The organism is Pseudomonas sp. A-RE-22 (genome assembly GCF_019956035.1).
Lineage (GTDB): Bacteria > Pseudomonadota > Gammaproteobacteria > Pseudomonadales > Pseudomonadaceae > Aquipseudomonas > Aquipseudomonas brassicacearum.
This window is the reverse complement of sequence record NZ_JAHBCZ010000088.1, coordinates 57,672-173,014: the sequence shown is the minus strand read 5'-3', so window position 1 is coordinate 173,014 and position 115,343 is coordinate 57,672. Positions and strand designations below refer to the sequence as shown.

General features: G+C 59.3%; 98 protein-coding genes, 1 tRNA gene, 4 pseudogenes and 2 riboswitches (2 of these 105 cut by a window edge). Of the genes and pseudogenes, 55 read left to right on the top strand and 48 right to left on the bottom strand.

Annotated elements, in window-relative coordinates:
• Both KGA89_RS29380 and KGA89_RS29375 read left to right on the top strand, forming a co-directional pair.
• Window positions 1–299, top strand: the 3' portion of a protein-coding gene (locus tag KGA89_RS29380; protein ID WP_223473177.1) for a Zn-ribbon domain-containing OB-fold protein. Its footprint begins 115 nt before the window's first position; only the last 299 of its 414 coding nucleotides appear in the window; the start codon falls outside the window, past its left edge; the stop codon is at window positions 297–299.
• The gene (locus KGA89_RS29375) at window positions 300–1,472 is read left to right on the top strand and encodes a lactonase family protein (protein ID WP_223473176.1); all 1,173 of its coding nucleotides are present in this window, start codon (window positions 300–302) and stop codon (window positions 1,470–1,472) included.
• Window positions 1,473–1,524: 52 nt separating this feature from the next.
• Here KGA89_RS29375 and KGA89_RS29370 read toward each other — a convergent pair whose 3' ends face one another.
• Complete coding sequence (locus tag KGA89_RS29370) at window positions 1,525–2,364, bottom strand: SDR family NAD(P)-dependent oxidoreductase (protein WP_013692821.1); 840 nt, start codon at window positions 2,362–2,364, stop codon at window positions 1,525–1,527.
• Window positions 2,365–2,725: 361 nt separating this feature from the next.
• Here KGA89_RS29370 and KGA89_RS29365 point away from each other — a divergent pair, with 361 nt between their 5' ends.
• From KGA89_RS29365 to KGA89_RS30930, 6 genes and pseudogenes are all read left to right on the top strand, one after another.
• On the top strand, window positions 2,726–3,841 hold the full coding sequence (locus tag KGA89_RS29365) for a CapA family protein (protein ID WP_079302881.1): 1,116 nt from the start codon (window positions 2,726–2,728) through the stop codon (window positions 3,839–3,841).
• 3 nt (window positions 3,842–3,844) lie between these two features.
• Window positions 3,845–4,621: an SDR family oxidoreductase gene (locus KGA89_RS29360; RefSeq protein ID WP_013692819.1), complete on the top strand. Its 777-nt coding sequence runs from the start codon at window positions 3,845–3,847 to the stop codon at window positions 4,619–4,621.
• 110 nt (window positions 4,622–4,731) lie between these two features.
• Window positions 4,732–6,066 (top strand): NAD(P)-dependent oxidoreductase, encoded by a 1,335-nt coding sequence (locus KGA89_RS29355; RefSeq protein ID WP_095973873.1) that lies wholly within the window; start codon window positions 4,732–4,734, stop codon window positions 6,064–6,066.
• A gap of 423 nt (window positions 6,067–6,489) precedes the next feature.
• A complete protein-coding gene (locus KGA89_RS29350) occupies window positions 6,490–7,860 on the top strand; it encodes an MFS transporter (protein ID WP_013692817.1) in 1,371 nt (456 codons plus the stop codon).
• A 161-nt stretch (window positions 7,861–8,021) separates the two neighbouring features.
• A pseudogene (locus KGA89_RS30935) lies at window positions 8,022–9,131 on the top strand (sensor histidine kinase); the annotation flags it as partial.
• 87 nt (window positions 9,132–9,218) lie between these two features.
• Window positions 9,219–9,986, top strand: a complete 768-nt coding sequence (locus tag KGA89_RS30930; protein WP_371856347.1) for a methyl-accepting chemotaxis protein — start codon at window positions 9,219–9,221, stop codon at window positions 9,984–9,986.
• Window positions 9,987–10,107: 121 nt separating this feature from the next.
• Here the strand turns inward: KGA89_RS30930 and KGA89_RS29340 are convergent, their stop codons facing one another.
• From KGA89_RS29340 to KGA89_RS29315, 6 genes are all read right to left on the bottom strand, one after another.
• Window positions 10,108–10,860 carry an IclR family transcriptional regulator gene (locus KGA89_RS29340; RefSeq protein ID WP_013692815.1) on the bottom strand — a complete coding sequence of 251 codons (753 nt, stop codon included), beginning with the start codon at window positions 10,858–10,860 and terminating at the stop codon, window positions 10,108–10,110.
• A gap of 193 nt (window positions 10,861–11,053) precedes the next feature.
• Entirely contained in the window at window positions 11,054–11,986 is a 933-nt protein-coding gene (locus KGA89_RS29335) for a LysR family transcriptional regulator (RefSeq protein ID WP_013692814.1), read from the bottom strand.
• Between the two features lie 55 nt (window positions 11,987–12,041).
• On the bottom strand, window positions 12,042–12,836 hold the full coding sequence (locus KGA89_RS29330; RefSeq protein ID WP_013692813.1) for an enoyl-CoA hydratase/isomerase family protein: 795 nt from the start codon (window positions 12,834–12,836) through the stop codon (window positions 12,042–12,044).
• Window positions 12,837–12,899: 63 nt separating this feature from the next.
• Window positions 12,900–13,637, bottom strand: a complete 738-nt coding sequence (locus KGA89_RS29325) for an enoyl-CoA hydratase/isomerase family protein (protein ID WP_223473175.1) — start codon at window positions 13,635–13,637, stop codon at window positions 12,900–12,902.
• 49 nt (window positions 13,638–13,686) lie between these two features.
• Entirely contained in the window at window positions 13,687–14,727 is a 1,041-nt protein-coding gene (locus KGA89_RS29320; RefSeq protein WP_223473174.1) for a CDP-6-deoxy-delta-3,4-glucoseen reductase, read from the bottom strand.
• Between the two features lie 68 nt (window positions 14,728–14,795).
• Window positions 14,796–16,910, bottom strand: coding sequence for an acetate--CoA ligase family protein (locus KGA89_RS29315; RefSeq protein WP_223473173.1), 2,115 nt, complete (start codon window positions 16,908–16,910; stop codon window positions 14,796–14,798).
• A 555-nt stretch (window positions 16,911–17,465) separates the two neighbouring features.
• Between KGA89_RS29315 and KGA89_RS29310 the strand changes: the two genes are divergently transcribed.
• From KGA89_RS29310 to KGA89_RS29255, 12 genes are all read left to right on the top strand, one after another.
• Complete coding sequence (locus KGA89_RS29310; protein WP_013692809.1) at window positions 17,466–18,023, top strand: hypothetical protein; 558 nt, start codon at window positions 17,466–17,468, stop codon at window positions 18,021–18,023.
• Window positions 18,024–18,166: 143 nt separating this feature from the next.
• On the top strand, window positions 18,167–19,408 hold the full coding sequence (locus tag KGA89_RS29305; RefSeq protein WP_013692808.1) for an SMP-30/gluconolactonase/LRE family protein: 1,242 nt from the start codon (window positions 18,167–18,169) through the stop codon (window positions 19,406–19,408).
• A 58-nt stretch (window positions 19,409–19,466) separates the two neighbouring features.
• The gene (locus KGA89_RS29300; protein WP_013692807.1) at window positions 19,467–21,902 is read left to right on the top strand and encodes a pyrroloquinoline quinone-dependent dehydrogenase; all 2,436 of its coding nucleotides are present in this window, start codon (window positions 19,467–19,469) and stop codon (window positions 21,900–21,902) included.
• A gap of 321 nt (window positions 21,903–22,223) precedes the next feature.
• A complete protein-coding gene (tcuA, locus tag KGA89_RS29295) occupies window positions 22,224–23,678 on the top strand; it encodes an FAD-dependent tricarballylate dehydrogenase TcuA (RefSeq protein ID WP_223473172.1) in 1,455 nt (484 codons plus the stop codon).
• Entirely contained in the window at window positions 23,665–24,822 is a 1,158-nt protein-coding gene (tcuB, locus tag KGA89_RS29290; RefSeq protein ID WP_013692805.1) for a tricarballylate utilization 4Fe-4S protein TcuB, read from the top strand. Before tcuA ends, tcuB begins: the two co-directional genes overlap by 14 nt.
• Window positions 24,823–25,148: 326 nt before the next feature.
• Window positions 25,149–26,477, top strand: coding sequence for a carbohydrate porin (locus tag KGA89_RS29285; protein ID WP_223473171.1), 1,329 nt, complete (start codon window positions 25,149–25,151; stop codon window positions 26,475–26,477).
• A gap of 323 nt (window positions 26,478–26,800) precedes the next feature.
• Complete coding sequence (gene pqqA / locus KGA89_RS29280) at window positions 26,801–26,875, top strand: pyrroloquinoline quinone precursor peptide PqqA (RefSeq protein ID WP_020295432.1); 75 nt, start codon at window positions 26,801–26,803, stop codon at window positions 26,873–26,875.
• Between the two features lie 72 nt (window positions 26,876–26,947).
• Window positions 26,948–27,862, top strand: coding sequence for a pyrroloquinoline quinone biosynthesis protein PqqB (gene pqqB / locus KGA89_RS29275; protein WP_013692803.1), 915 nt, complete (start codon window positions 26,948–26,950; stop codon window positions 27,860–27,862).
• Between the two features lie 11 nt (window positions 27,863–27,873).
• Window positions 27,874–28,626, top strand: a complete 753-nt coding sequence (gene pqqC / locus KGA89_RS29270; RefSeq protein ID WP_223473170.1) for a pyrroloquinoline-quinone synthase PqqC — start codon at window positions 27,874–27,876, stop codon at window positions 28,624–28,626.
• Window positions 28,623–28,898: a pyrroloquinoline quinone biosynthesis peptide chaperone PqqD gene (pqqD, locus tag KGA89_RS29265; RefSeq protein WP_223473169.1), complete on the top strand. Its 276-nt coding sequence runs from the start codon at window positions 28,623–28,625 to the stop codon at window positions 28,896–28,898. Before pqqC ends, pqqD begins: the two co-directional genes overlap by 4 nt.
• Window positions 28,870–30,039: a pyrroloquinoline quinone biosynthesis protein PqqE gene (pqqE, locus tag KGA89_RS29260; protein WP_223473168.1), complete on the top strand. Its 1,170-nt coding sequence runs from the start codon at window positions 28,870–28,872 to the stop codon at window positions 30,037–30,039. Before pqqD ends, pqqE begins: the two co-directional genes overlap by 29 nt.
• Before the next feature lie 394 nt (window positions 30,040–30,433).
• On the top strand, window positions 30,434–30,829 hold the full coding sequence (locus tag KGA89_RS29255; RefSeq protein WP_079302511.1) for a hypothetical protein: 396 nt from the start codon (window positions 30,434–30,436) through the stop codon (window positions 30,827–30,829).
• Window positions 30,830–30,951: 122 nt separating this feature from the next.
• Here KGA89_RS29255 and adeC read toward each other — a convergent pair whose 3' ends face one another.
• The 3 genes from adeC to KGA89_RS29240 are packed head-to-tail and all read right to left on the bottom strand — an operon-like array spanning window position 30,952 to window position 36,680.
• Window positions 30,952–32,376, bottom strand: a complete 1,425-nt coding sequence (gene adeC, locus KGA89_RS29250; protein WP_223473167.1) for an AdeC/AdeK/OprM family multidrug efflux complex outer membrane factor — start codon at window positions 32,374–32,376, stop codon at window positions 30,952–30,954.
• The gene (locus KGA89_RS29245) at window positions 32,373–35,528 is read right to left on the bottom strand and encodes an efflux RND transporter permease subunit (protein WP_223473166.1); all 3,156 of its coding nucleotides are present in this window, start codon (window positions 35,526–35,528) and stop codon (window positions 32,373–32,375) included. Before KGA89_RS29245 ends, adeC begins: the two co-directional genes overlap by 4 nt.
• A gap of 3 nt (window positions 35,529–35,531) precedes the next feature.
• Window positions 35,532–36,680 carry an efflux RND transporter periplasmic adaptor subunit gene (locus tag KGA89_RS29240; protein ID WP_223473165.1) on the bottom strand — a complete coding sequence of 383 codons (1,149 nt, stop codon included), beginning with the start codon at window positions 36,678–36,680 and terminating at the stop codon, window positions 35,532–35,534.
• Here KGA89_RS29240 and KGA89_RS29235 point away from each other — a divergent pair.
• Complete coding sequence (locus tag KGA89_RS29235) at window positions 36,670–36,825, top strand: hypothetical protein (protein ID WP_158249662.1); 156 nt, start codon at window positions 36,670–36,672, stop codon at window positions 36,823–36,825. The genes KGA89_RS29240 and KGA89_RS29235 overlap by 11 nt on opposite strands.
• A gap of 288 nt (window positions 36,826–37,113) precedes the next feature.
• On the opposite strand, the gene KGA89_RS29230 is transcribed toward KGA89_RS29235, so the two are convergent.
• The 4 genes from KGA89_RS29230 to KGA89_RS29215 all read right to left on the bottom strand — a co-directional run bounded on the left by KGA89_RS29230 (window position 37,114) and on the right by KGA89_RS29215 (window position 40,753).
• Window positions 37,114–38,292, bottom strand: coding sequence for an XdhC family protein (locus tag KGA89_RS29230; RefSeq protein WP_223473164.1), 1,179 nt, complete (start codon window positions 38,290–38,292; stop codon window positions 37,114–37,116).
• Window positions 38,293–38,343: 51 nt separating this feature from the next.
• Window positions 38,344–39,249: a LysR family transcriptional regulator gene (locus KGA89_RS29225; RefSeq protein WP_223473163.1), complete on the bottom strand. Its 906-nt coding sequence runs from the start codon at window positions 39,247–39,249 to the stop codon at window positions 38,344–38,346.
• A gap of 102 nt (window positions 39,250–39,351) precedes the next feature.
• Window positions 39,352–39,705, bottom strand: coding sequence for a cyclophilin-like fold protein (locus KGA89_RS29220; RefSeq protein WP_223473162.1), 354 nt, complete (start codon window positions 39,703–39,705; stop codon window positions 39,352–39,354).
• Between the two features lie 160 nt (window positions 39,706–39,865).
• The gene (locus KGA89_RS29215; RefSeq protein WP_223473161.1) at window positions 39,866–40,753 is read right to left on the bottom strand and encodes a LysR family transcriptional regulator; all 888 of its coding nucleotides are present in this window, start codon (window positions 40,751–40,753) and stop codon (window positions 39,866–39,868) included.
• 188 nt (window positions 40,754–40,941) lie between these two features.
• Between KGA89_RS29215 and KGA89_RS29210 the strand changes: the two genes are divergently transcribed.
• From KGA89_RS29210 to KGA89_RS29195, 4 genes are all read left to right on the top strand, one after another.
• Complete coding sequence (locus tag KGA89_RS29210; protein ID WP_223473160.1) at window positions 40,942–41,832, top strand: SDR family NAD(P)-dependent oxidoreductase; 891 nt, start codon at window positions 40,942–40,944, stop codon at window positions 41,830–41,832.
• Window positions 41,833–41,854: 22 nt separating this feature from the next.
• Window positions 41,855–43,018, top strand: coding sequence for an MBL fold metallo-hydrolase (locus KGA89_RS29205; RefSeq protein ID WP_223473159.1), 1,164 nt, complete (start codon window positions 41,855–41,857; stop codon window positions 43,016–43,018).
• Between the two features lie 78 nt (window positions 43,019–43,096).
• The gene (locus KGA89_RS29200) at window positions 43,097–44,338 is read left to right on the top strand and encodes an NTP/NDP exchange transporter (RefSeq protein WP_223473158.1); all 1,242 of its coding nucleotides are present in this window, start codon (window positions 43,097–43,099) and stop codon (window positions 44,336–44,338) included.
• Window positions 44,335–45,051 carry an NADPH-dependent F420 reductase gene (locus tag KGA89_RS29195; protein WP_176167048.1) on the top strand — a complete coding sequence of 239 codons (717 nt, stop codon included), beginning with the start codon at window positions 44,335–44,337 and terminating at the stop codon, window positions 45,049–45,051. The genes KGA89_RS29200 and KGA89_RS29195 overlap by 4 nt, the downstream gene beginning before the upstream one ends.
• Window positions 45,052–45,241: 190 nt before the next feature.
• Here KGA89_RS29195 and KGA89_RS29190 read toward each other — a convergent pair whose 3' ends face one another.
• The 5 genes from KGA89_RS29190 to KGA89_RS29170 are packed head-to-tail and all read right to left on the bottom strand — an operon-like array spanning window position 45,242 to window position 50,368.
• Window positions 45,242–46,015 (bottom strand): L-iditol 2-dehydrogenase, encoded by a 774-nt coding sequence (locus tag KGA89_RS29190; protein ID WP_013692788.1) that lies wholly within the window; start codon window positions 46,013–46,015, stop codon window positions 45,242–45,244.
• 57 nt (window positions 46,016–46,072) lie between these two features.
• Window positions 46,073–47,170, bottom strand: coding sequence for an ABC transporter ATP-binding protein (locus tag KGA89_RS29185; protein ID WP_013692787.1), 1,098 nt, complete (start codon window positions 47,168–47,170; stop codon window positions 46,073–46,075).
• 57 nt (window positions 47,171–47,227) lie between these two features.
• Complete coding sequence (locus KGA89_RS29180) at window positions 47,228–48,061, bottom strand: carbohydrate ABC transporter permease (RefSeq protein ID WP_013692786.1); 834 nt, start codon at window positions 48,059–48,061, stop codon at window positions 47,228–47,230.
• Window positions 48,062–48,071: 10 nt separating this feature from the next.
• Window positions 48,072–48,998 carry a carbohydrate ABC transporter permease gene (locus KGA89_RS29175; RefSeq protein ID WP_013692785.1) on the bottom strand — a complete coding sequence of 309 codons (927 nt, stop codon included), beginning with the start codon at window positions 48,996–48,998 and terminating at the stop codon, window positions 48,072–48,074.
• A 59-nt stretch (window positions 48,999–49,057) separates the two neighbouring features.
• The gene (locus KGA89_RS29170; RefSeq protein ID WP_079302507.1) at window positions 49,058–50,368 is read right to left on the bottom strand and encodes an ABC transporter substrate-binding protein; all 1,311 of its coding nucleotides are present in this window, start codon (window positions 50,366–50,368) and stop codon (window positions 49,058–49,060) included.
• A 292-nt stretch (window positions 50,369–50,660) separates the two neighbouring features.
• Between KGA89_RS29170 and KGA89_RS29165 the strand changes: the two genes are divergently transcribed.
• Window positions 50,661–51,611, top strand: a complete 951-nt coding sequence (locus tag KGA89_RS29165) for an AraC family transcriptional regulator (protein WP_013692783.1) — start codon at window positions 50,661–50,663, stop codon at window positions 51,609–51,611.
• Between the two features lie 61 nt (window positions 51,612–51,672).
• A complete protein-coding gene (locus KGA89_RS29160; protein ID WP_041931136.1) occupies window positions 51,673–52,587 on the top strand; it encodes a carbohydrate kinase family protein in 915 nt (304 codons plus the stop codon).
• 208 nt (window positions 52,588–52,795) lie between these two features.
• Here the strand turns inward: KGA89_RS29160 and KGA89_RS29155 are convergent, their stop codons facing one another.
• Window positions 52,796–53,476, bottom strand: coding sequence for a LysR substrate-binding domain-containing protein (locus KGA89_RS29155; protein WP_223473194.1), 681 nt, complete (start codon window positions 53,474–53,476; stop codon window positions 52,796–52,798).
• Window positions 53,477–53,563: 87 nt separating this feature from the next.
• Window positions 53,564–53,713, bottom strand: a pseudogene (locus tag KGA89_RS30925) (LysR family transcriptional regulator); the annotation flags it as partial.
• A gap of 168 nt (window positions 53,714–53,881) precedes the next feature.
• On the opposite strand from KGA89_RS30925, the pseudogene KGA89_RS29145 reads away from it, so the two are divergent.
• From KGA89_RS29145 to istB, 8 genes and pseudogenes are all read left to right on the top strand, one after another.
• Window positions 53,882–54,745 (top strand): annotated as a pseudogene (locus KGA89_RS29145) (glycine betaine ABC transporter substrate-binding protein).
• Window positions 54,746–54,893: 148 nt separating this feature from the next.
• A complete protein-coding gene (locus KGA89_RS29140) occupies window positions 54,894–55,637 on the top strand; it encodes an HAD-IA family hydrolase (protein WP_079302505.1) in 744 nt (247 codons plus the stop codon).
• An 11-nt stretch (window positions 55,638–55,648) separates the two neighbouring features.
• Window positions 55,649–56,950 (top strand): NAD(P)/FAD-dependent oxidoreductase, encoded by a 1,302-nt coding sequence (locus tag KGA89_RS29135; RefSeq protein WP_223473157.1) that lies wholly within the window; start codon window positions 55,649–55,651, stop codon window positions 56,948–56,950.
• Between the two features lie 68 nt (window positions 56,951–57,018).
• On the top strand, window positions 57,019–57,309 hold the full coding sequence (locus tag KGA89_RS29130) for a hypothetical protein (protein WP_013692777.1): 291 nt from the start codon (window positions 57,019–57,021) through the stop codon (window positions 57,307–57,309).
• A 714-nt stretch (window positions 57,310–58,023) separates the two neighbouring features.
• Window positions 58,024–58,704, top strand: coding sequence for a class I SAM-dependent methyltransferase (locus KGA89_RS29125; RefSeq protein WP_079302504.1), 681 nt, complete (start codon window positions 58,024–58,026; stop codon window positions 58,702–58,704).
• Between the two features lie 920 nt (window positions 58,705–59,624).
• The gene (locus KGA89_RS29120; protein ID WP_223473156.1) at window positions 59,625–60,140 is read left to right on the top strand and encodes a hypothetical protein; all 516 of its coding nucleotides are present in this window, start codon (window positions 59,625–59,627) and stop codon (window positions 60,138–60,140) included.
• Window positions 60,141–60,223: 83 nt separating this feature from the next.
• On the top strand, window positions 60,224–61,723 hold the full coding sequence (istA, locus tag KGA89_RS29115) for an IS21 family transposase (RefSeq protein ID WP_223473193.1): 1,500 nt from the start codon (window positions 60,224–60,226) through the stop codon (window positions 61,721–61,723).
• Complete coding sequence (gene istB, locus KGA89_RS29110; RefSeq protein WP_223473155.1) at window positions 61,716–62,519, top strand: IS21-like element helper ATPase IstB; 804 nt, start codon at window positions 61,716–61,718, stop codon at window positions 62,517–62,519. Before istA ends, istB begins: the two co-directional genes overlap by 8 nt.
• A 169-nt stretch (window positions 62,520–62,688) precedes the next feature.
• On the opposite strand, the pseudogene KGA89_RS29105 reads toward istB, so the two are convergent.
• From KGA89_RS29105 to KGA89_RS29075, 7 genes and pseudogenes are all read right to left on the bottom strand, one after another.
• A pseudogene (locus KGA89_RS29105) lies at window positions 62,689–62,961 on the bottom strand (Arm DNA-binding domain-containing protein); the annotation flags it as partial.
• Between the two features lie 222 nt (window positions 62,962–63,183).
• Window positions 63,184–63,259: transfer RNA gene (locus KGA89_RS29100), tRNA-Gly, on the bottom strand.
• A gap of 63 nt (window positions 63,260–63,322) precedes the next feature.
• Window positions 63,323–63,883, bottom strand: coding sequence for a CDP-diacylglycerol--glycerol-3-phosphate 3-phosphatidyltransferase (gene pgsA, locus KGA89_RS29095; RefSeq protein WP_003200282.1), 561 nt, complete (start codon window positions 63,881–63,883; stop codon window positions 63,323–63,325).
• A gap of 32 nt (window positions 63,884–63,915) precedes the next feature.
• Window positions 63,916–65,739 (bottom strand): excinuclease ABC subunit UvrC, encoded by a 1,824-nt coding sequence (gene uvrC / locus KGA89_RS29090; RefSeq protein WP_223473154.1) that lies wholly within the window; start codon window positions 65,737–65,739, stop codon window positions 63,916–63,918.
• Between the two features lie 2 nt (window positions 65,740–65,741).
• A complete protein-coding gene (uvrY, locus tag KGA89_RS29085) occupies window positions 65,742–66,383 on the bottom strand; it encodes a UvrY/SirA/GacA family response regulator transcription factor (RefSeq protein WP_003200277.1) in 642 nt (213 codons plus the stop codon).
• Between the two features lie 126 nt (window positions 66,384–66,509).
• Window positions 66,510–66,944: a GNAT family N-acetyltransferase gene (locus tag KGA89_RS29080; RefSeq protein ID WP_003200274.1), complete on the bottom strand. Its 435-nt coding sequence runs from the start codon at window positions 66,942–66,944 to the stop codon at window positions 66,510–66,512.
• A gap of 7 nt (window positions 66,945–66,951) precedes the next feature.
• On the bottom strand, window positions 66,952–67,713 hold the full coding sequence (locus KGA89_RS29075) for a carbon-nitrogen hydrolase family protein (RefSeq protein WP_223473153.1): 762 nt from the start codon (window positions 67,711–67,713) through the stop codon (window positions 66,952–66,954).
• Window positions 67,714–68,128: 415 nt separating this feature from the next.
• Between KGA89_RS29075 and KGA89_RS29070 the strand changes: the two genes are divergently transcribed.
• Together KGA89_RS29070 and KGA89_RS29065 are read left to right on the top strand one after the other, a co-directional pair.
• The gene (locus KGA89_RS29070) at window positions 68,129–68,281 is read left to right on the top strand and encodes a hypothetical protein (RefSeq protein ID WP_003200270.1); all 153 of its coding nucleotides are present in this window, start codon (window positions 68,129–68,131) and stop codon (window positions 68,279–68,281) included.
• Window positions 68,282–68,328: 47 nt separating this feature from the next.
• The gene (locus KGA89_RS29065) at window positions 68,329–69,399 is read left to right on the top strand and encodes a 3-deoxy-7-phosphoheptulonate synthase (RefSeq protein ID WP_223473152.1); all 1,071 of its coding nucleotides are present in this window, start codon (window positions 68,329–68,331) and stop codon (window positions 69,397–69,399) included.
• A gap of 159 nt (window positions 69,400–69,558) precedes the next feature.
• On the opposite strand, the gene KGA89_RS29060 is transcribed toward KGA89_RS29065, so the two are convergent.
• Window positions 69,559–70,620: a hypothetical protein gene (locus KGA89_RS29060; protein ID WP_223473151.1), complete on the bottom strand. Its 1,062-nt coding sequence runs from the start codon at window positions 70,618–70,620 to the stop codon at window positions 69,559–69,561.
• A gap of 323 nt (window positions 70,621–70,943) precedes the next feature.
• On the opposite strand from KGA89_RS29060, the gene KGA89_RS29055 reads away from it, so the two are divergent.
• From KGA89_RS29055 to KGA89_RS29010, 10 genes are all read left to right on the top strand, one after another.
• Window positions 70,944–71,813, top strand: coding sequence for an esterase/lipase family protein (locus tag KGA89_RS29055; protein WP_028236632.1), 870 nt, complete (start codon window positions 70,944–70,946; stop codon window positions 71,811–71,813).
• 96 nt (window positions 71,814–71,909) lie between these two features.
• A complete protein-coding gene (locus KGA89_RS29050; RefSeq protein ID WP_003200262.1) occupies window positions 71,910–72,191 on the top strand; it encodes a peptidylprolyl isomerase in 282 nt (93 codons plus the stop codon).
• A gap of 135 nt (window positions 72,192–72,326) precedes the next feature.
• Window positions 72,327–74,195, top strand: coding sequence for an extracellular solute-binding protein (locus KGA89_RS29045; protein ID WP_223473150.1), 1,869 nt, complete (start codon window positions 72,327–72,329; stop codon window positions 74,193–74,195).
• Window positions 74,195–75,253, top strand: coding sequence for a microcin C ABC transporter permease YejB (locus tag KGA89_RS29040; RefSeq protein ID WP_003200258.1), 1,059 nt, complete (start codon window positions 74,195–74,197; stop codon window positions 75,251–75,253). Before KGA89_RS29045 ends, KGA89_RS29040 begins: the two co-directional genes overlap by 1 nt.
• On the top strand, window positions 75,253–76,275 hold the full coding sequence (locus KGA89_RS29035) for an ABC transporter permease (protein ID WP_003200255.1): 1,023 nt from the start codon (window positions 75,253–75,255) through the stop codon (window positions 76,273–76,275). Before KGA89_RS29040 ends, KGA89_RS29035 begins: the two co-directional genes overlap by 1 nt.
• A gap of 25 nt (window positions 76,276–76,300) precedes the next feature.
• On the top strand, window positions 76,301–77,881 hold the full coding sequence (locus tag KGA89_RS29030) for an ABC transporter ATP-binding protein (RefSeq protein ID WP_223473192.1): 1,581 nt from the start codon (window positions 76,301–76,303) through the stop codon (window positions 77,879–77,881).
• A gap of 144 nt (window positions 77,882–78,025) precedes the next feature.
• A complete protein-coding gene (locus KGA89_RS29025; protein WP_003200252.1) occupies window positions 78,026–79,441 on the top strand; it encodes a sigma-54 interaction domain-containing protein in 1,416 nt (471 codons plus the stop codon).
• Window positions 79,442–79,743: 302 nt separating this feature from the next.
• Entirely contained in the window at window positions 79,744–81,135 is a 1,392-nt protein-coding gene (locus KGA89_RS29020) for a GntP family permease (protein WP_003200250.1), read from the top strand.
• A gap of 7 nt (window positions 81,136–81,142) precedes the next feature.
• Entirely contained in the window at window positions 81,143–81,919 is a 777-nt protein-coding gene (locus KGA89_RS29015) for a 3-hydroxybutyrate dehydrogenase (protein WP_039011205.1), read from the top strand.
• Window positions 81,920–82,077: 158 nt separating this feature from the next.
• A complete protein-coding gene (locus KGA89_RS29010; RefSeq protein WP_223473149.1) occupies window positions 82,078–84,042 on the top strand; it encodes an acetoacetate--CoA ligase in 1,965 nt (654 codons plus the stop codon).
• Between the two features lie 21 nt (window positions 84,043–84,063).
• Here the strand turns inward: KGA89_RS29010 and KGA89_RS29005 are convergent, their stop codons facing one another.
• The gene (locus KGA89_RS29005) at window positions 84,064–85,182 is read right to left on the bottom strand and encodes a PilT/PilU family type 4a pilus ATPase (protein WP_057448215.1); all 1,119 of its coding nucleotides are present in this window, start codon (window positions 85,180–85,182) and stop codon (window positions 84,064–84,066) included.
• 132 nt (window positions 85,183–85,314) lie between these two features.
• Here KGA89_RS29005 and KGA89_RS29000 point away from each other — a divergent pair, with 132 nt between their 5' ends.
• The gene (locus KGA89_RS29000) at window positions 85,315–87,852 is read left to right on the top strand and encodes a PAS domain-containing sensor histidine kinase (protein WP_223473148.1); all 2,538 of its coding nucleotides are present in this window, start codon (window positions 85,315–85,317) and stop codon (window positions 87,850–87,852) included.
• A gap of 48 nt (window positions 87,853–87,900) precedes the next feature.
• Complete coding sequence (locus KGA89_RS28995; RefSeq protein ID WP_003182808.1) at window positions 87,901–88,176, top strand: peptidylprolyl isomerase; 276 nt, start codon at window positions 87,901–87,903, stop codon at window positions 88,174–88,176.
• A 130-nt stretch (window positions 88,177–88,306) separates the two neighbouring features.
• On the opposite strand, the gene KGA89_RS28985 is transcribed toward KGA89_RS28995, so the two are convergent.
• The 15 genes from KGA89_RS28985 to cobW form a co-directional block, all read right to left on the bottom strand.
• Window positions 88,307–89,221: a sugar kinase gene (locus KGA89_RS28985; protein WP_003200238.1), complete on the bottom strand. Its 915-nt coding sequence runs from the start codon at window positions 89,219–89,221 to the stop codon at window positions 88,307–88,309.
• 151 nt (window positions 89,222–89,372) lie between these two features.
• Window positions 89,373–90,590: an amino acid deaminase gene (locus KGA89_RS28980; RefSeq protein WP_223473147.1), complete on the bottom strand. Its 1,218-nt coding sequence runs from the start codon at window positions 90,588–90,590 to the stop codon at window positions 89,373–89,375.
• A 40-nt stretch (window positions 90,591–90,630) separates the two neighbouring features.
• Window positions 90,631–91,395 carry an IclR family transcriptional regulator gene (locus KGA89_RS28975; RefSeq protein WP_003200234.1) on the bottom strand — a complete coding sequence of 255 codons (765 nt, stop codon included), beginning with the start codon at window positions 91,393–91,395 and terminating at the stop codon, window positions 90,631–90,633.
• Between the two features lie 145 nt (window positions 91,396–91,540).
• Window positions 91,541–91,930, bottom strand: coding sequence for a RidA family protein (locus tag KGA89_RS28970; RefSeq protein WP_013692714.1), 390 nt, complete (start codon window positions 91,928–91,930; stop codon window positions 91,541–91,543).
• Between the two features lie 26 nt (window positions 91,931–91,956).
• Window positions 91,957–92,778 carry an amino acid ABC transporter ATP-binding protein gene (locus KGA89_RS28965; RefSeq protein WP_003200230.1) on the bottom strand — a complete coding sequence of 274 codons (822 nt, stop codon included), beginning with the start codon at window positions 92,776–92,778 and terminating at the stop codon, window positions 91,957–91,959.
• Window positions 92,775–93,437, bottom strand: a complete 663-nt coding sequence (locus KGA89_RS28960) for an amino acid ABC transporter permease (protein ID WP_028236639.1) — start codon at window positions 93,435–93,437, stop codon at window positions 92,775–92,777. Before KGA89_RS28960 ends, KGA89_RS28965 begins: the two co-directional genes overlap by 4 nt.
• Before the next feature lie 9 nt (window positions 93,438–93,446).
• Window positions 93,447–94,109, bottom strand: coding sequence for an amino acid ABC transporter permease (locus KGA89_RS28955; protein WP_223473146.1), 663 nt, complete (start codon window positions 94,107–94,109; stop codon window positions 93,447–93,449).
• A 54-nt stretch (window positions 94,110–94,163) separates the two neighbouring features.
• Window positions 94,164–95,012: a transporter substrate-binding domain-containing protein gene (locus KGA89_RS28950; RefSeq protein ID WP_223473145.1), complete on the bottom strand. Its 849-nt coding sequence runs from the start codon at window positions 95,010–95,012 to the stop codon at window positions 94,164–94,166.
• Window positions 95,013–95,407: 395 nt separating this feature from the next.
• Window positions 95,408–95,749: a hypothetical protein gene (locus KGA89_RS28945; RefSeq protein WP_003200220.1), complete on the bottom strand. Its 342-nt coding sequence runs from the start codon at window positions 95,747–95,749 to the stop codon at window positions 95,408–95,410.
• 110 nt (window positions 95,750–95,859) lie between these two features.
• Window positions 95,860–96,108 (bottom strand): type II toxin-antitoxin system Phd/YefM family antitoxin, encoded by a 249-nt coding sequence (locus KGA89_RS28940; protein WP_013692712.1) that lies wholly within the window; start codon window positions 96,106–96,108, stop codon window positions 95,860–95,862.
• Between the two features lie 64 nt (window positions 96,109–96,172).
• Entirely contained in the window at window positions 96,173–97,819 is a 1,647-nt protein-coding gene (locus tag KGA89_RS28935; RefSeq protein WP_223473144.1) for a phospholipase D-like domain-containing protein, read from the bottom strand.
• A 199-nt stretch (window positions 97,820–98,018) separates the two neighbouring features.
• Window positions 98,019–98,576 (bottom strand): vWA domain-containing protein, encoded by a 558-nt coding sequence (locus KGA89_RS28930; RefSeq protein ID WP_028237280.1) that lies wholly within the window; start codon window positions 98,574–98,576, stop codon window positions 98,019–98,021.
• Window positions 98,577–98,677: 101 nt separating this feature from the next.
• Window positions 98,678–99,676: an ATP-binding protein gene (locus KGA89_RS28925; RefSeq protein ID WP_223473143.1), complete on the bottom strand. Its 999-nt coding sequence runs from the start codon at window positions 99,674–99,676 to the stop codon at window positions 98,678–98,680.
• Window positions 99,677–99,885: 209 nt separating this feature from the next.
• The gene (gene cobN / locus KGA89_RS28920; protein ID WP_223473142.1) at window positions 99,886–103,659 is read right to left on the bottom strand and encodes a cobaltochelatase subunit CobN; all 3,774 of its coding nucleotides are present in this window, start codon (window positions 103,657–103,659) and stop codon (window positions 99,886–99,888) included.
• A 3-nt stretch (window positions 103,660–103,662) separates the two neighbouring features.
• Window positions 103,663–104,727: a cobalamin biosynthesis protein CobW gene (cobW, locus tag KGA89_RS28915; RefSeq protein WP_038858232.1), complete on the bottom strand. Its 1,065-nt coding sequence runs from the start codon at window positions 104,725–104,727 to the stop codon at window positions 103,663–103,665.
• A 97-nt stretch (window positions 104,728–104,824) separates the two neighbouring features.
• Window positions 104,825–105,038, bottom strand: a riboswitch (cobalamin riboswitch).
• Window positions 105,039–105,251: 213 nt separating this feature from the next.
• Window positions 105,252–105,475, top strand: a riboswitch (cobalamin riboswitch).
• Window positions 105,476–105,574: 99 nt separating this feature from the next.
• Between cobW and KGA89_RS28910 the strand changes: the two genes are divergently transcribed.
• From KGA89_RS28910 to cobM, 4 genes are all read left to right on the top strand, one after another.
• Window positions 105,575–105,763, top strand: coding sequence for a CbtB domain-containing protein (locus KGA89_RS28910; RefSeq protein ID WP_014338677.1), 189 nt, complete (start codon window positions 105,575–105,577; stop codon window positions 105,761–105,763).
• Between the two features lie 11 nt (window positions 105,764–105,774).
• Window positions 105,775–106,470, top strand: a complete 696-nt coding sequence (locus KGA89_RS28905) for a CbtA family protein (protein WP_003200205.1) — start codon at window positions 105,775–105,777, stop codon at window positions 106,468–106,470.
• Window positions 106,467–106,871 carry a cobalamin biosynthesis protein gene (locus KGA89_RS28900; RefSeq protein ID WP_003200202.1) on the top strand — a complete coding sequence of 135 codons (405 nt, stop codon included), beginning with the start codon at window positions 106,467–106,469 and terminating at the stop codon, window positions 106,869–106,871. The genes KGA89_RS28905 and KGA89_RS28900 overlap by 4 nt, the downstream gene beginning before the upstream one ends.
• 77 nt (window positions 106,872–106,948) lie before the next feature.
• Window positions 106,949–107,695 carry a precorrin-4 C(11)-methyltransferase gene (cobM, locus tag KGA89_RS28895; RefSeq protein WP_003200200.1) on the top strand — a complete coding sequence of 249 codons (747 nt, stop codon included), beginning with the start codon at window positions 106,949–106,951 and terminating at the stop codon, window positions 107,693–107,695.
• A gap of 180 nt (window positions 107,696–107,875) precedes the next feature.
• Here the strand turns inward: cobM and nfuA are convergent, their stop codons facing one another.
• Complete coding sequence (gene nfuA / locus KGA89_RS28890) at window positions 107,876–108,460, bottom strand: Fe-S biogenesis protein NfuA (RefSeq protein WP_003182850.1); 585 nt, start codon at window positions 108,458–108,460, stop codon at window positions 107,876–107,878.
• Window positions 108,461–108,575: 115 nt separating this feature from the next.
• On the bottom strand, window positions 108,576–110,867 hold the full coding sequence (locus KGA89_RS28885) for a fatty acid cis/trans isomerase (RefSeq protein WP_223473140.1): 2,292 nt from the start codon (window positions 110,865–110,867) through the stop codon (window positions 108,576–108,578).
• A gap of 156 nt (window positions 110,868–111,023) precedes the next feature.
• Here KGA89_RS28885 and metH point away from each other — a divergent pair, with 156 nt between their 5' ends.
• Window positions 111,024–114,734, top strand: coding sequence for a methionine synthase (gene metH, locus KGA89_RS28880; protein ID WP_027912557.1), 3,711 nt, complete (start codon window positions 111,024–111,026; stop codon window positions 114,732–114,734).
• Between the two features lie 54 nt (window positions 114,735–114,788).
• The gene (locus KGA89_RS28875) at window positions 114,789–115,007 is read left to right on the top strand and encodes a DUF2970 domain-containing protein (RefSeq protein ID WP_003200193.1); all 219 of its coding nucleotides are present in this window, start codon (window positions 114,789–114,791) and stop codon (window positions 115,005–115,007) included.
• A gap of 74 nt (window positions 115,008–115,081) precedes the next feature.
• Here the strand turns inward: KGA89_RS28875 and KGA89_RS28870 are convergent, their stop codons facing one another.
• Window positions 115,082–115,343, bottom strand: the 3' portion of a protein-coding gene (locus KGA89_RS28870; protein WP_003200192.1) for an ABC transporter substrate-binding protein. It continues 878 nt past the right edge of the window; only the last 262 of its 1,140 coding nucleotides appear in the window; its start codon lies beyond the right edge, outside the window; the stop codon is at window positions 115,082–115,084.

Genomic DNA, 115,343 nt, shown 5'->3' with positions numbered 1-115,343 from the left:
GCCATCAACCGCATCATTATCCTCGTGCGTTGTGCCCGTTTTGCTGGAGCACCGATGTCGAATGGATCACCGCAAGCGGGACTGGGGCGATCTACACCTTCAGCATCACACGACGTGGCGCATCAGCACCGTACTGCATTGCCTATGTGCGCCTCGACGAGGGACTGATGATGCTTACGAACATTGTCGATGTTGATCTGGACAGTGTTCGCATCGGGCAGCGGGTCAGGGTCGCGTTTAAAGAATCAGAAAGCGGCATGTCCGTTCCCATGTTCACCATTGACCGTTCGGAGGCTTGAATGAGCAGCCGCGCCGTACTCTACAGCGCCGTAGGTGATGTCATCACGCGCTATATGATTGACGTAGACAGCGCAACGCTCCACAGGATGGAAAGCATCACTGTGGCCTCAAAGGTGCAATACGCATGGCCTCATCCATCCGGCGGCTTCCTGTATGTCTCAACAAGCGACGGCGGCCCGAGGGTGGAGTCCCATCACAATCACGTCAGCGCTTACTCGTTGGGACCTGACGGGCAACTCAACACTCACGGCTTACCTGCGCGACTTCCCTACCGAGCGGTACATTTGTGTATCGACCCCCTGGGACGATTTATCGTAAATGCCCACAATTTCAAGCGCGGCTCATTGACTGTGCACCGCATCAACGCAGACTGCACAATTGGCAGCTGCCTGCCTCAGGATCCGAACACCGACTTTGGGGTCTATCCGCACCAGGTCATGTTTTATCCATCCGCCAAACAAGTCCTGATAGTTGACCGCGGCAATAACGCAACGACAGACAAGCTGGAAGATCCCGGGGCACTCCGTTCATTTCGGCTAACTGAAGAGCATCTCCAAATGAGCGATGTGGTTGCGCCGAATCATGGCCATGACTTCGGCCCGCGGCATGTCGACTTTCATCCGACGCATCCGTGGCTTTACGCAGCCGACGAGCGAACCAACCGTCTCTACATGTTCCGACATGACGGTGACCGGATCGAGGCAGAGCCAGCCTTCACGCGGGGAACGCTGCGAACCCCTGAGCAGGTGAGCCCGCGACAACTCGCCGGTGCAATCCATGTTCATCCAAACGGGAAGTTTGTTTACCTGGTAAATCGCGCAGATGCGACGCACTCCCACCAGGGGCACCCAGTGTTCTCCGGAGGTGAAAACAACATAGCCGTCTACGCTATCAACCCTGAAACAGGCGAGCCCACACTTGTTCAGCATGTGGACACTCGTTCCTTTCACGTCCGAACATTTGCCTGTGATCCCAGTGGCCGCTTGCTCGTCACGGCGAGTATCAAGGCCTTGGCCGCATACGATGATGAAAAAGGGCTGACTGTAACGCCCGCGACACTGTCGATATTCCGGATAGGTGATGACGGGCATCTCAAGTACGCTCGAAGCGTTGATGTCGAGACGTCAGGAAATCAACTTCAGTACTGGATGGGTATTGTCGGGCTACGTTGATTGAGCGGTAATGCGCCGATGGTCCCCCACTGCCAGCAGTGGGGGACTACGATTAAATACGATTGAGCAACCGGCCGCCGTCCACCGCCAACGAGATACCCGTGATGAAATTGGCTTCATCGGACGCAAGAAACAGGGCCGCGTTCGCAACATCCCAAGCGGTTCCCTGGCGGCCGAGCGGCACCTTGGCGTTGCGCTCCGCGCTGACCTGCTCACGCGTCTGGTTCCACGCTTGAATACGCGCCTCGACCGCCATCGGCGTCGAGATCAAGCCTGGCAGGATGCAGTTCGCCCTGATCCCATAAGGGGCATTTTGAAGCGCCAACTGCTCGGTGAAAGCAATGACACCCGCTTTTGTAGCCTTGTACGTTACGTAGGGATACTTACCCAATGCCGCCGCGGATGACACATTGACGATAACCCCGCCCCCTTGTTCACGCATGATTGCTACTGCGTGCTTACAAGCAAAGACGGTACCGCGAAGATTGATACGGCAAATGTTATCGAACTGATCTTCGGTGATGTCCATCAAGTCGCCGTCACCACCGGCGAGGCTGACCCCCACATTGTTGTGCAGGACATCCAGGGACCCCCAACGTTTTTTTGCCATCTGCATGGCAAGGGCCAACTCGTGTTCCCGGGTCACATCCGCAGAAAATGCTGCAGCGGAACCGCCCTCCTGAATGATCATCGCCGCAGTTTCCTCAGCGGACTCGATTTGCCGATCAACGGCCAGGACGTGCGCCCCTTCACGCGCAAATCGAATGGCCGCCGCTCGACCGTTACCCATGCCTTCGCCCGGGCTTTGTCCAGCACCAATAACAACAGCAACTTTCCCGGCAAGCCGCCCTGCCGGTGTGTGCCCCTGCGTTTGATCCAGTGAGCTTGCCATTTCCGCCCTCTCTTATTTTCATGTAAGCGATTGAACTAACTGATAATTTCAAATAGTAGACTGGCACCAACGTCGTTTTCCTGAACAGGTGTCGACCCTCGACCTGCCATAGAGACGGTCAGGTAGGTAACGCCTGCGCCCGGACGGATGTCAAAATCGATACTATCACATGTTCTTATTATCGATACCTGTTCCAATCATCAGAACCACGAAAATCCAGACTGACTCTTTATCCAACGACATGATGCCTGTACAAATCGTGGTCATGCCGTTTTCGCGGTGCTATTATTAGTTCTATCTAGCAGCATCTGTTTCATTGATCGAAACCATAAATTTCCCACAAGAATAATAGGAGGGAAAAATGACATCGAACGCCACCATACTGATCGGCGGGGACTGCGGCCCCACGCATGGAGCGAAAGACGGCTTCCCGGTGGAGGGGTACACAGAACTCGTCCTGCCGACTCTTGCCTCGGCCGATATGCGTTTCATCAACTGCATGCGCACCTACTCGGATCGCACCGTGCGCGCAGACCATGCCCCTCAAGTCGGTCAGCCCGTTGAAATGGCTGCTATTTTCACCAATGGCAGGTTCGACGCGGTGACTCTGGCAAACAATCACAGCTACGACAGCGGCCCGGATGCCCTCGTGGATACCCGGGACTTTTTTGTCTCGCGCGGCATCCAGGTGACAGGCGCAGGTCGGGATCTGGAAGAAGCACGACGTCCAGCCATCATTGAACACGACGGCATCAAGGTCGGTTACTTGGGCTATACCTCGCTCGGTCCTGCCGGCAGCGAGGCAGGACTGCAAAAACCTGGCGTGACCAGTATCAAGGTCGATACCTCCTATGAAACACGAGGTCCCCACCAGCCCGTTCGCATTCGCACGGAACCTGACTCCAGCGACCTGGCGAACCTGGTCGAGGACATCAAGAAGCTGAAAGGTGAGGTAGACGTCGTTATCCTGGCTTTTCATTCCGGCGTCATCCGGCTGCCGCGCGTGATCTCCGATTACCAGGTGACCGTAGCCCATGCTGCCATTGATGCAGGTGCAGATATGGTGGTGTGCCACGCACCGCATATTCCCAAAGCGATCGAGATGTATAAGGGCAAAGCCGTCTTCTACAGTCTCGGCGTGTTCGCAATGACCAAGTCGTTTCCCGCGCCTTCATGGAGCGAGCCCGCCTGGTCTCACGGTGCGGTTCGCAATCACGCGGACCTCGATCCCGAATATCCTTTCATGCCCTACGGCAAGGCCTGTACGTTGAGCTTGCTCGCCAAAGCAGTGGCGACCAAAAACGGTATACAAAAGGTTTCGTTCCTTCCGATGGCCATGGACGCACGGTATCGGCCTGAAGTGCTGAATCACGACGATCCTCGATTCCAGGAAGTACTTTCCTACTTGGAATGGGCCTCCGAAGACATGCCCCATCGATTTAGCGTCGAAGGCAATGAAATCATCGTGTCGGAGTAAATCATGGACCTGAAGATCAACGGAAAAGTGGCTGTCATCACCGCCGCCAGCGCAGGTTTAGGCAAGAACATTGCCCACGCACTGGCAGCCGAGGGCGTTCATGTGGTGCTGTTTGCACGTTCAGCGGACAAACTGGCCGCCCTCGCCCAGGAAATAACGGCAAAGCATGGCGTGCGTGCAGTCGCCATTGCCGGCGACATGCGCGTCGCCGCTGATGTAAAGCGCCTCGCCGACACGGTGAACGCTACATTCAACGGCACCGACATCCTCGTCCTGAACACGGGACGAGCACCCAATCCGCTGCGGGCGACGCTCGACGAAACTGAAGAGGAACGGTGGCAAGAGGCCTATCAAAATCAACTCTGGGGGACCATCCAGGTCGCCAAGGAAATGGTTCCTCAGATGCTCAAGAAGCAATGGGGTCGCGTCATCGCCATTACCTCGGCATCGGTGAAGCAACCCATGCCGCACCATAGCCTTTCAACCGTTTTTCGCGCAGGCGTCACCGCGTACATGAAACATCTCGCCAACGAGGTGGGCTCTTGCGGCATCACTGTCAATTGTGTAGCGCCAGCATTGATCGACACATCGCACCGCACCGGCACCGCCGCGTACACCCCGGAGCAGGCAGAAGCACGCCGCAAGCTTACGCCGCTCGGCCGCATGGGGGAACAAGACGAGGTTTGTGGCGTGGTCGCGTTTCTCGCATCCACACAGGCGGGTTTCATCACTGGATCGAGCATCAGCGTTGATGGCGGCATGATCGGTTCATTGCTTTAGCAATCAGGCAATACGCTCTCATCACACCCCAAGAACAATAAAAGTATCTGCACCATTCCCCCTATACGTCGCATGCGTCGGTTGAATGGTCACAAGAGAGGCGACAGGCAATGAAAATCGGATACATCGGGCTCGGTGCCCTCGGCAGTCAACTCGCTCGTCGATTCCTGTCTCACTCGTTATGCGTGTGGGATATCAACACGGCCGCCGTCGACACGTTCAAGAAACTGGGCGCTGACGTCGCGCCCACGGCGGCCGACCTGGCTCGCCGGTGTGACGTCATCTTCCTGTGCCTGCCACGCAGCTCGGACGTCAGGTCTGCGCTGTTCGGTCCAAACGGCCTCGCGGCCGGATTGGTGCCGGGGACGCTGATCATTGATCAAACAAGTGGCATCCCGGGCGAGACCAGACGTATGGCCGAAGAACTGACCGAACGCGGTATCGACATGATGGATGCTGCGGTGTCTGCAAGTCCTCTGGTCGTTGCCGAAGGCAAAGCCACGCTGATGGTTGCGGGCTCGGATACGGTTTACGAGCGTGCCCTCCCCGTTTTACAAGTTATTACCCAAACGATTTATCGTTGTGGCGACAGGGTCGGCGACGGCCAAGCCATGAAAATGGTCAACAACGCCATGAATGCTGGCTGTCGACTCGGGACCCTTGAGGTCGTGGCCATGGGCAAAAAAGCCGGCCTGTCACTGCCCCTGATGGCGGACGTGTTGAACCGCAACAAAGCGCGAAATCAAACCACAGACAGAATGCTACCCGCGCTTGCCCAGGGAAAACCCTCCACCAATTTCGCCCTCGCATTGATGCTCAAAGACGTCGATCAAGCCGTCGCGCTGGGAATGTCCAGGGATGTCCCGATGCCGCTAACCGCTCTGGTCAGGGCATTGTTGCAAATCGGAACCAACACCCTGGGGCCAACTGCGCAGCTCGAAGACATGGTCGGGCTCATCGAAAGCATGGCGGCGACAAAACTGTACGACGGCGACGCCGTGAAGCTGACCACGGATGGCGCCCCTCAAGCATGCCCTGAAGGTGACGCCATCGAGTTGGTCACAGGTGCGATCGCATCGCTATGCAGCGCGATTACTTATGAATGCACGGCGGCAGGCCTGCGATATGGGCTGGCATTGGAAGACATGGCACAGGTCCTGGAAAAGACATCGGGATGGAGTGAATCCTCTCGCTCTATTTATACCCAATTGTTATCCAGTCACCCCCTGGACAACACGGCACTCTCGAGCGAAAAAACCATCCTCAAAGCGGCCTGTTTGCGCGGCAATGATCTTGGAGCTCCCATGTTGATCGCCAATGCTGCACGAAGCCTCTTCGAGCAAGCGGATCATCAGATCAGCGATCCAGTCCCGATAAAAGACTTGAGCACGTTCTACAGCTCTATTTCCGCGGTTCAGTTCAAGCCCTCCTCCAACTGCAATTGATTGGCGGCTCACGAATAGTGAGCGTGGAATCGATCGAGGTCTATATGAAAACCAAAATCTGTCCCGATGCGGCGGTAAGCCAGCGGCACCTTCTGCAGGAAACAAGCCCACGCTCGGCTACCTGCCTGGTCCGGCAAACCTCGCCAACCTATTAACAAATAGTGAACGCGTATTGCTTTTAAACCCCAGCAACACGCGTCTTTCTAACATAACCTTCGTTAGCGGATTGCGTCATCGCAGAAACGCTTTTCACAAACATTACGCTCGCTGACCACCAAGATTCATCTGGCGAAAATGCAACATTGATCCACGCCTCGAACATCTCTAAGGCCTGATGGCGAAGCAACACTGTTTCATCCTGCAGTCTTGATGCATCAGCTTTGCATCAACTAATAAAAACCATCCTGTCACAGGAGAAGACGCATGACGAAGACGAAAACGACCAGCTCTCGGCGATCGCTAGCCGCTGGCGCTATCGGGAACTTCGGTGAGATCTACGATTTCGCTGTATTCGGGTTCTCAATTCCCATTTTATCCGTTCATTTTTTTCCCGGCTCAGATCGAACTGCCGCGCTTCTGAGCACGTTCGCAGTCTATGCAGTGGCCTTCGTAGCCCGCCCCCTGGGTGGCTTGATGTTTGGCTATCTGGCGGACCGCCTTGGCCGTATCAGGGTCATGGCGATGACCGTTTGGCTCATGGCACTAGGCACCGCGATCATCGGGCTGCTTCCGACCTATGCAACCATCGGGATCGCCGCACCGTTACTGCTGTTGCTCTGTCGAATCGCACAAGGCTTGGCACTGGGTGGCGAAACGACCGGCTCGACCAGCTACATCGTCGAGTCGGCACCGGAAAACCGCAGAGGATACTGGCTTGGCTTCACGCTGATTTTCTCTCACCTGCCCAACGCCGTCGTGGCTGGTTTGGTCGTCGCACTCCAGCTTGGAGCGGGGGATCAAGCGTATTCAGACTGGGCGTGGCGCATCCCTTTCCTTCTTGGAGGCATTATCGGAGTTGTCGGGTTCTGGTTGCGCCGCAACATCGATGAGCCTGAAGAGTACAAGCAAGCCCGCCAGGCCAGTAAAGCCAGCAAAATCAAAAAAAATCCGCTGATAGCGGCCATTCGCTGCGGTGGATTGAGGGGTATGTTGCACGTGTTCATGGTCCAACCGGTTTTTTCGGTAGGGGCTTACCTATTGCTCGGCTTTATGTACACCTTTCTAATTGAGGTCGGGAAGCTGGATTCCACCTCGGCTTTGATCTCAAACGCCATCGCCGTCATCGTACTTTCAGCCCTACTTCCGTTAGGAGGTTTATTGAGCGATCGGTTTGGCCGCAAGCGAGTACTGACATTTGGTGCGGCATGGATAGCACTCTCGGCATATCCGGCCATGTACTTGGCTGCCTCGGGTTCCTTCGCTAGCGCTGTGGCCGGGCAAACACTCCTCGCTGCCGGATTGGGGATTTATGGGGCAGCCAGCTTTGTGGCCGCAGCGGAATTTTTCCCGACATCGTTCCGTGCAACCGGACACGCCATTTCCTATCAGACAAGTGTCGCGATGTTCGGCGGAACGTGCCCATTGATCGCTGCGTACCTGTCCCAGGCGTTTGGCTCCCCGCTGGCGCCGGCCTTTTACGTCACGTTGATTGCCGTGCTCTGTCTGATCACAACTCAGTTTGTTCCTGAGACTCGTGGAATAAACCTGCGCACCTCGGTGGGCAACAAGACAAGCAACAAGGCGAGTGAATTGCCGCAGCCCCAGAAAGCAATGCGGCAAGAGCTTTCTACATAACCCTTTTTTGCAGTCAACTGATCGCTGAGCGGCTCAAGATGTGCGCGGACTGAAAACAGTCCGCCTCATCGGCTGAGCCGCCGAACATATCGCACCCGAACAGGATCGGGTGTAAAGGCGACTACCGCTCCAAATTGGCCGTTTGCCCGTCCTCCCTGTTTATGGGCTTAACAATGAAAATAAAAAACAAGCTTGTGCTGACGTTCGTATTGGTCGCGTTTATACCCGTGAGCTTGGTCGCAGTGATTTCGGTGACTAACACACGAACGCTGGCAGTTGATCAGTTTATGGATGGCAGTACGCGGGAAATACGTCAGATCGATGGCAACATTCGCCAGTTTTTCGACGCCAGCCAGCAAAATGTGGATCAAATGGCAACCGATCCAGTTTATGTATCGGTTGGCGCGCTGAAGAACTACCAGACCGGCGATGCCGCCAGCCGGCCATTGCCTCCTGCGGCCCAGCAACTGATCGAAAGGTTTGCGCATTACGGTGCGGCCCACCCGTCCGCGGCGATTCTCTCCATCGGCCTGGAGGACGGCTCCTATGCCAAATGGCCAGATGATCCTCAGCTGGCCAACTACGATCCGCGTTCACGCCCTTGGTATAAAGCGGCGATGGCGAGCCCTGGAAAAACCGTACGAACACCCGCTTTTTATCCAGCCTATGATTACGGTAAGGAAGATGCAGCACTGGTGGGGACAGCCAGGGCAATGATCACGAGCGATGGCATCGTCAAAGGTGTGTTAGCCGTGAACGTGTCTTTGAAAAACCTCACCGAGCTGGTCAAAAGCATCAAGCTTGGCGAAAGCGGCTACGTGATGTTGATCGAGGACGGAATCGTCCTGGTAGACCCCCGCAACACGACGCATAGCTTCAAGCCGCTCAAGGACCTGGGCGAGGCCTATGCAAAGTTGGCCGCCATCCCGCAGGGATCAACCGAGGTTGAACTCAATGGGATCCCTTACATGGCCAACGTCTGGACGTCGCCTGATCTTGGCTGGCGCTATATCGGCTTGATCGAGCGCAGTGAAGTCATGAGCGCGGCCACTCGCATGACCTACCTCACCGCCCTCATCGTGGGAGGATTGACAGTCATTTTTGCCCTGGTCGCCGTGGCATTTTCCAAGTCCATCGTCAAACCCATCAGCCAGGTCAGCACCGGACTGCAATCGATCGCACAGGGCGAGGGAGATCTGCGTCGCGAACTAGAGTTTCAGGGTAACGACGAAACCGCTGAGCTGGCAGGCTGGTTCAATAAGTTTCTCACCGCCATACGTCAGTTGATCCAACACATCGGCGCCGCATCGAGCAATCTGCAAAATGCCTCGAGGGTTAACAGCGAGGTTGCCAACAACATGAACGAGGCCGCCGGAAGACAGCGCGAAGCGGTGGAATTAGTGTCGACCGCGTTCAACGAGATGGTCGCAACCGCCAATGAGGTGGCCCGCTCATGCAGCGGCGCAGCAGAGTCCGCCGAGAACGGACATCGCCGTGTGGCGGAGGGCAAGCAGCAGATCGAGATCACCACGGACAACGTGAATCGCCTGGGACGCCGTCTGACCGAGTCGTCGCAGTCCATGACAGAGCTCGAAGCCGGCAGCCGCAGCATCAACCAGATCCTTGGCACCATTCGCGCCATTGCCGAGCAAACCAATCTGCTGGCCCTGAATGCAGCCATCGAAGCCGCCAGGGCGGGTGATCAAGGTCGAGGATTTGCAGTGGTGGCAGATGAAGTCAGAGCACTGGCCAAACGCACATCCGATTCGACCGGCGAAATCGAGCAACTGCTCGGCGCCCTAGGCAGCAAGACCCAGGAGGTGATGGGCAAAATGGGAAGTTGCCTTGAGCTTTCGCGAGCCAGTGTGTCGTCCATCGAAAGCACCCGGGACAGCTTTGAAGGCATCCAATTGTCGGTCAATGAAATAAGGGATCAAAACCTGCAGATATCCGCCGCCGCTGAAGAGCAGCATAGCGTGGCCGAAGAGATCAATCGGCATATCCAGCAGATTTATGACGAGGCTCGGCTGGTGGAGAGCTTGGCCAACTCTGCACAGGATGACTCCGGCAAGTTGTCGAGTCTGTCAGATGAACTGAACGGTCTGGTGGGACGCTTCAAATCGTGAACCGTCGTCGTTCGCCTGGAAGTCCCAACTGGTCCATTCGCATGGAAGTGACCAGCGGAGCGTTTCGTTCTCGCGATGAGCCAATGTCAAGACATCCAGGCTTGAGGTCAGGCGCACATCATCAGTCGGATGTAGGGGCGGGCAAGGCCACCTCTCCACCGAATTGTCGCGATATGACTTCGGCACCTTTGACTGCCAACTCGATAAACTCCTTTTCATTCATGTTCATTCGGACAGTCGGTGCCCCCACCGACAAGCAATAGTGCACTTCTTGATTGACGTCCTTGATGGGTACCGAGATCGCCGAGATGCCTAACAGCCGTTCGCCATGGGAAACGGCATAACCCTGCTCCCGGATCATGGCGAACTCTTCAAGCACCGCGCCATTGGTGCGCTTCGTCGCTTTGGCAACATTTTTGACTAACGGGGTGAGCTGGGCTTTGGGCATATAGGCCATCAAGACCTTTGAAGCAGACCCTACCAACAAGGGAATCTGTTCACCCGCCTGGACCACCGCGCGCAACGGTGCCGAGCTGGTCGTGACCGAGTCGAGACAGACTCGATTGCGATCACTCACCGCATGGATGGAGACTGTTTCTTCAGTCTGCTCAGCGAGCTCTTGCAATACAGGTCGAGCGATCTCACGAATACCCAGGGTACTTTTTACCAGGCCAGCCAAGCGCGTGAACCGGAAGGACAAGCAATATTGCTGCTCAAGACGTACCAGGTAGCCAGCCTTTTCAAGACTCTGGACAATACGAAACGTCGTCGACTTCGGTAGCTCGATACGGTCTGCAATGTCTTGAAGCGTAAGGCTGCTGCGGTCTGAACTAAAGCTTTCGAAAACTGCCAAGATACGTTGCACAGAGCGCATCATTCTTGAAAAACCCCATCAAAATCGTTGATCGTAACGATCCTCCTCGACACGAAATGCTTCATTCGCCAACAAACGAGAATCAGTCTCAAAATAACATACTAGCATGACGCTATTTCACTCGCCAACTTCAGTTCCACCCACCGAACTCGAGAACGGAGGCACATCGAGACGGCTGGCGACCGCGCCTTGTTCAGTCGGGCACCGTTACCAGTTGCGTGCCCAGCCAACGTTTATCCGAAACCAACGTGCGAACGACGTCAGCCAAAACAACACGTGCTGCCAAACCCGCCGGCGACAACTCATCGTCCGACAAACTGGCGACTTGATTCAAGCGGGTAAAATTGAACTCGGAAATGGGTACCGTATCGAAACGGTCTTTATCATGCCTTGCAAGTGCCGCGCTAGGTTGCACCGTCATCCCCAAGCCCGCCCCCACCGCGTCCATGAGTATCGCAAGCCCGTCGATTTCCGCGATGACGTTCATAGTGCAGCCTTCTCTTTCAAAAGCATTGTTTATCAGCGCCCTGAGGCCGTGCGTACTGCCGGGCAATATAAGGGGGACGTTGGAAAGCTCACTGATTGAAAGCGATTCACTCTTGCGGACCAGGGAAAAGTCAGCTGCGGAAATAGCGAAAAGACGTTCATTTACCAGCGGTTGAGTGCTGAATCTGCGCCCATGATCAGCGCCAAACAATATCGCAAGATCGATCTGTCTAGCACTCAGCATCCGCTCCAGGTTGCCCGATAACGCCTCGACAATACGAAGGGAAATATCCGGGTATCGCTCTCGCATCGCCTCCATGAACGGCAGTGCAACGACGCCTGAGGTGGATGGAGCCAATCCCACCGTGACATGCCCGGCGAACCGTCCAGTCCTGGCCGCGTGGGCCGCATCCTCTGCGTTGCGCAACACCAGTTGTGCTCGATGCCAGAATGCCAATCCGGCGCTGGTGGGCTGCACGCCGCTCTTCTTTCTTAGCAGCAACCGAACGGACAGTTCATTCTCCAGTCGACTGATTTGTTGACTGAGGGCCGAGGTGACAACATCGAGTTCAAGCGCTGCTCGCCCCATGCTTCCACACTCAACTACCCGGACAAAGTAGCGCAGTTGACGCAGTTCCATCGGACACCTCCACTATCACAACGATGCCTGGACCGGTCGGTCCAGGCACGACACGCTATTTGCCGATAAAACGCGGTTTCCTTTTTTCCTTGTAAGCTTTGATGGCCTCCTTGTAATCATCCGTGGATTGCACCACGGCCATCTGCGCAGCCACCGACTCCAAGCTCGTCCGTAAATCGGTCCGCAGCGATTGGTATAGCAGCTTCTTTATGCTGCGTTGCTGGATGGGAGGGCCATCCGCCAGGCGTGTAGCAAAATCCAGCGTTTGCTGCATGAGCTCGTCATCACTGAATACTCGGTTGACGATGCCCAATGCCAACGCCTCCTCAGCACTGACGAAATCGCCCGTCCATAATAATTCCAGGGCTTTCGCGGTACCGACTATGCGCGGCAGCAAATAGCAACCGCCATTTCCAGGGATCAGGCCAACACGAATATAAGCCTCAGCAAATCGAGCCGACTCTGATGCGAAACGCATATCGCACTGCAACGAAAGATCCATGCCCGCCCCCACCGCCGCGCCGTTTACCGCCGCAATGAGTGGCTTTTCAAAGCTCTCGATCGCTAATGCCACCTGGTGGGTGACTTTTTGCAATCTGATTTTACGCTCGAGCGGCGTTGGATCCCCCTCTGCGCTTTCGGCGGCCCGACGGCCCAGGTCGCCTCCGGAGCAGAATGCATCACCGGCACCGGTGATGACGAAACAACCGATGTCATCATTTTCATCGGCAGCCAGCAATGCAGTGCGAAGTGAATCCAGCATGCTCTCGCTCAAGGCGTTCTTTTTTTCGGGCCGGTTTAGCTTGGCTACCATGACCCGGCCAACGGTACTGACTTCTAGATCAGACATCATATTCCCTCAGTTCGATATGGACACGCCGCCCGTGCAAAACCACACTCGTTGCCCGCTGCGCTATTGCTCGGCCTGAGCCAGTGCACGGTGTCGTGCATGCTCGTCCCGAGCCTGCAACAATGCAGCTCTCAGCGAACGATTGAGCCACCGCTTGTTTTCGGCAAACGTGCGCGGGTTCTTTGCCCCCAACGCCTGCCCCAGCGCCGAAGCTTTCAAATGGAGTTCGTCTCGCAGGGCTACCTCGCGGACCAGCCCTCTCGCCAATGCTTCGGTAGCCTTCATCGCCCTGCCGCTCTGAATCAGATCAAGCGCCAAAGCGCGTCCGCCGATGACCTCTAAAATGTTCGCACCCGAGAAGGTGGCGATACCCAAATCAATTTCGGGCAGCGACAGTTTCGCGGTATCGACCGCGACACAGGCATCCGCCAAGAGCGCAAGCATCGCGCCACCTCCCGTCGCGGTACCATTGAGCACTGTGACAACTGGCTTGGGACAGTCCATCACGGCGTCCTGCAGCGCCGCCAACGCTAACGACCTTCGTTCACGCTGGCGTGCCGTATCACCGTCCGCCGGTTGTTCACGAATATCGACCCCTGCGCAGAACACGCGCTCACCAGACCCGGTCAACATCACCGCGTTTATCCGCGGGTCATCAGTGGCCGCCTGCAGTGCAGCCGTCACACGCTCCATCATATCTACCGTCATCGCATTCGCCTTGGCGACACGATTAAGAGTGATCCACAGGAGCGACTCATGTCGCTCAACCGTCAACTCGCTGGCTAGTTCATCCACGGACATCTTCCTCTACGTGCTTGTTGTTATTTCATCGAGACACACGACACGAGTTCTACTGGGGAGTCTTTTGTCCCGACACAAACATGTCCGCGAAAAACTCTTCCTCGGGGAGGTTGCGTAATGTCACAAAATCCTGCCTTGCCGATTGCACGACGACGGGCGCTCCACAGGCATAGACCTGATGTTGGGAAAGATCCTCGTAATCTTCCATGACTGCACGGTGAACAAAGCCGACCCGACCTTCCCATAGGTCGTCGGGGTGCGCTTCTGACAGGACAGGTATGAACGTGACGTTGTGACTTTTCGTCCAAGCCTCGGCAACGGAACTCAAATACAGATCCGAAGCCCTTCGCCCGCCCCAATAGAGAGTTATTTCACGACTCGATGCTTTTTCAAGTTCACGCTCAATCATGGCTTTGATCGGTGCGAACCCTGTGCCGCTGGCAACGAAGACCATTGGTTTGCTACTGTCTTCACGCACAAAAAAAGTACCTAGTGGGCCTTCAAGGCGCACCAGGTCGTTTTCTTTCATGACATTGAAAACGTGTTGGCTAAACGGGCCACCGTAATTCCTGAGATGCAATTCCAACACGTTGTCGTCGGGCACATTTGCCAGCGACAAACTGCGACGAATACCGCCTGGCATCACGACGTTGATATATTGCCCAGGCAAAAACCTGAAAGACTCCTTGGCAGGGAGGCGCAGGCGAATTCTCATCACATCCTCGGCCAGGCGCTCGAGACGATCGACACGGGAAACAAGCCGTCGAATAGGGATGTCTTGTGTTGCTTCCACCACCTCGCAGGCGATCGTCAATGCGGTTAAAGCCTTTGCCTGGCACAGGAGCGCGTAGCCCTGCTGCCGGTCCTCGTTGGAAAGTATCGCCATGCTGGACCCCGCATGATCGACCACCCCGTCGAGTACTTTGGCCCGACAGGTTCCGCAGATGCCATTTTGACAACTGTAGGGCAGTTGACACCCGCTTTTGAGGGCGGCAGCAAGTATCGTATCGTCTTGCTGCACCTCGAACGTGCGGTCGATAGGCTTCACATTGACCCGATGCGTCAATGTGGCGGACAGGCTGTCATTCATAGCGATTCACCCCTTTACAGAATGTTTTGTACATTGCTCTTTCTCGCGACAAGCTTGGGGGCGGTTCATTAACCGCGCACAATCAAGGCGTCCGCGGCAATCACACCGTGGGGCAATACAAACATTGGATTGATGTCGATTTCGGCTATATCGCCGCGCTGCTCCCAGGCAAACTGCGATAACGCCACCAACGCGCGGGCAACAGCATCGACGTCAAGGGGAAGCGCGCCCCGAACCCCGCGCATGATCACGCTGCATTGCAGTTCATCGAGCATTTCCATAGCGGTTGGCAGGCCGAAAGGAGCGATTCGACACGCGGAATCCTTCAGTACTTCCGCATAAATCCCACCTGCGCCGACTACCACCACTGGGCCAAATGAAGGATCCTTGACCACCCCGGCAATCAGTTCGAAGCCACCTGTCACCATCTCGGAAACGAGGACACCTTCAATGTGGGCGGCAGGCACATGCCGCTGCGCATTGGCCAACACCTGCTCGATCGCTGACTCAAGCTCCTGGGCGGTCCGAATGCCGACCTTTACGCCGCCTATTTCGGTTTTGTGCGCAATGTCCGCAGAGACAATCTTGACGACTAGTGGCGCTTTGACTTTGTCGAACAGCGCAGCGTCAAAACCCTTCACGATCAGGTCGGTTGTGACGGGGATACCGATGGAACGCAGCATTTCCTTGGACTCGACCTCGGACAACGATGCCCGACTGCCAACGGCGGTGCTAAGCGGTACAGAAGCTCGCTCTACTTTGAGCCCCTCATCCTCTTGCATCTGCAAAATGCGCGATTGAGTCCGCTTGAATCGCATCAGCATTGCGATAGCTTTGGCGGCTCGCGACGGCGAAGGCAACACCGGAATTCCCGCATCAGCGAATACACGCAGCGCCTCTGCAACCTGAACGCTGGGGGCTGAGGAAAAAACCAGGATCGGCTTCGATGCCGACGCGGCAATTCGGGCCAATACCTGGGCTGCCGCCAGGCTGCCAGAGGCGCCTGTGGTTGCCAGGTTAATGCAAAGCGATCCTACGGCAGGGTCTTCAAGCGTCGCGCTTACAGCGGCTTCCAACTTCTGCGCATTGGCCGCTGAAAAATACCCTGCGGTAAGGTCGATTGGATTATGGACGGCCCCGATGTTAGGTACGACCGCCAGCAGCTTTTGCTGGGTATCGTTACCAAGTTCACACAAGGTCAGACCTTCAGGCTCACCCGCATCTGCGAATACGATCGCAGACCCGCCCGATACCCCCATCACCGCGACACCCCCATTGTCCGGGTATTTTTTGCTTTCCAATGCCTTGAGGAAATCCACTGCTTCATGGATCTCTCTGATCTCGACGATCCCCGTTTGCTTGAACAGGGCACGATAGAAATCATAGACACCCGTCATGCTGGCGGTATGCGATGCGGCCGCTAGTGCGCCCTGCTCGGTGACGCCCCCCTTCCACAGCAGGATCGGCTTGCCGCGCGCCGTAGCCTTGCGGCCGATTTCCAACAGCGCACGACCGTCATTGGTTCCCTCGATATAGGCGACGATGGTGTGTGTCTCGTCATCATCAAGCAGCGCCTCAATGAGCTGTACCGTGTTGACATCGCTTTCGTTGCCCGTCGCGATGACATGCCGGAAACCAATACCGGCTTCGGCACATGCAAGGGCGATGCTGTAGCCGAATCCCCCGCTCTGCGTCACCAGCGATACCGACCCTTTCTCGAGTTTCGGTTCACGCGTAATGCTGCCGAATGCGGCGTAGACACGAGAATGGATGTTGGCAAAACCGAGGCAGTTGGGCCCGATAATACGCATGCCCGCCGCCCGGGCAATCGCGAGCATTTTCTCCTCACGGAGAATCCCTTCCGGACCGCTCTCTCGAAAGCCACCGCTCAGAACCACCGCAAAAGGAACCTTCTTCTGCGCACTCGATTCCAGCACGGCTAAAACGCCCTGCGCAGGAACGCCAACCACCACGAGGTCGACGTCGCCTTCGATATCGGCAACGGACCCATAGCACTTCAAACCTTCAAAGGTTTCGTATTTGGGATTCACCGGATAGATCGCGCCGGTGTATCCATTGCTCATCAGAGCTCTTACGGCCTGAGAGCCGGGACGTCCCGCATCCTCCGACACGCCTACAACCGCAATCGAACGTGGTTCAAGCAAGTTTTTGTAATTATTCATATCGGTACTGAAGCCCTTGATCGCTATCGAAAATCGGGAGACGAGGTAAAGAGATGCAGTCGTTTCTCTGCTCTCCCCAAAAGCAGAGCTGCCACGGTGCACTGTCGTCCGCAGCCGGACGAAAGTCAATTATTTTTGGAATAGGTTTCAATGAATGAAACCACAAACACCATCTTACACAAGCTTGCACCGGCGCTAACTCAGCACGAATCTGCCGCTCACAAGTTCCACCTATTGAAACTTGTGCTAATTATCAAAACACATGCTAGTATGATTTTGCGTCGACCGAGGGCACGCTACGGCCTCGTATGGACGGTTGATTTGTCCTGCATACATGCAGATTCAATAGGAGCATTGGTGATGATTTACACGCGCAGTGGGGCAGACGCCCTTGCAAATCGGAGCGTTATCGTTTCGCCCGGTACCGGAAACCAGCATTGGGGAACGACCTTCTTTGGCCCGCGGAGCTCTCAAGGGCGGGCCCCAGGCCCTCAGGCGACAATGTCTGAACTCAGAGCACACGAAGCAGTAGTGCCCCATTTCCACGGGGTGTCGATGTTTCAGTTGTTCATCGCTGGCAGTGGCACACTGGGTAATCGCGGTCAGGTGCTGGAACCGCTCACCGTCCAGTTCAAAGACCATCACACGGCTTACGGTCCGATCGTGGCGGGCCCGCAAGGGCTGTCCTTCGTCGCCATGCGGATGTACACCGGAAACTCCCAACCGGTCTATTTGAGTGAACCTGGCTACCGGGAACAACTGCGTCCCAGCAAACGCCGGCACCTGACGTCCGAGCCCATCAAGTTCTCCATTGCCCCTGTGATGCAGGCCCGCGAAGAAGCGAGTTGGGAACTGCTTTTTGAAGATGAGGCAGATGGCCTGCGCGCTCAGGTATTACGATTGGGCGCTGGTATGAAGGTGGACGGTCCGCCCCCTGGTATTGCATCGGGTTATTACGTTTTCGTCGGAAACGGCAGCGTACTGCATGGCGAAGAGGAGCTTCCTCTCTGGTCCATGATCGTCGTGGAATCAACTGAGGAAAAGTTCGAGATCCAAGCAGGCGACCAAGGTGCCGAGGTCCTCGTGCTCCAGTACCCCCGGGAAGAGATTTGAAGTAGGGGCCCCTCCGGCGGACTGACATTCGCTGGTCGTGTGCCCAACGTTAACGCGTAAGAAATACAGCTTCACCCTATCAAACAATAAACAAGTCTACGCCCCTGAGGGGGAGTAAAAGGCTTTGCACAATGGAGTTCGTTATGAGCATTGGCGTAACGTTCAATTTCAAAGGGCTGGTCGTGCCGATATCCGGCGCGCCCCCCAGCCGGCTATTCGCTACGACCGCTTTACCCACGCTGACACAACTCGACATGCCTGCACCGCACACAGCGATAAACACGACAAGCATCCATGTCTGTAGGAAACATTCGGATAGAAAAAGCACCAGTGTTCATGGAGCGCTCAAAAAACTCCAGCTCCGCAGCCTGCTGGCCTGTCTGGCCATTGGCGCCGCCAGCGTCGCTACAGGCGCATACGCCGGGCCACTCCCCCCCTCTTCAGCATTGGCCTACGACAAGCAGACCCAAGGCCCAGTACCCATCCCGGTATCGGAACGAGGCCTTCCAACGGTTACTGCTCAAACCTGGTTCAAAGCATCCAACGAAGGACGGATACTGGAAGGCGCCATATTTGACCGCGAGGGCAACCTGCTTTTCTGTGATGTTTCGGGTAAACGCGTACTTCGCCTCTCGCCGACCAAACAGCTTTCAATCGTAGCCACGATAGAGAACCTCTCCCCTGGCGGACTGGCATTTCATCCCGACGGACGTCTGTTCATCGCGGCTCTCGATCTGAACCGCAACCTCGGCGCGATTTTCGCGGTCAAACCCGATGGCACGGGAATGCAAACCATCATCGCGCAAGACGCCGGATTCATGCCCAATGACTTGGCGTTCAACAAACAGGGCGGTTTCTACTTCAGTGATTTCAAAGGTATCTCGACCGAGCCAAAGGGCGGGATCTATTACGTTTCTCCCGATCTTTCGCCTCCCGTTGTCGTCTTGCCGCATCTCTCGATGGCCAACGGCGTTACGCTAAGTCCAGACGGAAAAACGCTGTGGGCAACCGAATTTGGCCGCAACCTTCTGCATCGCATCGACCTGGCCAACGCTACTACCATCGCCACCATCAGTTCGTCCATCCCCTACCGTTTCACGGGGCCCTCCCCCGATTCGATGCGGGTCGACGCCGATGGCAATGTCTATGTGGCGATCTATGGGCAAGGTCGTGTAATGGTCTTTAACCAGATCGGTATCCCGATTGGTCAGGTGCTGCTGCCGGGGCGCGAACAAGGGCACAACCTGCTATCGACTAGCCTCGCCATTGATCCCAATACGAACACCTTGTACTCCGTCACCAGTGATGGAGATAAGGGGCAAGGAGCGACAATATTCAGTGCCAAGGTGTTCACCCATGGCTTGCCTCCGGCGTCATTCAAATGAGCCGCCTCAATGCTTGTTCCCAACACGTGTGTCCTATTGATCACATGGAGAAACCCTTATGACCCCTATTGGCGCAGAGCCTGACTCTTTGAATGCCAAGCGCGATACGACAAAAGCTTCGCGATGGGTATGTCGTATCTTTGCCATTGTATTACTGATACTCGGCCTGGCCCTTTCCATTGGCGGTGTCATCTTGGTTGCGGACGCAGGTTCTGCGTACTACCTGATCACCGGGCTGGCCTTCATCACAAGCGGTGTATTTCTCTGGCGCGGTGATGCGCGAGGGGTTTGGGTCTATGCCGCAATGCTGGTCTGGACCACGGCCTGGAGTTTGTGGGAGGTGGGTTTTAACGGTTGGCAACTGGCGCCCCGGCTCATTGGTCCGTTCGTTCTCGGCGCAGTTCTTCTGCTACCGCATTTCACCCGACTCACGCCTGCGCCGAACACCCGGAAGCTTCCGCGCGGCTGGCCATCGTTTGCCGGCGGCCTGGTCGCTGCAATCGCCTTGGGGAGCGTCAGTCACGCTTTCGGACCTGACGCACCGGACTTTCCGATGTTGAGACGCGGCTTGCAATCGCAGGCGCCAGCGAAACTGCCTGAACCAATGGCCAACAACGAACGTACCGACTGGCAAGCCTACGGCAACGACCAAGGTGGAACCCGCTTCAGTCCGCTAGCAGACATTGACACAACCAACGTCTCGAAGCTGGTCAAAGTCTGGGAAGCCGACATGGCACCGGTGAACGGCGATCTCAACGCCATCGAAGGCACCCCCATCATGATGGGTAGTTCCCTGTACGCGTGTGATGGCAATAACGGTATCCATGCATTCGATGCGGAAACCGGCAAAGAATTGTGGCGCCGCGACATTTCCAACGGCGTACCGCAGTCGGGCAAACCTTGTCGGGGTGTGGCGTACTACAAAGTGCCCGACGCCAATGGTTTTTGCTCAGAGCGCATCTACGCCCCCAGCCACAACCCCACGCTGGTGGCACTGGATGCGAAAACCGGTGAATATTGCCCAGGGTTTGGTAACAACGGCGCGGTCGATCTGACAAAGGGCGTCGCACCTTACCCACATGGCTTGTTCTACGTCAGCTCGGCACCGCAAGTTATCCGCGGCAAGATTGTCGTCGGTGGTGGCATTCCCGACGGGCAATATTGGGGTGGTCCGTCCGGCGTCATCAGGGCGTTTGATGCGGTGACAGGCGAACTCGCCTGGGCCTTTGATGCCGGCGCGCCGAATCGTCTCGGCCTGCCACCTGAAGGGCAGTATTACACGCCTTCCACGCCCAACAGCTGGGCCCCCATCAGCGCGGATGAGAAGCTCGGTCTCGTCTATTTGCCAGTGGGCAACGCGACACCTGATGCTTACGGTGGGCAGCGCCGTCCCTATGACGAGGATATCTCCAGTGCGGTGATCGCTCTCGACGCGGAGACGGGTCGACTGCGCTGGAAATTCCAGGCCACGCACCACGACATCTGGGATTATGACGTCGCTTCTCAGCCCACTCTGTTGAATTGGCCTACCGCAAAGGGCATGCGGCCAGCGCTGATCCAACCGACCAAGCGCGGCGAAATTTTCGTGCTCGACCGCGAGACTGGCGAACCGATCAAGGCGGTGGAAGAACAGCCTGTGCCTCAGCGTGACATTGCCAAAGGCGAATGGCTGTCCCCTACCCAACCTGCCTCTGTCGAGCTCCCTGCTTTCAGGGGGCCTCAACTGCGCGAAAAAGACATGTGGGGTGCGACGCCGATCGACCAAATGGTTTGCCGGATCATGTTCAAACAATCGCGCTACGAGGGCCAATTCACGCCCATCACGCTCGACAAGAATGTCTTGATCGATCCCGGTTCAATGGGTGGTGTGAACTGGAATGGCATCTCGCTGGACGTTGATCGCGGGCTGATGATCGTCAACTGGACTCAGGTCCCTGACCGAATCGAATTGGTAACACGCGAAGAAGCAACGCAACGCAATTTCAAGATTGCACCTGGTCTGGACGCAGGGGGACAAGCAGAGCAGCCTATGCTTGACACGCCATACGGCGCTTATCGGGTCAACTTCCTTTCGCAGCTTGGCATTCCTTGCAATGCGCCACCTTGGGGCCTGATTGGCGCTGTTGATCTTGTCAGTGGCAAGCTCATCTGGTCCAAGCCATTCGGCTCACCGCGTGACATTGGTCCGTTCGGTCTGCCGACCCTGGTTTCCATCCCGATCGGTACACCGACCGCCGGTGGCGCCGTGACGACCCGTGGCGGCCTGGTATTTATCGGCGGTGCAGCAGAGCATACGTTCCGTGCCCTGGATGCAGCCACCGGCCGGGAGCTGTGGAGCAGTCGCCTGGCCACCAGCGCCAATGCCACGCCCATGACCTACCGCAGTCCGGTCAGCGGAAGGCAATTTGTGGTGGTCGCCGAGGGTGGGCGTCCGCATTATCGTACGAAGCCTGGTTCGAAGCTGGTTGCCTTTGCAATTCCAGACAGCAAGTGATCGCTGCTGACAATAGCTGATCGACTAAGGAGTCAGTCCATCGTGACCTGTCTCCAAAGTCTTGGATTGGGCAAATCTGCCTGTCTCTGAAATGGGCTATATCCATTTCAATATCAAAGCGCCCGATGCACTTGCATCGGGCGCTTTGTATTTCTGGGAGCGTGGTAATTCCTGCCACATACCCCTCTGCACAGAAACATCACCCTTCACTAAAACTGAAGCCCTCACCTCTAAATCCGCCTTTCGCCGCGATGAGCCCATCCCTATGGTTAATCCACTGGCGGCAGTCACTTCGCCCTGCCAGTGAATCGAGGAGATACGATGGTCGACGTTCTGGTGATAGGTGGCGGCAACGCTGCGTTATGTGCCGCATTGATGGCACGAGAGGCAGGCGCCAGCGTAACGCTGCTGGAAGGCTCGCCGAAAGTATGGCGCGGCGGAAATTCGCAGCACACGCGCAACCTGCGCTGCATGCACGATGCGCCTCAGGATGTGCTGGTCGATGCCTATCCCGAAGAAGAATATTGGCAGGATCTGCTTAAAGTCACCGGTGGCCTTACCAACGAGAAACTGGCGCGCATCGCCATTCGTGCCTCGTCATCTTGCCGTGATTGGATGCGTTCACATGGCGTGCACTTTCAGCCGCCCTTGTCGGGTGCTCTTCATGTGGCTCGCACCAACGCGTTTTTCATGGGCGGCGGAAAGGCACTGGTCAATGCCTACTTTCGCAGCGCCGAACGCCTGGGCGTGAAGATCCGTTATGACGCTCAGGTCACTGACATAGAACTGGAAAACGGTGCTTTCGTCGCAGCTCATCTGGCCGAACGCGAGGTAGATGGACAACGATTGCCAGCGGAGCGTATCGAAGCACGCGCCTGCGTCCTGGCGGCTGGCGGGTTTGAATCCAATCGCGAATGGTTACGGGAGGCTTGGGGGCAAAACGAGCGCGGTGAATGGCCATCGGACAATTTCCTTATTCGCGGCACCCGCTTCAATACCGGTGTGTTGTTGCGACGGATGCTCGATCTTGGCGCCGATGCAGTCGGCGACCCGACCCAGGCACATATGGTTGCCATCGACGCCCGGGCTCCGCTTTACGACGGCGGTATCTGTACCCGCATCGACTGCGTGTCCCTGGGCGTGGTTGTCAACCGCGATGGCGAACGGTTTTACGATGAGGGTGAGGATTTCTGGCCCAAGCGTTATGCGATTTGGGGCCGTCTGGTTGCGGGACAACCCAACCAGCAGGCCTACTCGATTATCGACCAACAGGCGCTTGGCCGCTTCATGCCGCCGGTGTTCCCTGGAACCACAGCCCGGACGTTGCCAGAACTTGCTCGCCTGTTGAACTTGCCGCAAACGCAGTTCGTTAAAACCATCGAAGACTACAACAACGCTTGCCATGTCGGCACGTTCGACCACACCACGCTCGATGACTGCCATACCGAAGGACTTACTCCCGCCAAGACGCACTGGGCAAGGCCGCTCACCAAACCACCCTACTACGCCTACCCCCTCAAGCCAGGTGTCACCTTTACCTATCTCGGCTTGGCGACCGACGAAACGGCAGCCGTGCACTTTGATGGCAAGGCCAGCCCGAACCTGTTTGTCGCCGGAGAAATGATGGCTGGCAACGTACTGGGCAAGGGTTATACCGCGGGTATTGGCATGGCCATCGGTACCGCCTTCGGACGAATCGCCGGCGTACAGGCCGCGCTTTGTGCGGGGTTTGGTCTTTCTCCTGTGAACTCGGAGCTTCAACATGCAGCTGTTTGATCCCCAGGTATCCAGCCAACTGATCCCGGTCCTCAACCTGCAGGAAACCGAAGTCGAACGGCAGATGACCATTTGCAATGCCTGCCGCTATTGCGAAGGTTTCTGTGCCGTATTCCCCGCAATGACCCGGCATCTGGAATTCGGCCAGGCCGACATTCATTACTTGGCGAACCTTTGCCACAACTGCGGCGCGTGCCTGTCGGCCTGCCAATACGCTGCCCCGCACGAATTTGCAGTCAACGTACCCAAAGCCATGGCCAAGGTACGGCTGGAAACCTACACCAATTACGCCTGGCCGCAGCCACTGGGTAAATTGTACCAACGCAACGGCCTTACCTTGGGGCTGGCTTCAGGCGCTGGGTTGGCGCTGTTCCTGTCGCTTACCTTGATGATCATGGGCAACCTGTTCGTTGCCATGCCAGGCGGTAACTTCTACGGGATTTTCCCACACAACACGTTGGCACTGATGTTCAGCGCGGTGTTCGGTTTTGCCGTGTTGGCCCTGGGCATCGGCGTGCGTCGATTCTGGCGCGAAATCTCACCCGCCGAGGCACCTCTGCCGTTGAAAGCCAGTGCAGCACTGGAGGCCGGCGCCAACGTCGCACAACTCAAGTACCTGGACGGCGGACATGGAGAAGGCTGCAACAACGCCGACGACGCATTCACCCTATGGCGCCGCCGCTTTCACCACCTCACCTTCTATGGGTTCATGCTGTGCTTCGCAGCCACAGGCGTTGCCACTCTTTATCATTTTTTGCTGGATTGGTCGGCGCCCTACCCGGTTTTAAGCCTGCCAGTGCTGCTCGGCATCTTCGGTGGCGTAGGTCTGCTGATCGGCCCTGCAGGTTTGCTCTGGATGAATCTGCGGCGTAACCCGCAGCAAGGGGACGAGAATCAGAAACCGATGGATCGTGGCTTCATCGCGCTTCTGTTCCTGGTCAGCGCCAGTGGCCTGGCATTGCTTGCCGGGCGCGAAACCAGTGCGTTGGGCTTGTTGCTGGCCATCCACCTGGGTCTGGTCATGGCGTTCTTCCTGACCATGCCCTATAGCAAATTCGCCCACGGCATATTCCGCAGCGCTGCGTTGCTGAAATACACCATTGAAAAACGCCAACCCAACCCGATCAGTGCGGCCGGCGAATGACCGGTATTTTCAAGAGCGTGCCGACGGCATCATCGGCGCCGCTAAGTTGAAAGCAACCTTCATAGCAATCACAAGGAGAGCATTACCGATGCTCAAATAAATTACCGAGCTGATTCGCAAGAACAGACGAGGCATGAGTTAGGTCCCGTCTTCTCATCAACTTACCGTGTGTCACGTCAAGCTCGACGTCTTTACAAACCCAGACTCCAGTCGCTCTTCGCTGGGATCAACCCGTTGCAGACATTCTTTAATGCTCTTCCGGGCGGAAGATCAACCTGAAGATGTGTTCGATTATCTGACTAATAAAAACAAAAGCAGAGATTATCATGACCACTCATTTGAACTGCAACACGCTTAATACTTCCGTCGCATTGCTGCTGCTTTGCGGAGCGGCCAACAGTCATGCACAAGAAGCCTTCAGTCCTGAGTCCCCTTGGATGTTGGGAGACTGGGGCGGCCTACGCACAGAATTGCTGGAAAAAGGTTATACCTTTAATGTGCTCTACACGGGCGACGCCGCGACGAATCTGGCCGGTGGCTACGACTCGCACACCACGGCGCGGTATACCGACCAACTTGCACTGATGAGCAATTTTGACCTTGAGAAAATACTCGGTTGGGAAGGCGCTGATTTTCAATTCACGATATCGGATCGTAACGGGCGCAATCTCACCAATGATGTCATCACCGATCCTCGGGTGGGCGGCATCAGTCAGGTTCAAGAGGTATACGGGCGCGGCCAGACCTGGCGGCTTACGCAACTCTGGTATCGTCAGAAGTTCTTTGACGGCGGGCTGGATATCAAACTGGGCCGCATGAATTTTGGCGAGGACTTCGGCAGCTTTCCCTGCAAATTCCAGAACTTGGCGTTCTGCGGCGCGCAGCCGGGTAACTGGGCCGGCGATATCATTTATAACTGGCCAATCACCCAATGGGCGGGCCGCGTAAAGGTCGCGTTGAGCGATAACACTTATGCGCAGATTGGTGCGTACGAGCAGAACCCGTCCTACCTGGAAATAGGTAACGGCTTCAAACTCAGCGGCAGCGGCAATGAGGGTACCTTGGTACCTGTCGAGCTGGTCCATACCACATCGCTGGGAGCCGGACGGCTGCCAGGGGAATATCGCCTAGGCGCGTATTACAGCAGCCGTGACGCAAATGACGTCAACACAGAAGAAAACGGCATAGCCAAATCCCGCGACAGTAAATACGGCGCATGGATTGCCGGGCAACAACAAGTCTGGAAAGATCCGGACTTCGCCGCTCGCGGGCTGACGGTGTTTGCCTATGCCACCGTGCATGACAAAGCCACCAATATGATCGATCGTTATGCGCAAGTAGGCGCTTACTACACGGCCCCCTTCAAATCTCGCCCGAATGACGAAATCGGCATCGCCATCGCCAGTCTCCATGTGAATAACCGCTTCACAGATCATCAGCAGCAACTGAATGACCGGGCGGGTGTCAGCGATTATGACGACCCCCGCTACACACCGACACAAAGCTCAGAAACCAACATGGAAATTTACTATGGCTTTGGCGTGACCAAGTGGCTGACCGTGCGCCCCAACCTGCAATTTGTAGGCAATCCTGGCGGAGTCAGCGAGGTCAGGGATGCGTGGGTGGCCGGTTTGAAATTCGAGACCAGCCTGTAAGGGGGTTCTCCCAATGCACTTTATTTTCGTACAAACATGGGAGAGCACGACAATGACATTTTGTGCCCTGCAGAATCGAGTTCAATCGTTCGCGAAGTGCTTCGCTGCCCTGGTTGCTAAATTGTCGAGTCACTCGTTCTCGTACTTGGAGCAGTTTCCTGAAGCCGTCCTATTATCCGACCGTACGGCAGCAAAAGACGAGGTATGACAACCGAAACACGGCGTCGTGGGTTGGGCGCGCCTTGGAACGCTGCAAAATGATCCCAACCAAACTCAGAAATATGTACCTGACAAACGTCTCATCACTTGATAGGAGTACTTTCATGTCTTGGTCCAAACCTGCTTACACCGACCTGCGTATCGGTTTTGAAGTCACCATGTACTTCGCAAACCGTTAAGTTTGTACCTGATGGACAGCGCCTCGGTCTGCCGAGGCGTTTTATTTTCGGTTCCAGAATGATGGAGCAACCATGTTCGTCCAGATTCTAGGTTCTGCCGCCGGTGGCGGTTTCCCCCAGTGGAACTGCAACTGCGCCAACTGCGCAGGTTTTCGCGACGGCAGCCTGCGGGCCCAGGCGCGCACCCAATCGTCCATCGCCCTGTCCGATGACGGTGTGAACTGGGTGCTGTGCAACGCCTCTCCGGACATTCGCGCCCAGCTCCAGGCGTTTGCCTCGATGCAGCCGGGCCGGGCCCTGCGCGACACCGGCATTGGCGCGATCATCCTGATGGACAGCCAGATCGACCACACCACCGGCCTGCTCAGCCTGCGCGAAGGCTGCCCGCATCAGGTCTGGTGCACCGACATGGTCCATGAAGACCTGAGCACCGGTTTCCCGCTGTTCAACATGCTGACCCACTGGAACGGCGGGCTGAGCTGGAACCGTATCGAACTCGACCAGTTTTTCACCATCCCGGCCTGCCCGAACCTGCGCTTCACCCCGTTACCATTACGCAGCGCCGCACCGCCCTATTCACCGCATCGCTTCGACCCGCACCCGGGCGACAACATCGGGTTGATCGTCGAAGACCTGAGCACGGGTGGCAAGCTGTTCTATGCCCCGGGCCTGGGCAAGATCGACGAGTCGTTGCTGGAGATCATGGCCGGCAGCGATTGTCTGCTGGTGGACGGCACGGTGTGGGACGACGATGAAATGCAACGCCGTGGCGTCGGCACCCGCACTGGCCGGGAAATGGGTCACCTGGCCCAGAATGGTCCGGGCGGCATGCTCGAAGTGCTGGAGCATTTGCCGAAGCAGCAGCGCAAGGTGCTGATCCACATCAACAACACCAACCCAATCCTCGATGAAGACTCCCCCGAGCGGGCCGAGTTGGTGCGACGCAATGTCGAAGTCGCTTACGACGGCATGAGTATCGAACTGTAGGAGCGCCCGAAATGACTGACACACCATTGACCACCGCAGAGTTTGAAGCAGCCTTGCGCGCCAAGGGCGCGTATTACCACATCCATCACCCGTATCACGTGGCGATGTATGAAGGCCGCGCGACTCGCGAGCAGATCCAGGGCTGGGTCGCGAACCGTTTTTACTACCAGGTGAATATCCCGCTCAAGGATGCCGCGATCCTGGCCAACTGCCAGGACCGGGAGATCCGCCGCGAGTGGATTCAGCGCCTGCTCGACCATGACGGCGCTCCCGGCGAAGACGGCGGCATCGAAGCCTGGTTGCGGCTGGGCCAGGCGGTGGGCCTGGACCCCGATCAACTGCGCTCCCAGGAGCTGGTGCTGCCCGGGGTGCGTTTCGCCGTGGATGCCTATGTCAACTTCGCCCGCCGGGCCTGCTGGCAGGAAGCCGCCAGCAGCTCGCTGACCGAACTGTTCGCCCCGCAGATCCACCAGTCGCGCCTGGACAGTTGGCCCCAGCACTACCCATGGATCGACCCGACCGGCTATGAGTACTTCCGCACCCGCCTGGGCCAGGCCCGACGTGACGTGGAACATGGCCTGGCGATCACCTTGCAGCACTACACCACCCGCGCAGGGCAGGAACGCATGCTGGAGATTCTCCAGTTTAAACTGGACATCCTCTGGAGCATGCTCGACGCCATGAGCATGGCCTATGAATTGAACCGCCCGCCCTACCACAGCGTGACCGGGAAACGGGTGTGGCACAAAGGGATCACCTTATGAGTTTCGACCGCAGCAAAACCCCGCGCTGGCGCCCCGGCTATCGCTTCCAGTACGAACCGGCCCAGAAAGGCCACGTGCTGCTCTATCCTGAAGGCATGATCAAGCTGAACGACAGCGCTTCTTTGATCGGCGGCCTGATCGACGGTGAACGGGATGTCGCGGCCATCATCGGTGAGTTGGCGAAGCAGTTTCCCGGCGTGCCGGAACTCGGCGACGACATCGAGCAATTCATGGAGGTCGCCCGTGCACAGCACTGGATCGAACTTGCCTGAGAACACGGGTCTGCCGCCCAAGCCTGAAGTCGGCTTGCCGCTGTGGTTGCTGGCGGAGCTGACCTATCGTTGCCCGCTGCAATGCCCGTACTGCTCCAACCCGCTGGACTTTGCCGAGCAAGGCAAGGAGCTGAGCACCGAGCAATGGTTCAAGGTCTTTCGCGAAGCCCGCGAGATGGGCGCCGCGCAGCTGGGCTTTTCCGGCGGCGAGCCGTTGGTGCGCCAGGACCTGGCCGAGTTGATCGACGAGGCACGCCGGCTGGGTTTCTATACCAACCTGATCACCTCCGGCATCGGCTTGACCGAGCAGAAAATCAGCGACTTCAAGAAGGCCGGCCTCGACCATATCCAGATCAGTTTCCAGGCCAGCGACGAGCAGGTGAACAACCTCCTGGCCGGTTCGAAGAAAGCCTTCGCGCAAAAACTGGAAATGGCCCGGGCGGTAAAGGCCCACGGTTATCCGATGGTGCTGAACTTCGTGACCCATCGGCACAACATCGACAAGATCGATCGCATCATCGAGCTGTGCATCGCCCTGGAAGCCGACTTCGTCGAGCTCGCCACGTGCCAGTTCTATGGCTGGGCGCAGCTCAACCGCGTCGGCCTGCTGCCCACCCGGGAGCAACTGGTACGCGCCGAGCGTGTCACCAACGAATACCGCGCCAAGCTGGAAGCGCAAGGCAATCCGTGCAAGCTGATCTTCGTCACGCCGGACTACTACGAAGAACGCCCCAAGGGCTGCATGAACGGCTGGGGCAGCATTTTCCTCACCGTCACGCCGGACGGCACGGCATTGCCCTGTCACGGTGCCCGCCAGCTGCCGGTGCAATTTCCCAACGTGCGCGACCACAGCATGCAGCACATCTGGTACGACTCGTTCGGCTTCAACCGCTTCCGCGGTTATGACTGGATGCGCGAACCGTGCCGCTCCTGCGATGAAAAAGAAAAGGACTTCGGAGGCTGCCGCTGCCAGGCGTTCATGCTCACGGGCGACGCCAGCAACGCCGACCCGGTGTGCAGCAAGTCCGAACATCACGGGGTGATTCTCAAGGCGCGTGAAGACGCCGAGCACGCCACGCAAACCATCGAACAATTGGCCTTTCGCAATGAACGAAACTCGCGCCTCATCGTTAAGGGCTGATCGTCTCAGCGACAGAAATGACTGACTGATCGACGATCGATTCGAACGGTAACGTCCGACACGCAGCAAATACCACGTGCGACACCTGAGGGATTCAAGTTCTCGGCGTCGCAGATGGCGCATCATTGGTGAGTAAAGCTCAGCACTGCATCAATAGCTCACAGGCTAATCAATTAAAAAATAGCCTGTAGAATATCCCCATACCGACAACAAAATCATTCCAGATATCGAGTAGGCATCTTAGTCCTTGCCGTCCTCGATCATCTTGCGTCATCTGCACGCTCCCAAGCCAATGCGTTATTAGGCTGAAACAGCTTATTTAAAACCTTACCTATTTAACGGTTCAGAACAAGCTTATAGCTATTCTCGGACCCCCAAAGAATTCAGGACATTTATGAACCTTGCAAAACTAACAGCTTCCATCATTTTAATCACCGGCCTGGCTGGCTGTGCGACTGAACTTCCGACGCTTAAGGATGGCGAATCCATTGTCAACCTTCACGAGCAGATCGGTGATGAAATGCTGGCCAGACGCCTGGATACACAACGCGCAGAGAACCTGACTTATTTCAAAGTATCGCCAGGGGCGCACACGATGGAAGTTGGGGTAGTTACCAAGGGCTACCAGGAAAGCCAACACCGCTGTGTTGCCACCCTGTCCTATGACAATTTTTTACCGAATGAACGTTACACCCTGATGGAAAGTAGTGCGGGGAAAGAGGTAAAAATTGAACTTATGGACAGTAAAGGTAATACCTTGGCTCAAACTGACAAGATGCCCTGCTTGTAATTAACCGCCGTGTAAATGACAGCGCGGCGTCACCACTCAGCACGTAATATCATGATAGTGTCATTCACTGCTAATACAAAACGCCCGGCCTATCGCCGGGCGTTTTTGTTTAGTCGTCGTCCTCAGAGTTTGTGCACGCCCCGCTCGTCCCATCCGCCACCCAGTGCACGATACAAGTTCACTTCAGCCTGCAACTGCGCAAGGCGATCGTTGATCAGCCTTTGTTGGTTGCTAAACAGCGAGCGCTGCGCGTCCAAAAAGGTCAGGTTGCTGTCCACGCCGATTCGATAACGACGCTCGGCAAGCCGATAGTAATCCTGGCTGGCGTTGACGAGGTCATTCTGTGCCTGCAACTGATCGACGTAGGTTTTACGTGCGGTCAATCCGTCGGAGACTTCCTGGAAGGCGGTCTGGATAGCTTTCTCGTAGTTGGCCACGCCAATATCTTTCTGAATCTCCGAGTAATTCAGGCTGGCGCGTAACGCGCCTGCGTTGAAAATCGGCAAGCTGATGGTAGGGGTAAACGCCCAACTGCCTGAGCCGCTCTTGAATAACCCATCCAGATTCGCGCTCGAGGTGCCGGCATTTGCCGTAAGGCTGATGCTAGGGAAAAACGCCGCCCGCGCCGCGCCGATGTTAGCGTTAGCGGCCAATAGCGAATGCTCGGCGGCAAGGATATCGGGGCGACGGGTGAGTAAATGACTGGGCAGACCGGCCGGTACGTTGGCGAGCAGATCGCCATCCAAGGACTGCGGCTCCGGCAAATCGGCGGGCAGTCCTGTGCCAAGAAGAAGCACCAACGCATTCTCATCTTCGGCCACTCGGCGCCGGTAGTTTGCCAGGCTCGCCCGCGCACCTTGCACCGAAGTACGCGCCTGTGCGAGATCAAGCGCCGAAGCCACACCCACCTGATTACTGCGGGTGGTCAGACGTAAGCTCTCCTCGTAGGCGTCCAGCGTGTTCTCGGTGAGCTTGAGCAATTCACGGTCGGCTTGCCAGGTGAGATACGCATTGGCCACGCTCGAAACGATGCTGATCTGGGTCGAGCGTCGGGCCTGGGCGGTAGACAGATAAGTTTCCAGAGCCTGCTGGCTTAGACCGGCGATGCGACCAAACAGATCCAACTCGTACGAACTGATTCCCAGGTTGACGTCATATTGGCTGGAAATACTGGCCTGACCGGACTGCGCCTGAGCGCTCGGCAGTCGCTGTCGTGTTCCGCTGGCGTTGGCGCCAATCGCCGGAAACAGGTCAGCTCTCTGGATTCGGTACTGCGCCCGGTACGCCTCAACGTTCAGTGCCGCGACCTTCAGGTCACGATTATTGACCAAGGCGATCTGGATCAATCGCTGCAATGCCGGATCGTGGAAAAACTCGCGCCACCCCTGCTCCACAGCGGCCTGGTCGGCAGCGTTGGTTGCCTGATAGGCAGGACCCTGCGGATACTGCGCAGCAACTGGAGCCTGCGGTCGCTGATACTCCGGGATCAGTGAGCAACCACTCAGAATAGCGGCGCTGATCGCGAGACCGATTAAAGAGCGAGTCATTGGCCTGCCTCCTCACACATAGCAGTTTCGTCCTGCTTCTTGCGGCTGCCTTTAAACAAGGTTGAAACGGAAACGAAGAACAGGGGAACCCAAAAAATCGCCAGAACGGTGGCCGTTATCATGCCGCCGATCACCCCCGTGCCGATGGCGTGTTGACTGCCAGAGCCGGCTCCGCTGGAAATGGTCAGAGGTAGCACGCCGAGAATGAATGCCAAGGACGTCATCACGATCGGACGCAGACGCATACGACAAGCCTCGACCGTTGCTTCCAGCAACGGTGTACCTTTTTCATTCAATTCCTTGGCAAACTCGACGATCAGGATCGCATTCTTCGCCGCCAACCCCACCGTCACCAACAGACCCACTTGGAAGAACACGTCGTTCGACAGTCCCCGCAATGCCGTGGCCATTAGCGCGCCGATGACCCCAAGAGGCACGACCAAGATGACCGCAATCGGTATCGACCAGCTTTCATAGAGTGCCGCCAGACATAGAAACACGACGAGAATCGATAGCGCGTACAGAGCCGGCGCTTGTGAACCAGAAAGACGCTCTTCATAGGACAACCCAGTAAAAGAGATGCCTACGCCGGGCGGCAGTTGTTCTGCAATTCGCTCGACCTCCGCCATCGCCTGGCCAGAGCTGTAACCCGGGGCGGGAGTCCCGAGAATTTGCTCGGCAGGAACGCCGTTGTAGCGCGACAGTTTTGGTGATCCGAAGATCCACTCGGCACTCGCAAATGCCGAGAACGGGACCATCTGACCTTGGTTGTTACGCACGAACCATTTACTCAGATCCTCTGCGGTGCTGCGCGAGTCAGGTTGACCCTGTACGTAAACCCGCTTAACTCGGCCGCGATCAACGAAATCGTTCACATAACTACTGCCGTATGCCACTGACAGCGTGGTGTTGATATCGGCCAGAGAAATGCCCATCGCCCGCGCACGCTCGTCGTCGATGGTCAGGTGGTATTGTGGCTCGTCGGCCAAGCCGTTTGGGCGAACGCCAGCGAGGACCGGGCTCTGGGCAGCCAGCTCAAGAAACTTGCCGCGTGCCTCCATGAGTTTTTGATGGCCCACGCTATCCTGGTCCTGCAGGTAGAAATCGAAGCCGGTGGCGTTACCCAACTCCAGTACCGATGGCGGAACCACCGCATATACCAGGGCGTCTCGGTACTTCAGGAACTCTTGCTGGGCACGCTGGGCAATTTTGAACACAGTATTGTCACTGTCTCGTTCATCCCATGGCTTCAGGTTGACGAACGCAATCCCTGAATTCTGCCCGCGGCCCGCAAAGTTGAAGCCGTTAACGGTGAAAACTGTAGCAACGGCTTTACCTTCTCCGTGCTCTTTGTCCAGCAGGTATTGAGTCATGCGATCAAGCACTTTTTGCGTGCTCTCAGCCGAGCTGTTGGCCGGCGTCTGCACCTGCGTGAAAATCAAACCCTGATCTTCATCGGGCAGGAACGAGGTCGGTATCCGGGCGAACATCCAGATCGTGCCGGCGACGATTACCAGGTAAACCATAAAGCCCGGCACCCTATGCCGGATGATCTGGCCTACGCCCTGCTCATATCCGTTGACGCAGGCATCGAACCGTCTGTTGAACCATCCAAAAAAACCGCGCTTGGGCTGACCGTGCTTTGTCGGATCGATTGGCTTGAGCAGCGTGGCGCAAAGCGCCGGGGTGAATACCAAAGCAACAAATACCGAAAGCGCCATGGCCGATACGATAGTGATCGAGAACTGCCGGTAGATCACGCCAGTGGAGCCACCAAAGAAAGCCATGGGCAACAGCACCGCCGAAAGCACCAAGGCAATACCCACAAGCGCTCCCTGGATCTGCCCCATCGATTTGCGCGTGGCCTCCCTGGGTGACAGGTGCTCCTCCGCCATCACCCGTTCGACGTTTTCAACCACCACAATCGCATCGTCGACGAGTAATCCAATCGCCAGGATCATGCCGAACATGGTCAAGGTATTGATAGAGAAGCCGGCCGCGGCAAGGACGCCGAAGGTACCTAACAACACAACGGGCACTGTCAAAGTCGTAATGATGGTGGCGCGCAGATTTTGCAAAAACAGCAGCATGACCAGAAAGACCAGAACCACCGCCTCGCCCAGTGTATGCATCACTCCGCTGATGGATTCGGTGACCACCGGCGTCGTGTCATACGGGTACACCGCTTCAATTCCGGCCGGGAAGAATGGTTTCAGTCGGTCGACCGTGGCGCGAATCGCCTTGGCGGTATCAAGGGCGTTGGCGCCTGTGGCCAAGCGGATGGCGATACCCGAGGCAGGCTTGCCATTGGCTTGGGCGTTGATGCTGTAGTTTTCACCGCCCAAACTGATATCAGCCACATCACTCAGGCGCACCTGGGAGCCGTCGCTATTGACCTTAAGCAAAATGTCACCAAATTGCTCGGAGGTCTGCAGTCGCGTCTTACCGATGATAGTTGCGGTAAACACCGTACCTTTGCGCGCAGGAAGACCACCGATCGTGCCCGAAGCTACCTGTACGTTCTGCGCCTCAATCGCCTCGGTCACGTCGACTGGTGTCAACTGGAACTGGTTCAGTTTGGCCGGGTCCAGCCAGACTCGCATGGCGTATTGCGTGCCCCAAATCTGAAAGTCACCGACACCTGAAGTCCTCGAAATCGGGTCCTGGATGTTTGAGACGATGTAGTTGGATAGATCCTCCTTGGTGTGTTTTCCATCGGTGGAAACCAGACCGATGAACATCATGAAATTCTGTTGGAATTTTGTGACGCGAAGGCCTTGCTGCTGCACTTCACGCGGCAACAGTGGCGTGGCCAGGTTCAGCTTGTTCTGCACCTGAACCTGGGCAATATCCGGGTTGGTACCCTGGTTGAAGGTCACGATGATTCGCATGCTGCCATCGGCATTACTCTCCGAAGAGATGTAGCGCAGATTGTCGATGCCGTTCATCTGCTGCTCGATTACTTGCACAACGGTATCTTGCACTGTCTGCGCGGAAGCACCGGGGTAAGAAACCTGAATCGCGACAGCGGGTGGTGCGATGTCAGGATATTGATTGATCGGCAAATTGAGGATCGACAATGCCCCAACGAGCATGATGATCAGCGCAAGCACCCACGCGAAGATCGGTCTATCAATAAAATACTTCGACATCATCTACTCCGACTTAGCGCTGGTGTTTACCGCTACAGGGGCTCTGTTCGCCTCATCTGTCATCGCTTCCTGAGCGACCACGGAGCTCCCCGGCTTAATGAACTGAAGCCCTTCGACGATGACTTTGTCTCCGGCGCTCAAACCGCTTTCCACCAGCACATTCGCACCGACGGTGCGGCCAACCTTGAGCTGGCGTTGCTCGACTTTGTTATCGGCGGTAACGACCATGGCGGTCGGGGTGCCCTTGAGATCCCGGGTCACACCAATCTGTGGAGCAAGAATGGCCTGCTCGGCGACTCCCTCCTGCAACCGCGCATGCACAAAAATCCCGGGCAGCAGCAAGTGATCGGGGTTGGGGAACACGGCGCGCAGGGTGACCGAACCGGTTGCTTCGTCGACCGAGACTTCTGAAAATTCCAGCGAACCCTGCAGCGGATACTGGCTACCGTCCTGAAGTGTCAGGCTGACTTTCGCAGCCCTGTCAGCAGTTTTCTGCAACTGCCCGCTTTCAAGAGCCCGACGCAGTTTGAGCACCTCGCCATAAGGCTGAGTGACATCGACATAAATGGGGTCGAGTTGCTGGATAATCGCAAGGGGCGCTGCTTGGCCATTAGAAACTAGCGCACCCTCGGTCACAGCCGAACGTCCAATTCGCCCGCTGATGGGCGCGAACATTTTGGTATATCTCAGATTGATCTGGGCGCCCTTGACTTGTGCCTCTGCCTGCATCTGCTGAGATCGAGCAGTGTCATACTCCTGCTTGCTCACCGCCTGCTCATCGATCAGTTGGCGATACCGGGTGGTCAGCGAGCGAGATTGCTCCAAACTGGCCTGCGCACTGGCGAGCGTCACCTCGTAAGTTGATGGATCGATCTGATAAAGCTGCTGACCAGCCTTGATATCTGCGCCTTCCTTGAACAAGCGTTTCAGGACGATGCCATCCACCTGCGGCCGAACCTCAGCAAGGCGGTAGGCACTGGTACGCCCGGGCAGGTCGTTGAACAAGGTCACCGCCTGAGGTTTCAGGGTCACCACACTGACTTGAGGGGCTTGCGCCGGGGTAGCAGCAGCCTGCTCCTTGTTGCATCCACTGAGCATCGTGGCAAAAGCAATGGCGGTCACCAAGGCAGGAAAGATAGGCTTGAATGGCATAAAGTCCTCGAACATCGCGCTGAAAAATGCGCGCATGAGTTTGCAAACTGCCGCAGCACAGGCTGAAACAGCGGCTGACGGCAATGGGGAGAAAGAGTTCGGCAAGTACGCGCAAGAGGCGCGGTGCGAAGATCAAGCTTATTGACCGGGTCAAATAAAACCCGACGAGCCAATGCGCTGCGCATTGGATTGTTATGTAGGCATGCTAACAATCGAGGGGCCTGAGGATTAGCCCGACTTTACTGAAATCACCAATGAGTGATATTCAGCAATAAAATGGTTTCAGAATTTTGCAGATTACTCGCAACGCTCTATATCCAGCGATTAACGCAGGACAGCATTTCGATTAGTGAGTTTTGATCAGCTTTGGCCTCTAATGCGTGCAGCGCATCGGCGAGGCTCATATCCTGCAGGAGCTTCCAACTCAAGTCTTCTACGACTCTGCCATGGATAACTCACGGGAAAATCTGGGTTCAAGCTGACAAGTTTCGTGGATCGTTGACGTCCGCAACTTCAGACTTCCACCCGCTCGCCCATTCAGGACGGCCTGCATCTCCCCAAGCACCGCCATCGCCACACTTTCCGGGGTGTCCCCACCCAAATCCAAACCCATTGGATAGTGCAATCGGTCCAGCGCAGGCAGGCTGTTTGTCTGTCGCGTTATTTCATCTAGCAGACGCTCGGTCCGATCAGGCGGCCCGAGCTGACCGATATAACGGGGATTACCTTGCAACGCGCCTTTCAACCAATGCGCATCCTGGCTCAGGCTATGGGACATTACCGCCACACACGCCCCCTCCACGAACTTTCGAAATTCGAAAGGCCCGCCTATATCGGCGCTCAACACCCGATCCGCTTCGGGAAAACGTTCCGGACGGGCGAAATGTGGGCGACTGTCAACAACGGTGACATGCCACCCCAGGATTTTTGCGATCCGTACCAACGGCTGCGCATCATGGCCCGCCCCAAAAATCATCAGACGCGGTGGTGGCGCGACGTATTCCAGAAAAACCTCTACCTCTGCATAGCCTTCGGTATAGCGTTGCCGCGTAGATTTTTGCTGGTCCAATGTGAGACGCAGATCAGCGGTAATTCGCTCGTTCAGTGCAGGATGGTAGAGCCCTCCGAAGGGCGCCGCGCCAGATTCCAGGAACACACGGTCTCCAACATCTGCACGGCTATTGCGAGAGCTCGCTATTACCGTTGCGATCGCCACGGGTCTCTGGTTGTTTCTTACTTTGCGTAACGCATCAAGCACAGCGCATTGCTTTGTAGCGGGTATTCGCTCAAACAACACATACACCTTGCCGTTGCAGCCCAGCCCGAAACCAAGGGACTCTTCACCGCCCTCTTCGTCTGTGGCCTCGGCCGTGCTGTAGCTACGAATCACCGGGCCCGACTCACTTAGCCACCAGGCCTTTCGCACCACATCAGCCTCCAGACAGCCACCACTGATGGTGCCCTCCGGACGTCCATATTGTGAAACGAGCATGCGCGCCCCCGGACGGCGATACGCCGAACCCTCGACCTTCACAACGGTGGCGAGTACAGACTCTCGACCCTCGTTCTGTTCGGCGTGGATGGCATCGAGCAATGCGTTCAAACTGGACATATCAGATCTCTCTCCCAAAGCGAATCCGGCGAAGTCGCTGTCGATCGCCAACTATCCAAGCGGGCGCAACTCTCTGATCAAGTCGATCAGCAAACGTAGCGTGATCGGCACCTGCCGGTAGCTTGAGTAATAGATATGGAAGCCTGGACCGACACTGACCCAATCCTCCAAAACCACTTGTAACGTTCCTTCTGCTATAAGCGGCGCGACAATGGGTTCGGCACAATAAGTCAGCCCGGCGCCCTGGGCGACCATGGCGAGCATCATCCGTGTCTCATCCAGCACGACATTACCGGACACTGGGATCTCTAATTTTTCACCCTCCTTCTCAAACTCCCAGTTGTACATCCGGCCGTTGCCTAGCCGAAACCTTAAACAACTGTGCTGTTTCAAATCCTCTGGGTGCAGCGGCATACCACATCGGTCGAGGTAATCGGGGGTCCCTACCACGACCCATCGAACAGAGGGGGAAAGGCTTTGGGCAATCATGCCTTCAGGTACGGTAGCGCCATACCTGATCCCAGCGTCGAAGCCTCCTTCAACAATGTCCACCATACTGTTGGTGGTTGAGACTTCCACTTCGATATCGGGATAACGATGAGCAAATGTCGATAAAACGGGTGCCAACAAAAGGAGCGCCGCGTCACTGAAAACATTCAGCCGTATACGACCCGTGGGCTCATCACGGAACTTATTCAACAGCTCGATGGCCTGGTCGATTTTGTCGACAGGTTCGCTTATCAATGCCAGCAGTTCCTCACCGGCTGCCGTCAGGGTGACGCTGCGGGTCGTGCGATTGAGCAAACGAACCCCCAATCTCGCCTCCAGCCCCTTGATCGCATGGCTCAGCGCAGATGCACTTATCCCTACTTCAACACCCGCACGACTGAAGCTGGAATGGCGGGCGACAGCTAAAAAGTAGATAAAATCGCCAAAGTTGGCACGAGTCAGCTGCATGAGTTCTCTGCCATGGGTGTGAAACGTATGAACGAAAGGACTTCACTCGCCCTCTGTGCTACAGACAATTTTTGCCGGCGTGGTTTTGACTGTTTTGGGGGATCACTCGTCGACCAAGGTGATCGTTGCTTCAAGGGCCCCAGGACGCGCGAGTACTTCCAGGCCGGAATCAATCCTGCCGAGTTTGATAAGGCCGCTCGAATACTTGAAGCCTTTATGAAAAATGGCGAGATTTCCCCATGGCGCATAAAAGGCAATGTCACCCGCCGAAGGCGTGAACCCAGCAGGCGCGCCCTGTGTCGATAATGGCTCGGGCAGTACGCTGATCTTCTCGGTCGAGGCGTAGTCTTCCAGCGTCAGTTTCATCGGCAGCTGTTTAACGAGATCTATGGAGGAATCGTTGTTGTCGAGCGTTGCCATAACCGGACCGCCTGAAACATTGATGCGTATTTTCATAGTTGCTCCACTTTGCTCCGATGGGGTGCAGGGCACGCCCTACCCCCGCCACGAATTGATCTGGTAGCAAAAATGCTTTCCCGCCAGAAGGTATCAGCTGACAGAAAAACTGAAATACCTCGCAGCGATTGAAGTCATGAATGAGATTTATCAATCGTCGTTACACACGCAGTGCATTCATAACCAGCGTGAAGGCCCGCGACGGCTGCCTGCGACTTGGGTAATACAAATGGTACCCGGGGAAGGGAGCACACCAATCTTCCAGCACACGAACCAGGCGGCCACTTTCCAGATGCGGTGCGAATTCTTCTTCAGGAAGATAGGCGATGCCCAGGCCGGCCAAGGCTGCATCCACCATGCTGGGAGAGGTGTTGAACACGAGCTGGCCATCCACCCGTACATTCAACGGTTGGCCACGACGCTCAAACTCCCAAACGTACAGCCCCCCTGCTGTTTGCATACGCTGATTGATACAACTGTGCTTTAGCAGGTCTCGTGGATTTTTGGGTGTTGGATGCCTTTCGAAATACGTCGGGGAAGCCGCAGCGGCCATGCGCAGTTGAGGACCGATGGGTACCGCAACCATATCCTTGTCGATGGTATCGCCCATACGCACGCCTGCATCGAAACGGTCGGCGACGATGTCTCGAAAACCATAATTGATATCGAACTCTATCTTGATATCCGGATAATCGAGCAAAAGCGGCGTGAGCTTGGGAAGCAAATGTGCTCGAAGAATGTGCTCACCACAGGTGATGCGCACGGTGCCGGCGGGTTTATCGCGCATCTCGGTCAGTTCGTCGAGTTCTGCCTCGATTTCGTCAAAGCGATGACCAATGGCTTTTAGTAAACGCTCGCCCGCTGCCGTAGGCGATACGCTACGGGTGGTTCGTGTAAGCAAGCGAATCTCCAGCCTGGCCTCTAACCCGCTCATTGCCTGGCTGAGGGCAGATTGAGTCACGCCCAGTACGGAAGCTGCCCGCGTGAAGCTGCCTTCACGGGCAATCGTTACGAACGATAAGAGATCATTGAGGTTACGTCTGACCATCGCCCAAGTCTCTCATAAATCATTAATTAGCAGGCCTTATAGCCCCTTTAAGGACTGATTAGCTAGTGGCGCCGAAGGGGGCCGGTTACATTAACAACCTCTTTTTAACCAACCCTTCGTTGTATTCAGCGCGAGCGATCGCCATGGCGCTTGGGACGAGAGGCGCGAAGTGACCCGAGGGGACGTGCATGGATCGTAGAGACTTTCTCATCAGAGGCGCCGGACTGGGTTCGGCGTTGATCGCAGGCTCACTTCTGGAAGCAACGGCATCCTGGGCAGAGACCCCAACCAATTCCCGAAGGGAGGCTCCCACGTCCAACGCACAACGGGACAACAATGCAAGCGGCAAAGCCCGCGTATTCATTACCGGCTCGGCCGATGGACTGGGCCATGCCACCGCCAAGACCCTCCTTGCCCAAGGCCACGAGGTTGTCGTGCATGTGCGCTCCCCTGCCCGGTTGTCTGCCGTGCAAGAACTGGTGGACCAGGGCGCCATCGCGACAGTCGGCGACTTGGGCGATCTTGAACAGGTTCGCGACCTTGCCCGTCAGGTCAATGCCATCGGCGCGATGGATGCCATTGTTCACAACGCTGGCATCCTCAGCGGGGCGCAACTGCTAGTCGTCAACGTCGTCGCCCCCTATATGCTCACGGCCCTGATTCAGCGCCCCAAGCGTCTGATCTACCTGAGCAGCAGCATGCATAGGGGGGGACGAGCCAGCCTGACGGGATTGGACTGGTCGGGCAGCACCCCCACAGGCAGCTATTCGGACAGCAAACTCTTTGTAACCGCACTCGCAGCAGCCGTTGCGCGGTTGTACCCCGACGTCCTCAGTAATGCGGTCGATCCGGGCTGGGTCCCAACGAAGATGGGAGGTCGCAACGCACCTGACGACCTGCGCCTCGGACACCTGACCCAGGAATGGCTTGCCACCAGCAATGACCCTGAGGCACTCACCAGCGGCGGCTATTGGCACCATCAGCGGCGCGAACAGCCGCATTCCGCGGTCCAAGACTCCCGATTCCAAGACTTGCTGCTGGCTGAACTCACGCACGCCAGTGGCACGAACCTGTCGTGACCACCTCCACGGTAACTACTGCATGAAATTAATCTGGGGTCGTCTTCTCATGGCCGTTGTTGGTATCGCTCTGCTAGGCATCGTTGGCGCCTTCGCCTATTTACAGCAGCCGGTCTTCGGCGAGCTGCCCAGCGGCGAGCGGCTGACGCGCATCGAACATTCGCCCAATCATGCCGACGGAGTGTTCCGCAACCAGATCGACACGCCCATGAAGACCACGGACCAATCCGAGATATCGATGTGGATGCAGACCCTTTTCGGGCAAGAGGGGCAGCCTCGACCGCCAAGCCCGATTCCCGCCGTCAAGACCGACCTCAAAGCACTCGACCCTACACAGGATATAGTCGTTTGGCTGGGCCATTCCTCCTACTTCGTGCAACTGGGCGGACAACGCATCCTGATCGATCCGGTGTTCAGCACTTACGCCGCGCCGATCCCCGGAGTGAACAAGGCATTCGAGGGCACCAGTCTCTACACGGCCGATGACATACCCGAGATCGACGCTTTGTTGATCAGCCACGATCATTACGATCACTTGGACTATCCAACCGTTCAGGCGCTTCAGCCCAAAGTCAGAAAGGTTATCGTGGGGTTGGGTGTAGGCACGCATTTCGAGCGCTGGGGCTACGACATGGGAGTCGTACGTGAAGCCGACTGGAACGAAGTCATCGCGCTGACACCGAACGTCAGAGTCCACGTCACCACAGCTCGACACTACTCTGGACGCACCTTTACCCGCGATCAGTCGCTGTGGGTCGGCTTTGCACTTGTATCTCCTGAGCAGCGGTTGTTTTTCAGTGGCGACTCGGGTTATGGCCCGCACTTTGCCGAGATCGGCCAGCGGCTGGGTCCGTTCGACTATGTCGCCATTGATGCCGGTCAGTACGATCCGCGCTGGGCGAACGTCCACATGAATCCGGAACAGGCCGCGCAGGCAGCCAAGGACCTGCGCGCCCGAGTGCTGATGCAGACGCATGTGGGCCGCTTCTCCATCGCCCCTCACGATTGGGATGATCCGTTCAAGCGCATGCAAGTCGCCAGTCAGGGGCAAACCTTCGCGCTGTGGACGCCCGAAATCGGCCGCACGGTCTACCTTGACGGCCGTGCGCAGTCGTTCACGGCATGGTGGGAAGACGACGCAGCGAAGACTCCGCCTCAGCTCGCGGCTGGAGCCAGGGAGGAGTAAGTCGTGCAATCTCCCTTATCGCTGTTGCAGCGCCAGGCCAAGGTGCGCCCCGAAGAAGCACCCGCAGTCCCGTGGTCGATGCTCTACGTCATCGCGCTATTTCTGGCGTATTACCTGTTGCGACCGATCCGCGACGAACTCGGTGTGGCCGGCGGGGTCCAGAACTTGCCCTGGCTATTCACTGGTACGTTGTTGGCGATGCTGGTAGCCAGCCCGCTGTTCGCGCTGGCCGTGCGCAAACTGCCACGCAAGCAGTTCATCGTCGTGGCCTATCGCTTCTTCGCTGCCAACCTGATGTTGTTTGCACTGCTGCTGCATCTCGCCGATCCACAGTGGCAGGTGTGGCTGGGACGTGCCTTTTTCATCTGGGTCTCGGTCTTTAACCTGTTCGTCGTCTCGGTGTTCTGGTCCTTCATGGTGGATATCTTCGACAGCGAGCAGGGCAAACGGCTGTTCGGGCTACTCGCGGCAGGAGCAACGATTGGCGGCCTCTTGGGCTCGGCTATCACTTCCAGCCTGATCCAACAGTTGGACCGCTCCTGGCTGATGGTGATTGCCATCCTGTTTCTGGAAGTGGCGGTACTTGCATCACGCCGTTTATCTCGCCTTGCTCCGATGTTCAGCCACACTACGCTCAAGGAAAACCCGGACCAGCCCTTGGGTGGCGGCATCTTTACCGGCATGGTCCACACGTTGCGTTCGCCCTACTTGGTCGGGTTGGCACTATTCATTCTGCTGTACTCGGTCACGTCGACTTTCTTGTATTTTCAGCAGGCCAGCATCGCCGAGTCCTCGTTCCCTGATCGTGCCGCCCGCACGGCGTTCTTTGCCAATATCGACCTGATCGTCAATGCGATCACACTGCTATTCCAGCTGTTCATCACCGGCAGGATGATCGCCACCGCGGGCATCGTGGCAACGCTGTGTGTCCTGCCGCTGGTCAGCCTGTTCGGCTTCGCTGCCTTGGCCGCCAGCCCTAGCGTCGCAGTCATCGTGGCCGCGCAGGTCGCCCGCCGGGTAGCGAACTTCGCACTGGCCAGACCCGCCAGGGAAATCCTGTTTACCTCCAGCACACGTGAAGATCGCTACAAAGCCAAAAACTTCATCGACACGGTCGTTTATCGTGGCGGTGACCAAATCGCCAGTTGGGGATACGCAAGCCTGATGGGCCTTGGCCTGACCCTGGCGCAGATTCCCATGATCTCGGTCCCCCTCTCAGCTATCTGGCTGGGCTTGAGTGTCTGGTTGGGACGAACCCACCTGAAGCAGGAACAGCGCGATGCTACGGTCTCACCATCATTGATTGAGGACAGGACATGAAGTCTACCCGCCGCTCCATAGTGAAATCCCTTGGCGTATTGGCCGCTCTGCCTTGGCTCATCCCCGCGAGTCGCGCCTTTGCGGTCGCGCCAACACGCATCGGCGTGATCGGTAGCGGATCGCTGGGCGGCACGGTAGGTCGGCTGTGGGTCGAGGCTGGACATGAGGTCATGTTCTCTTCCCGCCATCCAGAGCAATTGCAAGACATGGTTGAGGCGTTAGGGCCACGCGCTTCGGTCGGCCTGCCGATGGCGGCAGCGGAATTCGGCACCGTGCTTCTGTTGGCTATTCCGTTTGAAGCGCTGCCCCAGGTCGGGCGAGACCTGCACAGTGCCTACCGCGGCAAGATCGTTCTGGACTCCACCAATCCTTGGGGCACAAGCAGCAGCGATGTATACCGCGAAGCGCACAACCTGGGCGTTGCTGAAACCGTCGCGAAGTACATGATCGGCGCGCGACTGGTGCGCGCATTCAGTGCCGTCGATGCCACCGTGGTGGCAATGTCTGCCTCACGAGCGGGCGGGCGCATTGGCATGCCCGTCGCAGGAGATGACGCCGAGGCCTTGCGGGTCGCCGCCGACCTGGTACGCGATGCTGGTTGCGACCCAGTCGTCGTGGGCAACCTGGCTGCCTCCGCCTCGTTCCAGCCGGGCAGGCCGGGTTTCCGCGCCCATCTGACCGCACCGGAACTGCGCCGCCTCCTCGGCCTGTAGTGCAGAGTTCTGGTGGCCGCGCAGATAAGCAAGAAACCTTGCTGCTAGCTCCCACCCCAACAATCGGCCGGTGGATCAAACTGCCAGGCTCTCATGAGTCGGGCAGTGTGATCGCGAGGAAGCTGAATCGAACCGCCGGGTGATCGGAAAATGTGCCGCTCTCCTGTCACCCGCCCCCCCCCTCCTGCACTCAGCTCATCCAGTTCCCGCCATCAACGTTGTACGTTTGTGCAACGATGTAATCGCTCTCCGAGCCCGCCAGGAAAATTGCCATTCCTACCAGATCCTCTGCCGTCCCCATTCTTCCATACGGAACCTCAAGGCCGACGAGCCGCTTTTTCTCACCCAGGGGTCGGTTCTCGTGTTTGGCAAAGAGCGCGTCGACACCGTCCCAGTGTTCGCCATCGACAACCCCCGGGGCAATCGCATTGACATTGATTTTGTGCTTGATGAGGTTAAGGCCAGCAGACTGTGTAAGGCTGATGACGGCCGCCTTGGTGGCGCAGTAGACGCCTACCAACGCCTCACCGCGGCGACCCGCCTGGCTGGCCATGTTGATGATCTTACCGCCATGCCCCTGACTGATCATCTGCTTCGCCGCTGCCTGAAGCGTGAACAGCGTCCCGCTGACATTGATTGCAAAAAGCTTGTCGTAGCTTTCCCGAGTGATCTCGGTGATCGGTGCAAGATCGAACAACGCCGCATTGTTCACAAGGATGTCCAGCTTTCCTGCGTGGGCAACGACCTCGGCGATCGCTGCATCAATGGACGCCTGGCGGGTAACGTCCATCTCCACCGCGTAAGCTTGCGGCCCAAGCTCGGAGGCCGTCGCTTGAGCTCTTTCCAAATTGATGTCGGCGATAGCGACCGTAGCGCCTTCACCGATATAGGCCTGGGCAAACGAGCGTCCAATACCGCGCGCGGAACCAGTGATCAAAGCGCTTTTACCTTCGAGACGTTTCATTGAATCTACCTTTGTGGTTCGTGGCGCGCTTCATCGAAAGAGCGCGCGTGATGGAAGTCAGGCCGCGCGTGATGCCGCAGGGCTTACCGAAAGACCGCTCTCATCAAATAGATGGCAATGAGCGACATCGAGGGTGAGATAACGCCGGGCGGCGTACGGCACTTCGCAATCCCCCTGGACACGTACCGTCAGGCTTTCTCCTGAATCGACATTCACGTGGCAGAAGGTATCGCTGCCCAGGCGCTCGGTGACATCCGTCGTGACTGGCACTTGGCCTTCAGCGCCCAGGGTCAAATGCTCCGGCCGTATCCCGATCGTCACAGATTGCCCGACCGACAACGCACTGCTGTCGCGTGGAATGAGCAAAGTGGTTCCAGAGGCGAATCTAACCTCCACCCCCGATGCATGCACGGCATGCACAGTCGCCTGCAAGAATCCCATTTTTGGTGTCCCAAGGAAGCCGGCAACGAACAGGTTGGCAGGGTGATGGTAGAGCTCGAGCGGCGAACCAATCTGCTCGATCCGCCCAGCGTTAAGCACAACGACCTTGGTGGCGAGCGTCATGGCTTCGACCTGGTCATGGGTCACGTAGATCATGGTCGCCTGCAGCTCCTTATGCAGTCGGGACAGCTCCAAGCGCGTTTGTACACGCAGCGCAGCATCAAGGTTCGACAGTGGCTCATCGAAAAGGAAAATTTTCGGGTTTCGGACAATCGCACGCCCAATAGCGACTCGTTGGCGCTGACCACCTGACAACTGCTTAGGCTTGCGGTCGAGCAGAGAACCAAGTTCGAGAATCCTTGCGGCCTCGGCGACCTTCCTTTCCACATCCGGCTTCTTCTCACCTGCCAGATCCAAGGCAAATGACAAATTCTTGCGTACCGTCATGTGCGGATACAGAGCATAGGTCTGGAATACCATGGCCAGGTCTCGTTTGGCAGGAGTCACCTCAGTGATGTCTCGGCCGTCGAGCTCGATCGTGCCGCTCGTGACGTCTTCCAAACCTGCAATCAGGCGCAACAGGGTCGACTTGCCACACCCCGACGGCCCTACGAACACCACAAATTCCTTATCCTTAACCTCGAGATCGATGCCCTTGATGATGGACAGTCCCTCGAAACCTTTCTTGAGATTTTCTATTTTCAAAGTGGCCATGCGTAAAGTCCTGTATGAAATTGGAGCCTTCGCGAAATCATTGAATGCTCGGCGTCGTCATTTGACGGCGCCAAAGGACAGCCCACGAACCAATTGCTTCTGACTGATCCAGCCGAAGATCAAGATAGGTGCGCAGGCCAATGTGGAAACCGCGGAAAGCTTCGCCCAGAACAGACCCTCAGGGCTCGAGTAGGAAGCGATCAGCGCGGTCAGAGGTGCGGCGCTGGAGCTCGTCAGGTTGAGCGACCAGAAGGCCTCGTTCCAGCACAGGATCATCGACAGCAGCATGGTCGAGGCCAGCCCACCCTTGCTGATGGGCAGCAGCACGCGCAGCATCTCCTGCCCCAGGGTCGCGCCGTCCAGCCTGGCCGCCTCCAGAATCTCCCGGGGGATGTCTTTGAAGTACGTGTAAATCATCCATACCACGATGGGCAGGTTGATCAGGGTGTAGATCACGATCAGCGCGATCCGGGTGTCCAGCAACCCCGCCCCCTTCGCCAGAAGGTAGATAGGCATGAGCACCCCAACTGGAGGAAGCATCTTGGTCGATAGCATCCAAAGCAGCGTCTGCTTAGTGCGCTTGGTCTCATAGAACGCCATCGAGTAGGCCGCCGGCACCGCGATCAGCATGCACAACGCTGTAGCGGAGAAGGAGATCAGCACCGAGTTCCACGCAAAGTGGAAGTAGTCACTGCGCTCCTGGATGTGCAAGTAATTCTCCAGCGTAGGCATGAAGATGAACTGTGGCGGCGTAGCGAAAGCGTCGATCTCGGTCTTGAAACTGGTAAGCACCATCCAAAAGATCGGAAAGAACAACAGCAAAGCGGTGACCCAGGCCAAGGTGCCGAGCAGTACGCTTTGCAGAGACCGGGATTGTTTAAGCGTCATCATGGCGTTGTCCTCAGGCTTTGTCGGTCAGGTTCTTGCCAATCATGCGCACCAGCACAATCGCCGCGATGTTAGCGATCACCACCGCAATCAGGCCACCGGCCGAGGCCATGCCCACATCGAACTGCACCAGCGCCTGGTTGTAGATCAGATAGGCGAGGTTGGTCGAAGCGAACCCAGGTCCGCCATTTGTCGTGGTGAAGATTTCTGCAAATACCGACAGCAGGAAAATCGTCTCGATCATCACCACCACCGCGATGGGCCTGGCCAAATGTGGCAGGGTCAGATGCCAGAAGATGGCCAGGGCACCCGCCCCATCCAATCGAGCGGCCTCTTTCTGCTCTTGATCGAGCGACTGCATGGCTGTCATCAGCAACAAGATCGCAAAAGGCAGCCACTGCCAGGAAACAATGACGATGATCGAGAAGAGTGGGTAATGAGCTAGCCAATCGACGGGCTGTGCCCCGAAGAACTTCCATACCGCCGCGAGGATCCCGGAGACAGGGTGGAAGATCAGGTTCTTGAAGATCAGCGAACCCACGGTCGGCATGATAAAAAACGGCGAAATGAGCAGCACCCTGACTATGCCGCGTCCAAAGAACTCGCTTGCCTCAAGCAAGGCTGCAATCAAGACACCAAAAATCACGCTGATCAGCAACACGCTGCCCACCAATATCAACGTGTTAAGCGCTCCGGGAAGAAAACCCGAATCTGTCACGAAATAGGCAAAGTTCTCCAGGCCAACGAACTCGTTTTCCCCTGGATTGAGCAGGTTGTACCGGATCACCGAAAAATAAACGGTCATGGCCAGCGGCACGATCATCCAGAGCAACAAAAGTGCAACCGATGGCGACACCAGAAACCATCCTGGATTGATCAAACGGCGTGCGCGTGATGGCGCCGAGGCCGCAAGCTGGGCTCGAATAATGGACGTGTTCATGATTATTTACCTGTGCGGCTGTGACCGCCGGCGCTAAGCCGGCGGAGGTAAGGGGCTATTTATTTTTTGGGATAGCCCGCACGCTTCATCTCGCGCTCGGTTGTGGACTGGGCAGAAGCCAGCGCTTGCTCAACCGACATTTGTCCTGTCAATGCTGCGGAGAAAAGCTTGCCTACCGATGTACCGATCGACTGAAACTCGGGGATCACCACGTATTGAATGCCCACGTACGGAACAGGTTTGGCTGAAGGCTGCGACGGGTCAGCGTGCTTCATCATTTGCAACGTTACCTGAGCAAACGGCGCGGCCTTGAGGTAAGCGTCACTGTAGGTCGAGATGCGTGTACCGGGTGGCACGTTCGTGATGCCATCCTTATCGGTAACTAGCTGGATGTACTCTTTGGAGGTGGCCCAGGTGACGAACGATTTGGCGGCCTCTTTGTGCTTGGAGGTGGCAGGAATTGCCAATGACCAGGCGTACAACCATGAGGACCCCTTGTCGGTAACCTCAATAGGCGCAGGAGCGAAACCTACGCTGTCCACCACCCGGCTCTGCTCCTTATCGGTGGTGAAAGATCCAGCCACGCTTGCATCAACCCAAATCGCGCATTTTCCACTGTTGAAAAGGGCCAGTGTTTCGTTGAACCCGTTACTGGATACTCCCGGAGGGCCGTATTTCTTCAGGGTATCAACATAAAACGTCGCTGCTGCCTTCCACTCAGGACCATTGAGTTCAGGCTGCCATCTCTCATCGAACCAGCGCGCCCCGAAGGCGTTGGCCATCGTGGTAAGCAAGGCCATGTTTTCGCCCCAGCCAGCTTTGCCCCGCAAGCACATGCCATATTGATCCTTCGAAGGATCATTGAGCTTGGCAGCGAACTCGCCCAGTTGCGACCAGGTCGGCTGCCCCGGCATCGTCAGCCCTGCAGCCTTGAACAGGTCGGTGCGGTAGTACGTGATGGTGCTTTCGCCGTAGAACGGCAGTGCGTAGAGCGTATCGTTAACGGAAAGGCCCTGACGCACGGCAGGAAAGATATCGTCGACGTCGTAGCCGGCCGGGAGGTCCTTCATCGGCTCTAGCCAGCTCTTAGCACCCCACATCGGGGTCTCGTAGGTGCCAATCGTCAACACGTCGAACTGACCACCTTGAGTGGCAATGTCAGTGGTCAGGCGCTGACGCAGAACGTTCTCTTCGAGCACGACCCAGTTCAGTTTGATGTCGGGATGCTGCTGCTCGAAGACCTTGGATAGCCGTTGCATTCGGATCATGTCACCGTTGTTGACCGTCGCGATGGTCAGCGTCTCAGCGGCATGGCTGGCAAGGGCGAATGACAGACCAGTAGAAAGAATTAGCGCATTCGTAATCTTCATGGGGCTCTCCACTCCAAGCCAGATGACCGGAGCTATTATTGTTGTTGTTCACCACTTGTGAGCAAAACAAGACCGCATTGCAGTGGTGGGCGAATTGATTAGACCACCTACCCGCCCCGCCCTCAAACGAATCGCGGACGCCGAATCGATACTTTTTTGATCGCGACAACCGGCGGCCACGAGGGTTAAAAAAGTATCAACAAGCTGCAATAGTTGGGCTAGCAGCCCCGGACGAATTCGGCGTATGGTTGGCGCATTCGATCCACCGCATAACTATAAAAAGGGGCACGAGATGCCTGATAACCGCGCTGCTTTGTTCGAGCACCGACCAGCCGACCTTGAAGTCATCCTTCCTGAACCCGATCAGAGCTTTCGATGGTACGAGCACGACTATCCATACGCCCTCGCCCGCTGGAACCACCATCCGGAATATGAAATCCACCTGATTCGACAAGGAAGTGGCAAGCTTTTGGCTGGGGATTACATCGGGCCCTTCACCGCAGGACATGTCGCACTGATTGGCCCAGGTCTTCCCCATGATTGGATGGGAGATATCGCGCCGGGGGAACAGCTCGTAGGCCGCGACGTGGTTCTGCAGTTTGACGGTGCTGCCCTGCTCGACCTCCAAGGTTCATTACCTGAGCTATCAGAGCTGAAAACGCTATTTGAGCTGGCACAACGTGGGATCGAGTTTACTGGGGGGACGGCCGTCGAGGCCGCTTTGCTGCTTGAGAGAATCGGCGAGGCGACGGGGCTTCAGCGCCTGATCATGTTCCTGCAATTGATAGGCACCCTCGCAAGGGCGCCAAAGCGCGAAATTCGGGTATTGGCCAGCGCCTGCTACTCGCCTTCGTTGAACGAGCGCAGCTCGGAGCGAATTAATCAGGCATTCGACTACTTGATCAATGAGCTCACGTCTGACGTCCGGCTATCTGTCATCGCCGAGCGAGTTGGGATGAGCGAGGCCGGTTTTTCACGCTTTTTCAAACGAATCACTGGCCACGGATTCATGGACCTGATGCGCAAGCTGCGCATCCAGCGTGCATGTCGGCTACTCGTCCAGACACAGCTCTCGGTCGCCGAAATCTGCTTCGAGGTAGGCTACGAAAACGTCTCCAATTTCAATCGCCACTTCCGTCATGAAATGCATCAGACCCCGAGCGACTACCGGCGTACTACTGCCGTGAAGCTCTTCAACCGAGACAGTCTTCACCCATCGCTACCGATCACGCAGGTGCGGTGAGACCGCGCCTGTCGATGTAACGCACGATAGTGTCCCCAGCCCGATACAAGAGAGAATGAATATGCAATTGCCGAGCGTTGTTGTGTTTGGAGAAGCACTGACCGACGTGGTTCAACACTCGCCCGGACGGTGGCAGGGCTATCCAGGTGGCGCGCCCTGGAACGTGGCCCGCGCAATGAGCCGCCTCGGCGTGCCCACTGCATTCGCCGGCTCGATCAGTACCGACTCATTGGGCGATGAGCTCGCACAGCAATCGAAGTCTGCCGGCCTGGACATGAGATTCCTCCAGAGAGTTGACGCTGACCCTCTGGTAGCTATCGTGCCCTCCAGCCACCCTCCCCGGTATTTCTTTGCGGGCGAGGCCGATCTACTTTTTGATGTGGACCAACTCCCGGCAGGTTGGTTGGATGCCGCTCGACTCTGTCACTTCAGCTGTATCAGCCTTGCCCGTCAGCCATTGGGGGACAGGCTTGTTGAGGTGGCCAGGAGGGTGAAGGAAGAAGACAAGCTGATCAGCTATGACCCGAACTGGCGCAACCTGATGGACACCCGCTACCGCGAGCTGACTTTCCCGGCCATGGTGGAGCTTGCAGACATCATCAAGCTCTCGGATGAAGATCTTCGCCAGATATACCCTGGATTGAACGAAGAACAGGCGCTTCACACGTTGCGGACGATGAATGCTAGTGCGCAGATTCTTTTCACCCGTGGAGCGAAAGGTATGGCGTTGTATGCTGCCGACGTGAAGTTTGAACAGCCCGCGATCGCCGTTGAGGTCGCTGATACGGTGGGTGCTGGCGATTCGAGTATGGCCGGATGGCTGGCCTCGACGTTGTTAGGCATCCAAGAGCCCCATGCACGATTGGAGTTCTCCGCTGCTTGTGCCTCGGTGTCTTGCTCGCATGCCGGGGCTTACGCGCCTAGTCGTGAAGAGGTGGAGGATTTGCTGTCAAACCGCATGCAACATCAGCGCTGAAGTTCGCATTGCGTACCGCCATTTTGTCAGGAAGGCGGGACTCAAGAAGCACTGGATGGACTTTAGATCCCGGATGACGACTACCCCCCCTGCACGGGGCGTTTAATCCAAAATCATTCGAAGCGCACTGTTCGTGCCAGGCAGCCGTCCAGAGCGTTTTGCCAGGGCTGTTGCTTCTAAGCGGCCACCTGTTTCGCCCAATGCTTGTTCAGATCACCACTGAGCGTTCCCACCACTCCAGAAATACCTGCAAAGCCGCCTCGTTAGTGCTGGCCTGATTAACCGCCATGTAATAACCACGCGCGGTTCTGTGCTCCAATGCCAGGGGCTGCACCAATTGGCCACTGTCCAGATACGTCTTGAGCATACCGATGCATGCCAGCCCTATGCCGCGCCCATCCAGGGTCGCCTGAATCTGCTGCGCGTAGTTATTGTAGGCCATGCGCGAGGGCGGCAACGGGCCTTCATAGCCCATCTGGTTGAGCCAGGTGGACCAGTCCACCACTGGCCAGTTGAAGCCGCGCCAGTGTTCGTGGTCCAAGTGCAACAAACGCTCCCCCACCAGTTGCTGCAAGTTCTTGATCTGGCGCCCAGCGAGGTAGCCAGGGCTACACAGCGGCACCATATTTTCATCGAATAGGCGGGTCATGCGAATATGCTGCGACTGCCCCTCATCGCCGCAGGTGAAGGCCACGTCAATTTGTTCCTCGCGTAAATCCACCTCCCGGTCCAGCGCCAGCAACCGGATCGCCACCTCAGGGTGCTCGGCCTGAAAGGCCTCCAAGTGGGGCATCAGCCAATAGGTCGATAAGCCAATGGTGGCCGTGATCGTCAACGCCTCCTGCGTGCCGCTGCGGATATCACTGGCTGCCTGGGCAATGCGCTCCATTCCTTGATCCACCGCTGCATACAGACGCCTCCCAGAAGGGGTAAGGCTGACCCGACGGTGTTCACGCACGAATAGCTCGTGACCGAGAAACTCTTCTACGAGCCGAATTTGCCGGCTGACGGCCGCCTGAGTAATACATATTTCATGGGCCGCCGCAGTAAAACTCAGCAGCCGCGCAGCGGCTTCGAACACCACAAGACCGTTGAGAGGAGGAAGGCGCCGCCGAAGCTTTTCCATTACAAAAAGTTATCCAAAGGTCGTGAATTAGTTGTTTGTTCTGCTCGCAGAATCATGGCCATATGGCAACCAGGCCGGCGTATACGACCGTCCATGTCTGCGATGACCAGTATTGATCTGCCTCTATTCCATTACCTAAGCTTTATCGTAATTTCAGGAGAGACGCAAATGCGCTTGGTGCACACATTCAAGGTTCTGATGGGAGGCTTGGCGCTTTCCCTTTTGCAGGTACTGCCGGTCTCCGCCGAGCAGGCACCGATCCGTATCGGCTGGATCAACTGGGCAGATGCAGAAATCACTGCAAAACTGGCCGCCAAGGCGATCGAAGACGTGACTGGCCATCCGGTCAAACTCGTCATGGCCGACCTGGGCATCCAATTCCAGGCATTAGCCAACAAGAGCGTCGACTTCATTCCAATGGTCTGGCTGCCAGGGGCGCACAAAACCTTCTGAGACAAGTACAGCTCTCAAGTTGAAGACTTGGGGACCGTGTACGACGGCAAGATTGGCTGGGCGATTCCAGACAGCATTCCGGCCAGTGAGGTGTCCAGTATTGAAGACCTGAACAAGCCGGGCATTGCGGCGAAATTCGGCAACCGAATCCTGTCGGCAGGAGCGGGAAATGGGCAATACAAACTGTCCGAAAAGGCCATCGCCGAATATGGCCTCAAAGACTACAAGCTGGTTGCTTCCTCCGAAGCAGGCATGCTCTCGGAATTAGCGCGGGATCAGTCCCGTGACAAATGGTCGATCATCAACGCCTGGAACCCGCACTGGATGTTTGCTAAATGGAAATTGCGCTATCTCGTCGACTCGAAGAACATTTTCGGCGGTACTGAGCATATCCACGTGGTTTCCCGCCTGGGCTTCAAGGCGGACGAGCCGAAGATCGCCACCTTCCTCGAGCATTACACGTTGCCTTTGAACGATCTGGAAACCATGCAGATGCAAGCCAAGGATAGTTCGGTCGATGAAGTAGTGAACGCTTACTACTTGAAGAACCGCACACGCTTCGCTGCCATGTTCCAGTGACCTGACATTTGCGTCCAGTTTCAAACGCTGCGTTTTATCCCACTACCTGAACCTGATCCACCGCATGCGGCAACCCGCCTGTGCGCCGATGTGTGCCCGTCATTTGCTGAATTGCCATTTAACTAATAAAACACCCTGGAGAACCGCAATGAAACTGACTGATTTCAAAGTCCTGACCTTTGACGTAGTAGGCACCCTGATCAATTTCGAAGCCGGCATCTTGGCGGCCGTACGCAGTATCGGCGGACCTGAAGCCTATAACGTTTCTGACGACGCCATTTTCGACGCTTACAAAACCGCAGATGACGTGTACCGCGGCGACATGCGTGCTCCCAATCGATTCATGTACACCATGAGCGATATTTATCAAAAGTTCGCAGCCGAATTGGGACTGATCAGCGATAAGGCCGCCGGTGATCGCTTTCAGGCTTCAGTGGTCTCCTGGCCAGCCTTTGCCGATTCCGTGGATGCCCTGGCTCGCCTGCGCAAGCATTTCCGTCTAGTCGCCATGACCAACGTCGATCGCACTTCCTTCTCCGCTTACCAATTCACCCTGGGCTATCCGTTCCATGACTCGCTCACCAGCGAAGAGACCGGCGTACATAAGCCCGACCCACTGTATTTCGCTTACAACCAAGGACGTCAGTCAGCTTCAGGTTTCCAGAAATGTGACATTTTGCATGTCGCTCAGAGCCAGTATCACGACATCGGTGTGGCGCACGAGGCGGGCTATACCACTTGCTGGATCGAACGTCGTCACGACATCCTGGGCTATGGCGCCACGCCCGTGCCTGAAAAGGTCACTCAACCCGACTTCCACTTCCACTCAATGAAAGAGCTGGCTGACGCAGTGGAAGCCGAGTTGAGCAACCCAGCCATGAAATATTCCTGAGGAAGCGAGCCATGGCCGTCAGTCCTTTTGCAGCCGATATTGCTTCACTGTGGCAATCCACGGCCGTTGACGCTCCGTCATTTCCAGCGCTGGAAGGTGATCGAAGCTATGACGTGGTCGTGGTGGGGGGAGGCTATACCGGGTTGTCCACGGCGCATTATTTGGCGAAAAAAGGGCTGGCAACAGTGGTGCTGGAAGCCAGTCGCATCGGCTGGGGGGCGAGCGGTCGAAATGGTGGCGTGGTGTCGGCCAAGTATCGTATCTCGCTGAGCAAGGTGGCGGCGCGATACGGACTGGAGATGGCTCAGACTATGCGTCGTCTATCCCTTGAGTCGGTGGAACACCTTGAGGAGCTGGTGGCGGTTTATTCGCTGGAAGCGGCGCAATATCGGCGTAGCGGCAGCCTGCATTGCGCGCACAACGAGGCCACGCTGGACTACTGTGTGCGGGAGGCGCAGTGGTTGCATGAGCATTTGGGGGATAGCTCCTTCGAAGTGCTTTGCGCCGGTCAGATGCAGGAGGAAACCGGCTCTGGCGATTTTGTCGGCGGCGTCCTCGACAGAGGTGGAGGCTTGTTACACCCATTGAACTTCGTCCGGGGGTTGGCCGACGGTGTGAGCGCGGCGGGAGTCAGTATTCATGAGGGAGCGCCCGTCATGGGCATTCGGCGGATGGGGACGGGCGTCAGGGTGGAGACACCTACTGGCACTGTCCGTGCCAAGCAAGTCGTGTTGGCTACTAACGGTTACTCGAGCCTAACGCCAGCTACTGCGCCTGTGCGCAAATCGGTCGTGCCTTTTCGTTCGGCGATGCTGGCCACCGAGCCTCTCACCGGCCCGCAGCTGGAGTTGTTGCGCCACGGCCGCAGCTACACCGAAACGCGGCGGATGATGCGCTGGTTTCGGATGGCCGAGGACCGTCTGTTGTACGGCGGTCGCGGTGCGTTCGGCACGGATGACTCCGAGGCGGCTTTCAATGCCTTGCACGAAGCGATGGTCAAGCAGTTTCCCCTACTCGCCCGGGCGACCATCAACCATCGTTGGTCGGGGCTAGTGGCGCTCACAATTGACAGTGTGCCGCACGTCGGACGGATTGATGACCGCGTGGTCTATGCCATGGGTTACAACGGCACGGGAGTGGCCATGTCCTCATACATCGGTAAGCATGTCGCAGATGTCATTGTTGGGCGGAAGCCAGAATTGGGGTTGATGTGGGCGGACAAAATACGCCGTATACCTTTTTATTCGCTGCGAGTACCCGTGGTTCGAATGGTCGCCGGTTGGTATCAGTTTTTGGACGCCATCGGACGCTGAGCGTATCCCGAAAGAAATGACAGTCCCAGGCCGCTACACAGCCTCGGTCCGGAAGGAGTGATACTGCCATGCTGTTGGAGAATGAAATTCAATGCTTGAAACTAGGCCGGGAATTATCGACCAAACTATCGAAGTGCCGGGATGACCCTCTCGCCATGTGGCTGGCCAGTTACATTCGCAGGTTGATGTGCGAATTATTGGAAGCTGAAGATCCGAGCCAGCTGGCGCGAGCAAGTAGCGCCTGCATGGACGCCATATTGAAGCTCTGGGAGCACCGCGGGTTGCTGCCCTGCGCGAATCAACGTCGTCCTGCGGACGGTGTCACGAGCCAGAGTTTTAAAGCGAAGTCAGACAAATGAATACATAGATAATCTCGCCATTGACCGCTCTAGGAATTGGCAAAAGTCATTTGGCGCTCAAGATTTTCTCATAGAGCCCAGTGAGCATGTGCTCTCTGGTCACGCCACGTCGTAGCGTCGTTTAATGCTCAAGTTGATCAAGTGGGGGAACGTAAGGCATTCGGTCGGTCAGGACCAAGGCCAGGCCTGCTCCGTGCGGGAAAAACCCGAAGGTTAAAAGCTGTGTACCGGCCCCAACTGCCAACCCCTTATTCGTCAGATCTCTTGCTTACTCCGTCTGTCGACGTCAAAAGCCGCCTTTCTTTCAAAGCTGACATCGCCAAAATTGATTCTCAGCAAGCAGGTATCAGCTGACAGTAAAACTTGAAGTACATCGCAGCGATTGAAGCTATAAATGAGAGTTATCAGTCACCCCCAGCAACGCGATGGTGTTATTGACGCCCAGCCATCAATACAGCTCATGGTTATATGCGATCACGCAGCTAGCTCTTCGTCATCCCTGTCGTAAAATCACGCCACGGTTACGCAGCCCCTGCGTCATCGTCAATAGGCTCCACGCCCATTCTGATAGAAGCCATAAGGTTGTTTGATTGACCTGAAAGCTCCCATAGTCAAGCACCCCCCCCAGCCAGAGCCATGACCGCACCAAGTCAGAATGAGGATTACAGTTCATACCCTCTGGAATTATTCGCCGCAACAAATGGAGCCCCATTGATGCCCGATCCGATCAAGCTTGAATTTTCCGAAAAGTACGACGATAAGCACGCGCAGAGTTATTTACTCAAGCATAAGGACAATCTGGCCCGCCGTTTATCCCACAAACGCGACGAGCAATTGGCACGTAGTGCGTTGGTCGCCGCTGGCGAGCCTGGCTTGGTGCTGGACTTGCCGTGTGGGGCCGGGCGTTTCTGGCCGTTACTGGCGCAAAAGCCTGGTCGCGTGATCATCGGCGCAGACAATTCTGAGTCGATGTTGAAGGTCGCAACCATCGCCCAACCGGCGGAGGTGGTGAAACGGGTTCGCCCGTTGCAGACCTCTGCCTTTGCTATCGATTTACCGGACAACGCGGTTGACAACATATTCTGCATGCGCTTGATGCACCACATCGGCGCCCCTGAGCACAGACTCGCGATACTGCGTGAGTTTCAACGCGTTACTCGCGACAGCGTAATTATCTCACTATGGGTGGACGGGAACTTCAAGGCTTGGAAACGCAAGCGTACCGAAGTGCGTCGTCGCAACAAAGGAGAACAGGAAGGTTACCAAAATCGGTTCGTGTTACCGGCTACTACTGTCGAGGCAGAGTTTGAACAAGTCGGTTTCCGTGTTCAGAAATCCCTGGACTTCATACCGTTCTACGCCATGTGGCGAGTGTATGTTTTGCGCAAAAAATAATAGGATGGCTATCGGCCGCTTATTCACTTGATGGTGTTTATAGTTTACGCCCCCTCGAATCATAGGCGACATGATCAGCTCCGTGGATGGGCGCCTCGTGTCTTTCCGATGGACATTTCTCCCCAACGGAGACAGTGAGCGAACGATTAGCAACCATTACGAGCGAATTGCCGCCAGCGTGGGCGAAGACGGTTTCATCATAGGTCGAAAGACCTGGGAAGGTAACGGCTGGATTACCGGACAGCGCATAGAGGCCTCGGGGGGTCTGCTTCTCAGGCCCAACGGTAGAGGTGGAGATGGCAGGTGCCTGCCACTCTCCACTTGCGTGCAGCGACAACGAACGTATTCGTCAGCGCCTGGGCAAACGGTGGCTTACAGCGATAGTAGGTTGGGCGCACCACATGTCTGCACGTAGGTCTGCGCAACACGTAGTTCGTATTATTGCTACGAGGATCTACGGCCCATACATTGGCAATTTATCTTTTCCGTGCATAGCAGTATTCTGCCCTACGAACTTTTAAGAGTAATCCCACCCAGCTATTATTTCCGCGCGAAACCACAACCACCATGAAGCCAGGTTGCGCAACACTTATTCACCATCAACTAATGATCCAAAAGGCTCGTCTGGACGCATTCAGAATGTGAGAACGTTACATAGGAGCCACGTAATTAGGCTTCTCAGCCACTTTCTTCCACATATGAAAATAACACGACGGTTCTGGATCATAGAGCTATCCAACAAATAGAAGTTAATAATAGCTAAAAGCTCTTCATTAGATCTCCCCGGCCCAGACCAACATCAGGACGGAGGTTATCAAGGGATCGATCTGAACCAAGAGACAGGCACCGCAAGGAAGCAAAGGCCAGTACAGGCGTCTAAAAAGGTACCTAGCGGTTGCACCCCGGATGAGGCCGCTAGCATGTACACAGCTCACAGTTTCAATCCATGGGAAAAATCGTTTTACCGGCCGATTGATGCTGCCATACGCTGGTGTGGGCTAATGGATCACGAGGCTCGAATTCTAGACAGCGCCTGGGATTGTCCAGGCTTGCTGTCGAAGCAATTTCCCCAATGGCCATGTCTGCATATCAACATGGGGAAAATTCTCGATGCCATACGAAACAACGAGATCCCTTATGGTTATTTCGGTGTGACGACTCGGCCAGGTAGCCCCGTCGACTACAGACTCGTAACTGTCAGGCATACGGATCTCAAATATTGGATGATTCACCATTATCCAGACCAATTCCCCGCCTTTCTATTTGGAAGGAAGACGCCTGATGAGTCAAAAATAAGTATTGATACCTACCTGACGCTACGAGCTGATAGAGATGCTCTCGAAGTCAAGCTTAGGGCGATAGAGATCGCTCATGAGGCCCTTCTGGAGGAACTCAAGGCGATAGGTGTTGCCGCTGACCGAAAACTGACCCAGTAAAGGCTGTTCTGCCGACTGAAAACTGACCCAGGTGTTCAATTACTTCTGCTCACTTTCCGAGCAGGAGAACACAGGTGATCAGCATGGAAATGTTGGGGAAAATTCGGAGGATGTACTTTCGCGACAAGCTGTCGCTACACCAGATCGCCAAGCGTACCGGGCTGTCGAGAAACACCATCCGAAAATGGGTCAGAGCGCCCGAAGCCACTCAACCGGCGTACCAGCGGTGCGCAACCTTCAACAAACTCAGCCCATTCCACGAGACGCTGGAGCAGGCGCTGAAGGCTGATTCGTTTCGGGCAAAGCACAACCGCAGGAGCGCCAAAGCACTCTTTGAGCAGATCAAAGCCCAGGGTTATGACGGCGGCTACAGCCAGCTCACAGCCTTCATCCGCTCGTGGCGCGGTGAGCAAGGCAAATCGTTACGTGCCTTTGTGCCGCTGACGTTTGCACTCGGTGAGGCTTTTCAATTTGACTGGAGCGAAGAAGGTCTGCTGATCGGCGGCCTGTTCCGACGCATCCAGGTCTCCCACATGAAGCTGTGCGCCAGTCGCGCGTTCTGGTTGGTTGCGTATCCCAGCCAAGGCCACGAGATGCTGTTCGATGCCCATACGCGCTCGTTCGGTGCGTTAGGTGGGGTGCCACGTCGCGGCATTTACGACAACATGAAAACGGCTGTCGACAAGGTTAACAAGGGCAAAGGACGCACGGTCAATGCTCGGTTTTCCGTGATGTGCGCGCACTACCTGTTCGATCCGGACTTCTGCAATGTCGCCTCGGGCTGGGAAAAAGGCATCGTTGAAAAGAACGTGCAAGACAGCAGACGACGCATCTGGCTCGACGCTCAAGACTGCATGTTTCACACCTTCGAAGAATTGAATGCCTGGCTCGGCCAACGCTGTCGTGCACTCTGGAGCGAGCTGGTGCATCCGCAGTACAACGGGCTGACGGTGGCAGAGGTCTTGGAGCTGGAGCGGGTCGAAATGATGCCGATGCCGACGGTTTTTGATGGCTACGTCGAGCGCACCGTACGGGTCTCCAGCACCTGCCTGATCAGCGTGGCGCGAAATCGATATTCGGTGCCTTGTGAGCGCGTCGGCCAGTGGGTCAGCAGCCGTCTGTATCCTTCTCGGATCGTGGTCATCGCCGATGAAACTATGATCGCCAGCCACGAGCGTCTGTTTGATCGAGATCAGGTCAGTTTTGACTGGCAGCATTACATCCCACTCATCGAACGCAAACCCGGTGCGCTGCGCAATGGCGCGCCGTTTGCCGATCTGCCTAAGCCGTTGCAGCTTCTCAAGCGGGGCCTGAGACGTCACAGCAACGGTGATCGAATCATGACGCAGGTACTGGCTGCTGTGCCCATCGCCGGTCTCGACCCGGTGCTCGTGGCGGTAGAACTGGTGCTTGAGTCGGGAAGCTTGAGCGCCGATCACATCCTGAATGTTCTAGCTCGACTGACCTCCACTGCACCACCTCCTTCCGTAGAAACCAACCTGCAACTCAAGATAGCGCCTGTCGCCAATACGGCGCGCTACGACCGGCTCCGTACAACCGATGAGGAGAATCGCAATGCGTGACCTAATGGCGGAACTCAAAGAGCTGCGTCTGCATGGCATGGCCAGCGCTTGGGAAGAACTGGCTTCTCAAGGAGAAGCCTCGACGACGTCGTCGAAGTGGCTGCTCGAACATCTGCTCCAACAAGAACAAGCAGATCGCGCCGTACGCTCAGTGAACCACCAGATGAACATGGCCAAACTGCCCATGCATCGTGACTTGGCAGGCTTCGACTTCAGCGCTTCCAGCGCAGATGCCCGTCTGGTCAAAGATCTGTCCAGCTTGGAGTTCACAGAGACCGCGCAGAATGTCGTGTTCATCGGCGGGCCAGGAACCGGTAAAACACATTTGGCCAGCGCCTTGGCCGTGTCCGGAATCACGACCCATAACAAACGCGTGCGCTTCTTTTCCACAGTGGATCTGGTCAATCTGCTGGAGCGTGAAAAGTACGACGGCAAGAGTGGCCGAATCGCTCAAGGGCTGCTTCGGACAGACCTGGTGATACTCGATGAACTGGGGTATTTGCCCTTCAGTCAGAGCGGCGGCGCTCTGTTATTTCACCTGCTGTCCAAGCTATACGAGCACACTAGCATTGTGATCACGACCAACCTCAGCTTCTCGGAATGGTCGAGTGTGTTCGGCGACGCCAAGATGACCACAGCGTTGCTGGATCGGTTGACACACCATTGTCACATCGTCGAAACGGGCAACGAGTCCTACCGCCTGCAACACAGCACTCTGGCCGCGCAGACAAAGATCAAATCACGTGAACGAAAGCGCAAGGACGAAGAAGGTATCGAGGACGATGAACCGTTTTGATCTGCACCATAAACACCCTGCCGCATGCCTTTATGCGGTGGGGCTTGATGACCGTTCAACCGGAACACTGCTGCTAAGCTTATTCACAATTGCTGGGACAAAAAACAGCAATCCGCCCTGGGTCAATTTTCAATCGGCAGGGTGGGTCAGTTTTCAATCAGCGCCAACAAGCAAGTCGCTGTTGTTTACGATGCTCATAGGGATTGATGCCCTGGGCAACCAAGGCACGGGCTTCATCACGACGGGTACGGGCTTCTTTAAGCCCAATTTGCGGATAACTACCGAGGGACATGCGCTTCTGCTTGCCCGTCCAGTAGTAACGGAAAAGCCAGACTTTTCCGCCGCTGGCCGTCACATTGAGTGTGAGACCATCGCTGTCACCGAGGGTGTAGTCATTACCGGTGATTCGGGCATGCCGAACTGTCATTTCTGAGAGTGCCATCGCGAGCTCCTGAACAGAGTCAGGGCCAGATGCTCATCTCGCTGCGTAAACTGCTCCAGCAACAAACCGATTCAGTACGCGTCAGGATTCTGGACTTAATCCTGGACTTAAACGCACCGGATAGTGCTGGATTTCAGTGGTTCCCGCTGGAACGAAAAAAGGGCCTAAAGGCCCTGATTTCAATCACTTACAGAATTCAGTGGAACTCTGTAGCGCAATATTTGGAGCGGGAAACGAGACTCGAACTCGCGACCCCGACCTTGGCAAGGTCGTGCTCTACCAACTGAGCTATTCCCGCGTCTTGGTGTGGCGCATTCTATAGATTCAAATTACGCCGTCAACCCCTTGATTCAAAAAAGTTTTATTTCGGCTCTACATCCGTCCGCAGATGCGGCCAGGCGGCGCGCAGGTATTGGACCATCGACCACAGCGTCAGCCCAGCGGAAACCAGCAACAGCGCATAGCCCAACAGCACCCAGAAACTGAAGTCCGAAGGGTTGGCCAGCAGGATCACCAGGGCGAGCATCTGCGCGGCGGTTTTCCATTTGCCGAGGTTCGACACGGCGACCTGGGCGCGGGCGCCCAGCTCGGCCATCCACTCACGCAGCGCCGAGACGACGATTTCGCGGCCGATGATCACCGCCGCCGGCAGAGTCAGCCAGAGGTTGCCGTGTTCCTGTACCAGCAGCACCAAGGCCACCGCGACCATCAGCTTGTCGGCCACCGGGTCGAGGAAGGCACCGAACGGCGTGCTCTGCTCCAGGCGTCGAGCCAGGTAACCATCCAGCCAGTCCGTCGCGGCGGCGAAGGCAAAGACCGAGGCGGAGGCCATGTAGCTCCAGTGGTACGGCAAATAGAACAGCAAAATGAAGATCGGAATGAGCAGGACGCGTAGAACGGTAATCAGGTTTGGGATATTCATCGGCACAACTGGCTGCGAGGTTGACGGGCATTCTACTCGCTGTGCAGGTTTGCATAAATCGACTCAGCGAGCTTTTTACTGATACCGGGTGCTTTGGCTATCTCCTCGATGCTGGCACGAGACAGTTCCTGCAATCCACCAAAATGTTTCAACAAGTCGCGGCGGCGCGTCGGGCCGACGCCTGCCACACCTTCCAGTGTAGACGTCCGGCGCGTCTTGCCACGGCGGGCACGGTGTCCGGTGATGGCAAAGCGGTGGGCTTCGTCGCGGATCTGCTGGATCAGGTGCAGCGCCGGCGAATCGCCCTTGAGGGTGAACTCATGGGCGGCGTCGTTCAGGTACAAGGTTTCGAAACCGGCCTTGCGCGTCGCGCCCTTGGCCACCCCCAGCAGGATCAGGTCGGGCACCATCAGTTCATTGAGCACATCGCGGGCCATGGACAACTGGCCCTTGCCGCCGTCGACCAGGAGGATGTCCGGCAACTTGCCCTCCCCGTCCTTGAGCTTGCCGAACCGGCGCATCAATGCCTGATGCATCGCCGCATAGTCATCGCCCGGGGTGACGCCTTCGATGTTGTACCGGCGATAATCGGACTTGATCGGGCCTTCCGGGCCGAACACCACGCAGGACGCCACGGTTGCCTCGCCACTGGAATGGCTGATGTCGTAGCACTCCAGCCGCTGCGGCGGCTCGTCCAGGTTGAGGACATCGGCCAGGGCATCGAATCGCGCCGCCACGTGCTGACGGTTGGCCAGGCGCGCGCCCAGGGCCTGTTCGGCGTTAGTCACGGCCAGCTGCTGCCAACGGGCACGGGTACCGCGAACGCGGTGGCTGATGGTCAGTTCACGACCGCGAAGCTTGTCGATGGCTTCGATCAGGGCCGGGAAATCCTCGTGGACCACGTTGACGATCAACTCGGCAGGCAAGTCGCGTTCCGGGCTGCTGACGTAGTACTGGCCCAGAAACGCCGCCATGACCTCGGCCACGTCCTCCTCGATACCCACTTGGGGAAAGAAGTTCTTGCTGCCCAGCACGCGACCGCCACGTACGCTGATCAAATGCACGCAAGCGCCGCCCGGGTTGATGAACGCGGCGATCACATCGACGTCACCGCTGCCACCTTCCATGCTTTGCTGGTCCTGAACGCGGCGCAGCAGGCCAATCTGGTCACGCAGCTCGGCGGCCCGTTCGAACTCAAGGTTGACCGCCGCGTCTTCCATGGCTGCCGACAGTTCATCGGTCAGCGCATTGCTGCGGCCCTCCAGGAACATCACCGAGTGACGCACGTCCTCGGCGTAGACCTGCGGCTCGACAAACCCTACGCAAGGCGCCTTGCAGCGCTTGATCTGGTATTGCAGGCAGGGCCGGGTGCGATTCTTGTAGTAGCTGTCTTCACACTGGCGAACGAAAAAGGTCTTCTGCAGCAGGCTGAGGCTTTCACGAATCGCCCCGGCGCTGGGGTAAGGACCGAAATACCGACCCTTGGCCTTTTTGGCGCCCCGATGAATGCTCAGGCGCGGAAAGGCCCCGTCGGACAGAAACACGTAGGGGTAGGATTTGTCGTCGCGCAGCAGGATGTTGTACGGCGGGCGCCATTCCTTGATCAGCGTCTGCTCGAGCAGCAGCGCCTCGGTTTCATTGGCGGTGATCGTCGTTTCGATTTGCGCGATGCGCCCCACCAGGGCGGCAGTCTTCGGGGCGAGGCCGGTCTTGCGAAAGTAACTGGCCAGGCGTTTCTTGAGGTTCTTGGCCTTGCCGACATAAAGCAGGCGTGCGTCGCCGTCGAACATGCGGTACACGCCGGGGCGGCCGCTGCAAGTGGAGAGGAACGCACTTGGATCAAACAATTCAGTCATTTTCAGGCGCTGGCATCGACCATGCCGTGGCGCACCGCCAACAGTGTCAATTCGACGTCACTGCTGATCGAAAGCTTCTCGAAGATACGGTAGCGGTAGGTGTTGACGGTCTTTGGCGACAGACACAGCTTGTCGGAGATGATCTGCACCTTCTGGCAACCGACAATCATCAGCGCAATCTGGATTTCCCGCTCCGACAGCGCATCGAAGGGAGAATCGTTGGTTGGCTGGAACGACTTGATCGCCAATTGCTGGGCGATTTGCGGGCTGATGTAGCGTTGCCCGGCAAAAACCAGACGAATGGCCTGGACCATCTCGTTCAACCCAGCACCCTTGGTGAGGTAACCCGCCGCGCCCGCCTGCAACAGCCGGGTGGGAAACGGATCCTCTTCACACACGGTCACCGCGACCACCTTGATGTCCGGGTGACTGCGCAGCAGTTTGCGCGTGGCCTCAAGGCCGCCGATGCCAGGCATCTTGACGTCCATCAACACCACGTCGGGCTTCAATTCGCGCGCCTTGATCAGGGATTCTTCCCCTGATTCAGCCTGGCCAACCACCTGCAGGCCGTCGATGTCAGCCAGCATTCGTGTAATGCCCGTACGGACGAGATCATGGTCATCGACCACTAACACCCTAATCAAGCAGACACCTCACGATTTGGTCTTATTTGGGTTGCACAACACCTTAGCAAAAAGCGTCCGGCAGACCTAGCGCAAAGGGACAGATAAAAGTTACAACGCATCTTTATTGGCATAACGTCCGAGGCTTCAAGCACCGGCGTCTCGCTGCATCCTCAGGAAACACTCATCCTCGCCCACGACGCGCAGGCCCATGCGTTCGTACAACGCCCTGGCCGGATTATCCTTGAACACCGTCAGGCGCAGCGCCGGCCGACGCTCCAGGCCCACCAGGTCCCAAACCTGTCCGATCGCCCAAGTACCGGCGCCCTGCCCACGAAACGCTTTATCTACCTGCAGTTCCCGGATGTACAACGCCCGGGCGTCGCGGCTGAGGCTGACAAAGCCCAGTGCCTGGCCGGCACGACTGATTATCCAGTTCTGGCGAATAATCCAGGCCAAGTCGAACGCTTCGTCCTGCCAGAGCAAATCATGCTTGAGGTAATAGGCAAGCATGTTGTCGCAGGTCAGCTGCCGGGCGAAGTCGATGTCCCCAGCCGTTGCGGCACGCCACTCGAAACTCATGAACACCTCATCCAAGCACGGCCACCGGCACGACTTGCCCTACCCAACCGTTGCCATCGCGGCGGGCGATCACCAACAGCTCGCCCGTGCCGGGCGCTGCCGCGAGCAGCGAACCGTCCGGGCCCCAGATAGCACTGCGGCCAGCCGATTCCCAGCCTCCGGTGGCGCCACCATGATTGGCCATTAGCACGGTCATGGCATGCTGCCGGGCATAGCCTTGCAGCAATGTCGTATCGGGCGCGTAGCCACCCTCGGTGATCAACACCCCCGCTGCATATAGCGTAGCGCCCTGCCCGGCTGCCGCGGCAGCATGGCTGGCGTGGCAAAAATCGGCGCATACCGCCAGGGCGATGCAATCCTGCCCCATCGCCAGTATCGAGCCGCCATGCCCCGGGGCGAAGGCGACTTCTTCCCCAGGGTGCAGATGCTGCTTGCTGTACACCCCGAGGGAACCGTCAGCGCCGAGGACCAACGCACCAATCAACACCGGGGCGTCCGTCGACAGGCGAATCGGCATGCCTACCACCGCCGTCAGGCCGAGCTCGCGGGCCAGGTCGCGCAGCGGTTGCAATACGCCGTCCTCCGGCCGGATGGCCAGATCCGCCGCCAAGCCACGTTCGTAGCCGGTGAGCGACAGCTCAGGAAACACGAGCAACTGCACGCCCTGTTCAGCGGCCGCCTGCATGAAATACTGATGACGCACGAGGTTGGCACGAACGTCCCCCGCAATGGAGATCGACTGGGCGGCGGCGAAGGCTGGAACGGTCATGGGTCATCCTGGGAGGCGCTGCAAACCTGAAGTTTGTCACAAAGCCCAGCGGACTCAAGCCAGGCCGAACAATTGCATGCCCTCGATAGAATTTTCTGATTGAACCGGCGCACCGTCCTCAAGTAAGCTCAGGGCCATTCATCGGAGACAGACCATGTTCAACGCCCTCTCACCGCTTCAAACCGCCAGCGCCCCGCGCTTGGTTGCGGCTGCCTGGGCGAACAGCGTGCAAACTCCGGTCAGCTTTTATTTTGGGTATTGGTTTAGCCACTGGCGCGCCTGATACCCAACCGGCGCCCATTTTAAACGGGTCGCCTTCCAGAGTTTTCCAAACCCCCGGTCGGCCTCCCGACCGGGGGTTTTGTTTTTTCAGGCCCCACACATTTGCAACACCAGACAACTTGAGGATTGAGCCATGAACTACGCCACTTATTACCGTTACGACAGTTTTTCCGCCTGGCGATTTACCAGCCACCGCTCGGGACAGCCTGCCGCCTCCGATCGGTCACCTACCGGTGGCAAGCCTCAATTGCGGGCCAATCCGGCCAATTGTCGAACACCCCACTAGGACCGGCGCGCGGGAATGAACCCGCTGCCCGTCCAGGAAGCCAGATCATGAATTCGTCCGTCTCCGCTTTGCCGCTGTCCACGCTCAACCCTGCCAACGAAGCCCTGACCCTGCGTCTGCCGAGCTCGTTGCAACTCAAGCACCAATTGCCGCTCAGCACCGCGTTGAGCCATCAAGTGAGCGCTCATCGCCAGGCCATCCGCGCGATCCTCGACGGTGAGGACTCCCGCCTGCTGGTCATCGTCGGTCCCTGCTCGATCCACGACCCGAAATCCGCCCTCGAATACGCCGCCAACCTGGCTCGCGTGGCTCATGAAGTGCGCGACAGCATGCTGCTGGTCATGCGCGCCTACGTGGAAAAGCCCCGCACGACCGTAGGCTGGAAAGGCCTGGCCTACGATCCTGGCCTGGATGGCAGCGACGACATGGCCGCCGGCCTGACCTTGTCCCGGGAACTGATGCGCGAGATATTGCAGCTTGGCTTGCCTGTCGCCACCGAACTGCTGCAACCCATGGCCGCCAGCTACTTCGACGACCTGCTCAGTTGGGTGGCCATTGGTGCGCGCACCACTGAATCGCAGATCCACCGGGAAATGGCCAGCGGCCTGGGCATGCCCGTGGGGTTCAAGAACGGCACCGACGGCGGGGTCGGCATTGCCTGCGACGCCATGCGCTCTGCCGCCCACCCCCATCGGCATTTCGGCGTGGACAGCCAGGGGCATCCGGCGATCATCCAGACGCCGGGCAACCCCGACACCCACCTGGTGCTGCGCGGCGGTCATCGCGGGCCGAACTACGACCAGCAGAGCGTCACGCAGATACAGCATGACCTGACCCGCCTCAAGATACCGGCCCGGATCATGGTGGACTGCAGCCACGCCAACAGCGGCAAAGACCCGCTGCGCCAACCGCAGGTGTTCAATGACGTGCTGGAGCAACGGCTGCAAGGAAACCGCTCCCTGATCGGCATGATGCTCGAAAGCCACCTGTTCGAAGGCTGCCAGCCGTTGGGCCCGTCGATGCGCTACGGCGTCTCGGTCACCGATGGTTGCCTGGGCTGGGAGTCTACCGAGCAGTTGTTGCGCGACGCCCACCGCAAGCTGCAATTGCCAGCCTGAGGTCCCGAACCCACCTTCCCCTGGAACCAGGGGGCGGCGTGGGCCCCTTTGTGGGAGCGAGCTTGCTCGCGATAGCGTCAGTTCAGCCAGCATTAATGTTGCCTGAAACACTGTCATCGCGAGCAAGCTCGCTCCCACAGAGGTTGTGCTGGGCTTTGCTCAGTCTGGCGCACTGGAACGAACCTGGACCGTCACCCACTCGGAACGCTGGCTGACGTCATCCAGGCGCTCAACCTGATAGAACACGCCCACCGACCTGTCGCCTTGATCCTGCCAATACGCCGCAGGAATCACAAAAACGAGCGGTTGGCCTGCCGTGGCCTCGGTGATTTCGCGTTCACGGACATAAGACGAGTTCCCGTTGCACTGCAACCAGACCAGCTCGCCCGCCTCAAGCCCGGGATCATCGATGACAATCGTCACCCCCTCTTGCAAATCGTCGACATTCAGCCACCCGTCGTTCATCTCCCGAATCCTGGGCGCCTTCAACGCAGGACGCTGTAGCGGACCGATGCGCAATGACAAGGGCTCGGCGCGGCGCACCGAATGTCCACGCCTGACGACATAGGCCAAGGCCAGGTTGTGTCCCACATGGGGAGCGATCAGCGAATGATCGATCCAGAGCGACACCTCACGACCAACCGCATGGGTTTCTATTTCCAGCACATCGCGCCAAAGCGCGTTGGAACCCTTGCTGGCCGTCAAGATCAACCGATCGCCAACCGCCATCCTGGCGTAGGGCCGAATGGTCAGCCACGTTCCGTCGGGCACCCGACTCGGATCAAGGCTGCCTCCGACCGCGTCGTTGGCAACGGCAGGCAGCAGTTGCGGTGATACATCGCCGATATCCAGTTGCAGGTGTTGCGAAACCAGGGTGGCCGGCAACTGTTTGCCCGTCACCTGGTAGGAAAGCTCCAGCGAGCCACCGTCCAACTCGGCAATATGCGGTTCGCGCACGACGAACACGACGTCTCGCCCTACTTGCCGCTCCGTGACGAACCCGACCACTTCATGTCGGTAAGACTCACCCTCGTTGTTGAGCCCATGCCAACGCAGCAGCACCTCATCCCCGCACGTCATCAGTGGATAAGGTTTGATGGTAACGACGGCCTTGCGCCAAGCGGGGTCGATCACCCCGTCCCGGGCCGCTGCCAGGATCGGTGGCGGCAGCCTTGTCCCTGAAGTTGAACGGGATCGTTGAAGAGAGGGGTAAGTGATCATGTACAGGCTCCAGTCCTTGGATGAAGGCACCGTTTGCATAACGGCGCTCGATGGGGCCATTAAAACCTGCTCGCGGCAAACCCACAGCCAGACAAGACAACAACGGCGGTGGTCCCTGGCGTTCAAAGCTGTAGCTGCAAACGACTCGGGTTATAGGAGAGCTCCTACACATGTAGCCACCGTCGGGGGATTTCCCATTCTTCCCACTTTTTCTATTCCGGTTTCCCCGGTTCAGCGCGGTTTTTTCCTACACCGTCCATTACGGGTCTGGATTAGAGTGAGGTCGCAAATTCACCGTGAACCTCTTCGAAAAAGGTACGAACATGCAACGGAATGCAACCACTCAATTTCCCATCCTGTTGGTCCATGGGTTGTTCGGGTTTGACAGGATCGGCGGTTTCGAACTTTTCCATGGCATCAAACAAGCCCTGCGCGCAGGCGGTGCCCGGGTGTTCATCCCGTACCTGTCGGCCACCCATTGCAACGAGGCCAGAGGCGAACAACTACTGGCGCAAATCGATCGGGTCCTGGCCGGCACCGGTGCGGCCCGGGTCAACCTGATCGGCCACAGCCAGGGTGCGCTGGCCGTTCGATATGCTGCCGCGCTGGCACCCGACAAAGTTGCCTCGGTCACGTCGGTCAGCGGCCCCAACCATGGTTCCGAACTGGCCGACTTCCTGCGCAAGGCCCTTACCCCCGGACGGTTGCCAGGGCATGTGGCACGAGACGTCGCCACGCTGTTCGCCGATTTCATCTCGCTGCTTGACGGGCAGGCGCAGCTATCGCCCACCGCCGTCGCCGCGCTGGCGACGTTGACCACTGAGGGCGTGGGCGCCTTCAACGACAAATACCCCCAGGGCCTGCCGAAGCACTGGGGTGGGAACGGCCCGGACCGAGTCAATGGCGTGCGCTACTACTCATGGAGCGGTACGTTGCCCGAGGCTACAGGGGAAGCATCGGAGCCTTTGCAGGGTTTCTGCCGCGCCTTTTCCGACTACTTCATCACCGAAGCCGAGCAGAACGACGGCCTGGTCGGACGCTTCAGTTCGCACCTGGGCAAGGTCATTCGCTCCGACTATCCAATGGACCACATGGAGGCCATCAATCCAGGAGTCGGCACATTACGCAAGGGTACAGACCCCACAGAGCTTTACCTGCGCCACGCCGAGCGCCTGCGCAAAGCCGGCCTTTGATCGCCGGCCCCAAGGTTTTGACGCAATTTTGACAACAACCCGTCAATGAATCCGGTAGGCTCAACACCTTTAAATACAGCGAAAGGAATTTCCCCCATGGCCAAAGCCACTGCCCGCCACATCCTGGTTTCCACCGAAGACAAGTGCAACGAACTCAAGGCCCAGATCGAAGCCGGCGCCGATTTTGCCGAAGTTGCCAAGGCCAACTCCTCCTGCCCATCCAGCCGTCAGGGTGGCGACCTGGGTTCGTTCGGCCCGGGCCAGATGGTCAAGGAATTCGATACCGTGGTGTTCAGCGCCCCGATCAATGTGGTCCAGGGTCCGGTCAAGACTCAGTTCGGTTACCACCTGCTGGAAGTGACCAGCCGTCAGGACTGATGGCTCCTTGTGGGAGCAAGGCTTGCTCCCACAGGCCTTGCCCCCACAGATAAATCCCTTCGCCATAAGGACTGGCGATCCACGCGCCGCTCGCGTACAAATCGTGTCATCGATCACCCGGCTTTAAGGCTGACAATGCGACTGGCGTTCCCTTCCCTGCTATTGACTGCCGTGGTCCTGCTGACAGGCGCCGTCGGCGTCGATGCAGCACCGCAACATGCCCTGACCGTCTATGGCGAACCGGCCAAATATGCCGAAGGCTTCGGCCACTTCGCCTACACCAATCCCCAGGCCCCCAAAGGCGGGACCCTGCGCCGCTCGGCCGTCGAGATCGGCCACTTCGACCACATCCTGCCCTACATCGACAAAGGCATCGGCGTCAGCCAGATCGACGGGATGCTGTATTCGCCCCTGGCCCAGCGCTCGCTGGATGAACCCTATACCGTCTATGGCCTGGTAGCGCAGAAGATGGAGCGGGCCGACGATGGCCTGTCCCTGCGCTTCTACCTGAACCCCAAGGCGCGCTTCGCCGATGGCAAGCCCATCACCGCCGAGGACGTGCGCTACAGCTTCGAGCTGTTGATGACCCAGGGCAGCCTGCGCTATCGCACCCAGTTCGCGGCGGTCAAGGACGTCGTGGTCGAGGACGAGCGCACCGTGCGCTTCAACTTCAAGAACAATGAAAGCCGCACCCTGCCCCTGGACATCGCCACCTTGCCGGTCCTTCCCGAACATTGGTGGAAGACCCGCGATTTCGCCAACGGCGGTGGCTACGAGGCGCCACTGGGCAGCGGTCCATATAGGGTGAGCAAGGTCGATTCCGGGCGCAGCATTACCTTCGAGCGCAATGCCGATTGGTGGGGCAAGGACCTGCCAGTCAGTCGCGGCCTCTACAACTTCGACCACTTCAGCATCGAGTATTTTGGCGACACCGATGTGGCCCGCCAGGTGCTGCGCGGCGGCGCCTATGACTACAATCGCGAGTTCTCCGCCACCGGCTATGCCATCGGCTATGACAGCCCGGCCCTGCACGACGGTCGCCTGCAAAAGGCCCACCTGGCCACCGAGGCTCCCCAGACCGCCCAGGGTTTCGTCTTCAACCTGCAGAAACCGCAGTTCCAGGATCGTCGTGTGCGCCTGGCCCTGGCGATGCTCTGGGATTTCGAATGGAGCAATCGCCAGATGATGCGCAATGTCTATGTGCGTCAGCAGAGTTACTTTTCCAACACTGAACTCGCCGCTCGAGAACTGCCCGATGCCGGCGAACGGGCGATCCTCGAGCCGTTGCGCGGACAGATTCCCGACGAAGTCTTCACTCAAGTCTTCCAGGCTCCGAAAACCGACGGCAGTGGCGTGATCCGCGACAAACAACTGCAAGCCCTGGCGTTGCTGGAACAGGCCGGCTGGAAACCGGACGGCGACCGCCTGGTGAATGCCGAGGGCGAGCCGCTGAGCTTCACGTTCCTGAACAGCCAGAACGGTATGGATCGCCTGTTGCTGCCCTACAAGCGCACCCTGGCGCAGATTGGCATCGACATGAGCATCCGGCGCATCGACGCGTCCCAATACGTCAATCGCCTGATGAGCCGTGACTACGACATGATCATCACCGGCTACCCGGTCAGCACCTCGCCGGGTCTGGAACTCTACAACTACTTTGGTTCGGCGGCGGCCAACGACCCGGGGGCCAACAACTACATGGCCCTGCAGAACCCGGCGGTGGATGCCCTGATCGACGGCCTGGTCAAGGCCACGACCAAAGCCGACATGCTCCACCACGCCCGTGCACTGGACCGGGTGCTGCAATGGAATTACTACTGGATCCCCAACTATTACCCGCCGGGCAGCTCGACCGTGTGGTGGAACCGCTTCGGCATCCCGAAGGTACAGGCCAGCAATGACGAAGCCATCGAGAGCTGGTGGGAAGTGAGCAGCACACCGTTGACCAACGAGCAGATGCGTGCCGAACTCATCAGGCGTGGCACACCCGGAGGGCGGCATTGATGTGGGCTTATATCGCAAGACGCCTGCTGCTGATCATTCCGACCCTGGTGATCATCTTGCTGGTGAACTTCGTCATCGTACAGGCCGCGCCGGGCGGGCCGGTGGAACAGGCCATCGCTCACCTGCAAGGCATCGGCGGCGCCAGCATCGGCAGTTCGGGCAACACCATGACCGGCAGTTCCCGCGCCAGCCGGGGGCTCGATCCACAGTTGATCAAGGACATCGAGAAACAATACGGCTTCGACAAACCGGCCCACGAACGCCTGTGGCTGATGCTCAGCAGCTACGCTCGCCTGGACTTCGGCAAGAGCTTCTTCCGCGGTGCCACGGTCACCGACCTGATCCTGGAAAAAATGCCGGTGACCATTTCCCTCGGTCTCTGGGCGACGCTGCTCACCTACCTGGTGTCGATTCCCCTGGGCATTCGCAAGGCCGTGCGTCACGGTTCCGCGTTCGATGTGTGGAGCAGCACGGCGATCATCATTGGCTATGCCATGCCGGCGTTCCTCTTCGCGATGTTCCTGATCGTGGTGTTCGCCGGCGGCACCTCGCTGAACTGGTTTCCGGTGCGCGGGCTGGTATCGGACAACTTCGAGTCGTTGTCGACGCTGGGCAAGATCGCCGATTACTTCTGGCACCTGGTGCTGCCGGTCACGTCGCTGGTGATCGGCGGCTTCGCCACCCTGACGATCCTGACCAAGAACTCGTTCCTCAATGAAATCACCCGCCAGTACGTGGTCACCGCGCGGGCCAAGGGCATGAGCGAACGCCGGGTGCTGTACGGCCACGTGTTCCGCAACGCGATGCTGCTGGTGGTATCGGGTATTCCCCAGGCGTTCATCAGCGTGTTCTTCGCCGGCTCCTTGCTGATCGAGGTGATTTTTTCCCTCGACGGCCTGGGACGCATGAGCTACGAGGCCGCGGTGTCCCGGGATTATCCGGTGGTGTTCGGTTCGCTGTTCATCTTCACGTTGTTCGGTCTGCTGATCAAACTCATCGGCGACCTCTGCTACACCCTGGTGGACCCGCGCATCGACTTCGCCGCGAGGAACGCCTGATGTTCAAGTTTTCCCCCTTGGGCCGTCGGCGCTTCGAACGCTTCAAGAAAAACCGTCGGGGCTGGTGGTCGCTGTGGCTGTTCATCGGCCTGTTCATCCTGAGCCTGGGCGGCGAGCTGATCGCCAATGACAAGCCGCTGGTGGTCAGTTACCAGGGCTCGCTGTATTTCCCGGTGTTCAAGCGCCATACCGAACAGGAATTCGGTGGCCAACTGCCGTTCCAGGCCGACTACCGCAGCAGCTACGTGCAGAACCTGATCCACAAGGACGGCGGCTGGCTGTGGTTTCCACCGATTCCGTTCAGCGACGACACGCCCAACTACGACCTCAACCAGCCGGCCCCGAGCCCTCCCACATCGGTGAACTGGCTGGGCACCGATGACCAGTCCCGGGACGTGCTGGCCCGGGTGATCTTCGGCGCGCGAGTGTCGATCCTGTTCGCCCTGGCCCTGACCGCCATCAGCGCGCTGATCGGCATCGCCGCCGGTGCATTGCAGGGCTATTACGGTGGCTGGGTGGATTTGCTCGGGCAACGCTTGCTGGAAGTCTGGTCCGGGCTGCCGGTGCTCTACTTGCTGATCATCCTGTCCGGCTTCGTGGAGCCGAACTTCTGGTGGCTGCTGGGGATCATGGCGCTGTTTTCCTGGCTGGCCCTGGTGGACGTGGTCCGCGCCGAGTTCCTGCGCGGGCGCAACCTGGAATACGTGAAGGCCGCCCGAGCCCTGGGTTTGTCGGACCGCAAGGTGATTGTGCGGCATATCCTGCCCAACGCGATGAACGCCACCCTGAGCTACCTGCCCTTCATCCTCACCGGGGCAATCTCCACCCTCACCGCCCTGGACTTCCTCGGTTTCGGCATGCCGGCCGGCAGCGCGTCGCTGGGCGAATTGATTGCCCAGGGCAAGCAGAACCTGCAAGCGCCGTGGCTGGGGCTCACGGCGTTTTTCACCCTGGCGCTGATTCTTTCTCTACTGGTGTTTATCGGCGAAGCGTTGCGAGACGCGTTCGACCCACGATCATGAAACGGCCATGAAGCGGAACCTTGAGATGAGCGACAACCTGATCGAAATCCGCGACCTGAGCGTGGCCTTCAACGACCAGACGGTGGTGCGCAACCTGTGCCTGGACATCCGCCCCGGCGAATGCCTGGCCCTGGTGGGCGAGTCCGGCTCCGGCAAGTCAGTGACGGCCCACTCGATCCTGCAACTGTTGCCCGAGACAGAAGCCCGCACCACCGGCAGCATTCGCTATCGCGGCCAGGAACTGGTGAGCGCCGATACCACGGCCCTGCGGGAGCTGCGCGGCAACCGGATCGCGATGATCTTCCAGGAGCCGATGACCTCGCTGAACCCGCTGCACAGCGTCGAGAAGCAGATCGGTGAAACCCTGATGCTGCACCGGGGCCTGGGCGGCAAAGCGGCGCGCCAGCGCATCCTGGAGCTGCTGGCCCTGGTGGGCATTCAGAAACCCGCCGAACGCCTCAAGGCCTATCCTCATCAACTGTCCGGCGGCCAGCGGCAACGGGTGATGATCGCCATGGCCCTGGCCTGCGAGCCGGAGCTGTTGATTGCCGACGAACCGACCACCGCGCTGGACGTGACCGTGCAGCGCAAGATCCTGCTGCTGCTCAAATCGCTGCAGCAACGGCTCGGCATGTCCTTGTTGCTGATCAGCCACGACCTCAACCTGGTGCGCAGCATCGCCCAACGGGTGTGCGTGATGAAGGCGGGGGAAATCGTCGAACAGGCGCCTTGCGAAACCCTGTTCAGCGCACCGAAACATCCCTACAGCTGCGAGCTGCTGCATGCCGAACCGGAAGGCGAAGCCCTGCCCCGGGACGAGCGCGAAAACGTGTTGCAGGTGCAGGACCTGCGCGTGAGTTTTCCCTTGGGCGGCGGGTTGTTCCGGCGCAAGGAATACTTGCGCGCCGTGGACGGTATCAGCCTGAGCATCCAGCGCGGCAAGACCCTGGGCATCGTCGGCGAATCCGGTTCCGGCAAGTCCACGCTCGGCCAGGCGATCCTGCGGCTGATCGACTCCGAAGGCAGCATCCACTTCCAGGGCCAGGCCCTCGATCAGCTGTCGCACAAGGCACTGCGGCCGTGGCGCAAGCAGATGCAGGTGGTGTTCCAGGACCCGTTCGGCAGCCTCAGCCCGCGCATGTCGGTGCAGCAGATCATCAGCGAGGGCCTGGAGGTCCACCAGCCTTCCAGCCCCGAACAGTGTGAAGCCCGGGTGATCCAGGCCCTCAAGGAGGTCGGCCTCGACCCTTCGACCCGTCATCGCTACCCCCATGAGTTCTCCGGCGGCCAGCGCCAGCGCATCGCCATTGCCCGGGCCCTGGTGCTCAAGCCAGCGTTGATTCTGCTGGACGAACCCACCTCGGCACTGGACCGCACCGTGCAGAAACAAGTCGTCGCCCTGCTTCGTCAGCTCCAGGAGAAGTACGACTTGACCTACCTGTTCATCAGCCACGACCTGGCGGTGATCCGTGCCTTGGCCCATGACATGATCGTGATCAAGGACGGCAAAGTGGTCGAGCAAGGCGCCAGCCATGACGTGTTCGACTCGCCCCAGCATCCTTATACCAAGGAGTTGTTGGCGGCGGCGCATACGGGGTGGGCATAATGCGGCGCATGACGTAGCTTCGTGTCGCCCTCATCGCGAGCAAGCTCGCTCCCACAGTGGTCTGCGTCGCACTGAAGATCAACTGTGGGAGCGAGCTTGCTCGCGATGAGGACCTGACAGGCAACACACAATTCGGATCCGACCATGAACCCCACCGAAAGCCTCAAGGATTACAAGCGCGTCCGCACGCTGGCGATCCGTTCGTTGTTCGAGATCATCGAGCAGTCCAGCGAAGGCACGGTGATTGTCGACCGTGACGCGAACATCGTCTGGATGAACGAACGCTACGCCCGCCGCTTCGGCCTGAACTCGGCGCAGGAGGCGATTGGCCGGGCGTGCGAGAGCGTGATTCCCGGCAGCCTGTTGCGTGAAGTGGTGCGCACCGGACGCCCGATCCTGCTGGACATGCAGGACACGCCCAAGGAGCCCTTGGTGGTGATGCGCCTGCCGATCCACGACAGCGCGGGCGCGGTGATCGGCGCCATCGGCTTTGCCTTGTTCGATGAGTTACGCAGCCTGTCCCCGATGCTCAAGCGCTACCTGAGCATGCAGGAAGAACTGGCCTCCACCCGCTCGCTGCTGCGGGCGCGGCAGACCAAGTACAACTTTGCCCATTTCATTGGCACCAGCAACGCCGGCCTTGAGGTCAAGCGCCGTGCCCGGCGCAGCGCCAGCGCCGATTCGCCAGTGCTGCTGCTCGGCGAAACGGGCACCGGCAAGGAACTGCTGGCCCAGGCCATCCACAGTGCTTCGCCGCGCGCACACAAGGCGTTCGTCAGCATCAACAGCGCGGCGATTCCTGAATCGCTGCTGGAAGCCGAATTCTTCGGCACCGCGCCAGGGGCGTTTACCGGGGCCGACCGCAAGGGCCGCGCCGGCAAACTGCAGATCGCCCAAGGCGGTACGCTGTTCCTCGACGAGATCGGCGACATGCCGTTGCCGCTGCAAAGCAAACTGCTGCGAGTGCTCCAGGAAAAGGAATACGAACCGGTGGGCTCCAATGAGGTACTGCAAAGCGACGTGCGAATCATCGCCGCCACGTCCATGGACCTGGAAGCGGCGATCAAGCGCGGAGAGTTTCGCGCCGACCTGTACTACCGCCTCAACGTGCTGCCGATCCAGGTCCCGCCGTTGCGCGAACGCCTGGATGATTTGCCGGCCCTGAGCGAAGCGATCCTTGAAGAACTGCGCAGCCAGCACGAACTGAACCCCGCCGCCCTCGACCTGCTGCGGCAACACGCCTGGCCGGGCAACATCCGCGAACTGCGCAACGTGCTGGAACGGGCCGCGCTGCTCAGCGATGACCTGGTGCTCACGGCGGCGGACATCCGCGCCGCCATCGGCACGTTCATACCGGTAACCCACACGGCAAGCCCAAGCCTGGAACCGTTGCCGCAAGAAACTTTCAGCCAGGCCCGGGCACGCTTCGACCGGCAGTTGATCGAAACCACCCTCGCGCAATGCGGGGGCAAAGTGGTTGAAGCGGCCGAGCGGTTGGGGCTGGGGAGGTCGACGTTGTACAAGAAGATGGTGGCGTTGGGGATTGCGGAGTCTCAATAAAGAGACTTCATTCTCAAAATATAGACTCATGGTTTTGGAGCGCTTTGCGCTCATCGCGAGCAAGCTCGCTCCCACAGGGGGACTGGGTTCTCCTGAAATACGCGGCCAACTGTGGGAGCGAGCTTGCTCGCGATGAGGCCTGCACACCCCACACAAATCTCAAAACAGAGACAAACCTCTCATTCCCGCCCTACAACCCCAAACAATTTCCTTATATTTCAGCCAGTTACACACCTGGCACAAAACTCGCTAAAGCCCTCCCCACAGCTTCACCACAACAATAACAATCCAGGAGACACACCATGAGTGTGATCATTGCCTTGGCAGCCCTCACGCTGCTGATGGTCGCCGCCTACCGTGGCTACAGCGTTATCCTCTTTGCCCCCATTGCCGCCCTCGGCGCCGTCCTGCTCACCGACCCGTCCGCCGTCGCTCCCGCCTTCACCGGGGTGTTCATGGAAAAAATGGTCGGCTTCATCAAACTGTATTTCCCGGTGTTCCTGCTCGGCGCGGTGTTCGGCAAGCTGATCGAACTGTCGGGGTTCTCCCGCTCCATCGTCGCCGCGGCGATTCGCTTGCTGGGGACGCGCCAGGCCATGCTGGTAATCGTGCTGGTCTGTGCCTTGCTGACCTATGGCGGCGTGTCGCTGTTCGTCGTGGTGTTCGCGGTGTATCCATTCGCCGCCGAGATGTTCCGCCAGAGTAATATCCCCAAGCGCCTGATCCCGGCCACCATCGCCCTCGGCGCGTTCTCGTTCACCATGGACGCCCTGCCCGGCACGCCGCAGATCCAGAACATCATCCCCAGCACGTTCTTCAACACCACTGCCTGGGCCGCACCGTGGCTGGGCGTGATCGGCACGCTCTTCGTGTTCAGCCTCGGCATGCTGTTCCTGCAACGCCAGCGTAACAAGGCCCAGCGCACGGGTGAAGGCTACGGCACCGAGTTGCGCAACGAGCCGGAAACCGCCGAAGACATCAAGCTGCCGAACCCCTGGATCGCCGTTTCGCCACTGTTGGCGGTAGGGCTCATGAACCTGTTGTTCACCCAGTGGATTCCCCAGTGGTATGGCAAGACCCACAGCCTGGCGCTGCCGGGCATGGCGACGCCAGTGACCAGCGACATCGCCAAGCTCACCGCGATCTGGGCGGTGCAGGCGGCGTTGCTGGTGGGCATCATCATGGTCTTGCTGTTCGGTTTCCGCGCCATTCGCAGCAAACTCGCCGAAGGCAGCAAGAGCGCCGTGGGCGGCGCCTTATTGGCGGCGATGAACACCGCTTCGGAATACGGCTTCGGCGCGGTCATCGCATCCTTGCCGGGCTTCCTGGTACTGGCCGACTGGCTCAAGAGCATTCCCAACCCACTGGTCAACGAAGCGGTGACCGTCACGCTGTTGGCGGGCATCACCGGCTCCGCCTCGGGCGGCATGAGCATCGCTTTGGCGGCGATGTCCGAAACCTTTATCAGCGCCGCACACGCCGCCAACATTCCCCTGGAAGTGCTACACCGGGTAGCCGCCATGGCCAGCGGCGGCATGGACACCCTGCCCCACAACGGCGCGGTGATTACCCTGCTGGCGGTAACCGGGCTGACCCACCGCGAAGCCTACAAAGACATTTTCTGCATTACGCTGATCAAGACCCTCGCGGTCTTCGTGGTGATCGGTGTGTTCTACGCCACTGGCATTGTGTGAGGTTCCCATGACAACCACTCTTTCGGGCAAGACGGCCCTGGTCACCGGTTCTACCAGCGGCATCGGCCTGGGCATCGCCTTGAGCCTGGCCAAGGCCGGGGCCAACCTGATCCTCAACGGCTTTGGCGATGCCTCGGCGGTGATCGCCGAGGTGAAACAGTTCGGCGGCCAGGTCGGTCATCATCCAGCCGATGTCAGCGACCCGGCGCAGATCGCCGATATGCTCGCCTACGCCGAACGCGAGTTCGGCGGCGTGGACATCCTGGTGAACAACGCCGGGATCCAGCACGTGGCCGCCGTGGAGGATTTCCCGGTGGAGCGCTGGGACTCGATCATCGCCATCAACCTGTCCTCGGTGTTCCATGCCACCCGCCTGAGCCTGCCGGGCATGCGCGCCAAGGGCTGGGGGCGGATTATCAACGTCGCCTCGGTGCACGGTCAGGTCGGCTCGGTGGGCAAGGCGGCGTATGTCGCGGCCAAGCATGGGGTGATCGGCCTGACCAAAGTGGTCGGCCTGGAAACCGCCACCAGCAACGTGACCTGCAACGCCATCTGCCCGGGCTGGGTGCTGACGCCGCTGGTGCAAAAACAGATCGATGATCGCATTGCCGCCGGCGTCGATCCGCAACAGGCACAGCACGATCTGTTGGCCGAGAAACAGCCCTCCCTGGAATTCGTCACCCCGCCGCAACTGGGGGAACTGGTGCTGTTCCTGTGCAGCGAAGCCGGCAGCCAGGTGCGCGGCGCGGCGTGGAATATCGATGGTGGGTGGTTGGCTCAATAACCCTCTCTACTGGATACTGATCGTTCCCACGCTCTGCGTGGGAATGCAGACAGGGACGCTCTGCGTCCCAAGAACGGAACGCGGAGCGTCCCCAGAGGCATTCCCACGCAGAGCGTAGGAACGATCGTCAGGCCCGACAAAAGAACAAGAGGCACCCCATGTCCGACATCCTCTGGCAACCCAGCCCCGAACGCATCGCCCAGTCGCGCATGAACGCCTTTCGCCAGTTCGTCAACGCGCGACATCACCTGCAACTGCACGACTACCCGGCCCTGCACGCCTGGAGCATCGACCAGCGCGAAGCCTTCTGGCAGGCCATTGTCGATTTTTTCGAAATTCGCTTTCACCAAGCGCCCGACGCGGTATTGGTGGAAGGTTCGCAAATGCCCAGCGCCCAGTGGTTCCCTGGCGCCACGCTGAACTTCGCCGAACACCTGCTGCGCCGCCGCGATGACGCCGTCGCGGTGGTGGCGCTCGACGAAAACGGCGGCCAGGAACAACTGACCTGGGCCGAACTCGCCGCCCATGTCGCCGGCCTGCAAACAAGCCTCAAAGCCGCCGGCGTCACCCAGGGCGATCGAGTCGCCGCTTGCATGCCCAACACCTGGCAGACCCTGGTCGGCATGCTCGCCACCACCAGCCTGGGCGCTATCTGGTCGTGCTCGTCACCGGACTTCGGTACCCAGGGCGTCATCGACCGGTTCGGCCAGATCGAGCCCAAAGTGTTGATCACCTGCGCGGGTTATCGCTATGCCGGGAAAATCATCGACCAGCGAGCCAAGGTCAACGAAATCCTTGAACGATTGCCGTCATTGCAGCAATTGATCGTACTGCCTTATGCCCAGCCTGACGCCCGCGCCGAAGACTTCAAGACCGCGGCCGCAGTCGCGTTGTGGAACGACTTTTATCAAAGCGGTGGCGAACCGGCGTTCGTCAGCGTTCCCTTCGATCACCCGCTGTACATCCTGTATTCCAGCGGCACCACCGGCGTGCCGAAGTGCATCGTCCATGGCACCGGTGGCGTGCTGCTGCAACACGTCAAGGAGCATGGCCTGCATGTCGACCTCGGGCCCGAGGATCGGCTGTTCTACTACACGACCTGCGGTTGGATGATGTGGAACTGGCTGGTGTCGGCCCTCGCCGTGGGCAGCACGGTGGTGCTCTACGATGGTTCGCCGTTCCACCCCGGCCCCGAGCGCTTGCTGGACCTGATCGATCAGCAGCGCATCAGCGTATTCGGCACCAGCCCCAAATTCCTCGCCGCCCTGGAAAGCGAGGGCCTCAAGCCCCGTCAGACGCACCGTTTGGACAGCCTGAAAACCCTGCTCTCCACCGGTTCGGCACTGGCGCCCCATAGCTACGATTACGTGTACCGCGACATCAAGGCCGATGTCTGCCTAGCCTCGATGTCCGGCGGCACCGACATTGTGTCCTGCTTCGTCAACGGCAACCCACTGTCACCGGTGCGCCGGGGCGAGATGCAGGGCAAGAGCCTGGGCATGGCCGTGCAGGTCTGGAACGAGACCGGCAACCCGGTCATTGGTGAAAAAGGTGAGTTGGTGTGCATCCGCCATTTCCCGGCGATGCCCATTGGCTTGTGGAACGACCCTCGGCAGGAAAAACTCCACGCCTCCTACTTCGCCCAGTTTCCCGGCGTGTGGGCCCAAGGTGACTACGCCGAAGAACTGCCCCACGGCGGTTTCCTGATCCACGGACGCTCCGACGCCGTGCTCAACCCCGGCGGCGTGCGCATCGGCACGGCGGAAATCTATCGGCAGGTGGAAAAAGTCGAGCAAGTGCTGGACTGCGTCTCCATCGGCCAGCAATGGCAGGGCGATGTCCGGGTGGTGCTGTTCGTGCGCCTGCGCGATGGCGTGATACTGGATGAAGCCCTGGAGCAACGGATCCGCCAGGTCATCCGGGCCAACACCACCCCGCGTCATGTGCCGGCGAAGATCCTCGCGGTCAGTGATATTCCGCGAACCATCAGCGGCAAGGTGGTGGAGCTGGCGGTGCGCAATGTGGTGCATGGCGAGGTGGTGAAGAACACCGATGCCTTGGCCAACCCCGGGGCTTTGGAGCAGTTTCGGGATCGGCCGGAGCTTGCTCGCGATGAACGATAACGCGGTTTCCCTATAAACCAATCAATCCATAAGCCCCCACTCTCCCGCCGCCGGATCGGCCGGTGGCGCCGCCGCCCCCGACTCGCTATGCAACTTCAAACGCAACCGCAGGTTGTTCGCCGAGTCGGCATTTTTCAGCGCTTCCTCCTCATCGATGGCGCCTTCGACCACCAGGTTGAACAGCGCCTGATCGAAGGTTTGCATCCCCAGTTCCTCTGACTTTTCCATGATGCCCTTGAGCTCGCCGAGCTCGTTGCGCCGGATCAGGTCGGCCACCGTGGGCGAGCCCAGCATGACCTCCACCGCCGCTCGCCGCTGGCCGGTGCGGGTGCGCACCAGGCGCTGGGAGACGAACGCCTTGAGGTTGTTGCCCAGGTCATTGAGCAACTGCGGCCGACGCTCTTCCGGAAAGAAATTGATCACCCGGTCCAGGGCCTGGTTGGCGTTATGGGCATGCAAGGTGGAAATCACCAGATGCCCGGTGTCGGCAAACGCCAGGGCATGTTCCATGGTTTCCCGGTCGCGAATTTCGCCGATCAGCACCACGTCCGGTGCCTGACGCAGGGTGTTTTTCAGGGCTGCATGGAAACTGCGGGTGTCGACACCGACTTCCCGTTGATTGATGATGGATTTCTTGTGCCGATGGATATACTCCACCGGGTCCTCGATGGTGATGATGTGGCCGCTGCTGTTGCGATTGCGGTAATCGATCAGCGCCGCCAGGGAGGTCGACTTGCCCGAGCCTGTGGCGCCGACGAACAGCATCAACCCCTGTTTCTGCATGATGGTGTCCAAAAGCACCCGAGGCAGTTTCAGGTCTTCGAAGCGCGGAATGTCCAGCTTGACGTTGCGTATCACCATGGACACGTCATTGCGCTGCTTGAAGATATTGACCCGGAACCGCCCGACGCCAGCCAGGGAGATCGCCAGGTTCATTTCCAACTCCCGATCGAACTCAAGACGCTGTTCGGCGTCCATGAGAGACTCGGCGAGCCTGGCAATGTCACCGACCTTGAACGCCTCGTTCCCCAAGGGCTTGATCACGCCCTCGAAACGCGCGCACGGTGGCGCACCCGTGGACATGTAAAGGTCGGAACCATTCTGGCTCGCCAGGATTCGCAACAACGGATCGATTTCCATGGACTGAAACTTCCGCGAGACGTCAATGAAACAAGCTGAGCCGAACATGAAACCCTTCAGACCCACCCGCATGTACCCTCTTCTGAGGATAGTCGACGCCGTGGCACAGACACGACAGCCAGGGATCGCGGGATGAACGCGACACCCGCCGGCAGCGATACACAGCGCCTGATCAGCCAGATGGACTGGGCCCTGACCCCGCTGGGCACTGCCCAGAACTGGCCCCAGAGCCTGCGCACCGCCGTGGACATCATGCTCCATTCGCCCATGGCGATGGCCTTGCTGTGGGGACCGCAGCTGTCCCATCTCTACAACGACGCCTTCGGCCGACTGGCCGGTGACAAGCACCCCCGGGCATTCGGCCGGCCGACCCATACAGCATGGCCCGAACTCAAGAGTGCGACCGAAGGGATTTATCACCGTGTGTTGCAAGGCCAGACGCACACCTGCCGCGACCAGCAATGGCGCGTGCCCTTCGCCGGCCGTCTCTGTGATGTCTGGCTGGACCTGACCTACAGCCCGGTGCGTGACGAAGGCGGCAGCGTCGCCGGCATCCTGGTCACCGCCATCGAAACCGGCGAACGACGCCGCCTGGCCATGGAGTTCGAACGCCGCTCCGAGGCCAGCCTCAAGGCCCAGCACGAAAGCGAAGAGCGCTTGCAACTGGCCCTGGCCGCCGCCGATGCGTTGGGCACCTGGGACTGGGACATCAGCGAAGACCGCTTTATTGCCGATGCGCACTTCGCCCTGTTGCATGGCGTCGACCCCAGCCTGTCCCGCCAGTTGCCCATCAGTGCCTACCTTGAAGGCGTGCACCCCGAAGACCGGGCGATGGTTGCCCGCAGCATCAAGCACTGCATCACCCACGGCACCGAATACGCCGAGGAGTACCGACTGCTGCAGCCCGACGATGAGTTGCGCTGGGTGTACGTACGCGGCCGTTGCTACAAGGATCGCCACGGCCGACCCAAGCGCTTTCTTGGCGCGGCGCTGGACCTGACCGAACGCAAGCGCACCGAGCAAGCCCTGCGCCAGAGCCAGACCGAGCTGCAGTTGATCATCAATGCGATGCCGATCCTCATCAGCTACGTGGACCGCGAAGAGCGTTTCCGGCTGAACAACAGCGCTTACCTGGACTGGTACGGCCTGACCCCGCAGGAGCTCTACGGCAAGACCATCCGCGAAGTGCTCGGCGAAGAGGCCTACGCCGCCCGCGCCCAACAGATCGCCGACGCCCTGGCCGGCCAGCCGTGCAGCTTCACCGTGCAAATGGACCATCGCGACGGGCGCCCGCGCCATTCGCTGATCAACTACCTGCCTCGCCATGGGGCGGACGGTGCGGTGAACGGTTTCTACATCTTCGTGATCGACGAGACCGAGAGCCGGAAAACCGAAGAGGCCCTGCGCAACCTCAACGAAACACTGGAAGAACGCGTCATCGCCCGTACCCAGCAACTGGCCGAAGCCAATCACCGGCTGCAAAGCGAGATGTTCGAACGCGAGCGCGCCGAAGAAGCCCTGCGCCATGCGCAGAAAATGGAAGCCGTGGGCCAGCTCACGGGCGGCATTGCCCATGACTTCAACAATATGCTCACCGGCATCCTCGGCAGCCTCGACCTGATGCAACGCTACATCGCCGCTGGCCGCACTGACGAGATCGGCCGCTTCACCGAAGCCGCGGTGTCCTCGGCCAACCGCGCCGCGGCCCTGACCCATCGGCTGCTGGCTTTTTCCCGACGCCAGTCCCTGGACCGCAAACCGCTGGACGCCAATGACCTGGTGCACTCGCTCGAAGACCTGCTGAGCCGCACCACTGGCGATCACATCGTGCTGCGGCTGCAACTGGCCAGCGAGCTGTGGCCGGTCAACACCGATGCCAGCCAGTTGGAAAACGCCCTGCTCAACCTGGTGATCAACGCCCGCGATGCCATGCCCGAGGGCGGCGAACTGATCGTCGAAACCGCCAACGTCTATCTCGACGCTACTGACATCAACACCCTGGAGCCGGTCAAGGCCGGGGACTACGTGATGATCGCCGTCAGCGACAACGGTAGCGGCATGACCCCCGCCGTACTGGCCAAGGCCTTCGATCCATTCTTCACCACCAAGCCCATCGGCCAGGGCACCGGCCTGGGCTTGTCGATGATCTACGGTTTTGCCCAGCAGTCGGGTGGGCACCTCAACCTCGACAGCGTGCCGGGCCAGGGCACGCGGGTGCAGTTGTACCTGCCGCGCTTGCACGTTTCGCCGACCCAACCACCCGAAACGCCAGAGGCGTTCGTCGTACCGCCGGCCATTGCCGGGGAAACCGTGTTGCTGGTGGAGGATGAGCCCGCCGTGCGTATGTTGGTGCTCGACCTGTTGCAGGCCTTGGGCTACACGGCTCTCGAAGCCCGGGACGCCGTGACCGCGCTTCCCGTGCTGGAATCGGACCAGCGCATCGACCTGCTGGTGACCGATGTCGGGCTGCCGGGCATGAATGGCCGGCAACTGGCGGAGATCGCCCGCCAGCACCGGCCTGGGTTGAAAGTGCTGTTCATGACCGGTTACGCGCAGAAAGCCGCCGAACGCCAGGGGTTCCTCGACCAGGGCATGGACATGGTCGCCAAGCCCTTCTCCCTCGATCTGCTGGCCAACAAGATTCGGACGATGATCAACCATGGCAGCTGACTTGAGGCATAATCGCCGCCCCGTCGCACCGTTCAGGTCACCGCAGCAATGAAAGCCCAAGCCCGCCATATCCTGGTGAAAACCGCCGAAGAAGCCGAACAGCTCAAGCAACGCATCGCCAAGGGCGAAGCCTTCGATGTGCTGGCCAAGAAATACTCCACCTGCCCTTCAGGCAAACGCGGCGGCGATTTGGGTGAAGTAAGGCCGGGGCAGATGGTCGGCGTGATTGATGCGGTGATTTTCAAGAAACCGCTGCGGGTGGTGCATGGGCCGATCAAGAGCAAGTTCGGGTATCACCTGGTGCAGGTGTTCTACCGGGACTAACGATCGCTCCTCCCTGTGAATCCCCTGTGGGAGCGAGCTTGCTCGCGATAGCGTCGGACCAGCCGGTATCCATGTCGACTGACACACCGCTATCGCGAGCAAGCTCGCTCCCACAGGTTCTGTGCCTCCTCTATCTGGGCATCAACGCCCCCGGCACCTGGATCACCCGGCTCGCCAACAGGTGCCCTGCCTCGGCCGCTTCCACCGGGCTGCCGCCCAGCAAACGATTCGCCAGGTACGCGGCGCTGAAGGAGTCCCCCGCCGCCGTGGTGTCGACGACGCGCTCGACCCTCAGGGCAGGTACTTCATAAGACTGGCCGTCGCAACGAATCAGGCAGGCCTCGGCACCGCGCTTGAGTACCACCTCGGGCGTGCCAAGCTGCGCATAGGCGGCGAACACCGCTTCGCTGTCGGCATGACCGAACAATGCCTGCTCGTCCTCTACGGTCAGCAGCGCCAACTCCACATAGGGCAAGACGCTGCGATACGCCGCCCGTGCCGCTTCGATCGAGCCCCAGAGCCGGGGCCGGAAGTTATTGTCGAACACCACCAGCGCCCCGCGCCGACGCGCTTCGACCAGGGTTTCGATGAGTTTGCCACGCCCCTGCTCGCCGAGCACCGCCAGGGTGACGCCGCTGAAATACAGCACATCGTAATCCAGCAACGCGGCCAGGATCGGCCCGGCGGCCGGGGTGGTAAAACAATCGCGCACCGCCGCCTCGTTGCGCCAGTACAGGAATCGCCGCTCACCTGCCGCATCGGTCTGGATGCAATACAAGCCCGGCAGACGTCCAGGCAAGCGCTGGACCCGTTGCAGCCCGATGTTCTCGGCGGCCCAGTTTTCACACATGGCATCGCTGAAACTGTCGTCGCCCAAGGCGGTGACGTAATCCACCGCGCCCCTGTCGCCCAAGGCGCGGGCCAGGTACACCGCCGTATTCAGGGTGTCGCCGCCGAAGCTTTGCAGCAGGCTGCCGTCGGCGCGTTGTTGCAGTTCGATCATGCATTCGCCGATCAGGGCGATGCGGGGTTTGGGGTTGCTCATGGATGATCCTGGATTTGGTGGTGTCTGGCAGGCCGCTATCGCGAGCAAGCTCGCTCCCACAGGGGGATCATGGCGATCACAAATTCTGTATTCACAACAATCCAGTGTGGGAGCGAGCTTGCTCGCGATAGCCGCAACTCGGTCTCAAGCCTTAGAAACAAGTCTCCATGCTCTCGACCACCCGCAACTGCTCATCCACCAGGCACCCCACCCGCCACTTGTCGAACGTCAGGCACGGGTGTGAAGTACCAAACGAAATGATGTCGCCCACACGCAACTCAACCCCCGCCGCCACACTCATGAACGCATGTTGGTCCATCACCGCCGTCACCTTGCAGCCACTCACATCGTCACCCGCCACCGTGTCCGAACCGGGCTGGTAGCGCTTGAGCGGCACCGGCAAGCCAGCGTCGTAGGCCACGTCGCGCTTGCCCAGGGCGATCACCGCGAAACCCGGCTCCGGCAGCGATTGCACATGGGCCCAGACTTCCAGCGCCGGGCGCAGGCCTTCGTGCAAATCGCTGCGACGCTCCAGCACGCAGCACTGCGCTTCCTTGTAGATGCCATGGTCATGGGCCACGTAGCTGCCGGGACGCAGCACGCTGAGGAAACGCCCGTGGGCATTCTGGGCTTCGAAGGATTCGGCGATCAGGTCGTACCAGGCCGACCCCGAGGCGGTGATGATCGGTTTGTCGATGGCGAACGCGCGGTTGTCCTGCAACTGCACCGCCAGCCGCACCAGGGACGCCGCGAACGCACGAATGCCACTGATGGCGTGGTCACCATGGATCACCCCTTCGTAGCCTTCGATGCCGGTCAACGCCAGCGCCGGTTGCGCCTGGATCGCCTCGGCCAGGGCCAAGACCTCGGCCTCTGTCCGGCAGCCACAACGACCGCCGACCACGCCGTACTCGATCATCACATTGAGCCGTACTCCGCGCGAGGCGAAGTAAGCGCCCAAGGCAGCGACGTTGTCCGGATGATCGACCAGGCAGTGGAATTCGAACGCCGGGTCGGCGAGCAAATCGGCAATCAGCGCCATGTTCGGCGTGCCCACCAATTGGTTGGCCATCAACACCCGGCGCACGCCATGGGCGTAAGCGGCACGGGTCTGCACGGCGCTGGCGAGGGTCAGGCCCCAGGCGCCTGCGTCCAGTTGCCGGCGAAACAATGCCGGGGTCATGCTGGTCTTGCCGTGGGGCGCCAGTTCGGCACCGCTGCTGCTGACGAAATCCTGCATCCAGCGGATGTTGTGCTCCAGCGCCGCGCGATGCAGCACCAGCGCCGGCAGGCTGACGTCCCGTAGCAGGTGGGCGCCGACGGTGGCGGCGCCCTTCTCGACGCCGGCATTAAGGATGGCGGAAGGCATGTTCGAACTCCTCGCACACGGCCGCTAGTGCCGTTGCTGTCTATTCATTGATACGACGGGCCAGGTGGTTGGCGCTTTCGATCAGCACCCGGCGGTAGTCGGCGTAATTGTTCTTGGCGTCGGCCCGAGGGGCGACGATGCACAGGGTGGCGATGGCCACGCCATTCGGGTCTTTGACCGGTGCGGCGAAGCAGTGGGTGAAGGTGTCGGCGACACTGTCGAAGGAGAAAAACCCATCGAGGCCGGCCTGACGGATTTCCTTGAGGAATTGCTCCAGGGGCAGGCGCTCGCCGTCCGGCAAAATGAAGTCGTCGGGATCGATCAGGTCGACGATCTGCTGGTCACTCAAATGCGCCAGCAGCAGGCGCCCGGACGCCGTCCACGGGATCGGCGCGTTTTCCCCGATGTCCGATGAAATGCGAAAATGCCGCTCGCCTTCCTTCATCAGCGCGACGGTGTATTTGCGCCCGTTGAGCAGGCACATCTGCGCCGTTTCCCGGGTCTGGCGCACGATCTCCTGCAAGGCCTGGTCAGCCTCGCGGCTCAGGTCGAAATGCCGCAGGTGTGCCTGCCCGAGAAAATACAACTGGCGGCCCAGGTAGACATGGCCGTCCTTGCCCACCGGCTCGAGGATGCGCCGCTCCAGCAGCGACGCCACCAGTTCATAGACCGTGGACTTGGGGCTGCCGATGCCGCTGGCAATATCGTTCGGGCGCAGCGGCTGGCCGATTTCCTTGAGGAAATCGAGGATATCGAACGCCCGATCCAATCCCCGGGCCCGGCGTTTGATGGTGTCTTCGGTCATGTCTTTGGTTCCCATTCAGTTGGCCGGGAGTTTAACCAGACTGCTGCGCCGCCTGATAGATCGCTATCGCGGGCAAGCCATGCTCCCACGGAAGAATGCGTTTCCTTGTGGGAGCAAGGCTTGCCCGCGATAAGGCCCCCGTGGTTCAGGCCTTCTTCTTGTAGGCCACGCAATCGATCTCGACCTTGCAATCGACCATCATGCTCGCCTGCACGCAGGCCCTGGCCGGGGCGTGTTCCGGGCTGAAGTACTCGCCGAAGACCTTGTTGAAACTCCAGAAATCCCGCGGGTCTTCCAGCCACACACCGCAGCGCACCACATCTTCCAGGCCGTATCCGGCCTCCTCGAGAATAGCGACCAGGTTCTTCATGGTCTGGTGGGTCTGTTCGACGATCCCGCCGACAATGATCTCGCCGTTCACCGCCGGCACCTGGCCGGACACGTGCAGCCAGCCATCGGCTTCCACGGCGCGGGCGAATGGCCGAGGCTGACCGCCACCTGCGGTGCTGCCGGTGCCGTAGCGCGTAATGCTCATGGGTTATCTCCTTATTGAATGGAAAATTAAAAACGCGTGTTCTTGAGAAATTCTGCCAGCCGTGGCGACTGTGGCCGTTCGAACAATTCCTTCGGCGGCCCCTGCTCTTCGATGCGGCCCTGGTTCATGAACACGATCTTGTCGGAGACCTCGAAGGCAAAGCGCATTTCGTGGGTCACCAGCAGCATGGTCATGCCGTCTTCGGCCAGGCCCTTGATCACGTTCAGCACCTCGCCGACCAGTTCCGGGTCCAGGGCCGAGGTCACTTCGTCGAACAGCATCAGGCTGGGGTTCATGGCAATTGCCCGGGCGATTGCCACGCGCTGCTGCTGCCCGCCGGACAACTGGCCGGGAAAGTGATCGCGCCGCTCCAACAGGCCCACTCGCTCCAGCCATTTCTCGGCCAGGGCCACGGCCTCGTCCTTGGGCAGCTTTTTCACTTTGAGCAGGCCCAGGGTGACGTTCTGCAACGCGGTCAAATGCGGGAACAGGTTGAATTGCTGGAAAGCCATGCCGGTCATGGCCCGGTGCCGGGCGATGATTTTTTCGGCGTGGCGCACACGCTTGCCGTCGATGTCGTCGTAACCGATGGATTCGCCGTCGAGCATGATCTGCCCGCCCTGGAACTCTTCCAGCATGTTGACGCAGCGCAGCAGCGTGGTCTTGCCCGAACCGCTGGAACCGATCAGCGTGACTACGTTGCCGCGCTGCATGCTCAGGTCCACGCCCTTGAGCACTTCCAACGGGCCGTATTGTTTGCGCAAGCCGCGAATGTCCAGCAGCGGCTGGGTGTTGGAGAGCTCTGTGTTGGAAAGCTCCGTGTTGGAGAGATTCGAAACGTCAGTCATGGCAAGGCCACCCGCTTTTCAATGTGCCGCCCGAGCAATTCAATGGCGTAATTGATGATGAAAAAGAGAAACCCGGCGAACAGGTAAAACTCCAGGGTCATGAACGTCCGGGCGATGATCTGCTGGGTGCTGAGCAGCAGTTCGGCGACGCCGATCACCGACAGCAGGGTCGAGGCCTTGACGATCTCGGTGGAGGAATTGACCCAGGTCGGCAAGATCTGCCGCAACGCCTGGGGCAACAGCACATAGCCCAGCGACTGGTAGAACGTCAGGCCGATGGCCTGGCTCGCCTCCATCTGCCCACGGGGCAACGCCTGCAAGGCCCCACGCACGATCTCGGCCACGTGGGAGCCGCAGAACAGCGTCAAGCCCAGCACGCCGGCCTGGAACGCACCGATCTGCCAGCCCAGGGCCGGAGCCATGTAGAAGCAGGCCAGCACCAGCACGAACACCGGCGTGCCGCGAATCAGGTCGACATAGAAGCGAAACGGCGCGCGCATCCAGGTCCGGCCATAGGTCAGCACCAGCCCGGCGACCAGGCCGATCAACGTGCCCAACACAATCGCCAGCAGCGAACACTGCACACTGGTCAGGAAGCCGGCCCACAGGGTGTCCCGGGCAACCCATAACTCATGCAACCAACTGGGTGATTCGTACATGGGACACTCCTAACGGCGGATCGCCAGGCGCTGCTCGAAATAACGCAGCACCATGGCAATGAGGTAACAGGCCGCGACATACAGGGCCGTGGTCACCAGCCAGGTTTCGATCACCCGGTAGCTCTCCACGTTGATCTTGCGGGCGCAATAGGTCAGCTCCGGCACGGCAATCGCCGCCGCCAGGGAGGTGTCCTTGAACAGCGAAATGAAGTTGTTCGACAACGCCGGCAACACGTTGCGCAGCATCACCGGTACGGTGATGTAGGCCTTCACCTGCCACTCGCCCAGGCCGATGGCCAGCCCGGCTTCACGCTGTCCCTTGTGAATGCTCAACAGTCCGCCGCGAAACACTTCGGTCAGGTAGGCCCCGGCGTACAGCGAGAGGGTGATGACGAACGACGGCAGCTTGTCCAGGCGGATGCCCAGGCTCGGCAAGGCGAAGTAGATCAGCAGGATCAACACCAGGATCGGCGTATTGCGGATCACCGTCACATACACCGACGCCAGCACTCGCAAGAGCCGATGTTTGCTCAGCAGCGCGAACGCCATCGCCAGGCCGATCACGCAACCGATGGCGATCGACACCAGTGCCAGGGAAAGCCCCAGGCCAAGCCCCGCCAGCAGGGTGTCGAAATCGCGCCAGACGGCGGCAAAGTTCAACTGATAATTCATGGTCGGCAGTACCTTCGACGGAGCGCCCGCAAGTGGCGCCCCGGGCTCACAGGGTCATTTGAATTCGACGGGGAAACCGATCGCTGGCGACGGCAGCTCGACACCGAACCACTGCTTGAAGGACGCCGCATAGGTGGGGAATTCCACGCCGGTCATGGCTTCATGCAAGGTGGTGTTGACGAAGTTCAGCCAGTCCTGGTCGCCGCGCTTGACCGCACAGGCGTAGGTTTGCGGGCTCCAGGCATAGACCGGGCTGCGGTAGCGGCCAGGGTTCTGCACCATCAGGTACTTGACCGAGGACTGGTCGGTGGCGGCGGCATCGGCGCGACCGGAGTTCACTGCCTGGTACATCAGGTCGACGCTGTCGTACTGGTCGACCTTGGCCTTGGGCAGCGCCTGGTGCACCAGCTCCTCGGCGTAGACGTTCTGCAGCACCGCCACGGTGACGCCGTCGCCGGCGGCCTTGAGGTCTTCGATTTCCTTGTACTTGCTGTTGGCCGGCAGCAGCAGGCCCACGCCTTCGCGGTAGTACGGCAGGGTGAACGCCACTTGCTGGGCGCGGCTGGCGGTGACGGTGATGAACTGGCAGCTCATGTCGACCTTGTCGGTCAACAGGTTGGGTATGCGCGCATCGGAAGACTGCACCACGAACTCGACTTTCTCCGGGTCGTTGAACAACCCCTTGGCGACCATCCGCGCAATATCGATATCAAAGCCCTGCAACTTGCCATCCGCTCCCTGGAAGTGCCACGGCGCATTGGTACTGCCCGTGCCCACGATCAATTTCCCCCGCTGCAGCACGCTGTCCAGCTTGCTGTCGGCCGCCTGAGCGACCCCCATGGCAGCCGTCGTGGCCGCGAAGAGAAAAACACACGCTTTGAACAAGGAAGGTCGGCGTTGCATGACAAGCACTCCAGAATGGGTTTATTCCGCTATACCGGAACGTGGTATGTAACAACGGAATAGACAGCAGAAAGTGTGCCACAGGCTTGCAGCGCGTGGGTGAGGAAAATGGAAAGTTAAGGAAATCAGGGGGATGGGAAAAACAGGCGCCCGCACAGTGGCATCTGCGTGCGAACACTGTTGCTACCGTGGGCCACGACGCACGGGTAACAAGGCCCCAAGCCGGGTATTCGGCGCCCCCGGTGCACCGAAACGGAGCCACTCTGGAATTTGTAAAATACCCTGTGGGAGCGAGCTTGCTCGCGATGGCGGTGTATCAGTCAATATTGATGGCGACTGACCTGACGCTATCGCGAGCAAACTCGCTCCCACAATGGTTCGGCGGTGTGCCTGGGCTATTTGCGCTTGTAGCTCTTGCTGCCGCCAGGCGTGAGGCAATAGACCCCGCCCCGGGGGCCGACGCAGTAATTGCCACTGCCGCATTGGCAACCGTCGGCGGACTTGAGCAACGACTGCGGCCGGGCCTCGTTCCGAAGCCCCAGCACAGCGGAACAGGACTTCTTCGAAGCACTGATGGAGCCGTCGTTGCACAGGAAGGTATCGCCGTCACACCCGGCAATACCGCCCTTGCGCCCGGAACACGGTTGATTGGCGGCAAGGGCCGAAGTGCCCAGGGTCAACAACAGAATCGCGACACAGGCGCGAAGTAAAGCGGACGTTCCGTGACAGAGATTCATGGCAGCTTCCAGGCTGATATATGGCCCTATGCTAGCACTGGATCATCTACTGCGCCTGACGCCCGCAAGATCTCAACTCGAACAACCCTGTTTTCTACAGGAACTTCTGCTCATAAATCATCAAGCGCAACCTTGATTGATGGATCGTTCTCCCGCTCGTGACACAGAGCGACAAGCTCCATGTCCTCAAGCCGATTCATCATGGCTTCGTATTCTCTGGCTGGGACGCAGTAAAAAGCCGGCTCGTTACGATTCAGGATCGCTACGGATAATCCCTCACCCGCTGCAACGGTACCCATCGGATTTTTCTTGAGTTCAGAAATGCTGGCTACAACTCGAGAAAGCACGATACGAGTCATGGAATGAGACCTTGAGTACTGAATGGCGCTAAACAATAGCGTTCTAATACAACTCTTAAAACTGTCAGCGCCCGCAAAACCTCACCCTGGACAACATCCGCAAATCCCCCTCGCGGTAATAGTCATCACTCCAGCTGTCATCCACCGCCAGTGGCTTGACCTGCTTGAGGGCGAGTTTTTTTGCGAAGTAGCGAAAGCGGTAATGTTCATAGAAACGCAGCAACTCCAGCCCGTAGCGGTCGGCCAGGTCGGTGTTGCCCTGGATGATCAGGTAATTCTCGTCGTTGCCGCTGCTCGCCGCGGCGCTCAGGTTGTGGCTGCCGCTGATGATGGTCGGCGTATCGGTGGTGAAGTCGGTGACGATGGCTTTGGTGTGCACCAGCAGGTTGCCCTTCTGGCCTTTCATGTTTTCCCGCAGCCAGCCTTCCAGGCCGGTGTTGAGCAGCGCGGTGGCGGCGAATTCGGCGGTGCGATCGGCGTGAAAGCCGGTGATGCGGCTCTTGGAGTTTTGCAGACCGTAGCGCAGCACGTCGTCATTGGGTGCGCCGAGCACGGCGTCGAGGATGCGCTCGGGCAACACAAAGGCGGTGACGAACAGCAGGTCCTTTCGCGCGCCCTTGATGATGTCGACGAAGCGATCCAGGTCGCCCTCCCCGGTGCGCGGCGAGAACCCGGCGAACAACGCCTCTTGTGGAGCCATGGCATTGTTGTCGGTCAGCCACTGGCGAGTGGCACCGACGTCCTGGGGTTCGGCCCAGATTTGCTCGAACACCTGGAAGTAGCTGCCGCTCACCCGAGGGTCGTCCAGCACATGAACGACGTTGGCCTGGCGGTAGACACCGTTGGCGGTGAAGTTGGTGCTGCCGCACAGCACCGCCTCCGGTTGCAATGAGCCGTTGCCGTCCACCTTGCTCAGCACAATGAACTTGTCGTGGAAAATGTCATGGGTAACTCGTCCGCGCTTGTTGGCTGCTGGCATTTTCTCGAGGCTGGCTTCGTTGCGCGCCGTGGTGTCGTCCCCCGGCTCGGCGTGATACAGCACCCGCACCTTCGCACCGCGAGCATGGGCGGCATTCACCGCGTCGACGATCACCGGCAGTTCGTATTCATAAATGGCGACATCCAGGGCCCAGTTGGCATCCAGCGCCCGGTCGATAAAACCGATCAGGCGTCCCAACAGGCCATTCTCCAGCCAGCGACGCGGGGCGTCGGGCCAGTCATCGATGGACAGGTGCTTGTTGGCGCCGATCAGCGCGTCCACTTCAGGAAACTTGCGCTGGAACGCCTGGCTGGCGGCCACGGCACGGTTGAAGATGACCCGCTGGTTGGCCGGCTGCCCGTCGTCGCTGGTGACCGTGACCTCCAGGGATTCGCCCAACTGCGGTGCATCGGGGCTGCCGTAGGCCAGGTGCACGCGGTAGTGCATGGTCACGCCGGGGTTGACCGCGTAGTCGGCCCAGCGAAATTTCTGCAAGGGTGCCTTGTCGCTGGGGGTGGCGTGGAACTGAGGAAAGGTGTGGGCCTTGTCGGGGAAGGTCAGGCTGTTGAACAGGAACAGCCAGGGTTTGTCCCCCTGCTGCTTCTCGATGGCAAAACCCAGCAGCCCCTGGCGTCGGGATTCCGCCAGGTCCATGGCGAGCAGCACGCCGTTGGTGCCGGCATAGGCCTTGACCCGAAAATCGTCCTGGGCGTTGGTGACGAGTACGCGCATGGTTCACTCCTGTGAGGGGGCTGCCTGAGCATAGTGTAGTGATGCGGGTTAGGTGGTCAGATCAGGGACCGAGGCGATGCTGATCGCGAGCAAGCTCGCACACACAGGGGCTGTGGTGTTCATCAGTTATGTGTGCACAGCGAAACCAAATGTGGGAGCGAGCTTGCTCGCGATGAGGCCTTCACAGTCAAAGAACATTTCAAGTGGTTTCATCGATATGCCGATACTCCGCCCCCAACCGCCCCGCCAACTGCCGGGCCCGGCCCAGGCGAATCGGGCCTCTTTCGATGTCGATCAACAGGCACGGGCAATCGAGCAACGGCAGTGAAAGCCCCTCCTTGACTCGCCCATCGGTCATCACCAAGACCCGTTGCTGCTCCGCCGGGTAGCGCTTGCGTCGGGCCTCCAGCCAGCGCCCGGCCTCGTTCAGCGCCGCCAGCAACGGCGTTCCGCCACCGGCGCCCAGCCCATCGAGCCAGTCGCGCAGACCGGCCGAGGCCTTGAGCCCTTGCACCTGCCAGTTCGGCTGCGTACCGCTGGCCGTCAACAGCCCCAGGCGGGCCCGTTGGCGATAGGCGTCGTCGAACAACTGCGCCAGCAGGCCTTTGCCGTCACTCAAGGCGCGATGACGCCGGGTCGAGGCCGACGCATCGACAATGACCAGCCACAGCTCATGGGGCGAGCGCTGGCGAGCGTGCCAGCACAGGTCCTCACGCAGACGTGGCCGGCCATTGAGCAACGTCCCCGGCCAGTTCACCGCACCGCTGGCCGCCGCTTTGCTGCGGCCCTGGCGGCCCTGGTCGAGTCGTCCGGCACGGGGGCTGGCATTCGCCCCCGCTGGCGAACGGGGGCGAATGCCTAGGGCTTTTTTGGCCAGCTCGGCACGTCACGCCGAGCACCGGTCGGCAATGCCCGGGCCGGCAGGTCACCCCACTGGCCCTGGCCCTCGCTGGGTTCAGTGGTTTTTTCCGCGCCGGTCGGCGCCTGGGACGGTGTCGGTGCCGAATGCCCGCGCCGCCGGTGCCGCAAGGCAAACTCGGCGACCGCATCGATGTCTTCATCGGCAATTGCAGCAGCCCCGCGCCAAGCCGCATGGGCCCGGGCCGCCCGCAGCCAGACCAGGTCGGCGCGCAAGCCATCGACCCCGGCGGCAAAGCAGCGCTCGGTGATCTGCGCCAGCGCCGCGTCATCCAGGGCGATCCCGGCCAAGCGGTCGCGTGCCTGTTGGCAACGTTCGCGCAACTGCGCCTGGGTCGTCTCCCACGCCGCGCAGAACGCCTGCGGATCGCTGTCGAAATCCAGCCGCCGTCGGATGATCTGGCCGCGCTCAGTCGGTGCGGTGTGACCGTCGAGGGCGACGTTCAGGCCAAAACGGTCGAGCAACTGCGGGCGCAGTTCGCCCTCTTCCGGATTCATGGTGCCGATCAGCACAAAGCGCGCCGGATGCCGGTGGGAAATGCCGTCGCGCTCGATGAGGTTGATGCCGCTGGCGGCCACATCGAGCAGCAAGTCCACCAGGTGATCGGGCAGCAGGTTCACTTCATCGACGTACAGAACGCCACCATCGGCCTTGGCCAACACGCCGGGAGAAAACTGCGCGCGCCCTTCCCCCAGCGCCGCGTCCAGGTCCAGGGTGCCCACCAGTCGCTCTTCGGTAGCACCGAGGGGCAAGGTGACGAACTGACCGCTGGCCAGCAGGTCCGCCAGGCCCCGGGCCAGTGTGGACTTGGCCATGCCCCGCGGCCCTTCGATCAGCACACCGCCGATTTTCGGATCGATCGCGGCCAGGCACAGGGCCAGTTTCAGATCATCGGCGCCGACCACGGCGCAGAGCGGGAAATGGGGGGGGTGGGTCATATCTAATTCTCAAGGGTGGTCGGTAACGTCAATGTCAAAAGGGGACTTGTGGGAGCAAGGCTTGCCCGCGATGAACGAAAACGCGGTTTAGCTGCTAAACCGCGGCGCGACCATCGCGGGCAAGCCTTGCTCCCACAGGGTGGAGATAAATCCCTTTGCCACAGGTCAACCCATCACAGGGGTTGTGTCTCGCCTGCTGAGTAGGCACGTCAGCCATCTTCTTCTATATCCAACAACAAATTCTCCAGCGCCTCGCGGTACTCGCCCGGCGCCTGCCACATCCCCCGCTGCTGCGCTTCGAGCATGCGCTCGGTCATGTCCCGCAGAGCGTCGGGGTTGTGCTGGCGGACGAAATCCCGGGTGTCCGGGTCGAGCAGGTAGGCATCGGCCAGCAAGGCGTACTGGTGATCGTCGATCAACCGGGTGGTGGCGTCGAAGGCAAACAGGTTGTCCACCGTCGCCGCCAGTTCGAACGCGCCTTTATAGCCGTGACGCTTCACGCCGTCGATCCACTTCGGATTCGCTGCGCGGGAACGGATGACGCGGTTGAGCTCTTCTTTCAGGGTGCGGATCCTGGGCAAGTCTGGCTGGCTGTGATCGCCATGGTAACTGGCCGCAGCATCACCACTGAGGGTCTCGACCGCCGCCAGCATGCCGCCCTGGAACTGGTAGTAATCGTTGGAATCGAGCAGGTCGTGCTCGCGGTTGTCCTGGTTCTGCAACACCGCCTGCACCTGACTCAAGCGCCGGGAAAACTGCTCCCGGGCGGCAGTGCCTTCATCGCTGGCACCGTAGGCATAACCGCCCCAGTTCAGGTACACCTCGGCCAGATCCTCGCGGCTCTGCCACAAGCGACCGTCAATCGCCCCCTGCACGCCCGCGCCATAGGCACCGGGCTTGGCGCCGAAGATCCGCCAGCCGGCCTGGCGCGCCGCGGCTTCCGGCTCAAGACCCGATGCCAGCAGGGCTTCGCGTTCGCCACGCACCTTGGCCGCCAAGGGGTTCATGTCGTCCGGCTCATCGAGGGCGGCGACGGCCTGCACGGCGGCATCGAACAAGCGGATCAGGTTGGCAAAGGCGTCACGGAAGAAGCCGGACACGCGCAGCGTGACATCGACCCGAGGCCGGTCCAGCAGGCTCAGCGGCAGGATCTCGAAGTCATCGACCCGCTGGCTGCCCGTGGCCCACACCGGACGCACGCCCATCAGCGCCATCGCCTGGGCGATGTCATCGCCGCCGGTACGCATGGTGGCAGTGCCCCACACTGACAGGCCGAGCTGACGCAGGTGATCGCCGTGGTCCTGCAAGTGCCGTTCAAGGATCAGGTTCGCCGATTGGAAACCGATGCGCCACGCCGTGGTGGTGGGCAGGTTGCGCACGTCCACCGAGAAGAAGTTGCGCCCGGTGGGCAACACATCGAGGCGCCCGCGGCTCGGCGCGCCGCTGGGGCCGGCCGGCACGAAGCACCCGTTCAAGGCATCGAGCAGGCCGCGCATTTCCGCCGGGCCGCAAGCGTCCAGGCGCGGGGCCACGACGGATCGCAGGTTTTCAATGATGCTGCCCGCCACCTCCCAACCCGGCGCGTCGAGCTGCTCCACCGCACCGTCCAGCGCCTGCTCGATCAACTGCACAGCGAACAGCTCCAGGCGCTCGCGGGTATCGCCGGTGGTGCGCCAAGGCTCGGCGCTGACCTGACGCAACGCCTCGGGACACTCGCCAGTCCAGGGCTCGGCCAAAGCACAATCCAGCGGATCGAAACCCAGCCCGAACGCCTTGGCCAGCGCCCGCAACAGACTCGACTGCGCGCCTTTGCCGTCGCCCCGGGGAATGCGCAGCAACGCCAGCAAGGTGTCGATGCGCAGCCGCCCGCTGGGCGACTCGCCAAAAATGTGCAGGCCGTCACGAATCTGCGACTCCTTCAAGTCGCACAGGTAAGTGTCCAGGCGTGGCAGCCAGATCGCCGCGTCGGCGTCGCTGTCGAGCCCGGCATCGAGTTGCAGTTCGCGGTCGATGTGGGTCTCGCGCACCAGATTGAGGATGTCCCGTTGCAGCTCCCGGGCACGGCGCGGATCGAGCAATTGCGCCTCGTAGTACTCGTCAGCCAGCAGCTCGAGGTTACGCAGTGGCCCATAGGTTTCGGCCCTGGTCAGCGGCGGCATCAAGTGGTCGATGATTACCGCCTGGGTACGACGCTTGGCCTGGGCGCCCTCACCCGGGTCGTTGACGATGAACGGATAGATATTCGGCAGCGGCCCCAGCAGCACGTCCGGCCAGCAGTTTTCCGACAGCCCGACGCCCTTGCCCGGCAGCCATTCGAGGTTGCCGTGCTTGCCGACGTGAATCACCCCGTGGACGCCGTAGGTGTGGCGCAACCAGAAATAAAACGCCAGGTAACCGTGGGGCGGCACCAGGTCCGGATCGTGGTACACCGCACTCGGATCGACTTGATAACCCCGCGCCGGCTGGATGCCGACGAAGGTCAGGCCCAGCCGAAGACCGGCGACCATCAGGCGGCCGTCGCGGAACATCGGGTCCTGCTCGGGCGAGCCCCAGCGCGCCAGCACCGCTTGGCGATTGGCTTCGGGCAGTGCGTCGAACAAGGCCTGGTACTCGGCGAGGGCCAGGCTCTGGTGACAGGGACGCAGGTCGAGGCTGTCCAGGTCGTTACTGACCCCGCCGAGCAATTGCTGGATCAACGCGGTGCCGCTCGCCGGCAGTTCGGACGGCAGCGGATAGCCCTCGGCCTGCAGGGCCCGCAGGATATTCAAGGCCGCCGCCGGGGTGTCCAGGCCGACGCCATTGCCGATGCGACCGTCGCGGGTCGGGTAGTTGGCGAGGATCAGCGCCACACGCTTCTGGGCATTGGGCAAGCGCGCCAGGATGGTCCAGCGTCGGGCCAGTTCGGCGACAAAATCCATGCGCTCGGGCGCGGCCCGGTAGCAGACCACATCGCTCTGGCCGCGCTCGCTGCGCCAGGCCAGGTCCTTGAAACTGATGGGGCGGCTGATGATCCGTCCGTCCAGTTCCGGCAAGGCAATGTGCATCGCCAGGTCCCGCGGTCCCAAGCCCTGCTCGCTGGCCCGCCAGCCGGGTTCGTTGTCCTGGGCGCAGATCGCCTGGATCACCGGGATGTTGCGGCGAAACGGTCGCAAATGCGGAGCTTCGGGGCTGGATTGAGCGAAGCCGGTGGTGTTGAGGATCACGCCCGCCTGCACCTCGTCCAGCCAGTCCTCTACAAATGCGAGGCAACCAGGTTCCTTGAGGCTTGCCACGGCAATCGGCAGCGGATTGAGCCCTGCCGCTTGCAGGCGCTGGCAGAACACGTCGATGAACGCGGTGTTCGCCGCTTGCAGGTGGGAGCGATAAAACAGCACCGCCGCCACCGGCTGCCCGGCGCGCCAGTCGGCTTGCCAATCGTCGAGGTTGGCGCTGGTTTTCGCCGGGTGATAGATGGCCGTGCGTGGCAAGGCCTGTGGCTCGGCCCACGGATAATCGCGGCCGAACCATTGGCTGCCCAGGTTGTAAAACAGGTCGAGGGCATTGCCCAGCCCGCCCTGGCGCAAGAACTGCCAGAGCCGGTCGCGGTCCTCAACGGCCACGTTGCTCAGGTCGCTGAGTTCCGGGTCCGGACGATCATCCCCCGGCACCAGGATCAGCTTCACCCCGCGCCCCGCCAGTTCCATCAGGCGCTCGATGCCGTAGCGCCAATAGCCGATGCCGCCATGCAGCGACAACAGGATGACCTTGGCGTGTTGCAGCACGTCTTCGAAATACAGATCCACCGAGGCGTGGTTCTGCACCTGCATCGGGTTGGCGAGGCGAAACTGCGGGTAGTCACCCGGCAACTGCTTCGCCGCTTCGGCCAACAGCGCCAGGCTGGAGTCGCCGCTGCACAGGATCACCAGTTCGGCGCGGGTTTGCCCCAGGTCGGCGATGTTGTCGTCCGACACGAAACCGCCGGGCTGGGTCCTGAGCAGGTGCATGGCTTAGGCCCCGAGGGCGGCGCGCAACTGCGCTTCGAGCAGCGCGGCGTCAAGCGCCTGGCCGATCAGCACCAGGCGGGTGACCCGCGCTTCCTCGGCGCCCCACTGGCGGTCGAAATGCTTGTCGAAACGCGTCCCGACGCCCTGGATCAACAGGCGCATCGGCTTGTTCGGAATCGCCGCGAAACCCTTGACTCGCAATACTCCGTGCTGGACCACCAGATGCGTCAGCGCGTCGAGCAACAGGCTTTCGTCAGCCTGGGGCAGTTCGATGGAAATGGAATCGAAGGCGTCATGATCGTGGTCATCATCGTCGCCATCGTGGTGATGGTCGTGATGGCTGTGGCGGCCGTCGATGTGTTCTTCGGAACCAGCGCCCAGGCCGATCAATACGTCCAGCGGCAGGCGACCGCTGCTGGCTTCGATGACCTTGACCGCCGGTGGCAGCTCTTCGGCGACTTCCAGGCGAACTTTGGCCAGGTCCTCAGGGCTGATCAGGTCAGCCTTGTTGAGGATCACCAGGTCGGCGCTCGCCAGTTGGTCGGCGAACAGTTCGTGCAGCGGCGATTCGTGGTCCAGGTTCGGGTCGAGTTTGCGCTGGGCATCGACCTGGTCGGGGAACGCGGCAAAGGTACCCGCGGCCACGGCCGGGCTGTCGACCACGGTGATTACCGCATCAACGGTGCAGGCGCTGCGGATTTCCGGCCATTGGAAGGCCTGGACCAGCGGCTTGGGCAGGGCCAGGCCGGAGGTTTCGATGAGGATGTGATCGAGGTCGCCACGCCGGGCCACCAGTTCGCGCATCACCGGGAAGAACTCTTCCTGCACCGTGCAGCACAGGCAGCCGTTGGCCAGTTCATAGACGCGGCCGTTGGCTTCTTCTTCGGTGCAACCGATGGAGCACTGCTTGAGGATCTCGCCGTCGATGCCCAGCTCGCCGAATTCGTTGACGATCACGGCGATGCGCCGGCCCTGGGCGTTGTCGAGCATGTGCCGCAGCAAGGTGGTTTTACCCGAGCCGAGGAAACCGGTGACGATGGTGACGGGGAGTTTGGCCAGTGTTTTCATCGGATGCCCTTTGGCAAGGTGGCGGGCAAACGGGACGACAACCGCTGGCACAGGCGTGCGCGGAAGATTTCGCCACCGGATCACCCCGCCCGGTTGTAGTGAGAATCTGTCTCGAGGCAGGTCTCCTGGCTGACGGCGGGCCAATCTTTCGACTGGCAATTGCTGCGCCTTCCCGTGCGCCCGTTTTAAAGGCATGCACAGTGGCCTTGCAGAAACAGCACCGTTCACAGTTGCGGGGGCAGCCGCGGCTTGGACCGCGTTCCCTTCTTAGCTCCGGCATGTGCCGAAGAACCTCGAAGGCGCAAGGCTACGCAGGGTGTGGGGGCGGGTCAATCGCCAGAGTGTTCTGCGGTGTATGTCCGGGCCTCATCGCGAGCAGGCTCGCTCCCACAGTTGATCTTTGTTGAACATGAGTTTTGTGATCCGCGAGATTCATTGTGGGAGCGAGCTTGCTCGCGATGGGCGCAACTCGGTGCCAGCCTGAGAACCCACGCCAATTGACGCCCCGCCCCCGCCCATGCTCTCCTGTACGCCTAGTTACGGGTGCCCTTCACAGGGTGAAACGGGAAACCGGTGAATCGTGTGCTTTACTCCAAAGCCACGTCAGTCCGGTGCTGCCCCCGCAACGGTAAGCGAGCGAAGCGTCTGAACCACTGTGTCCCTGGACATGGGAAGGTGACGCTTGCAGGCCAGGCGCAAGCCCCGCCCCTCGCGAGCCCGGAGACCGGCCCTTGACTCATGCATCAACAAACCCGCGGTGGGCGGGCGCTGTTCGAACCTTGGCGGGCTTTCGCCCGGGGTTTCATCGCGCTCGAATGCCCACTGAACAAGAACAGAGGGAAGCGCCATGTCGACCATCAGCAGCACCGCCCGCACCGCCAGCAGCACCACCACCCTGAGCCAACGCCTGAGCGCCGCGATCCTTGCTTCCATCCTCGGCGCGGGGCTGGTCTATTTCGCCGGTTTCTCCCACATCGAAGCGGTGCACAACGCTGCTCACGATACCCGTCACAGCGCCGCATTCCCGTGCCATTGAGAACTGACGACATGATCAAGCGTATCGCGCAGACCGCTGGTTTCAGCGGCTTGCTGGCCGCCCTGCTGCTGACTCTGCTGCAAAGTTTCTGGGTATCGCCGTTGATTCTCCAGGCGGAAACCTTCGAGAAGGCCCCGGCGACCGAGGTCCATGAACACGCCGACGGGGCGGCTCATACCCATGATGCCGAGGCCTGGGAGCCGGAAGACGGCTGGCAGCGCGTGCTGTCCACCACGGGCGGCAACCTGGTGGTCGCCGTGGGGTTTGCCCTGATGCTGGCGGGCCTGTACACCTTGCGCGCACCGACTCGCACGTCCCAGGGCCTGCTCTGGGGCCTGGCCGGTTATGCCACTTTCGTCTTGGCGCCGACGCTTGGCCTGCCCCCGGAATTGCCTGGCACCGCAGCGGCCGACCTGGCCCAACGACAGATGTGGTGGATCGGCACCGCGGCGTCCACGGCGGTGGGCATTGCCTTGATCGCCTTCGGCCAGCATTGGCTGCTCAAGGTGCTGGGCGTGGCAACATTGCTGGTGCCCCACGTCATCGGCGCGCCACAGCCCGAAGTCCACTCGATGCTGGCGCCCGAAGCGCTGGAGAGCCAGTTCAAGATCGCCTCGCAGTTGACCAACGTCGCGTTCTGGCTGGCCCTGGGCCTGATCAGCGCCTGGCTGTTTCGCCGTGACGGCCAAGCCCACCACGACGCATGAGCGCCGAGCCGATCCTGGTGATCGGCCTGGGCTGCCAGCGTGGTTGCCCGGCCAGCACGCTGCGGGCCCTGCTCGACCAGACGCTGCTGGCCCACGGCATCGAACTTCATCGGGTACGGGCCCTGGCCAGTATCGACCTCAAGCGTGACGAGCCCGGGCTGCTGGAGCTGGCCGGGCAACTGGCGCTGCCGCTGACCTGCTTCAGTGTCGAACAGTTGGCCAGCTACGAGCAGCGGCTCAGTCACCGTTCCGAGATCGCCTTCGAGCGAACCGGTTGCTACGGCATCGCCGAAAGCGCCGCCCTCGCCTTGGCCGACCAGTTGGGCAGATCGCCCGCGACGCTACTGATTACTCGCCAAAAAGGCCCCAAGAGCACGTTGGCATTGGCGGTCGTGGCGTAAATCCCGATAATCGGCGCCCAGGATCATGAGCGATCTTCATCTGGGCAACGCTCACCCACCTTCCACAGGAGCCGGTCATGACCGTTTACTTCATCGGCGCCGGCCCCGGCGACCCGGACCTCATCACGGTCAAAGGCCAGCGACTGATCCGCCAGTGCGCGGTGATCATCTACGCCGGCTCGCTGGTGCCAACCGCCGTCCTTGAAGGCCATTGTGCCGAACAGGTGATCAACAGCGCCGAGCTGCATCTGGAACAGATCATCGAATTGATCAAGAGCGCCCATCTCAAGGGCCAGGACGTGGCCCGGGTGCATTCCGGCGACCCGAGCCTGTACGGCGCCATCGGCGAGCAGATTCGTTGCCTGCGGGAATTGGCCATCCCTTTCGAAATCATCCCGGGGGTGACAGCGACCTCAGCCTGCGCCGCCCTGCTGGGCGCCGAACTGACCTTGCCGGATATTTCCCAAAGCCTGATCCTCACCCGCTACGCCGACAAAAGCCCGATGCCCGCGGGGGAAGAACTGGGCAGCCTGGCGCAGCACGGGGCGACCATGGCGATTCACCTGGGGGTCAATCATCTGGAAAAAATCGTCGACGAACTGCGGCCCCACTATGGCGCCGATTGCCCGATTGCCGTGATCCACCGGGCGACCTGGCCGGATCAGGATTGGGTGATGGGGACGCTGGACGATATCGCAGCAAAGGTACACGCCAAGGGCTTTCGCCGCACGGCGCTGATTCTGGTGGGACGTGTGCTGGGCAACGATGTGTTCAGCGAGTCTTCGCTGTACCGCGCCGGGCATGCGCATCTCTACAGGCCCTGACTCGCCAGAGAATCCACCGGGATCCCCCTGCGGGAGCGAACCTGTGGGAGCAAGGCTTGCCCGCGAAGGCGTCGCCTCGGTCTATCCGCTACACCAAGGTGTTTGCATCGCGGGCAAGCCTTGCTCCCACAAGCTCGCTCCCACAGGTTACGAACTGATCGCAAGATGGTATCGCCACAATCAGTAGTAGGCGTTTTCTTTCTGCGTGTGGTCGGTCACGTCGCGTACGCCCTTGAGCTCCGGAATGCGCTCGAGCAAGGTCCGCTCGATGCCTTCCTTCAAGGTGACGTCAGCCTGGCCGCAGCCCTGGCAGCCGCCGCCGAACTGGAGTACGGCGATGCCGTCTTCCACCACGTCGATCAGCGAAACCTGGCCGCCGTGGCTGGCCAGTCCCGGGTTGATTTCGGTTTGCAGGTAGTAATTGATGCGCTCGTTGACCGGGCTGTCGGCATTGACCATCGGCACCTTGGCGTTTGGCGCCTTGATGGTCAGTTGGCCGCCCATGCGGTCAGTGGCGTAGTCGACCACCGCATCGTCCAGGAAGGCTTCGCTGAACGAGTCGATGTACGCGGTGAAGCTCTTGAGCCCCAGCGCGGTGTCTTCGGGTTTTTCTTCCCCCGGCTTGCAGTAGGCAATGCACGTCTCAGCGTACTGGGTGCCGGGCTGGGTGATGAAGATGCGGATCCCGATCCCAGGCGTGTTCTGCTTGGACAGCAGGTCGGCCAGGTAATCGTGGGCGGCATCGGTAATGGTAATGGCGGTCATGGAAACTCCTCGCAGGCTTGCCGGCAGTTTACGCCAATCATCGCGCCGGACAAAGTCCTAGTATTTTTGTCAGGAAAGAGCCCGGCGGCACGGAGTTTGCCACCGGTGCTGTCGATCAGAGGTTCTGGTAGCGATTCATGTCCAGCACACCGTTTTCCACGGGCTCCGTCTCCTGGATGTACTGGCTCAGGTCATGGAAGTACTGCCAGAACTGCGGGTGACTGCGGCGAATGCCCCAGCGCTCGACAATCCGCTCGAACGCCGATGCATCCTGGGCGCCTTGCATGGCCTCGACGAACGCCGGCACTTGCTCGGCCGGAATGTTGAACATGAAGTTCGGATAGCTGCTGAGCACACCCGGGTAGACCGTCAGCGTGTCCAGCCCCGGCTGGTAGCGCGCCTCCTCGCCCAGCAGGAACGCCACGTTGCTGTGGGCTCGGTTGCGCAGCAGGCTGTAGACCTCACGATGACCGCTGGCGGTTTCGACGCGCAGCAGGGTCGCTTCCGGCAGTTGGTCGATCACCTTGAGCCCCGCCGCCGGGCGTGACACCAGCCGACTGAGGGCCTGTTCGGCGTTTTGCAGCGCCGGGTCGATGTTCGGGCGCGAGCAGTAGGCCCCGTCGCAGCGGTTGATCGGATCGGGGCGCGCATTCAGCTCGCCGTAACGGGCCAGCAATTGCAGGGCGAAATCGCCCTTGGGGTCGCGCTCGTCGAGCTTGAGGGCGGTCGGCTTGTCATCGTCGATGGTCTCGTAATCGAGCCACATCTTGAATTTGCCGCCGGCCTGGTACCAGTCGTCAAGGTAGCCTTCCCGGGAGTCGGCCGGCATCAGGCGCAGGAAGTTCTGCTCCGCACCGTTGCGGATCAGATCGAAATACAGCCGGGTCTGGGCCTGGTGGGACACGTTGCCGAATACATCGAAGTTCACCGCCAATTGGTAATAGGTGCGCTCCAGCAATGGGAAGTCGAACAGCCACATCGTCTGCGGCACTTCGCCGATCAGGCCCTTGTTGACCGAGGCGCTGTCGAAGTGCCGGAAAATGCTCAGCAACGCATTGTCGTTCCCGGCCCACAGCGTCGACCAACTCGGCGCCGGAGCGTCGGCATAGACGTCGCGGCGCAAGGCTTCGTATTCGTTGCGCTTGTCCCGGTAGTCGAGCCACAGGCTGACGACGCTGCCCACATCGTCGTTCTGCCCCGGCATCGCCAGCAGCGGCGTGGCCTGGCCGCGGTAGTTCGGATCGGTGATGTACAGGTCGTGTTCGGGCGCTTGGAACAACGCCCAGAAATTGTCGCGGATCACGTCCGTGGCAATCTGGCCCCGGCACACCGGCCCGCGAATGAAGGTGCGCACGAAATACTCGGCGTTATCGAGCATGAACTGGTAGCGAGCCTGGGCCGGGATAGCTTCGAAGGTGGAGAACGGATTGGCCCGGCGCTCCGGACCGTAGCCCGGCAACGCGGAAACCTGCCATTTGCCGCTGTAGAACAGGCTCTTGATGCGCGCCATCTTCGCAGCGCTCAAGCCGTAGGTGATGTGGGTCTTGTGTACGATCACCCCTTGCACCGGCCAGAGCCGGTAATAGACGCTGGTACCGGGGTCATCATTCGGACGACGGGTATTGATCAGGTCGATCGGCTGGCCGGTGGGCGTGCGCGAACGGACCCACTGGAAGAAATGCCCCGGCTCACCGTCCTTGAAATAGATGTGCGCCAGGAACCAATGCTCGAACAACCAGCGGCCCACCAGGCTTTCCCGGGCGCCAGGGGCATTGAGCAGGTTTTCCCATTGCACCACCTGCAAGGCTTCGGCGGCACTCGGGGCCAGGGCCTGCTGATCGATGGGGGCGCCTGCGGCCAGCCAGCGTTGCAGGGTCTGGTATTGCTGGTCGGTCAGGCCGGTGACGGCCAGGGGCATGCCTTCCTTGGGATGGGCACCGGCGTATTCGTTGAATTGATCGGGCATCGCGCAACTGTTTTCACGATTGAGGCCCAGCACGATCTCTTCGGGCAGTTTGGCGTTGGGCTGCAACGGCGTGCGGTGGCCCAACTCCAGCATGCGCGCCATCAGGGCAGCCTGGCTGCCTTGTGCATCGAGCACCGAATAGAAACCCTTGCGCTGCCAGGCGCGCTGGCCGGAGGCGTCATAGAACAAACGGGTCGGATCGGCCGCCTGGCGCCGCTCGCCGTCGTACACCGACAGCTTGCTCGCCCCCCGTGCCGCGCCTTCGCCGCTGCCCAGGTTCAACTGGCAGGCGGAATCGTAGCAGGCATGACAGGCCACGCATTTTTCCGTGAAGATCGGCTGGATGTCGCGGGTGTAGGAGATCGCGGGAGCGAGACTCCCGGCGGCTGCGGTAAAACACAACAGCAGCAACAGACTGCCGAATAAGACGCGGTACGGCATGTCTCGGGTCCCTAAGAGATAGTCCGGCGATTCTACCGGGCCAGCATCGCCTTGCAAACATGAGCGATATTCATGCAAAAGCCCCTCATGATCAAATCCTGCACAGGTTTGCTATCATCCCGGCCTTCGTAATGGTCTTTTTTTCCAGGTAGTCCTATGTCTGATCGCAGCGCTCGCCTTTATCTTCTCCAGCAAGCCCTCAAGGAACGCATCCTGATCCTCGACGGCGGCATGGGCACGATGATCCAGAGCTACAAGCTGGAAGAACAGGACTACCGCGGCAAGCGCTTCGCCGACTGGCCGAGCGACGTCAAGGGCAACAACGATTTGCTGGTGCTCAGCCGCCCCGACGTGATCGGTGCCATTGAAAAAGCCTACCTGGATGCCGGCGCCGACATCCTGGAGACCAACACCTTCAACGCCACCCAGGTGTCCCAGGCCGACTACGGCATGCAGGGCCTGGCCTACGAGCTGAACCTGGAAGGCGCGCGCCTGGCCCGTAAAGTGGCCGACGCCAAGACCCTGGAAACCCCGGACAAGCCGCGCTTCGTCGCCGGCGTGCTCGGCCCGACCAGCCGCACCTGCTCGCTGTCACCGGATGTGAACAACCCCGGCTACCGCAACGTGACCTTCGACGAACTGGTGGAAAACTACACCGAGGCCACCAAGGGCCTGATTGAAGGCGGCGCCGACCTGATCCTGATCGAAACCATTTTCGACACGCTGAACGCCAAGGCGGCGATCTTTGCCGTGCAAGGGGTCTACGAAGAACTGGGCGTCGAACTGCCGATCATGATCTCCGGCACCATCACCGACGCCTCCGGCCGTACCCTCTCGGGCCAGACCACCGAAGCCTTCTGGAACTCCGTGGCCCACGCCAAGCCGATCTCCGTGGGCCTGAACTGCGCCCTCGGCGCCAGCGAACTGCGTCCGTACCTGGAGGAGCTGTCGAACAAGGCCAGCACCCACGTATCGGCCCACCCCAACGCCGGCCTGCCCAACGAATTCGGTGAATACGACGAACTGCCAGCCGAAACGGCCAAGGTCATCGAAGAGTTCGCCCAGAGCGGCTTCCTGAACATTGTCGGTGGCTGCTGCGGCACCACCCCGGCGCACATCGAAGCGATCGCCAAGGCCGTGGCCGGCTATGCGCCGCGGCCAATCCCGGAGATCCCGCGGGCCTGCCGCCTGTCGGGCCTGGAACCGTTCACCATCGATCGCAGTTCGCTGTTCGTCAACGTCGGCGAGCGGACCAACATCACCGGTTCCGCCAAGTTCGCCCGGCTGATCCGCGAGGACAACTACACCGAGGCCCTGGAAGTGGCCCTGCAACAGGTCGAGGCCGGCGCCCAGGTGATCGACATCAACATGGACGAGGGCATGCTCGATTCGAAGAAGGCCATGGTGACCTTCCTCAATCTGATTGCCGGCGAACCGGACATCTCCCGCGTACCGATCATGATCGACTCCTCCAAGTGGGAGGTGATCGAAGCCGGCCTCAAGTGCATCCAGGGCAAGGGCATCGTCAACTCCATCAGCATGAAGGAAGGCGTCGAGCAGTTCATCCATCACGCCAAGTTGTGCAAGCGCTACGGTGCCGCCGTGGTGGTGATGGCCTTCGACGAAGCCGGCCAGGCCGACACCGAGGCGCGCAAGAAGGAAATCTGCAAGCGCTCCTACGACATCCTGGTCAATGAAGTCGGCTTCCCACCGGAAGACATCATTTTCGACCCGAACATCTTCGCCGTCGCCACCGGTATCGAAGAGCACAACAACTATGCCGTGGATTTCATCAACGCCTGCGCCTACATCCGTGACGAACTGCCCTACGCACTGACCTCGGGCGGGGTCTCCAACGTGTCCTTCTCGTTCCGCGGCAACAACCCGGTGCGCGAGGCAATCCACTCGGTGTTCCTGCTCTATGCGATCCGCGCGGGCCTGACCATGGGCATCGTCAACGCCGGCCAACTGGAGATCTACGACCAGATCCCGGCGGAGCTGCGCGACGCCGTGGAAGACGTGATCCTCAACCGCACCCCCGAAGGCACCGACGCCCTGCTGGCCATCGCCGACAAGTACAAGGGCGACGGCAGCGTCAAGGAAGCGGAAACCGAGGAATGGCGCGGCTGGGAAGTGAACAAGCGCCTGGAGCATGCGCTGGTCAAGGGCATCACCACCCACATCGTTGAAGACACCGAGGAATCGCGACTGTCTTTCGCCCGCCCGATCGAGGTCATCGAAGGCCCGCTGATGGCCGGCATGAACATCGTCGGCGACCTGTTTGGCGCCGGCAAAATGTTCCTGCCCCAGGTGGTCAAGTCCGCCCGCGTGATGAAGCAGGCCGTGGCCCACCTGATCCCGTTCATCGAGGCGGAAAAAGGCGACAAGCCGGAGGCCAAGGGCAAGATCCTGATGGCCACGGTCAAGGGCGACGTGCATGACATCGGCAAGAACATCGTCGGCGTGGTGCTCGGTTGCAACGGCTATGACATCGTCGACCTGGGCGTGATGGTGCCGGCGGAGAAGATCCTGCAGGTGGCCAAGGAGCAGAAGTGCGACATCATCGGCCTCTCTGGGCTGATCACCCCGTCCCTGGATGAAATGGTGCATGTGGCGCGCGAGATGCAGCGCCAGGGCTTCCACCTGCCGCTGATGATTGGCGGGGCCACCACCTCCAAGGCCCACACGGCGGTGAAGATCGAGCCCAAGTACAGCAACGACGCGGTGATCTACGTCACCGACGCCTCCCGCGCCGTAGGCGTGGCGACCCAGTTGCTGTCCAAGGAGCTCAAGCCGGCTTTCGTCGAGAAAACCCGCCTGGACTACATCGACGTACGCGAGCGTACTTCCAACCGCAGCGCCCGCACCGAACGCCTGAGCTACCCCGCCGCCGTGGCCAAGAAGCCACAGTTCGACTGGAGCAGCTACCAGCCGGTCAAGCCGACCTTCACGGGCGCCAAAGTACTGGACAACATCGACCTGAACGTCCTGGCCGAATACATCGACTGGACACCATTCTTCATTTCCTGGGACCTGGCCGGCAAATACCCGCGCATCCTCACCGACGAAGTGGTCGGCGAAGCCGCCACCGCGCTGTACGCCGATGCCCGGGCGATGTTGCGCAAGCTGATCGACGAGAAACTCATCAGCGCCCGCGCCGTGTTCGGTTTCTGGCCGGCCAACCAGGTGCACGACGATGACCTGGAAGTCTACGGCGACGATGGCAAGCCACTGGCCCGCCTGCATCACCTGCGCCAACAGATCATCAAGACCGACGGCAAGCCGAACTTCTCCCTGGCCGACTTCGTCGCGCCGAAGGACAGCGGGGTGACCGACTACGTCGGCGGTTTCATTACCACCGCTGGCATCGGTGCCGAAGAAGTCGCCAAGGCCTACCAGGAAGCCGGCGACGACTACAACTCGATCATGGTCAAGGCCCTGGCCGACCGACTGGCCGAAGCTTGTGCCGAATGGCTGCACCAGCAGGTGCGCAAAGACTATTGGGGCTATGCCCAGGACGAGAGCCTGGACAACGACGCCCTGATCAAGGAGCAGTACACCGGCATCCGCCCTGCCCCTGGCTACCCGGCCTGCCCGGACCACACCGAGAAGGCCACCCTGTTCCGCCTGCTCGACCCCGAGGCCAGCGAACTGAAGGCCGGGCGCAGCGGTGTGTTCCTCACCGAACACTACGCCATGTTCCCGGCAGCAGCGGTCAGCGGCTGGTATTTCGCCCACCCCCAGGCGCAATACTTCGCCGTGGGCAAGATCGACAAGGACCAGGTCCAGAGCTACACCGCCCGCAAGGGCCAGGACCTGAGCGTGACGGAGCGCTGGCTGTCGCCAAACCTGGGTTACGACAACTGAGTGCGCAGCAATTGGCTATGCTCTCTACATACGACCTTGTGTATGGAGAGCATCATGGACGAACCAACCGAAAATAAGCCGCCCACCCTCTGGCAAATGCTCCACAGCGTGGGAGCGGCGGCCTTCGGCGTGCAAAGCGGAAAAAACCGCGCCCGCGACTTCACCCATGGCAAGCCGAGCCACTTCATCATCCTCGGCATCCTGTTTACGGTGATTTTCGGGTTGACGTTGTATGGGATCGTCAATCTGGTGTTGTACTTTGCGGACGTATAGAACGTCTGCACAGTATGGAAACAGCTCTCTTGCGAACCGAAACAGCCATATCGCCCATCTCGATCTGAGCCGCTCTAGCGCCGCCCCAGTGCATCGAGCGAAAAGGCATAACGCTCGCCATCCGGGTGGGACACCAGGCTGAAGCGCTTGAAGTCCAGGCGATAGTCCTTGGCCGGATTCATGTTCAACCACGCGCGGGCACGGGCCGGATCGAGCGATTGCATCAGGTCGATCTGCTGGTTGTAGCCGCCATGACGCGCGAGGTCGACGCCCCGGGCGTGATCATGGAGCAGCACCATGGCCCACCCTCCCAAGCTGAAATGCCCGGTGAACAGC

Excerpts from the sequence above, each read along its gene's own strand:
- KGA89_RS29375 (WP_223473176.1), top strand. The coding sequence starts at position 300 with ATGAGCAGCCGCGCCGTACTCTACAGCGCCGTAGGTGATGTCATCACG.
- KGA89_RS29370 (WP_013692821.1), bottom strand. The coding sequence starts at position 2,364 with ATGGCAAGCTCACTGGATCAAACGCAGGGGCACACACCGGCAGGGCGG.
- KGA89_RS29365 (WP_079302881.1), top strand. The coding sequence starts at position 2,726 with ATGACATCGAACGCCACCATACTGATCGGCGGGGACTGCGGCCCCACG.
- KGA89_RS29360 (WP_013692819.1), top strand. The coding sequence starts at position 3,845 with ATGGACCTGAAGATCAACGGAAAAGTGGCTGTCATCACCGCCGCCAGC.
- KGA89_RS29355 (WP_095973873.1), top strand. The coding sequence starts at position 4,732 with ATGAAAATCGGATACATCGGGCTCGGTGCCCTCGGCAGTCAACTCGCT.
- KGA89_RS29350 (WP_013692817.1), top strand. The coding sequence starts at position 6,490 with ATGACGAAGACGAAAACGACCAGCTCTCGGCGATCGCTAGCCGCTGGC.
- KGA89_RS30930 (WP_371856347.1), top strand. The coding sequence starts at position 9,219 with ATGAACGAGGCCGCCGGAAGACAGCGCGAAGCGGTGGAATTAGTGTCG.
- KGA89_RS29340 (WP_013692815.1), bottom strand. The coding sequence starts at position 10,860 with ATGCGCTCTGTGCAACGTATCTTGGCAGTTTTCGAAAGCTTTAGTTCA.
- KGA89_RS29335 (WP_013692814.1), bottom strand. The coding sequence starts at position 11,986 with ATGGAACTGCGTCAACTGCGCTACTTTGTCCGGGTAGTTGAGTGTGGA.
- KGA89_RS29330 (WP_013692813.1), bottom strand. The coding sequence starts at position 12,836 with ATGTCTGATCTAGAAGTCAGTACCGTTGGCCGGGTCATGGTAGCCAAG.
- KGA89_RS29325 (WP_223473175.1), bottom strand. The coding sequence starts at position 13,637 with ATGTCCGTGGATGAACTAGCCAGCGAGTTGACGGTTGAGCGACATGAG.
- KGA89_RS29320 (WP_223473174.1), bottom strand. The coding sequence starts at position 14,727 with ATGAATGACAGCCTGTCCGCCACATTGACGCATCGGGTCAATGTGAAG.
- KGA89_RS29315 (WP_223473173.1), bottom strand. The coding sequence starts at position 16,910 with ATGAATAATTACAAAAACTTGCTTGAACCACGTTCGATTGCGGTTGTA.
- KGA89_RS29310 (WP_013692809.1), top strand. The coding sequence starts at position 17,466 with ATGTTTCAGTTGTTCATCGCTGGCAGTGGCACACTGGGTAATCGCGGT.
- KGA89_RS29305 (WP_013692808.1), top strand. The coding sequence starts at position 18,167 with ATGAGCATTGGCGTAACGTTCAATTTCAAAGGGCTGGTCGTGCCGATA.
- KGA89_RS29300 (WP_013692807.1), top strand. The coding sequence starts at position 19,467 with ATGACCCCTATTGGCGCAGAGCCTGACTCTTTGAATGCCAAGCGCGAT.
- tcuA (WP_223473172.1), top strand. The coding sequence starts at position 22,224 with ATGGTCGACGTTCTGGTGATAGGTGGCGGCAACGCTGCGTTATGTGCC.
- tcuB (WP_013692805.1), top strand. The coding sequence starts at position 23,665 with ATGCAGCTGTTTGATCCCCAGGTATCCAGCCAACTGATCCCGGTCCTC.
- KGA89_RS29285 (WP_223473171.1), top strand. The coding sequence starts at position 25,149 with ATGACCACTCATTTGAACTGCAACACGCTTAATACTTCCGTCGCATTG.
- pqqB (WP_013692803.1), top strand. The coding sequence starts at position 26,948 with ATGTTCGTCCAGATTCTAGGTTCTGCCGCCGGTGGCGGTTTCCCCCAG.
- pqqC (WP_223473170.1), top strand. The coding sequence starts at position 27,874 with ATGACTGACACACCATTGACCACCGCAGAGTTTGAAGCAGCCTTGCGC.
- pqqD (WP_223473169.1), top strand. The coding sequence starts at position 28,623 with ATGAGTTTCGACCGCAGCAAAACCCCGCGCTGGCGCCCCGGCTATCGC.
- KGA89_RS29255 (WP_079302511.1), top strand. The coding sequence starts at position 30,434 with ATGAACCTTGCAAAACTAACAGCTTCCATCATTTTAATCACCGGCCTG.
- adeC (WP_223473167.1), bottom strand. The coding sequence starts at position 32,376 with ATGACTCGCTCTTTAATCGGTCTCGCGATCAGCGCCGCTATTCTGAGT.
- KGA89_RS29245 (WP_223473166.1), bottom strand. The coding sequence starts at position 35,528 with ATGTCGAAGTATTTTATTGATAGACCGATCTTCGCGTGGGTGCTTGCG.
- KGA89_RS29240 (WP_223473165.1), bottom strand. The coding sequence starts at position 36,680 with ATGCCATTCAAGCCTATCTTTCCTGCCTTGGTGACCGCCATTGCTTTT.
- KGA89_RS29230 (WP_223473164.1), bottom strand. The coding sequence starts at position 38,292 with ATGTCCAGTTTGAACGCATTGCTCGATGCCATCCACGCCGAACAGAAC.
- KGA89_RS29225 (WP_223473163.1), bottom strand. The coding sequence starts at position 39,249 with ATGCAGCTGACTCGTGCCAACTTTGGCGATTTTATCTACTTTTTAGCT.
- KGA89_RS29220 (WP_223473162.1), bottom strand. The coding sequence starts at position 39,705 with ATGAAAATACGCATCAATGTTTCAGGCGGTCCGGTTATGGCAACGCTC.
- KGA89_RS29215 (WP_223473161.1), bottom strand. The coding sequence starts at position 40,753 with ATGGTCAGACGTAACCTCAATGATCTCTTATCGTTCGTAACGATTGCC.
- KGA89_RS29210 (WP_223473160.1), top strand. The coding sequence starts at position 40,942 with ATGGATCGTAGAGACTTTCTCATCAGAGGCGCCGGACTGGGTTCGGCG.
- KGA89_RS29205 (WP_223473159.1), top strand. The coding sequence starts at position 41,855 with ATGAAATTAATCTGGGGTCGTCTTCTCATGGCCGTTGTTGGTATCGCT.
- KGA89_RS29200 (WP_223473158.1), top strand. The coding sequence starts at position 43,097 with ATGCTCTACGTCATCGCGCTATTTCTGGCGTATTACCTGTTGCGACCG.
- KGA89_RS29195 (WP_176167048.1), top strand. The coding sequence starts at position 44,335 with ATGAAGTCTACCCGCCGCTCCATAGTGAAATCCCTTGGCGTATTGGCC.
- KGA89_RS29190 (WP_013692788.1), bottom strand. The coding sequence starts at position 46,015 with ATGAAACGTCTCGAAGGTAAAAGCGCTTTGATCACTGGTTCCGCGCGC.
- KGA89_RS29185 (WP_013692787.1), bottom strand. The coding sequence starts at position 47,170 with ATGGCCACTTTGAAAATAGAAAATCTCAAGAAAGGTTTCGAGGGACTG.
- KGA89_RS29180 (WP_013692786.1), bottom strand. The coding sequence starts at position 48,061 with ATGATGACGCTTAAACAATCCCGGTCTCTGCAAAGCGTACTGCTCGGC.
- KGA89_RS29175 (WP_013692785.1), bottom strand. The coding sequence starts at position 48,998 with ATGAACACGTCCATTATTCGAGCCCAGCTTGCGGCCTCGGCGCCATCA.
- KGA89_RS29170 (WP_079302507.1), bottom strand. The coding sequence starts at position 50,368 with ATGAAGATTACGAATGCGCTAATTCTTTCTACTGGTCTGTCATTCGCC.
- KGA89_RS29165 (WP_013692783.1), top strand. The coding sequence starts at position 50,661 with ATGCCTGATAACCGCGCTGCTTTGTTCGAGCACCGACCAGCCGACCTT.
- KGA89_RS29160 (WP_041931136.1), top strand. The coding sequence starts at position 51,673 with ATGCAATTGCCGAGCGTTGTTGTGTTTGGAGAAGCACTGACCGACGTG.
- KGA89_RS29155 (WP_223473194.1), bottom strand. The coding sequence starts at position 53,476 with ATGGAGCGCATTGCCCAGGCAGCCAGTGATATCCGCAGCGGCACGCAG.
- KGA89_RS29140 (WP_079302505.1), top strand. The coding sequence starts at position 54,894 with ATGAAACTGACTGATTTCAAAGTCCTGACCTTTGACGTAGTAGGCACC.
- KGA89_RS29135 (WP_223473157.1), top strand. The coding sequence starts at position 55,649 with ATGGCCGTCAGTCCTTTTGCAGCCGATATTGCTTCACTGTGGCAATCC.
- KGA89_RS29130 (WP_013692777.1), top strand. The coding sequence starts at position 57,019 with ATGCTGTTGGAGAATGAAATTCAATGCTTGAAACTAGGCCGGGAATTA.
- KGA89_RS29125 (WP_079302504.1), top strand. The coding sequence starts at position 58,024 with ATGCCCGATCCGATCAAGCTTGAATTTTCCGAAAAGTACGACGATAAG.
- KGA89_RS29120 (WP_223473156.1), top strand. The coding sequence starts at position 59,625 with ATGTACACAGCTCACAGTTTCAATCCATGGGAAAAATCGTTTTACCGG.
- istA (WP_223473193.1), top strand. The coding sequence starts at position 60,224 with ATGGAAATGTTGGGGAAAATTCGGAGGATGTACTTTCGCGACAAGCTG.
- istB (WP_223473155.1), top strand. The coding sequence starts at position 61,716 with ATGCGTGACCTAATGGCGGAACTCAAAGAGCTGCGTCTGCATGGCATG.
- pgsA (WP_003200282.1), bottom strand. The coding sequence starts at position 63,883 with ATGAATATCCCAAACCTGATTACCGTTCTACGCGTCCTGCTCATTCCG.
- uvrC (WP_223473154.1), bottom strand. The coding sequence starts at position 65,739 with ATGACTGAATTGTTTGATCCAAGTGCGTTCCTCTCCACTTGCAGCGGC.
- KGA89_RS29080 (WP_003200274.1), bottom strand. The coding sequence starts at position 66,944 with ATGAGTTTCGAGTGGCGTGCCGCAACGGCTGGGGACATCGACTTCGCC.
- KGA89_RS29075 (WP_223473153.1), bottom strand. The coding sequence starts at position 67,713 with ATGACCGTTCCAGCCTTCGCCGCCGCCCAGTCGATCTCCATTGCGGGG.
- KGA89_RS29070 (WP_003200270.1), top strand. The coding sequence starts at position 68,129 with ATGAACTACGCCACTTATTACCGTTACGACAGTTTTTCCGCCTGGCGA.
- KGA89_RS29065 (WP_223473152.1), top strand. The coding sequence starts at position 68,329 with ATGAATTCGTCCGTCTCCGCTTTGCCGCTGTCCACGCTCAACCCTGCC.
- KGA89_RS29060 (WP_223473151.1), bottom strand. The coding sequence starts at position 70,620 with ATGATCACTTACCCCTCTCTTCAACGATCCCGTTCAACTTCAGGGACA.
- KGA89_RS29055 (WP_028236632.1), top strand. The coding sequence starts at position 70,944 with ATGCAACGGAATGCAACCACTCAATTTCCCATCCTGTTGGTCCATGGG.
- KGA89_RS29050 (WP_003200262.1), top strand. The coding sequence starts at position 71,910 with ATGGCCAAAGCCACTGCCCGCCACATCCTGGTTTCCACCGAAGACAAG.
- KGA89_RS29045 (WP_223473150.1), top strand. The coding sequence starts at position 72,327 with ATGCGACTGGCGTTCCCTTCCCTGCTATTGACTGCCGTGGTCCTGCTG.
- KGA89_RS29040 (WP_003200258.1), top strand. The coding sequence starts at position 74,195 with ATGTGGGCTTATATCGCAAGACGCCTGCTGCTGATCATTCCGACCCTG.
- KGA89_RS29035 (WP_003200255.1), top strand. The coding sequence starts at position 75,253 with ATGTTCAAGTTTTCCCCCTTGGGCCGTCGGCGCTTCGAACGCTTCAAG.
- KGA89_RS29030 (WP_223473192.1), top strand. The coding sequence starts at position 76,301 with ATGAGCGACAACCTGATCGAAATCCGCGACCTGAGCGTGGCCTTCAAC.
- KGA89_RS29025 (WP_003200252.1), top strand. The coding sequence starts at position 78,026 with ATGAACCCCACCGAAAGCCTCAAGGATTACAAGCGCGTCCGCACGCTG.
- KGA89_RS29020 (WP_003200250.1), top strand. The coding sequence starts at position 79,744 with ATGAGTGTGATCATTGCCTTGGCAGCCCTCACGCTGCTGATGGTCGCC.
- KGA89_RS29015 (WP_039011205.1), top strand. The coding sequence starts at position 81,143 with ATGACAACCACTCTTTCGGGCAAGACGGCCCTGGTCACCGGTTCTACC.
- KGA89_RS29010 (WP_223473149.1), top strand. The coding sequence starts at position 82,078 with ATGTCCGACATCCTCTGGCAACCCAGCCCCGAACGCATCGCCCAGTCG.
- KGA89_RS29005 (WP_057448215.1), bottom strand. The coding sequence starts at position 85,182 with ATGGAAATCGATCCGTTGTTGCGAATCCTGGCGAGCCAGAATGGTTCC.
- KGA89_RS29000 (WP_223473148.1), top strand. The coding sequence starts at position 85,315 with ATGAACGCGACACCCGCCGGCAGCGATACACAGCGCCTGATCAGCCAG.
- KGA89_RS28995 (WP_003182808.1), top strand. The coding sequence starts at position 87,901 with ATGAAAGCCCAAGCCCGCCATATCCTGGTGAAAACCGCCGAAGAAGCC.
- KGA89_RS28985 (WP_003200238.1), bottom strand. The coding sequence starts at position 89,221 with ATGAGCAACCCCAAACCCCGCATCGCCCTGATCGGCGAATGCATGATC.
- KGA89_RS28980 (WP_223473147.1), bottom strand. The coding sequence starts at position 90,590 with ATGCCTTCCGCCATCCTTAATGCCGGCGTCGAGAAGGGCGCCGCCACC.
- KGA89_RS28975 (WP_003200234.1), bottom strand. The coding sequence starts at position 91,395 with ATGACCGAAGACACCATCAAACGCCGGGCCCGGGGATTGGATCGGGCG.
- KGA89_RS28970 (WP_013692714.1), bottom strand. The coding sequence starts at position 91,930 with ATGAGCATTACGCGCTACGGCACCGGCAGCACCGCAGGTGGCGGTCAG.
- KGA89_RS28965 (WP_003200230.1), bottom strand. The coding sequence starts at position 92,778 with ATGACTGACGTTTCGAATCTCTCCAACACGGAGCTTTCCAACACAGAG.
- KGA89_RS28960 (WP_028236639.1), bottom strand. The coding sequence starts at position 93,437 with ATGTACGAATCACCCAGTTGGTTGCATGAGTTATGGGTTGCCCGGGAC.
- KGA89_RS28955 (WP_223473146.1), bottom strand. The coding sequence starts at position 94,109 with ATGAATTATCAGTTGAACTTTGCCGCCGTCTGGCGCGATTTCGACACC.
- KGA89_RS28950 (WP_223473145.1), bottom strand. The coding sequence starts at position 95,012 with ATGCAACGCCGACCTTCCTTGTTCAAAGCGTGTGTTTTTCTCTTCGCG.
- KGA89_RS28945 (WP_003200220.1), bottom strand. The coding sequence starts at position 95,749 with ATGAATCTCTGTCACGGAACGTCCGCTTTACTTCGCGCCTGTGTCGCG.
- KGA89_RS28940 (WP_013692712.1), bottom strand. The coding sequence starts at position 96,108 with ATGACTCGTATCGTGCTTTCTCGAGTTGTAGCCAGCATTTCTGAACTC.
- KGA89_RS28935 (WP_223473144.1), bottom strand. The coding sequence starts at position 97,819 with ATGCGCGTACTCGTCACCAACGCCCAGGACGATTTTCGGGTCAAGGCC.
- KGA89_RS28925 (WP_223473143.1), bottom strand. The coding sequence starts at position 99,676 with ATGACCCACCCCCCCCATTTCCCGCTCTGCGCCGTGGTCGGCGCCGAT.
- cobN (WP_223473142.1), bottom strand. The coding sequence starts at position 103,659 with ATGCACCTGCTCAGGACCCAGCCCGGCGGTTTCGTGTCGGACGACAAC.
- cobW (WP_038858232.1), bottom strand. The coding sequence starts at position 104,727 with ATGAAAACACTGGCCAAACTCCCCGTCACCATCGTCACCGGTTTCCTC.
- KGA89_RS28910 (WP_014338677.1), top strand. The coding sequence starts at position 105,575 with ATGTCGACCATCAGCAGCACCGCCCGCACCGCCAGCAGCACCACCACC.
- KGA89_RS28905 (WP_003200205.1), top strand. The coding sequence starts at position 105,775 with ATGATCAAGCGTATCGCGCAGACCGCTGGTTTCAGCGGCTTGCTGGCC.
- KGA89_RS28900 (WP_003200202.1), top strand. The coding sequence starts at position 106,467 with ATGAGCGCCGAGCCGATCCTGGTGATCGGCCTGGGCTGCCAGCGTGGT.
- cobM (WP_003200200.1), top strand. The coding sequence starts at position 106,949 with ATGACCGTTTACTTCATCGGCGCCGGCCCCGGCGACCCGGACCTCATC.
- nfuA (WP_003182850.1), bottom strand. The coding sequence starts at position 108,460 with ATGACCGCCATTACCATTACCGATGCCGCCCACGATTACCTGGCCGAC.
- KGA89_RS28885 (WP_223473140.1), bottom strand. The coding sequence starts at position 110,867 with ATGCCGTACCGCGTCTTATTCGGCAGTCTGTTGCTGCTGTTGTGTTTT.
- metH (WP_027912557.1), top strand. The coding sequence starts at position 111,024 with ATGTCTGATCGCAGCGCTCGCCTTTATCTTCTCCAGCAAGCCCTCAAG.
- KGA89_RS28875 (WP_003200193.1), top strand. The coding sequence starts at position 114,789 with ATGGACGAACCAACCGAAAATAAGCCGCCCACCCTCTGGCAAATGCTC.